At 63.9% G+C, this 112,852-nt stretch carries 110 protein-coding genes and 2 pseudogenes (2 of these 112 only partly in view); 44 read left to right on the top strand and 68 right to left on the bottom strand.

Going from position 1 to position 112,852, the window contains the following annotated elements; translation table 11 throughout:
- From ACFOSU_RS09060 to ACFOSU_RS09050, 3 genes are all read right to left on the bottom strand, one after another.
- Positions 1-1,324 carry the 5' portion of a peptide ABC transporter substrate-binding protein gene (locus tag ACFOSU_RS09060; RefSeq protein ID WP_380688643.1) on the bottom strand. It extends 308 nt beyond the left edge of the window, so the window shows 1,324 of its 1,632 coding nt (coding positions 1-1,324); its start codon is at positions 1,322-1,324; its stop codon lies off the left edge, out of view.
- An 89-nt stretch (positions 1,325-1,413) separates the two neighbouring features.
- Complete coding sequence (mnmG, locus tag ACFOSU_RS09055) at positions 1,414-3,327, bottom strand: tRNA uridine-5-carboxymethylaminomethyl(34) synthesis enzyme MnmG (protein ID WP_380688641.1); 1,914 nt, start codon at positions 3,325-3,327, stop codon at positions 1,414-1,416.
- A 300-nt stretch (positions 3,328-3,627) separates the two neighbouring features.
- Positions 3,628-5,070, bottom strand: coding sequence for a DUF945 family protein (locus tag ACFOSU_RS09050; protein ID WP_380688639.1), 1,443 nt, complete (start codon positions 5,068-5,070; stop codon positions 3,628-3,630).
- Between the two features lie 185 nt (positions 5,071-5,255).
- Here ACFOSU_RS09050 and ACFOSU_RS09045 point away from each other — a divergent pair, with 185 nt between their 5' ends.
- Entirely contained in the window at positions 5,256-6,977 is a 1,722-nt protein-coding gene (locus ACFOSU_RS09045) for a sugar phosphorylase (RefSeq protein WP_380688637.1), read from the top strand.
- A 102-nt stretch (positions 6,978-7,079) separates the two neighbouring features.
- On the opposite strand, the gene ACFOSU_RS09040 is transcribed toward ACFOSU_RS09045, so the two are convergent.
- The 3 genes from ACFOSU_RS09040 to ACFOSU_RS09030 all read right to left on the bottom strand — a co-directional run bounded on the left by ACFOSU_RS09040 (position 7,080) and on the right by ACFOSU_RS09030 (position 10,544).
- On the bottom strand, positions 7,080-8,333 hold the full coding sequence (locus ACFOSU_RS09040) for a GGDEF domain-containing protein (RefSeq protein WP_380688635.1): 1,254 nt from the start codon (positions 8,331-8,333) through the stop codon (positions 7,080-7,082).
- A 136-nt stretch (positions 8,334-8,469) separates the two neighbouring features.
- The gene (locus tag ACFOSU_RS09035) at positions 8,470-9,714 is read right to left on the bottom strand and encodes a glycosyl transferase (protein ID WP_380688633.1); all 1,245 of its coding nucleotides are present in this window, start codon (positions 9,712-9,714) and stop codon (positions 8,470-8,472) included.
- 11 nt (positions 9,715-9,725) lie between these two features.
- Positions 9,726-10,544, bottom strand: a complete 819-nt coding sequence (locus ACFOSU_RS09030) for an HAD-IIB family hydrolase (RefSeq protein ID WP_380688631.1) — start codon at positions 10,542-10,544, stop codon at positions 9,726-9,728.
- 128 nt (positions 10,545-10,672) lie between these two features.
- Between ACFOSU_RS09030 and ACFOSU_RS09025 the strand changes: the two genes are divergently transcribed.
- From ACFOSU_RS09025 to ACFOSU_RS09005, 5 genes are all read left to right on the top strand, one after another.
- Entirely contained in the window at positions 10,673-11,353 is a 681-nt protein-coding gene (locus tag ACFOSU_RS09025; protein WP_380688629.1) for a response regulator transcription factor, read from the top strand.
- A gap of 131 nt (positions 11,354-11,484) precedes the next feature.
- A complete protein-coding gene (locus ACFOSU_RS09020) occupies positions 11,485-12,786 on the top strand; it encodes a sensor histidine kinase (protein WP_380688627.1) in 1,302 nt (433 codons plus the stop codon).
- Positions 12,787-12,914: 128 nt separating this feature from the next.
- Positions 12,915-14,027, top strand: a complete 1,113-nt coding sequence (locus ACFOSU_RS09015) for a glycosyltransferase family 9 protein (protein WP_380688625.1) — start codon at positions 12,915-12,917, stop codon at positions 14,025-14,027.
- 64 nt (positions 14,028-14,091) lie between these two features.
- Positions 14,092-15,060, top strand: coding sequence for a chorismate transformation enzyme, FkbO/Hyg5 family (locus ACFOSU_RS09010; RefSeq protein WP_380688623.1), 969 nt, complete (start codon positions 14,092-14,094; stop codon positions 15,058-15,060).
- Positions 15,061-15,132: 72 nt separating this feature from the next.
- The gene (locus ACFOSU_RS09005) at positions 15,133-16,242 is read left to right on the top strand and encodes a glycosyltransferase family protein (RefSeq protein WP_380688621.1); all 1,110 of its coding nucleotides are present in this window, start codon (positions 15,133-15,135) and stop codon (positions 16,240-16,242) included.
- A 30-nt stretch (positions 16,243-16,272) separates the two neighbouring features.
- On the opposite strand, the gene ACFOSU_RS09000 is transcribed toward ACFOSU_RS09005, so the two are convergent.
- The 3 genes from ACFOSU_RS09000 to ACFOSU_RS08990 form a co-directional block, all read right to left on the bottom strand.
- A complete protein-coding gene (locus ACFOSU_RS09000; protein ID WP_380688619.1) occupies positions 16,273-16,809 on the bottom strand; it encodes a gamma-glutamylcyclotransferase family protein in 537 nt (178 codons plus the stop codon).
- Between the two features lie 108 nt (positions 16,810-16,917).
- Entirely contained in the window at positions 16,918-17,634 is a 717-nt protein-coding gene (gene fliA, locus ACFOSU_RS08995) for an RNA polymerase sigma factor FliA (protein WP_380688617.1), read from the bottom strand.
- A gap of 318 nt (positions 17,635-17,952) precedes the next feature.
- Positions 17,953-19,347, bottom strand: a complete 1,395-nt coding sequence (locus ACFOSU_RS08990; RefSeq protein WP_380688615.1) for a sigma 54-interacting transcriptional regulator — start codon at positions 19,345-19,347, stop codon at positions 17,953-17,955.
- Between the two features lie 111 nt (positions 19,348-19,458).
- Between ACFOSU_RS08990 and ACFOSU_RS08985 the strand changes: the two genes are divergently transcribed.
- The gene (locus ACFOSU_RS08985) at positions 19,459-20,592 is read left to right on the top strand and encodes a glycerate kinase (protein ID WP_380688613.1); all 1,134 of its coding nucleotides are present in this window, start codon (positions 19,459-19,461) and stop codon (positions 20,590-20,592) included.
- A gap of 93 nt (positions 20,593-20,685) precedes the next feature.
- Positions 20,686-21,642, top strand: a complete 957-nt coding sequence (corA, locus tag ACFOSU_RS08980) for a magnesium/cobalt transporter CorA (protein WP_380688611.1) — start codon at positions 20,686-20,688, stop codon at positions 21,640-21,642.
- Positions 21,643-21,882: 240 nt separating this feature from the next.
- Here the strand turns inward: corA and ACFOSU_RS08975 are convergent, their stop codons facing one another.
- Positions 21,883-22,647 carry an MlaA family lipoprotein gene (locus tag ACFOSU_RS08975; protein ID WP_380688609.1) on the bottom strand — a complete coding sequence of 255 codons (765 nt, stop codon included), beginning with the start codon at positions 22,645-22,647 and terminating at the stop codon, positions 21,883-21,885.
- The gene (locus tag ACFOSU_RS08970; RefSeq protein WP_380688607.1) at positions 22,644-23,927 is read right to left on the bottom strand and encodes an alpha/beta hydrolase; all 1,284 of its coding nucleotides are present in this window, start codon (positions 23,925-23,927) and stop codon (positions 22,644-22,646) included. Before ACFOSU_RS08970 ends, ACFOSU_RS08975 begins: the two co-directional genes overlap by 4 nt.
- A gap of 95 nt (positions 23,928-24,022) precedes the next feature.
- Here ACFOSU_RS08970 and ACFOSU_RS08965 point away from each other — a divergent pair, with 95 nt between their 5' ends.
- Positions 24,023-25,051, top strand: a complete 1,029-nt coding sequence (locus ACFOSU_RS08965; RefSeq protein ID WP_380688605.1) for an NAD(P)/FAD-dependent oxidoreductase — start codon at positions 24,023-24,025, stop codon at positions 25,049-25,051.
- 17 nt (positions 25,052-25,068) lie between these two features.
- Here ACFOSU_RS08965 and ACFOSU_RS08960 read toward each other — a convergent pair whose 3' ends face one another.
- From ACFOSU_RS08960 to ACFOSU_RS08945, 4 genes are all read right to left on the bottom strand, one after another.
- The gene (locus ACFOSU_RS08960; protein WP_380689231.1) at positions 25,069-25,779 is read right to left on the bottom strand and encodes an amino acid ABC transporter ATP-binding protein; all 711 of its coding nucleotides are present in this window, start codon (positions 25,777-25,779) and stop codon (positions 25,069-25,071) included.
- A 79-nt stretch (positions 25,780-25,858) separates the two neighbouring features.
- A complete protein-coding gene (locus tag ACFOSU_RS08955) occupies positions 25,859-26,956 on the bottom strand; it encodes an amino acid ABC transporter permease (RefSeq protein WP_380688603.1) in 1,098 nt (365 codons plus the stop codon).
- Position 26,957: 1 nt separating this feature from the next.
- Positions 26,958-28,145, bottom strand: coding sequence for an amino acid ABC transporter permease (locus ACFOSU_RS08950; RefSeq protein ID WP_380688601.1), 1,188 nt, complete (start codon positions 28,143-28,145; stop codon positions 26,958-26,960).
- A gap of 132 nt (positions 28,146-28,277) precedes the next feature.
- Positions 28,278-29,243 (bottom strand): amino acid ABC transporter substrate-binding protein, encoded by a 966-nt coding sequence (locus tag ACFOSU_RS08945; protein ID WP_380689228.1) that lies wholly within the window; start codon positions 29,241-29,243, stop codon positions 28,278-28,280.
- A gap of 658 nt (positions 29,244-29,901) precedes the next feature.
- On the opposite strand from ACFOSU_RS08945, the gene ACFOSU_RS08940 reads away from it, so the two are divergent.
- Positions 29,902-30,747: a PEP-CTERM sorting domain-containing protein gene (locus tag ACFOSU_RS08940; RefSeq protein ID WP_380688599.1), complete on the top strand. Its 846-nt coding sequence runs from the start codon at positions 29,902-29,904 to the stop codon at positions 30,745-30,747.
- 103 nt (positions 30,748-30,850) lie between these two features.
- Here the strand turns inward: ACFOSU_RS08940 and ACFOSU_RS08935 are convergent, their stop codons facing one another.
- The 23 genes and pseudogenes from ACFOSU_RS08935 to ACFOSU_RS08825 form a co-directional block, all read right to left on the bottom strand.
- The gene (locus ACFOSU_RS08935) at positions 30,851-32,350 is read right to left on the bottom strand and encodes a sensor domain-containing diguanylate cyclase (protein ID WP_380688597.1); all 1,500 of its coding nucleotides are present in this window, start codon (positions 32,348-32,350) and stop codon (positions 30,851-30,853) included.
- A 144-nt stretch (positions 32,351-32,494) separates the two neighbouring features.
- Positions 32,495-33,076, bottom strand: coding sequence for a GFA family protein (locus tag ACFOSU_RS08930; RefSeq protein WP_380688595.1), 582 nt, complete (start codon positions 33,074-33,076; stop codon positions 32,495-32,497).
- Positions 33,018-33,584: a peroxiredoxin gene (locus ACFOSU_RS08925; RefSeq protein WP_380689226.1), complete on the bottom strand. Its 567-nt coding sequence runs from the start codon at positions 33,582-33,584 to the stop codon at positions 33,018-33,020. Before ACFOSU_RS08925 ends, ACFOSU_RS08930 begins: the two co-directional genes overlap by 59 nt.
- 172 nt (positions 33,585-33,756) lie before the next feature.
- Positions 33,757-34,284, bottom strand: coding sequence for an MAPEG family protein (locus tag ACFOSU_RS08920; protein ID WP_380688593.1), 528 nt, complete (start codon positions 34,282-34,284; stop codon positions 33,757-33,759).
- Complete coding sequence (locus ACFOSU_RS08915; RefSeq protein ID WP_380688591.1) at positions 34,275-34,595, bottom strand: hypothetical protein; 321 nt, start codon at positions 34,593-34,595, stop codon at positions 34,275-34,277. The genes ACFOSU_RS08920 and ACFOSU_RS08915 overlap by 10 nt, the downstream gene beginning before the upstream one ends.
- A 26-nt stretch (positions 34,596-34,621) precedes the next feature.
- Positions 34,622-35,056, bottom strand: a complete 435-nt coding sequence (locus ACFOSU_RS08910; RefSeq protein ID WP_380688588.1) for a hypothetical protein — start codon at positions 35,054-35,056, stop codon at positions 34,622-34,624.
- A 118-nt stretch (positions 35,057-35,174) separates the two neighbouring features.
- Complete coding sequence (locus ACFOSU_RS08905; RefSeq protein ID WP_380688586.1) at positions 35,175-35,885, bottom strand: class I SAM-dependent methyltransferase; 711 nt, start codon at positions 35,883-35,885, stop codon at positions 35,175-35,177.
- Positions 35,886-35,921: 36 nt separating this feature from the next.
- Positions 35,922-36,245, bottom strand: coding sequence for a GNAT family N-acetyltransferase (locus ACFOSU_RS08900; protein WP_380689223.1), 324 nt, complete (start codon positions 36,243-36,245; stop codon positions 35,922-35,924).
- Between the two features lie 555 nt (positions 36,246-36,800).
- Positions 36,801-37,301, bottom strand: a complete 501-nt coding sequence (locus ACFOSU_RS08895) for a cupin domain-containing protein (protein ID WP_380688584.1) — start codon at positions 37,299-37,301, stop codon at positions 36,801-36,803.
- A 126-nt stretch (positions 37,302-37,427) separates the two neighbouring features.
- A pseudogene (locus ACFOSU_RS08890) lies at positions 37,428-37,643 on the bottom strand (type II toxin-antitoxin system RelE/ParE family toxin); the annotation flags it as partial.
- A gap of 83 nt (positions 37,644-37,726) precedes the next feature.
- Entirely contained in the window at positions 37,727-37,915 is a 189-nt protein-coding gene (locus tag ACFOSU_RS08885; RefSeq protein ID WP_380688582.1) for a hypothetical protein, read from the bottom strand.
- A 125-nt stretch (positions 37,916-38,040) separates the two neighbouring features.
- Complete coding sequence (locus ACFOSU_RS08880; RefSeq protein WP_380688580.1) at positions 38,041-38,436, bottom strand: DUF2750 domain-containing protein; 396 nt, start codon at positions 38,434-38,436, stop codon at positions 38,041-38,043.
- A gap of 225 nt (positions 38,437-38,661) precedes the next feature.
- On the bottom strand, positions 38,662-39,639 hold the full coding sequence (locus tag ACFOSU_RS08875; protein ID WP_380688578.1) for an NAD-dependent epimerase/dehydratase family protein: 978 nt from the start codon (positions 39,637-39,639) through the stop codon (positions 38,662-38,664).
- On the bottom strand, positions 39,636-40,217 hold the full coding sequence (locus ACFOSU_RS08870; RefSeq protein WP_380688576.1) for a TetR/AcrR family transcriptional regulator: 582 nt from the start codon (positions 40,215-40,217) through the stop codon (positions 39,636-39,638). The genes ACFOSU_RS08875 and ACFOSU_RS08870 overlap by 4 nt, the downstream gene beginning before the upstream one ends.
- Before the next feature lie 260 nt (positions 40,218-40,477).
- Positions 40,478-41,074: a hypothetical protein gene (locus ACFOSU_RS08865; protein ID WP_380688574.1), complete on the bottom strand. Its 597-nt coding sequence runs from the start codon at positions 41,072-41,074 to the stop codon at positions 40,478-40,480.
- Positions 41,075-41,179: 105 nt separating this feature from the next.
- On the bottom strand, positions 41,180-41,557 hold the full coding sequence (locus ACFOSU_RS08860; RefSeq protein WP_380688572.1) for a hypothetical protein: 378 nt from the start codon (positions 41,555-41,557) through the stop codon (positions 41,180-41,182).
- A gap of 619 nt (positions 41,558-42,176) precedes the next feature.
- Positions 42,177-42,689 carry a bifunctional diaminohydroxyphosphoribosylaminopyrimidine deaminase/5-amino-6-(5-phosphoribosylamino)uracil reductase RibD gene (locus ACFOSU_RS08855; RefSeq protein WP_380688569.1) on the bottom strand — a complete coding sequence of 171 codons (513 nt, stop codon included), beginning with the start codon at positions 42,687-42,689 and terminating at the stop codon, positions 42,177-42,179.
- Between the two features lie 124 nt (positions 42,690-42,813).
- Positions 42,814-43,260: a hypothetical protein gene (locus ACFOSU_RS08850; RefSeq protein WP_380688567.1), complete on the bottom strand. Its 447-nt coding sequence runs from the start codon at positions 43,258-43,260 to the stop codon at positions 42,814-42,816.
- Positions 43,261-43,281: 21 nt separating this feature from the next.
- Positions 43,282-43,440 carry a hypothetical protein gene (locus tag ACFOSU_RS08845; RefSeq protein ID WP_380688565.1) on the bottom strand — a complete coding sequence of 53 codons (159 nt, stop codon included), beginning with the start codon at positions 43,438-43,440 and terminating at the stop codon, positions 43,282-43,284.
- Between the two features lie 16 nt (positions 43,441-43,456).
- On the bottom strand, positions 43,457-43,816 hold the full coding sequence (locus ACFOSU_RS08840) for a hypothetical protein (protein ID WP_380688563.1): 360 nt from the start codon (positions 43,814-43,816) through the stop codon (positions 43,457-43,459).
- A 440-nt stretch (positions 43,817-44,256) separates the two neighbouring features.
- Positions 44,257-44,790 carry a hypothetical protein gene (locus ACFOSU_RS08835; RefSeq protein ID WP_380688561.1) on the bottom strand — a complete coding sequence of 178 codons (534 nt, stop codon included), beginning with the start codon at positions 44,788-44,790 and terminating at the stop codon, positions 44,257-44,259.
- A gap of 383 nt (positions 44,791-45,173) precedes the next feature.
- Entirely contained in the window at positions 45,174-45,719 is a 546-nt protein-coding gene (locus ACFOSU_RS08830) for a hypothetical protein (RefSeq protein WP_380688559.1), read from the bottom strand.
- A gap of 636 nt (positions 45,720-46,355) precedes the next feature.
- On the bottom strand, positions 46,356-47,777 hold the full coding sequence (locus ACFOSU_RS08825; protein WP_380688557.1) for an amidase: 1,422 nt from the start codon (positions 47,775-47,777) through the stop codon (positions 46,356-46,358).
- Positions 47,778-47,943: 166 nt separating this feature from the next.
- On the opposite strand from ACFOSU_RS08825, the gene ACFOSU_RS08820 reads away from it, so the two are divergent.
- From ACFOSU_RS08820 to ACFOSU_RS08800, 5 genes are all read left to right on the top strand, one after another.
- A complete protein-coding gene (locus ACFOSU_RS08820; protein ID WP_380688555.1) occupies positions 47,944-49,008 on the top strand; it encodes a M23 family metallopeptidase in 1,065 nt (354 codons plus the stop codon).
- A 131-nt stretch (positions 49,009-49,139) separates the two neighbouring features.
- On the top strand, positions 49,140-50,363 hold the full coding sequence (locus ACFOSU_RS08815) for a cytochrome P450 (protein WP_380688553.1): 1,224 nt from the start codon (positions 49,140-49,142) through the stop codon (positions 50,361-50,363).
- A 13-nt stretch (positions 50,364-50,376) separates the two neighbouring features.
- Positions 50,377-50,697: a 2Fe-2S iron-sulfur cluster-binding protein gene (locus tag ACFOSU_RS08810; protein WP_380688551.1), complete on the top strand. Its 321-nt coding sequence runs from the start codon at positions 50,377-50,379 to the stop codon at positions 50,695-50,697.
- Positions 50,694-51,941: an NAD(P)/FAD-dependent oxidoreductase gene (locus tag ACFOSU_RS08805; protein ID WP_380688549.1), complete on the top strand. Its 1,248-nt coding sequence runs from the start codon at positions 50,694-50,696 to the stop codon at positions 51,939-51,941. The genes ACFOSU_RS08810 and ACFOSU_RS08805 overlap by 4 nt, the downstream gene beginning before the upstream one ends.
- A 17-nt stretch (positions 51,942-51,958) precedes the next feature.
- Positions 51,959-52,501 (top strand): MarR family winged helix-turn-helix transcriptional regulator, encoded by a 543-nt coding sequence (locus tag ACFOSU_RS08800; protein ID WP_380688547.1) that lies wholly within the window; start codon positions 51,959-51,961, stop codon positions 52,499-52,501.
- Here ACFOSU_RS08800 and ACFOSU_RS08795 read toward each other — a convergent pair.
- From ACFOSU_RS08795 to ACFOSU_RS08780, 4 genes are read right to left on the bottom strand one after another with little or no spacing between them, the layout of a single operon-like run.
- Complete coding sequence (locus tag ACFOSU_RS08795; RefSeq protein ID WP_380688545.1) at positions 52,498-53,445, bottom strand: oxygenase MpaB family protein; 948 nt, start codon at positions 53,443-53,445, stop codon at positions 52,498-52,500. The genes ACFOSU_RS08800 and ACFOSU_RS08795 overlap by 4 nt on opposite strands.
- 58 nt (positions 53,446-53,503) lie before the next feature.
- Positions 53,504-54,118 carry an exonuclease domain-containing protein gene (locus tag ACFOSU_RS08790; protein ID WP_380688543.1) on the bottom strand — a complete coding sequence of 205 codons (615 nt, stop codon included), beginning with the start codon at positions 54,116-54,118 and terminating at the stop codon, positions 53,504-53,506.
- A 34-nt stretch (positions 54,119-54,152) separates the two neighbouring features.
- On the bottom strand, positions 54,153-55,625 hold the full coding sequence (locus ACFOSU_RS08785; RefSeq protein ID WP_380688541.1) for an SLC13 family permease: 1,473 nt from the start codon (positions 55,623-55,625) through the stop codon (positions 54,153-54,155).
- 3 nt (positions 55,626-55,628) lie between these two features.
- Positions 55,629-56,231, bottom strand: a complete 603-nt coding sequence (locus ACFOSU_RS08780) for an LOG family protein (RefSeq protein WP_380688539.1) — start codon at positions 56,229-56,231, stop codon at positions 55,629-55,631.
- Positions 56,232-56,504: 273 nt separating this feature from the next.
- Here ACFOSU_RS08780 and ACFOSU_RS08775 point away from each other — a divergent pair, with 273 nt between their 5' ends.
- From ACFOSU_RS08775 to ACFOSU_RS08765, 3 genes are all read left to right on the top strand, one after another.
- The gene (locus ACFOSU_RS08775; RefSeq protein ID WP_380688537.1) at positions 56,505-57,485 is read left to right on the top strand and encodes a TerC family protein; all 981 of its coding nucleotides are present in this window, start codon (positions 56,505-56,507) and stop codon (positions 57,483-57,485) included.
- Positions 57,486-57,700: 215 nt separating this feature from the next.
- A complete protein-coding gene (locus ACFOSU_RS08770) occupies positions 57,701-58,306 on the top strand; it encodes a DUF1326 domain-containing protein (protein ID WP_380688535.1) in 606 nt (201 codons plus the stop codon).
- A 9-nt stretch (positions 58,307-58,315) separates the two neighbouring features.
- Positions 58,316-59,101: a DUF2182 domain-containing protein gene (locus ACFOSU_RS08765; protein ID WP_380688533.1), complete on the top strand. Its 786-nt coding sequence runs from the start codon at positions 58,316-58,318 to the stop codon at positions 59,099-59,101.
- Positions 59,102-59,211: 110 nt separating this feature from the next.
- On the opposite strand, the gene ACFOSU_RS08760 is transcribed toward ACFOSU_RS08765, so the two are convergent.
- Positions 59,212-60,519, bottom strand: a complete 1,308-nt coding sequence (locus ACFOSU_RS08760; protein ID WP_380688532.1) for an alpha/beta hydrolase — start codon at positions 60,517-60,519, stop codon at positions 59,212-59,214.
- A 335-nt stretch (positions 60,520-60,854) separates the two neighbouring features.
- Here ACFOSU_RS08760 and ACFOSU_RS08755 point away from each other — a divergent pair, with 335 nt between their 5' ends.
- The 3 genes from ACFOSU_RS08755 to ACFOSU_RS08745 all read left to right on the top strand — a co-directional run bounded on the left by ACFOSU_RS08755 (position 60,855) and on the right by ACFOSU_RS08745 (position 63,363).
- Positions 60,855-61,601 (top strand): sulfite exporter TauE/SafE family protein, encoded by a 747-nt coding sequence (locus ACFOSU_RS08755; protein WP_380688529.1) that lies wholly within the window; start codon positions 60,855-60,857, stop codon positions 61,599-61,601.
- Positions 61,602-61,669: 68 nt separating this feature from the next.
- On the top strand, positions 61,670-62,419 hold the full coding sequence (locus tag ACFOSU_RS08750; RefSeq protein WP_380688527.1) for an SDR family oxidoreductase: 750 nt from the start codon (positions 61,670-61,672) through the stop codon (positions 62,417-62,419).
- A gap of 113 nt (positions 62,420-62,532) precedes the next feature.
- Positions 62,533-63,363, top strand: a complete 831-nt coding sequence (locus ACFOSU_RS08745; RefSeq protein ID WP_380688525.1) for an SHOCT domain-containing protein — start codon at positions 62,533-62,535, stop codon at positions 63,361-63,363.
- A 13-nt stretch (positions 63,364-63,376) separates the two neighbouring features.
- Here ACFOSU_RS08745 and ACFOSU_RS08740 read toward each other — a convergent pair whose 3' ends face one another.
- Entirely contained in the window at positions 63,377-65,005 is a 1,629-nt protein-coding gene (locus tag ACFOSU_RS08740; RefSeq protein ID WP_380688523.1) for an acyl-CoA synthetase, read from the bottom strand.
- 169 nt (positions 65,006-65,174) lie between these two features.
- Here ACFOSU_RS08740 and dsbG point away from each other — a divergent pair, with 169 nt between their 5' ends.
- From dsbG to ACFOSU_RS08710, 6 genes are all read left to right on the top strand, one after another.
- Positions 65,175-65,948: a thiol:disulfide interchange protein DsbG gene (gene dsbG, locus ACFOSU_RS08735; RefSeq protein ID WP_380688521.1), complete on the top strand. Its 774-nt coding sequence runs from the start codon at positions 65,175-65,177 to the stop codon at positions 65,946-65,948.
- 92 nt (positions 65,949-66,040) lie between these two features.
- Complete coding sequence (locus tag ACFOSU_RS08730) at positions 66,041-68,767, top strand: M16 family metallopeptidase (RefSeq protein WP_380688519.1); 2,727 nt, start codon at positions 66,041-66,043, stop codon at positions 68,765-68,767.
- A gap of 232 nt (positions 68,768-68,999) precedes the next feature.
- The gene (locus ACFOSU_RS08725; protein WP_380688517.1) at positions 69,000-69,743 is read left to right on the top strand and encodes a (Fe-S)-binding protein; all 744 of its coding nucleotides are present in this window, start codon (positions 69,000-69,002) and stop codon (positions 69,741-69,743) included.
- Positions 69,740-71,239: a lactate utilization protein B gene (locus ACFOSU_RS08720; protein ID WP_380688514.1), complete on the top strand. Its 1,500-nt coding sequence runs from the start codon at positions 69,740-69,742 to the stop codon at positions 71,237-71,239. The genes ACFOSU_RS08725 and ACFOSU_RS08720 overlap by 4 nt, the downstream gene beginning before the upstream one ends.
- Positions 71,236-71,853 carry a LutC/YkgG family protein gene (locus ACFOSU_RS08715; protein ID WP_380688512.1) on the top strand — a complete coding sequence of 206 codons (618 nt, stop codon included), beginning with the start codon at positions 71,236-71,238 and terminating at the stop codon, positions 71,851-71,853. The genes ACFOSU_RS08720 and ACFOSU_RS08715 overlap by 4 nt, the downstream gene beginning before the upstream one ends.
- A gap of 316 nt (positions 71,854-72,169) precedes the next feature.
- Entirely contained in the window at positions 72,170-72,436 is a 267-nt protein-coding gene (locus ACFOSU_RS08710; protein ID WP_380688509.1) for a ComEA family DNA-binding protein, read from the top strand.
- Positions 72,437-72,637: 201 nt separating this feature from the next.
- Here ACFOSU_RS08710 and ACFOSU_RS08705 read toward each other — a convergent pair.
- Positions 72,638-73,024 (bottom strand): annotated as a pseudogene (locus ACFOSU_RS08705) (DUF6933 domain-containing protein); the annotation flags it as partial.
- A 60-nt stretch (positions 73,025-73,084) separates the two neighbouring features.
- Positions 73,085-73,990, bottom strand: coding sequence for a LysR family transcriptional regulator (locus ACFOSU_RS08700; RefSeq protein WP_380688507.1), 906 nt, complete (start codon positions 73,988-73,990; stop codon positions 73,085-73,087).
- 121 nt (positions 73,991-74,111) lie between these two features.
- On the opposite strand from ACFOSU_RS08700, the gene ACFOSU_RS08695 reads away from it, so the two are divergent.
- The 4 genes from ACFOSU_RS08695 to ACFOSU_RS08680 all read left to right on the top strand — a co-directional run bounded on the left by ACFOSU_RS08695 (position 74,112) and on the right by ACFOSU_RS08680 (position 77,706).
- Complete coding sequence (locus tag ACFOSU_RS08695) at positions 74,112-74,867, top strand: SDR family NAD(P)-dependent oxidoreductase (RefSeq protein ID WP_380688505.1); 756 nt, start codon at positions 74,112-74,114, stop codon at positions 74,865-74,867.
- A 90-nt stretch (positions 74,868-74,957) separates the two neighbouring features.
- Positions 74,958-75,701, top strand: coding sequence for a dienelactone hydrolase family protein (locus ACFOSU_RS08690; RefSeq protein ID WP_380688503.1), 744 nt, complete (start codon positions 74,958-74,960; stop codon positions 75,699-75,701).
- 184 nt (positions 75,702-75,885) lie between these two features.
- Positions 75,886-76,758, top strand: coding sequence for an MBL fold metallo-hydrolase (locus ACFOSU_RS08685; RefSeq protein ID WP_380688502.1), 873 nt, complete (start codon positions 75,886-75,888; stop codon positions 76,756-76,758).
- A 69-nt stretch (positions 76,759-76,827) separates the two neighbouring features.
- Complete coding sequence (locus ACFOSU_RS08680; protein ID WP_380688500.1) at positions 76,828-77,706, top strand: NAD(P)-dependent oxidoreductase; 879 nt, start codon at positions 76,828-76,830, stop codon at positions 77,704-77,706.
- Between the two features lie 7 nt (positions 77,707-77,713).
- Here the strand turns inward: ACFOSU_RS08680 and ACFOSU_RS08675 are convergent, their stop codons facing one another.
- The 8 genes from ACFOSU_RS08675 to ACFOSU_RS08640 form a co-directional block, all read right to left on the bottom strand.
- Positions 77,714-78,892: an enolase C-terminal domain-like protein gene (locus tag ACFOSU_RS08675; RefSeq protein ID WP_380688498.1), complete on the bottom strand. Its 1,179-nt coding sequence runs from the start codon at positions 78,890-78,892 to the stop codon at positions 77,714-77,716.
- A 20-nt stretch (positions 78,893-78,912) separates the two neighbouring features.
- Positions 78,913-79,398: a tripartite tricarboxylate transporter TctB family protein gene (locus ACFOSU_RS08670; RefSeq protein WP_380688496.1), complete on the bottom strand. Its 486-nt coding sequence runs from the start codon at positions 79,396-79,398 to the stop codon at positions 78,913-78,915.
- Entirely contained in the window at positions 79,379-80,908 is a 1,530-nt protein-coding gene (locus tag ACFOSU_RS08665) for a tripartite tricarboxylate transporter permease (protein ID WP_380688494.1), read from the bottom strand. Before ACFOSU_RS08665 ends, ACFOSU_RS08670 begins: the two co-directional genes overlap by 20 nt.
- Before the next feature lie 61 nt (positions 80,909-80,969).
- Positions 80,970-81,947 (bottom strand): tripartite tricarboxylate transporter substrate binding protein, encoded by a 978-nt coding sequence (locus ACFOSU_RS08660; protein ID WP_380688492.1) that lies wholly within the window; start codon positions 81,945-81,947, stop codon positions 80,970-80,972.
- 129 nt (positions 81,948-82,076) lie between these two features.
- Entirely contained in the window at positions 82,077-83,093 is a 1,017-nt protein-coding gene (locus ACFOSU_RS08655; RefSeq protein ID WP_380688490.1) for an Ldh family oxidoreductase, read from the bottom strand.
- A complete protein-coding gene (locus ACFOSU_RS08650) occupies positions 83,090-84,025 on the bottom strand; it encodes a hydroxyacid dehydrogenase (RefSeq protein ID WP_380688488.1) in 936 nt (311 codons plus the stop codon). Before ACFOSU_RS08650 ends, ACFOSU_RS08655 begins: the two co-directional genes overlap by 4 nt.
- 36 nt (positions 84,026-84,061) lie before the next feature.
- Complete coding sequence (locus tag ACFOSU_RS08645) at positions 84,062-85,228, bottom strand: UxaA family hydrolase (RefSeq protein WP_380688486.1); 1,167 nt, start codon at positions 85,226-85,228, stop codon at positions 84,062-84,064.
- Between the two features lie 2 nt (positions 85,229-85,230).
- Positions 85,231-85,515 carry a flagellar biosynthesis protein FlgA gene (locus tag ACFOSU_RS08640; RefSeq protein ID WP_380688484.1) on the bottom strand — a complete coding sequence of 95 codons (285 nt, stop codon included), beginning with the start codon at positions 85,513-85,515 and terminating at the stop codon, positions 85,231-85,233.
- Positions 85,516-85,648: 133 nt separating this feature from the next.
- Between ACFOSU_RS08640 and ACFOSU_RS08635 the strand changes: the two genes are divergently transcribed.
- The 3 genes from ACFOSU_RS08635 to ACFOSU_RS08625 all read left to right on the top strand — a co-directional run bounded on the left by ACFOSU_RS08635 (position 85,649) and on the right by ACFOSU_RS08625 (position 88,499).
- The gene (locus tag ACFOSU_RS08635) at positions 85,649-86,380 is read left to right on the top strand and encodes a GntR family transcriptional regulator (RefSeq protein WP_380688482.1); all 732 of its coding nucleotides are present in this window, start codon (positions 85,649-85,651) and stop codon (positions 86,378-86,380) included.
- 113 nt (positions 86,381-86,493) lie between these two features.
- Positions 86,494-87,180, top strand: coding sequence for a TIGR00153 family protein (locus ACFOSU_RS08630; protein ID WP_380688480.1), 687 nt, complete (start codon positions 86,494-86,496; stop codon positions 87,178-87,180).
- Between the two features lie 53 nt (positions 87,181-87,233).
- A complete protein-coding gene (locus tag ACFOSU_RS08625; protein WP_380688478.1) occupies positions 87,234-88,499 on the top strand; it encodes an inorganic phosphate transporter in 1,266 nt (421 codons plus the stop codon).
- Here the strand turns inward: ACFOSU_RS08625 and ACFOSU_RS08620 are convergent.
- From ACFOSU_RS08620 to ACFOSU_RS08605, 4 genes are all read right to left on the bottom strand, one after another.
- The gene (locus tag ACFOSU_RS08620) at positions 88,480-89,346 is read right to left on the bottom strand and encodes an isocitrate lyase/PEP mutase family protein (protein WP_380688476.1); all 867 of its coding nucleotides are present in this window, start codon (positions 89,344-89,346) and stop codon (positions 88,480-88,482) included. The two genes, ACFOSU_RS08625 and ACFOSU_RS08620, sit on opposite strands and share 20 nt — an antisense overlap.
- Positions 89,343-90,065 (bottom strand): ArsR/SmtB family transcription factor, encoded by a 723-nt coding sequence (locus ACFOSU_RS08615; RefSeq protein ID WP_380688474.1) that lies wholly within the window; start codon positions 90,063-90,065, stop codon positions 89,343-89,345. Before ACFOSU_RS08615 ends, ACFOSU_RS08620 begins: the two co-directional genes overlap by 4 nt.
- 345 nt (positions 90,066-90,410) lie before the next feature.
- A complete protein-coding gene (locus tag ACFOSU_RS08610; protein WP_380688472.1) occupies positions 90,411-91,376 on the bottom strand; it encodes an alpha/beta hydrolase in 966 nt (321 codons plus the stop codon).
- Positions 91,373-92,401, bottom strand: coding sequence for a YihY/virulence factor BrkB family protein (locus ACFOSU_RS08605; protein WP_380688470.1), 1,029 nt, complete (start codon positions 92,399-92,401; stop codon positions 91,373-91,375). Before ACFOSU_RS08605 ends, ACFOSU_RS08610 begins: the two co-directional genes overlap by 4 nt.
- 158 nt (positions 92,402-92,559) lie before the next feature.
- Here ACFOSU_RS08605 and ACFOSU_RS08600 point away from each other — a divergent pair, with 158 nt between their 5' ends.
- Positions 92,560-92,940, top strand: a complete 381-nt coding sequence (locus ACFOSU_RS08600; RefSeq protein ID WP_380688468.1) for a YbaN family protein — start codon at positions 92,560-92,562, stop codon at positions 92,938-92,940.
- A 136-nt stretch (positions 92,941-93,076) separates the two neighbouring features.
- Positions 93,077-93,382 carry a carboxymuconolactone decarboxylase family protein gene (locus ACFOSU_RS08595; protein WP_380688466.1) on the top strand — a complete coding sequence of 102 codons (306 nt, stop codon included), beginning with the start codon at positions 93,077-93,079 and terminating at the stop codon, positions 93,380-93,382.
- Positions 93,383-93,408: 26 nt separating this feature from the next.
- Here ACFOSU_RS08595 and ACFOSU_RS08590 read toward each other — a convergent pair whose 3' ends face one another.
- Positions 93,409-94,209, bottom strand: coding sequence for a YiiX/YebB-like N1pC/P60 family cysteine hydrolase (locus tag ACFOSU_RS08590; RefSeq protein ID WP_380688464.1), 801 nt, complete (start codon positions 94,207-94,209; stop codon positions 93,409-93,411).
- A gap of 46 nt (positions 94,210-94,255) precedes the next feature.
- A complete protein-coding gene (locus tag ACFOSU_RS08585; RefSeq protein ID WP_380688462.1) occupies positions 94,256-95,062 on the bottom strand; it encodes a crotonase/enoyl-CoA hydratase family protein in 807 nt (268 codons plus the stop codon).
- A gap of 251 nt (positions 95,063-95,313) precedes the next feature.
- Here ACFOSU_RS08585 and ACFOSU_RS08580 point away from each other — a divergent pair, with 251 nt between their 5' ends.
- The 3 genes from ACFOSU_RS08580 (at position 95,314) to ACFOSU_RS08570 (ending at position 99,342) form a co-directional block, all read left to right on the top strand.
- Entirely contained in the window at positions 95,314-97,119 is a 1,806-nt protein-coding gene (locus ACFOSU_RS08580) for a chloride channel protein (protein WP_380688460.1), read from the top strand.
- A 32-nt stretch (positions 97,120-97,151) separates the two neighbouring features.
- A complete protein-coding gene (locus ACFOSU_RS08575; protein ID WP_380688458.1) occupies positions 97,152-97,943 on the top strand; it encodes an alpha/beta fold hydrolase in 792 nt (263 codons plus the stop codon).
- Between the two features lie 76 nt (positions 97,944-98,019).
- On the top strand, positions 98,020-99,342 hold the full coding sequence (locus ACFOSU_RS08570; RefSeq protein ID WP_380689221.1) for an NCS2 family permease: 1,323 nt from the start codon (positions 98,020-98,022) through the stop codon (positions 99,340-99,342).
- A gap of 19 nt (positions 99,343-99,361) precedes the next feature.
- Here ACFOSU_RS08570 and ACFOSU_RS08565 read toward each other — a convergent pair whose 3' ends face one another.
- Entirely contained in the window at positions 99,362-100,462 is a 1,101-nt protein-coding gene (locus ACFOSU_RS08565; RefSeq protein WP_380688456.1) for an AI-2E family transporter, read from the bottom strand.
- A 208-nt stretch (positions 100,463-100,670) separates the two neighbouring features.
- Here ACFOSU_RS08565 and ACFOSU_RS08560 point away from each other — a divergent pair, with 208 nt between their 5' ends.
- From ACFOSU_RS08560 to ACFOSU_RS08550, 3 genes are read left to right on the top strand one after another with little or no spacing between them, the layout of a single operon-like run.
- Positions 100,671-101,369, top strand: coding sequence for a c-type cytochrome (locus ACFOSU_RS08560; RefSeq protein ID WP_380688454.1), 699 nt, complete (start codon positions 100,671-100,673; stop codon positions 101,367-101,369).
- A gap of 8 nt (positions 101,370-101,377) precedes the next feature.
- Positions 101,378-102,589: a c-type cytochrome gene (locus ACFOSU_RS08555; RefSeq protein ID WP_380688452.1), complete on the top strand. Its 1,212-nt coding sequence runs from the start codon at positions 101,378-101,380 to the stop codon at positions 102,587-102,589.
- Between the two features lie 14 nt (positions 102,590-102,603).
- Positions 102,604-103,572, top strand: coding sequence for a 2-hydroxyacid dehydrogenase (locus tag ACFOSU_RS08550; RefSeq protein WP_380688450.1), 969 nt, complete (start codon positions 102,604-102,606; stop codon positions 103,570-103,572).
- On the opposite strand, the gene ACFOSU_RS08545 is transcribed toward ACFOSU_RS08550, so the two are convergent.
- From ACFOSU_RS08545 to ACFOSU_RS08520, 6 genes are all read right to left on the bottom strand, one after another.
- A complete protein-coding gene (locus ACFOSU_RS08545; protein ID WP_380688448.1) occupies positions 103,573-104,352 on the bottom strand; it encodes an enoyl-CoA hydratase/isomerase family protein in 780 nt (259 codons plus the stop codon).
- Between the two features lie 222 nt (positions 104,353-104,574).
- Positions 104,575-105,363, bottom strand: coding sequence for a phosphate ABC transporter ATP-binding protein PstB (gene pstB, locus ACFOSU_RS08540; protein WP_380689219.1), 789 nt, complete (start codon positions 105,361-105,363; stop codon positions 104,575-104,577).
- A gap of 75 nt (positions 105,364-105,438) precedes the next feature.
- Positions 105,439-106,287: a phosphate ABC transporter permease PstA gene (gene pstA, locus ACFOSU_RS08535; protein ID WP_380688447.1), complete on the bottom strand. Its 849-nt coding sequence runs from the start codon at positions 106,285-106,287 to the stop codon at positions 105,439-105,441.
- 35 nt (positions 106,288-106,322) lie between these two features.
- A complete protein-coding gene (pstC, locus tag ACFOSU_RS08530; protein WP_380688445.1) occupies positions 106,323-107,258 on the bottom strand; it encodes a phosphate ABC transporter permease subunit PstC in 936 nt (311 codons plus the stop codon).
- A 106-nt stretch (positions 107,259-107,364) separates the two neighbouring features.
- Positions 107,365-108,408, bottom strand: a complete 1,044-nt coding sequence (gene pstS, locus ACFOSU_RS08525) for a phosphate ABC transporter substrate-binding protein PstS (protein WP_380688443.1) — start codon at positions 108,406-108,408, stop codon at positions 107,365-107,367.
- A 146-nt stretch (positions 108,409-108,554) separates the two neighbouring features.
- Entirely contained in the window at positions 108,555-110,249 is a 1,695-nt protein-coding gene (locus ACFOSU_RS08520; RefSeq protein WP_380688441.1) for a 2-isopropylmalate synthase, read from the bottom strand.
- Positions 110,250-110,436: 187 nt separating this feature from the next.
- Here ACFOSU_RS08520 and ACFOSU_RS08515 point away from each other — a divergent pair, with 187 nt between their 5' ends.
- The gene (locus ACFOSU_RS08515) at positions 110,437-110,901 is read left to right on the top strand and encodes an Lrp/AsnC family transcriptional regulator (RefSeq protein ID WP_449329139.1); all 465 of its coding nucleotides are present in this window, start codon (positions 110,437-110,439) and stop codon (positions 110,899-110,901) included.
- Positions 110,902-110,921: 20 nt separating this feature from the next.
- On the opposite strand, the gene ACFOSU_RS08510 is transcribed toward ACFOSU_RS08515, so the two are convergent.
- Positions 110,922-111,584 carry a hypothetical protein gene (locus ACFOSU_RS08510; RefSeq protein WP_380688437.1) on the bottom strand — a complete coding sequence of 221 codons (663 nt, stop codon included), beginning with the start codon at positions 111,582-111,584 and terminating at the stop codon, positions 110,922-110,924.
- 101 nt (positions 111,585-111,685) lie between these two features.
- Between ACFOSU_RS08510 and ACFOSU_RS08505 the strand changes: the two genes are divergently transcribed.
- A protein-coding gene (locus ACFOSU_RS08505) for a DHA2 family efflux MFS transporter permease subunit (RefSeq protein WP_380688435.1) crosses the window boundary here: on the top strand, positions 111,686-112,852 show its 5' portion. The gene runs 393 nt beyond the window's last position; only the first 1,167 of its 1,560 coding nucleotides appear in the window; its start codon is at positions 111,686-111,688; its stop codon lies off the right edge, out of view.

Here is a 112,852-nt window from a genome sequence, read left to right as displayed (position 1 = left end):
TGCGGAAGGCCTCGGTGTCGCTGCCCTGGCGCACCGAGTTGAGATAGACCTTCCATTCCTCGTTGCGCAGGGTCACGTCCGCACCCAGCACCCCGCGCCACATGGCCGAGATCACCGACGCGATCTTCTTGTTGCCCTCGTTGCTGTTGTAGCGGATCTCGACCTGCAACGGCTTGTCCCTGGAATAGCCGGCCTCGGCATAGAGTTTTTTCGCCCTGGCCTCGCGGTCGGCGTCGGACAGGTCGGCCCAGGCGAACTTGGGCCCGTCGTAGCCTTCCACCGCCGGCGGAATCCAGCCATAGGCCGGCACCTCGTTGCCGCGGGTGATCTTGTCGACGATCACCTGCCGATCGATCGCCATCGACAGCGCCTGGCGCAGCCTGGGGGCGTCCTTGAACGGCGCATGCCGCAGGTTCAGGCCGTAGTAGTAGACGCCCAGCGTCGGCACCGCCTTGAACTGCGCCGGGATATATTTCTGCACCGTTTCCAGGCGCGACGGCGGAATCACCCCGGCCCAGTCAAGCTCGCCGGCCTGATAACGCGACAGCTCCGAGTTGGCGTCGGCGATCGGGTAATACTCGACCCGGTCGATGGCGGTATTAGCGTTGTCCCAGTACTGATCGTTGCGGGTGATCGCGATCATCGAGTTCACCCGCCAGCTGTCCATCTTGTAGGCGCCGTTGGTGACCGCGTGGCCGGGCTGGCTGAACGTGTCGCCGTACTGCTCGACCGCCGGGCGATACACCGGATAGCTGCTGGCATGCGCCAGCGTGCCCAGGAAATAAGGCGTGGGTTTTTTCAGGGTGATCTGCAGATGCCGCGTATCCAGCGCCTTCACGCCCAGCGTATCCGGCGCCTTGTCGCCGGCGATGATAGCAATGGCGTTCACGATCGGCGCGTGCAGCTGTGCATACGGCGACGCCGTCGCCGGGTCGACGCCGCGGCGCAGGCTATAGACATAATCGGTGGCGGTCACCGGCTTGCCGTTGGACCACTTGGCGTCCGCGCGCAGCGTGAATGTGTAGACCCGTTTGTCGTCGCTGACCTGCCACGACTCGGCGTCGCCCGGCTCCAGATCACCGCTGGGCGAAACCGATACCAGCCCTGCGTAGAGATCGCGCAGGATATTGGCCGCGGGTACGCCACGCGCCTGATGCGGATCCAGCGTGCCCGGCTCGGCGCCGTTGCCGCGCCGGAACACGGTGGTGCCGTCCGCGCGCACCTCGGGGCTGATCTTGACCGGGAAGCTGCCGGGATCCTCGCCGCCACCGCAGGCAGCGAGCCCGGCACAGGCGAGAATCAGGCAGATCAGGAGTCGGTGCATGCGCATCGAAGACAGGTGTTCCGGCCGGGGAAATATGAACGTGAGACTACACGAAAACCGGTCCGGCATTCGCCCGCGCAAACCCGTTCTCAGGCGCTTTTCGCGAGCCGCGCGCCGGTCTTTTTCAGATGCACCAGCAGCAGCGAGATCGCCGCCGGCGTCATGCCCGGAATGCGGGTGGCCTGGCCGAGCGTGGCGGGTCGGACATCGGCGAGCTTGCCCTGCAACTCCCTGGACAGGCCGGACACGCCGGCGTAATCCAGCCCGGCCGGCAATTCGGTGGCCTCATGGGCTCTGGAGCGTTCGATCTCGGCGCTCTGGCGCTGGATATAGCCGGCATACTTGGCCTGAATCTCGATCTGCTCGCAGATCGCCTGCACGGCCTCGGCGTCGAACCCGTCCAGCGCCGGCGCACCGACGGCCGCAATGTACACCACCCGCGCATGATCCATGCCGGGTCGCTTGAGCAGATCCGCGGCCGGCATCGCATGCTTGAGCGTGTCGCCCAGCAATGCCGCGCCCTCGTCTTCGCCCAGATCGGACGGCTTGAGCACGATCTGCGACAGACGCGCCTGTTCGATCGCGACCGCCTCGCGGCGGGCCTCGAAATCCGCCCAGCGCGCGTCGTCGACCAGGCCCAGCTCGCGACCGACCGGCGTCAGGCGGGTATCGGCGTTGTCCTCGCGCAGCAGCAGCCGGTATTCGGCGCGCGACGTGAACATGCGATAGGGCTCGATGGTGCCGCGGGTGATCAGATCATCCACGAGGACACCGAGATAGGCCTCGGCGCGGCCCGGCCACCACGGCGCCTCGTCCACGGCGGCGCGGGCGGCGTTGATGCCGGCCAGCAGGCCCTGGGCGGCAGCCTCTTCGTAGCCGGTGGTGCCGTTGATCTGGCCGGCGAAATACAGGCCACCAATGGCGCGTGTCTCCAGCGTGCAGGACAGGGCGCGCGGGTCGAAGTAATCGTATTCGATGGCATAGCCGGGACGCGTGATATGCGCATCCTCGAAGCCGGCGATACTGCGCACCACCCGCTGCTGGGTCTCGAAACTCAGGCTGGTGGAAATACCGTTCGGGTAGACCTCACTGGCATCGAGGCCTTCCGGTTCGATGAAGATCTGGTGCGACTCCTTGTCGGCGAAACGCACCACCTTGTCCTCGATCGACGGGCAGTAGCGCGGCCCCACGCTGTCGATCTGGCCCGAATACATCGCCGATTCGCCGATGTTGTCGCGAATGATTTCGTGCGTCTGCGCGTTGGTATAGGTGATATGGCAGCAGACTTGGCGCGGATGCTCGGCACGCCGGCCCACGAACGAGAACACCGGCGCCGGCTCGTCACCGGGCTGCTCGGCGAGCTGCGAGTAGTCGATGGACTTGGCATCGATGCGCGGCGGCGTGCCGGTCTTGAGCCGGCCCACCGGCAGATCGAGCGCGCGCAGGCGCTCGGCCAGCGCGTTCGAAGGCGCGTCGCCCGCACGACCACCACCGAACCGCTTGTGGCCGATATGGATCGTCCCACCCAGGAATGTGCCCACGGTGAGTACGACCCGGCGCGCATGAAAAGCCAGGCCCATGGTGGTCATCACGCCTGCGACCTGATGATTGTCCACGAGCAGATCGGCCACCGACTGCTGGAACAGATGCAGGTTCGGCTGGTTTTCCACCATCGAACGCACCGCGGCCTTGTAGCGCGCGCGATCCGCCTGGGCGCGGGTGGCGCGCACCGCCGGGCCCTTGCGCGCGTTGAGCGTACGGAACTGGATACCGCCACGATCGGCCGCACGCGCCATCACGCCGCCGAGCGCGTCGATCTCGCGTACCAGATGGCCCTTGCCGATGCCGCCGATCGCAGGATTGCAGGACATCTGGCCGATGGTTTCGATATTATCGGTGAGCAGCAGCGTACGCCGACCCATGCGGGCCGCGGCCATCGCGGCCTCGGTGCCGGCGTGGCCACCGCCGACCACGATCACGTCGAAATCCGTCTGCGTGTTCATCTGCTGCTCCCGCATAATGCCGCGGTCGGAACCGGAAAACCGGGTAGTTTAACGTGTTTGAGTATGTTTTTTGGCGCCAGCGTGCTCCCGGGCTTGTCGACCGAAACCCGAAAGCCAATTCGTCCGCAGATGACGCAGACGAAAACGCGACAAGCCGAGCTGAGACGATGTCGTCGCCTATTGAGCGCTGTATCCAGATGCGATATCGCTACTTTTTTCGCTTTTTTCTAGATCTGCGTCGTCTGCGGATAAACATGCTTTGCCTGTATTCGCCTTTAATACTCGCGGTCAGAGAATCCATCACAGCCGTTCGCGCGCATTCTCGAACTGATCGACCATGGTCTGCCAGCCGATCTGGTTGCGTCCGTTGAGGCGCAGGCGACCGCGTTTTATCACCAGCGACAGTCGATAGGCATCCGCCGCGGGCGCAGACTCGATCAGCCCCTGATCCACCAGCTCGGCCAGCGCCTTGTCGATATCGCTTTCCTCGATATCGTAGGGCGAACGCCCGTTGGCGAGCATGACCTGCACCGCAATATCGCGCGCCAGGGTGGCCGGCAGCTGGGCGGCGAAATCCAGATCCAGCTGCGATATCGCATCCGCCAGCAGACGCGCGGGTCGCGCCTTGTCCGGCGCCGCCACGCGCAGATGCGCGCTGATATCGCCGCTGGGCGTGGTCAGCCGCAGGCGCTGGATATCGATGACCGGCGCCCCCGCCAGCAGTGGCGGCAGCAGTTCGGCATAGAAACGACGGCGCAGATCGGTAGCGCCCGCGTCGCCCGGCGCACCGGGCGCACCCAGCGCATGGGCCAGCGCCTGCCAGGCATCCGTATCCAGCTGGCGCACTTCACCGTCGATCATGAACGGGCCGGTGTCGTTGTTGTTGATCACGGCCCGGCTGGCGCGGGCGCTGAAGCGCGCGCTCAGGCGTGACGCGTCGGCCGGCAACGGCTGCCACTGACCGACGATGCCCTGAAACAGCGCCGACGTGCCCAGACCGTCCGCCAGCGCCAGCGATTCGACGCGCAGTTGCTGGCCACCGGCGCCGCCGGCCGCGCCGGCGCGAGCATCCGCGGAATCCGGATCGGCAGCGGGAACCGAGCCGCCAGTGCTGGCACTGAGCTTGCGCCAGGTCAGCTGGCCGCCGTTCTCGCCGATCAGCCGGAACTGCGGCGCGCTGATCGCCGCGTCGATGGCGCCGCCCTTGAGCGGCATGCTCGCCCGCGCGGTCACCGCGTCCATGTCGACATGGGCCAGACGGCGCTGGCGCGAGATATCCATGCTCGCGCCGCTGGCGTGCAGCCGCGATTGCGCGCGCCCATCCAGACCCACCCGCGTGACCACGCTCAGCGGCGCCAGCGACGGCTCGAATACCAGCCGCGGCCAAAGCGTCGCCACATCCAGCCGGGTCACTGCTACACCCAGCCCCGGCTGCAATCCGGCGTCCGGATCGACCGGCGCACCAAAGGCAATCGGGCCGTGATAGATGACGCTGTCGAGGGTCACGCTGGCACAGGGCCGCTGCGGGCACAGGGCGTCGTCCAGGCCGATACGGATCATCGCATCGGACTTGAACCAGCCGCGGTTGAAACGGCTGGCAATAACGTGGGTGAGCCCCGGACGCTCGAAGCGCGCCACCGCGTGGTCGAACTCGCGCGCCATGTACAGGCCGAACAGCGCCGGTGCGCCCACGGCCAGCGCCACCAGCGCGAGCACGCCCAGAAACAGGGTCTTACGAATCATCGGGACGACGGCTTGCGCGCGGACCCAGGCCGCGCACCGTGGTCATGGCCAGCGCCGGTACAGCGCCATCCGCTGGTGATCATGAGCGCCTCCGCGATCGACAAGGCAGTGGTTCGTTGAGGGCCTCATGATAACGCGGGCCCGGCATAATGCATGCTGGCACACCTTTTGTATTGCCTAGGGTTATGCTCGATACCTCGACTGAAAACGTCAGCGATCGCACCCGCGAGTCGCTCATTGACTGGCTTGAACCGCTCTACGGCGAAATGGCGGCGGCCCATTGCCTTGACGCCGCGGCCGAGGCGGCACAGCGCCACGGCCTGCCGATCGTGGCCGAGAACGCGATCGATCAGTCGTTCAACGTCATGATCACCTACGGCGATATCGTCCAGCGCCCGGGCGAAGCGCCGCTGGCCACACTCAGGCAGTTCATGGCCGCGAATCTGGCGCATTCGATTGCCGCCATCCATATCCTGCCGTTCTTCCCGGAAAGCTCGGATGACGGTTTTTCGGTGATGGATTACCGCGCGGTCAATCGCGATCTGGGCGACTGGGACGACGTCGCCGCACTCGGCCAGGCCCACCCGCTGATGTTCGATCTCGTGCTCAACCACACTTCGCGCAAGGGCCAGTGGTTCGCCAATTATCTGGGCGACGTCGATCCGGGCCGGGATTATTTCATCGAGGTCGACCCCAAGACCGACCTGCGCGCGGTCACCCGCCCGCGCAGTACGCCGCTGCTCGCCGAGGTCGCCACTGCACGCGGCACCCGGCATCTGTGGGCCACGTTTTCGGAAGACCAGATCGACCTGAATTTCGCCAATCCCGACGTGCTCGGCGAGTTCATCGACATCATCTTCGAATATGTCGCCCGCGGCGCGCGGCTGCTGCGCCTGGACGCGGTTGCCTTTCTCTGGAAAGAGATCGGCGGCCCCTGTATCCATCTGGCGCAGACCCATCGCATCATCAAGTTCCTGCGCGCGCTGCTCGATGCCTACGCGCCGGGTGTGTTGCTGATCACCGAAACCAACGTCCCCCACGCCGAGAATATTTCTTATCTCGTGGACGGCGACGAGGCCCATGTGGCCTATCAGTTCGCGCTACCACCGCTGATCGCCGACGCGCTGATCAACGGCCGCGCCACGCCGCTGACGGAATGGGCCAAGAGCCTGCCGGCATTGCCCGAGGGCTGTCATTTCCTGAATTTCACCGCCAGCCACGACGGCATCGGCCTGCGCGCGGTGGAGTCGATTCTCGACACCGACGCCATCGATACGCTGGTGGACGCGGTCCGGGAGCGCGGCGGCTTTGTCTCCACGCGTGCGATCGCGGACGGCTCGCATCGGCCCTACGAACTCAATATCTCCTACTACGACCTGTTCAGCAGCGGCGAGGATTACGATAGCGACGCCCATATCGCCCGTTTCATCTGCAGCCAGGCGATCGCGATGGCCCTGGCCGGCATTCCGGCGCTGTATTTCCACAGCCTGGTGGGCACCCGCAACGACCGCACCGGGGTGGAGCAGACCGGCCGCTACCGCACCATCAACCGCCGCCGCTGGGACGTGGGCGAGCTCGAGCACCGGCTGGAGGCCGACGGCCACCACGCGCGCGTATTCTCACGCCTCAAGCGGCTGCTGGCGGTGCGCGGCCGCCAGCCGGCGTTTCATCCGGACGCCAGCCAGCAGGTCATCGATCTGGGGCCCTCGTTGTTCGCGGTTCAGCGCCGGGTACACGAACAGACGCTGCTTGCCCTGCACAACGTCACCGGCGAGCCCGTGCGGCTGGCCGCGCATGTGCTGCCCGAAGCCCGCGTACGCCGCAACGTCACCGCGGGGACCGAGATCAGCGGCGCCAGCCGCTCGATCACGCTTGCGCCCTACGAGGTGGCATGGATCAGCAGCTGAGCACCCGCTGATGCGGTTGTCCAGGGATCGTGTTCGCCTGGAAATGCTGGACTGGGCCCAGGGTGCCGAGACGAGACGCCGGCCGGAATGTAAGGGAACCGATCAGAGATTGCCGGTGAGCGCCGGCCGCGGCAGGCTCTCGAAAGACCCGGTCGCCACGCGATTGCGGCCCTGGCGCTTGGCCTTGTAGAGCAACCGATCGGCGGTCGCCAGCACGGCGGACAACGAGTCGTTCTCGTCGGGCGCCGACACATAGCACAGCCCGACACTGACCGTGACCCACGGCCCGACCGTCGAACGCTTGTGCTCCATGTGCAGCGCCTGGACCGCAGCGCGCAGGTTCTCGGCGTGCGCTTCGAGCCGATCGCCGCTTTCGCCGATCCATAGCGCGGTGAATTCCTCGCCGCCGTAGCGGCCACAGACATCCAGCGGACGGCGGGCGTAGGATTCGACCATCTGCGCGACCTCGCGCAGCGTCTGGTCACCGGCCGGATGGCCGTAGCCGTTGTTGTAGCGGCCGAACTGATCGATATCGATCATCGCCAGGCCATAGCCGAGCCCTTCGCGCACCGCGTGGGCGTGGGCGACCGTCAGCGAACTCTCCAGCGCATGCCGATTGAGCAGACCGGTGAGCCCGTCGCGGCGCGATACCAGTTCCAGCAGGCGCTGATCCAGCCAGGCGCCGCGCATCGAATATTCCGATGTGTACTGCAGATAGGCCGCGATCAGGACGAGCGTGCCCGCCGCGGCCAGATGGTAGTAGGCGGCATGCGGCGGCCGAATCCCCCAGACCTCGATCGCGATCACCAGCAGCGCGGTCAACACGCCGACCGGAATAATGATGCGTGAACGCACCCGGCCCAGGGCGACGATGCCGACAAAGCCCACGGCCGTGAATTCGACAGGAAAATCGACGCCCTGCTCCATCAACAGCACCCGAACCCCCATCAGGCCGGCCACGATGGCGACGAACTGGATCGTCATGATCGCTTCGGCGAGCCGCGCGGAGACACCGCGTGCGCAGGCCACGATAGCCAGCACCAGCACCGGCAGCATGCCGGCGTACTGCACCAGTCGTATCTTGGTGTTCGCGGCTACCGGCAGGTCGAACACGACGGTATCGAACACCGGCGCAAGCAGGATCGTGAGCGCGGCCATTGCCAGCAGGGCAATCCGGTTGGCGCGCGCCGAGCGGTTGAGATCGTGCTCGAACTCGCGCTCGAGCGCAGGCTCGAAACGCAGCCAGCGAAAACCATAATCGAGCTGGCGCCGTATGGCACCGATCGTCCAGGGCGCGGCTCGACTGCGCTCCAGTTGCTGCGCATCCCTGAGCGCCTGATCGCGATGTCGCGGCATATAACGTGATCGGGAAACAATAATCGAAGCCGGCTTTATTACCACGTCGGCCGTTCACGAACCTGAACACGCCCCCCGTGGCCGCCCGCGCGCGGCGCGTGAGCTCAGCGTGCGTCGAGGCGCCTAAGCCGCGAGATTAAACGGATCCGGCCCCTGCTCGAGCCTGGGCGTCGGCGTGATCGGCCTCGACCGCCGCATGGAAGTCGGCCAGAAAATCGGGGAACGCCGCGCGCACCCGATTCCAGGTCGGCATGAACGGCACTTCCATCGGATTGGCCAGATATTGTTCGCCGGCATTGATGATCGCCTCGACGAACACCTCCACCGTCTTTTCTTCCTTGTGGCGGTCGTATTCCAGGCCGTTGATCTGGGCATCGAAATAGAAACGCTCGACGCTGTCCAGCGCATTGCGCAGATACACCGCCTTGATGGTGCGGATGGTTTCCGGATTGAGTACCACCCCGTAGGTGGCGAGCTTGCGATAAAGCGCCTTGGCGATGTCGTTGCTCATCTTGGCCAGGCCGCTTTCGGCCTCGTGATCGGAAACCGGCTGGTGCTTGTGATCGTAGTAGTCGGCGATATCCACCTGGCAGATCGCATTGGGCGTGTAGTTGCGATGCACCTCGGCAAGAATGCCGACTTCGAGACCCCAGTCGCTGGGGATACGGATGGACTCGGCCACGCTCGCGCTCATCGCGCATTCGCCGGACAGCGGATAGCGAAAGCTGTCCATGTATTTCAGATACTCCATGTCGCCGACCACGGTCCGCAGCGCGCGCAGCAACGGCGTCATGAACAGGCGTACGACGCGGCCGTTGATATGGCCGTTGGCGACTCGTGCGTAATAGCCCTTGGTGAAGCGAAAGGTGAAGTTCGGATGCACCATCGGGTAGAACAGCCGCGCCAGCAGGTCACGGTCGTAGGTCTTGATGTCGCAGTCGTGCATGGCCATGACCCGGCCGGTGCCGGAGGCCAGAAAATAGCCCATGCAGTTCCAGACGTTGGCGCCCTTGCCGGGCCGCTCCGGTGCCAGGCCTTCCGCATCGAGCTGGTCGTAGAGCTTGAGCAGGCGCGGGCCGTCGTTCCAGAGCAGCCGATGCGGCTGGCCTAGATTCTTGAAGAACTGGTGGGCGTGGGCGAACTGCTCGGCGTTGGCCGCGTCCAGGCCGATGATGATTTCGGCCAGATAGTCGACCTGCGACAGCTGCTCGACGATGGCCGGCAAGGCATCACCCTCGAGTTCGGAATACAGGCACGGCAGAATCAGCGACATCGGCCGGCGCTTGCCGAAGGAGCGCAGTTCCGCCTCGAGTGCGGCGATCGGCCGTGCACCAAGACGGTGCAGCGTCGTGATCAAACCATTTTGATGAAAATCCGCCATAGCGCCTGTCCTTATATTTCTCGATTGGCGATCAGTTCATCGATCGCGGCCGCCCAGCCAAGCGGGCCGATACCACCGGCGTGCCGGATCGCGGCACCCGGGGGCGCGTAGTGGCTGCCGTCCGGACGCGCGACCCAATAGCCGATATCGGCCGCAGCCAGCAAATCCGCGTCGTTGCCACTGTCGCCCAACGCTATAGCAAGAATCGCGCCGTGGGCATCCGTAAAACGCGCGCGCAACCAGCGCAGCGCATCGCCCTTGTGGGCATGACCGAGCAGATGCACGAAGCGCCCGCCGGTGCGCGTCACGTAGCCGGCCTCGGCCACCCGCGCCTCGAAATCGGCCAGCGCGGCATCGTTGTCCTGCCACAGCAGCGGCTCGGAGGCGCGGCGCGCGCGGGCCCGTGCCGCGCTGGCCGGATCCAGACCGGTCGCCGCCTGGACATCGGCGTCATCCATGTCGCCGAAACCGGTATAGCGATAGCCGTGGGTGTCACGCAGGCGCACGGCCAGCGCGCGCAGCTCGGCGTAATCGGCGCCCAGCGTCGTGGTGATCAACGGCGTGGCGGCATCGCAGGGCTGGCCGTCGAAATAGTGCTGCGGCACGGCGACCGCGCCGCCGTTCTCGACCGCGAACGGATGCCCGTTGCCGAGCGCCTCGCGCAGGGCAACGACTTCCGCGGCGGTCTTGCTGGTGACCAGGCACACCGGAATACCGCGTTCGGCCAGTGTGCGCAGGGCAGGCGCCGCGGCCTGCCAGCTGTAGCTGTCGTGATCGAGCAGCGTGGCGTCGAGATCAGTGAACACCACGCCCTGGGAACGGTCGAACATTCGGGTCATCCGCGCACTACGGGCCGTCGGGCGTATGCAGGCAGTGTAGACGACCCGGACGAGCCCGCCGCGTCACGGTTATGCTCATAATTGATTAAGATAACGATAAATACAGGGTGGGTACGTCCATGCGCATACTCGTGATCGAGGACAACGAAGACCTCGCCGCCAACATCATCGAATTCCTGTCGGCGAAAGGCCACGTCATGGACAACGCCACCGACGGCGTCACCGGCCTGCATCTGGCGGTGGTCAACGAATACGACGCCATCGTGCTGGATCTGATGCTGCCCGGCATCGACGGCCTCGATCTGTGCGCGCGCCTGCGCGGCGAGGCCGACAAGCAGACACCCATTCTCATGCTCACCGCGCGCGACACCATCAAGGACAAGCTGGCCGGCTTTTCCTCGGGCGCGGACGATTACCTGATCAAGCCGTTTTCGCTGCTGGAACTCGACGCCCGACTGGCCGCGATCGGCAGCCGCGGCCCGCGTCGCAGCCAGCACGTGCTCAAGGTCGGCGACCTGGTGCTCAATCTCGACACCTGGCAGGCCGAGCGGGCCGGCGGTCGCATCAGCCTGACGCCGACCGCCCTGCGCCTGCTCGACGTGCTCATGCGCGCCTCGCCGCGGCTGGTGCGCCGAGCCGAGCTGGAAGCGGCGATCTGGGGCGATCACCCGCCGGATTCGGAAGCCCTGCGCACCCATATCCACGCCCTGCGCTCGGCGATCGACAAGCCGTTCGACAACGCGCTGCTGCATACCGTGCCCACCATGGGCTACCGCCTGATCGACCCGGAAGCAGCCTGACCCGTGGTCACGTCCGCCGCCGCCACGCAGGCCGCCGCGCGGCGCGCGTCGTTCGGTCGGCGTGAACGGGACTGGCGCCCGGCACCCTGCGCGACGGATGTGCTCAGGTCGGCACGAAAAGTTGACCCCTGTTGAACCGCCCGAGCTCGCGTATCTGGCAACGCCTGAAGCGACCGCAGGACAGTCTTCAGGTTCGGGTCACCGCCGCACTCGCGCTGTTCGTGGCGGTGGTGGCGACACTCATGGTGCTGGCCCTGTTCGCCATCAACGAACGACTGGAGTCCGACCTGCTCAACGGCATCGTGGCGCACGAACTCGATGAACTGGAGGCGGAGTACCCACACGAAGGCGATGCCGCGCTGCCGACGTCGGCCACCATCGTGGCGTTCGTGGTCGAGCCCGACGCGCTCGATACCCTGCCCAAGCCGCTGCGTGCCCTGCCCGCGCACGAACGCGGCATGAATATCGATTTCTCCAACCGCACCTATCGGGTGGCGACCACCGTGATCGAGGGCAAAAGGGCGTTTCTGGCCTACGACATCACCGCGATCGAGGCACGCGAATCGCTGTTCAAGATCGTGTTGATCATGGCCGCCTTCATCGTGCTCGCCCTGGCCGTGCCGCTGGGCATGTGGATCGCCCGGATCAGCCTCAAGCCGATCAATGCGCTGGCCGAGCATGTCGGCAACCTGCGCCCGGGCGACCCGGCGCAGACGCTCGCCGAACGCTTCGAACGCTATGAAGTCGGCGTGATCGCGCGTGCCTTCGATCGGTTCATGACCCGACTCGATGGCTTCGTCGAGCGCGAGCGCAGCTTCACCGCCGACGCGAGCCACGAGCTGCGCACCCCGCTGGCGGTGATCCAGGGCGCGATCGAAGTGCTGCAACAGGACAAGCGCCTGGCCGACAGCGCGCCGATGACGCGTATCGAACGGGCCGCGCGACAGATGGCCGAACTCATCGAAGCGCTGCTGTTTCTGGCCCGGGACGAAGCCCTGGAAGTCGACAACAGCCATGCCCGCTGCGAGGCCGATCGCGTGATCACCGAAGTCGTCGATGCCTATCGGCCGATGATGGGCCAGACCCGGCTGGATATGCCCGCGCTGGACCCCTGCGAGGTGCAAGCGCCGCGCATCGCCCTGATCATCGTGTTCGGCAACCTGCTGCGCAACGCCCTGCGACACGGCGGCCAGGAGGTTCGGGTGACCCTGGCCAACGGCCTGCTCACCATCGCCGACAACGGCGGCGGCATGAGCAGCGAACAATTGCGCCACGCCTTCGACCGCGGCTATCGCTCCGGTCCCGGCGCCGGGCTGGGCCTCGGACTGTATCTGGTCAAGCGGGTCGCCGACCGGTATGGCTGGCGGATCCGGCTGGCCAGCCGCCCCGACGAAGGCACGCGCATCGAACTGCGGCTCGTGGCCGGCCGCTGACCGAAACACGCCCGTTTTGCGGGCGTATCGGCGCGTGCTTCACGGTTTCTTCATGCCGCACTTACGCGCCTGCCAGTCGCTGGCGTTCATCATGCCTCTCAAACAAGCCACATAACGCCGATTGCCGGATGGGACGACAGAACACCGCGGTCAACGCCACGGGCTGGCACGCGGTCATCAAACGCTGGCGCCGCAACAACCGCGGCCGACTCAATCGCCTGCTTACGCGCCTGCTCGGCACCGCCGCGCCGCGGCGACGCGCGCTCGCGCCGGACACGCGCCGGATTCTGGTGGTGCGCCTGAACAAGCGACTGGGCAATATCCTGTTTCTTACCCCACTGCTGCGCACACTGGCCGCATCTCTGCCCACCGCGTCCATCGATGTGCTGATCCAGGACGTCAAACAGAAGGCGCTGCTGGAAAGCCTGCCCGGCGTCGGCCGAGTCTGGGTGCAGGAAAAGACCCTGACGAAGCTGTTCGGACTGGCCCGGCAGCTGCGCCGCCAGCACTACGACCTGGCGATCGACCCGAGCGGCAACTCCACCAGCAACCGACTGGCGATGGTGCTGTCGGGCGCGCGCCAGCGCATGGGTTTTGCTGGCGACACCCAGTGGTTGCGCCTGAGCCACGCCGCGCCACGGCCACGCAGCCGGCATCAGGCCGAGCAGGCGGTAGAGCTGTTCGCCGAAAGCGTCGACACGCTCGCACTGGAGTGCTTCGACACGCTCGCGGTGTTTCCGGCGGCAGCTGCGCAGGCGCAGGCGCGCCAGCACTGGGACGCGGCCTTCGGCGACGCGGACGTGCGGCGACCGGTGATCGGCTTTTTCGCTCACGCGACCGGCAACAAGCAACTGCCCGCGGCCTGGTGGGACGACTGGTGCAGGGCCCTGGCGACGCGCCTGCCCGGCGCCACGCTCGTGCAGATTCGGCCACCCGGCCAGCCGGCGAACCTGCTCGAGGATACGGTTGGCGTCTCGATCGCCGAACTCGATGTGCTCGCGGCCCTGATGACACGTATGGATGTGTTCGTCGCGGCCGACAGCGGCCCCATGCATCTGGCGGCCGCTGCCGGCATACCGGTGGTCGGCCTGTTCCAAAGCACTGACCCGGCCGCCTATGCGCCGCTGGGCCGCGGCTGCATCTCGCTGTCCGGCGATACGCTGACCGGCACGCAAGCGGCCCTCGCCGTCGCGCGTATCGCGGCGTCCGCACAACGCGGCGACACCGCACGCGAAGGCTGACGAATAGGCTTTTCGCCCCGCGGATACTAGACTTCGCGTCCATCGCCCCCTCGCCGCTTCCTGCATGTCCGACGACCGCACCCATCGCCCGCCGCGCTTGCGTTGGCGTGCGGGCATCCGCGATGGCCCGGCGTTGGCCCATATCCGCCACGACAGCGCGCCGGACGCGGATATCTTCGCCTGCCCGCTGCGCTGGCTCGCCGGGGATTTCGATGCCGAGACATGGCAGCTCGACGGCGACCTGACCCAGGGCACGCACCACGGCTGGCATTATCGGCGCAGCGGCGATCTCGTCTTTGCTGCCCGGCACGTCGACGACGGCGACGGCCCGGATCCGCAGGCCGTGCAGCAGATCGCCCATGACGCCTATCGACAGCTGTTCGCGCTCCAGGGTGAACTCGGCCTGCGCCATGTCCAGCGCATCTGGCACTGGCTGTCGTCGGTGACCGCGGGCGCCGGCGACGACCAGCGTTATCAACGATTCTGTCGTGGCCGCGCACAGGCCCTCGATACGCCCGGCCAGCCGATGACCACCCTGCCGCCCGCCACGCTGGTCGACAGCGCCCGCCGCGGCGTGCGTCTGCACGTCCTGCTCGGCGAGCGAGCAATCGAAGCAGTGGAAAACCCACGCCAGATCAGCGCCTATGATTATCCCCGCGCATACGGCGTGCGTGCACCGGCCTTCGCCCGCGCCGGTATCGTGACCTTGGCCGACACTCCCTATCTGCTGATATCCGGCACCGCCAGCATCGTCGGCCATGCCAGCCGCCACATCGGCGATGTCGCCGCCCAGTCGGACGAGGCGCTGACCAACGTCGCCGCGGTGATCGAAGCCGCTGCCCACCGGATCGGCCCGCGCCGGCTCACCGAGCTCGAGTGCATCAAGGCCTACCTGCGCCATCCCGAGGACGCGCCGGTCGTCCACGCCGTGCTGCGCCGGCGCCTGCCCGGGGTCGCCGTGGCGCTGCTGCACGCGCCGCTGTGCCGCGACGATCTGCTGGTGGAGTTCGAGGCCCAGATGCGCCTTCTCTGACCACGGCTCCCGTCACGGTTTCGTCATCCGCGGGCGCTACCGTGGACGGCGACATCAACATCCGTGATCGCCATGCGAATCGCTTATACGGTGATGGGTTACGGGCGTGGACACGCCATGCGAACCGCGGCCGTGCTGCCGGCACTCGAACAGCGGCATACCGTGCGTGTCTTCGCCGGGCGCGATGCCCACGAGGTGCTGGCAACCGAGCACGACAGCGTGGAGATCCCCGTCATCGGCTATCAGTACGGCGCCAATGGCCGGATCTGCCCGCGTCGCACCCTGACGCGTAACGCACCCGTCGTGGCCGATCTGCTCGCCGCCGGACCCCGCACCCGCGCCGTCTGGCAGCAGATGGCCGATTTTGCGCCGGACGTGGTCATCTCGGACTCCGAGACCTATGGCCATCGCTTCGCGCGCCATCACGATATTCCGCGAATCGGCTTCGATCATGTCGGCATCATGGCGTATTGTCACTGTCGTTTCGCTGCCGGTGATCGCCTGGCCGGACTGCGCGACGGTCTCGGCTACCGCATGTTCATGGGCGACCCGGATCGGGTCTTGGTGTCCAGCTTCTATCCGGCTGCACCGCGTCGCGACAGCGTCCAGGTGGTGGGCCCGATTCTACGCGACCCGGTGCGTCAGGCGCGGCCCTCGACCGGCGACTATCTGCTCGTTTATCTGAACAAGGGCGATCACCAGTACACCGCGGCACTCGACACGGCACTACGGGCCTGCGGCGAACGCACGCTCGTCTACGGCACATCCCGACGCGGCGACAGCAGCAATCTGTGTTTCAAGGCACCGTCACAACAGGGCTTCATCGACGACCTGGCGGGCGCTCGCGCGGTGATATCCACGGCCGGCAATCAGCTGCTCTCGGAGGCGATTCATCTCGGCAAGCCAGTGCTCGCGCTGCCCGAGGATGCCGTGGAACAGCGCCTGAACGCACAGGCTGTCGTGGACATGGGGGTGGGTCAGAGCGCGGCGTTGCACCGGCTGTCGCTGACCGTGCTAGGCGACTTCCTGGAGCACTGCCCGGCCTATGCGGCAGCGACCGCGGCGCATCGAGCCGATGGCCTGGCCGACGCGATTCAGAGCCTGAACACATCGATCGCTCGACTCGCGCGCGGACGTATCCAGCAGCCCGGACGGATCGCCCGACTGACCGGCGCCTACTGACCCTTCGCAGTTCGCCCCGGATCGAGCGGGTCAGTCGTTCCGGCTTTGCTCGAACGCGGGCTCCACATTGTTCGGCTGATGGCGCAGGATATCGGCGTTCAGACGCGCACGCGCCCGATCACTGTCGGCCTGAGCGCCCACACGCTCGAGGGCCGCTACGTAGTCCGCCGGCAGCCCATGCTCCCGGGCGCCGTTGACGACGAACGCGCAGTACCAGTCGAACGGCACGAGGCTGTCGTCGAGATGTTCCGGCAGGCCACGGTAGATGGCCGCCCTGCGCGGGCCGCTTGCGCTACCCACCTCCAGCTCCAGAAACGCATACGCGGGCCCTTCGGCGGCGTGCAGTATCTCGAGCCGATCGGCGTCGAGTTGGAATAGCACCCCATGAACGACGTCGGTCGCGTCCCCGGTATGCAGCACGTTGCATTTGCCCGAGCCGTCGCTGCCGCGCAGATGAAAATGCAGTTGATGACCCGCAAGCCAGGCCGCGCCGGCCGGTCGTACGCTGGGCACGCGCTGAGCCAGCCGTGCGGTGAGCATGTTGGAGCCGTAGGCGAAATAGAACATGGCGGCCACTATGAGCAGGAGCGCAAAAGCTTACCCTGTCGCTAGGCGCCGGCAAAAAAAAGCCGCCAGACGGCGGCTTTCAGGACACGGCCGAGCGCTTGCGTCTATTCAAGCCGCTTCCCCGATCAGATCACGCATCTGACGAATCGCGCGGCCATGCAGCTGACAGACACGTGATTCCGACACCCCCATGCGTTCGGCAATCTGGCGCAGATTCTCGCCGGCTTCGTAGTACAGATGCAGCAACATCTGCTCGCGCTCGGGCAAACTCTGCGACGCTTCCATCACCGCGCGACACATGTCGTCGTGCTCCACCTCGTTCTCGGGCATCGCGGAATCGTTGGCGCAGACCTCGAGACCCGGCTGATCGGCCAGCGTCGCGTCGAGACTGGCCAGATGCGCGAGGCCGATATCGTCACACAGGCGACGGTATTCCGGCAGCGCCATGCCCATTTCAGCCGCCACGTCCGGCGCCGAGGCGGCGCCACCACAGCGGCGCTCGACATCATGCCGGGCCTGGGCCAGCGCACGCGCCGACCGATGCAGCGAGCGCGGCGCCCAATCACCGCGACGGATCTCGTCGAGCATCGCCCCGCGGATACGGATGCCTGCAAAGGTGGCGAAACTCGCGCTCTCGTCTTCCTGGTAGCGCGACTGCGCTTCGAGCAGCCCGATCACGCCGGCCTGTACAAGGTCCTCGATATCGACACAGCTGGGCAGACGCCGATGCAACCGCCAGGCAATACGCTTGACGAGTTCGAGGTTCTCATCGAGCAGCGGCGAAAAATTCAGTGCTGCAGGACCGCGGTTCGTGGACAAATGCATGAGCTCTTCCCCTCGCTTAAAGACAGCCGGCACATCCCGACACTGTTTTTAGTGACTATCGCTGTACGCGAACCCAATCGATTACGGCTAAACAATTCCCTTCAGTAGCCGTTAAAGCAATCGATGTGCCACTTTTTTCACCTTATATATCATGCATTTAGGCATCGATGTGACAATTATTGTCAAAAAGGTGACGCGATTTGTGCCGCTCTGCGGCACTATTGTGACGTAAATCCCACAAATAAAGCGCGAACTAATGTGCGACAGGCATAGCGTTAAGGGGGATGGCGGGATTTCGGCTTGAAACGGAACCCGATTTCAATCGTTGCTGATCGCGTAGCGCCTCAGCTTCTCGATAAGTGTGGTACGTCGCAGGCCAAGCGCACGGGCCGCATGCGCGACCACGCCTGCCTGCTGTTCCAGCGCCTGAGCGATCAGACGCTTTTCCAGCGTCTCGACGAGCTCGCGCAGATCCACCCCGTCTTCAGGCAGCCGCAGGGCCTCGATCTGCTCGGCGGGTATTGACGACGGCGCCGCCGATGACGGGGCCGGCCTGCTGGCGGGACTATCGACGGCGGCGGCAGGCGCCGGTGCGGTCGGCCGATTCATCGACAACTGGGCGTCGAGCCGCTTCCAGTCGATACTCTCGCCGGGGTAGAGAATCGTCAGTCGCTCGAGAAGATTCGCCAGCTCCCGTACATTGCCGGGCCAGTCGTGGCTTTTGAGCCGCGACATGGCGACGGAATCGAAATACGGAGCCGGCCCCGGAATACGCCGTCCCAGCGACGCCATCAACGACGCGATATCCACCGCCCGTTGACGCAACGGCGGCACCCGGATCGGGAACACCGCGAGCCGGTAGTACAGATCATCCCGAAACCGGCCCTGCTGTATCGCCGCCGCCAGATCCCCCTGCGCGGCCGAAATGATGCGCACATCCGTACCCGCCCCGCTCGCACTCCCGGCAGCCGCGAGCACCCGCTCGTTGAGCGCACGCACAAGCCGGGCCTGCAGATCCGGCGTCATGTCGTCGACGCCGTCGAGAAACAGCGTGCCACCCCGGGCCTGCGCCAGCCGTCCGGCGCCCCCCTCATCCGCGCCGACCACCCCGGCGCCCTCGCGACCAAACAACTCGAACTCCAGAAGATCGCGCGATATCGCGCCGCAATCGAGCACCACGAACACACCGCGACGGCCCGAACGACGATGAATCTCACGCGCGACGCGTTCCTTGCCGGTCCCGGACTCACCCGTGATCAGCACCGGGGTGCGCGTGACGGCGACGCGTTCGATGAGCTGGCGCACCTGCTGCATCGCCGCGCTATCGCCGACCAGTTCGTCGTCGGTATCCAGCAACACCACGTTGCGCAATGTCGCCAGCAGCTGCGTGGGCGAGGTATCGGTATGCAGGATCGCGCGAAAATCATGTACCGCCGGCTCGTCCATGTCGCTGACGATCACACAGGGAAGCTGAGTGGCGAGCACTGCCGCGGTATCACGCAGCTCGATATCGCCATCCAGATCGAGCACGACCACGAGACGGTACATCCGCAGCAGGCGCGGGCCCGCATACGCCAGCTCCGGCGGCCGCATGAAGCCGAAGGTCATCGATTCGGCGGCAAAGTGGTCGAGCACGGGCGCCGCCAGCGCCCGCCGCCCGGCCATCACCAGCACTGAGGCGTTATCGTTGCCGTCTGCGGTTTCGCCTGTCACGTGTCGATGTACAATCTGGAACCTCGCAAACTGCTTCCCCAGTACCTGCCGGTGCGTTTCGCATAGAGTCGACAGGAGTATACATTTGCGTCTTCTTAATCGGCCGCAGCCATGAATTCGTTACATATCGTGCTCGCCCCCGACAGCTTCAAGGGTAGCGCCTCGGCGCTGGATGTCGCCCATGCGCTCGGCGAAGGTCTGCAGCAGGCGCTGCCACAGGCGCGCCTGACGCTGGCGCCCATGGCCGATGGCGGCGAAGGCACACTCGACTGCGTGGCCGCGGCCTGCGCCGGCCACTGGCGCCACTGCAGCCTGAATGCCATTCACGGCCGCGCGATCGAAGCGCCCTGGTATCACACCGACGAGGGCCGCGCCGTGGTGGAATCAGCCAGCGTGCTGGGCCTGCCCCTGGTCGAGGCCACCGCCGACGCGCCGGCATTGCGCGCGCGCAGCAGCCAGGCACTGGGCGAACTGCTGCGCACCATACTCGATGACGGCGTGCGCGATATCGCCGTCGGGCTGGGCGGCAGCGCCTGCAACGACGCCGGACTGGGGCTGCTGGTGGCCCTGGGCGCGGTGGCCCGCGACCGCGACGGACAGGTAATCGCGCCGAGCATGAACGGTCTGCTCGCGCTGGCCACGCTCGATCTCGACGACCTCGACCCGCGCCTGGCCGATACCTGCATCACCGCGCTGTGCGACGTCGACAACCCGCTGTTGGGCAGCCAGGGCGCCAGCCGTGTCTACGGCCCCCAGAAAGGGCTCAGCAACGACGAGATCGAAGCCGTCGAGGCGGCCTTCCAGCGCCTGGCCGGACAATGCCCGGAGCACGCCGATACCACCGCGCCCGGCAGCGGTGCGGCCGGCGGGCTCGGTTTCGCCCTGGCCGTGCTCGGCGCCGAGCTCGCCCCGGGTGCGAACACGCTCATGGACATGACCGGGCTGCGCGCCGTGCTCGACGACGCCGACCTGGTGATCACCGGCGAGGGCCGGTCCGACAGTCAGACGCTGTCCGGCAAGCTGCCGCTGGCGATCGCGCGCGCCGCCGCGCCGACGCCCACCGTGCTGGTGTCCGGGGCCGTGGCCGAAGACGCCCGCGCCACCCTCGAGACCCATTTCGCGGCCTGTCATACCCTGGTCGAACGCGCCGGGAGCGTCGACGCCGCCTGCGCGGATCCGCTGCACTGGCTGCGCCTGGCGGCGCGTGAGATCGGTGACACCGCATTGTCACTGGCCGATCGCTGACGTCACGCCTATGATGCGGCACAACGTCGCATCCCGGCCGCCCAAGGGCGCGCCACCGTCGTCGTTTCGACGGTTCTCGAACAGGCCTCAATCATGCTTCGCACATTCGAAATCGCCGGCCAGACGATCGTGGAACGCAACGAGCCCGACGCCTGCGATCAGGCCAGTCGCCTGAGCGCGGCAAGCTGGATCGATGCCCAGGACCCGACCGCCGACGAACGCGCGGCCCTCGGGCGCTTTCTGTCCGACGAGTTGCCGGAAAGCGATGACGTCGAGGAAATCGAGGCCTCGGCGCGTTATTTCGTCGACGCCGACGGCATCCATGTGCATTCGCTGTTTCTGTCGCAGAGCGAAGGCCGGCACGATACCGACACGGTTGCCTTCATTCTCCAGCCCGAGCGGCTGATCACCTTCCGCGAGGACGATCTCGCCGATTTCCGGCTGCTGCGCATGCGCGCGCGCCGACATCAGGTCGAGGCGGATTCACCCGAAGCGCTGCTGATCACCATCTTCGAGCAGAAAGTCGAGAATCTGGCGGACACGGTCGAGGATATCCATCTCAAGCTGGAACAGGTCAGCCACCTGGTGCTCGAGGACGAGGAAGCCGACCTCGAGGAAGCCATCGACCGGCTGGCCAAGCTGGAGGATTCCAACGGCAAGATCCGGCTGTGCCTGATGGATACCCAGCGCTCGATATCGTTTCTGCTGCGGCATCTGCCGGCGCGCTCACCGGTGCGCGATACCGCCCGCGAGATCCTGCACGATCTGGACACGCTGATGTCGCACATCGCGTTCCTGTTCGACAAGATCAACTTCCTGATGGACTCCACCCAGGGCTTCATCAACATCGAGCAGAACCAGATCATCAAGATCTTCTCGATCGCCGCCGTGGTGTTCCTGCCGCCCACGCTCATCGCCAGCATCTACGGCATGAACTTCGCGCACATGCCGGAACTGGCCCAGACCTACGGCTATCCGGTGGCCCTGGTGGGCATGGTGCTCGCCGGCATCGCGCCCTATGCCTACTTCAAGTACAAGAACTGGCTTTGAATGCCAGATTCAGAATGAGTACGCCTCGCAGCGTTGCGCGGAATTCTTCCGGACCCAAGGCATTCAATCCGCAGATTACGCCGATTGCGCATATTCAGGACGGCGCCGAACGGGGATAACTGCGTCCGGGCAATCGGCGTAATCGGCGAATTGCTTATAGAAGAACGCCGGCTCCAGTCTCGGGGTGCTGCAGCCCGGCTTCTGAGGCTCGCAACATCGGCGCGCTTGGTTGCGCTTCCGCTACTGCTCGACCTGCAGGGCGCGATAGTTCAGATACACCAGCCTCACCAGTGTGTATTCAAACGGCGAACCGGTCTGGTAGTAGCGGAAGTTCACGGTATCGCGCTTGTTGATCACGTACAGCGGCCAGTACGGCACGCGCGCCCAGGGGTGATCATCGAACTGCAACGGGTCGAGGACGAAGAAAAAAGCCTGGTCGCCGGCCAGCCCGACGCTGTCGCGCAGCGACGACGGCCCGAAGAACGGCAGCACCAGATACGGCCCGGCGCCCACACCATAGTGGCCCAGGGTCTGCCCCAGGTCCTCGTTGTACTGATTCAGGCCAATCGCCGTGGCCGGGTCGAACAGACCCGCCAGACCCACGGTGGAATTGATCACGAAACGCGACAGCGTCACCGCCGTGCTCTTCGGCTTGATCTGCAGCACGCTGTTGGCGAACGTGTTGATCTCGCCGAGGTTGGAGAAGAAATTCTGCACGCCGGTACGGGCAAAGCCCGGTGTGACCTTGCGATAGACCTGCACCACCGGCATCAGCACGTACGCGTCGGCGAGCGCATTGAATCGGTAGACACGCCGGTTGAAGCCTTCCAGCGGATCGTTGATCGCCAGCGGATTGGCCGTGGTCTGGGTCACCGGCACGCTGTCCGGCGTCTGCTCGCTGACCGTCTGCGGCGGCGGCGTGCTCGCGCAGGCGCCCAGCATCAGACAGGCGGTTATGACCAGGGCCGCGCGCTGGCGCGCCATCGTGAGAGCCAACGCATTCATGGCGAGAAGAATTCCTGTATTGCATGGACGGTGTCGCGGAACGCCAGATTGCCCATATGCCCGCCGTGCGGCTGGATACGGGCGCGCGCACCGAAGGTCGAACGCAAAAACGCGACTTCATCCGCGCTCAGGATCGGATCGTCCGCGTTGGTGAACACCGCAATATTCGGATTGGTCGCCAGATAATCGCCGATGCCCCGGAGGTCGGCCTCGTTGACCAGTTCTTCACGCGGCACATGGCGGCCGTCGCGGTTCCAGTACGGCACCAGCAGCTGGTCGATATAGTCGGTGAACGAGATCTTGAACGAGCGCTGGATATACGGGTCGAGCGAGTCGTAGGGCCCGAGATCGACGTCCTTGGGCACGATCACATCCGAATGCGTGATCACGTCCGCGGCAAACGCCATGTTGGCCAGCGACAGCCGGAACGCCAGCCCGATGATGGCGGCGATATCACTGCGGTCCGGATCCTGAGTGAGATAGGCCTGGTAGAGGAAATCCTCGTTGAAGCGCAGCGGCTCGCCGCTGGCATAAATCTGGCGCAGGCCGCCGAGACCGCGCGCCACGAACGCCGGAATACCGTTGATGCCGCCGTCGAGATTGTCGGCGAGCAGCGTGTCCATGCGCTGTACCGATGCCCATACGTCGACCGCGGGGTTGAGCATGAGCACGCGCGAGAAATTGAACTCGCCGACCTGGGCGTCGTGATGGGCGATGAACGCCGCCTCCGTACCGCCCAGACTCCAGCCGGTCAGCGCATAGCCGGTGATCTCGGTTTCTTCGGCGACGTCGTCGCGAATCGCACCCATCATCCGGTACAGATCGGCCACATCGGTCGACATCCGCCCCGGCACCGGATATTCGGCCGCGCCGAGCATGAACGTCACGCTGGTCGGCGAGGGCAGACAGGCGACGCTATAGCCTTGGGCATAAAGCACGCGCGAGAGCAGCACGCACTTGCTCGACAATGCGCTGGAGCCGGTGCCGGCGATCGCGAACGCCAGCGGCGCCGGATCGGGCTGGGTGACGAGCAGATATTGCAGCGGGCGCGCATAGCGCAGCGTCGGCGGCGTATCGCGATCCACCAGCGGGTCGAGCGTGCGTACCGAAAAATCCAGATCATCCGGCAGATCATCCGCGAGATAGTCGGCCGGCGTACCCACCACGGTGGCAGCCAGTCCGTCGTCGATGGGATAAGGCGCGGTATCGGACGGTGCGGCGGCTACGGTGGCTGCGACCGATAACAGCACGCACACAAGCAGCCCTTGAGTTCTAGGCATGGATCGAATCACGACCGAATAAAGTATCGAGCACAATACGATCCATCATACCGGTTTTGCCGCATTTTGCGCGGCGCAATAACGGCCCGTCCCATATGCCCAACGCCCTCATCATCGGCGCCGGCGTCGCCGGCACAAGCGCCGCCAGCGTTCTCACCAAGGCCGGCTGGCAGGTACGTCTGCTCGACAAGGCCCGCGCGCCCGGCGGGCGCTGTGCCACGCGTCGAATCGCCGCGGATCCGGGCAGCGCCTGGTTCGACTACGGCGCCCAGTATTTCACCGCCGATGATGCCGCATTCCGGCCGGTCGTCGACGCCGACCTCGCCGCAGGGCATCTGAACTGCTGGCAGCCGGCGATACAGGTCGCCGAGCCCGTCGGCGACGGCTGGAGACGGGCCTCGTCGCCGGATCGGCGCCGGCGTCTTGTCGCCCCGACCGGTCTCAATCACTGGATTCGTCATCGGCTGGCGCAGACCGGCGCCGATATCCGCTGCGTTGCGCGCGTCGTCGATGTGAGCGCGCAAGCCGACGGCTGGCGGGTCGCGATCGAACACGACCCGGCGCCGCTGCACGCCAATGCCCTGATCATCACCACGCCCGCGCCGCAGGCAGCCACGCTGCTGGCCGGCCTGGGCGGTCACATTGGCCAGATCGACGCACTCGCCCATGCCGATCAGGCCCTGCGAGCCTGTCAGTCGCTGGTGGTCGAAGCGCCTGCACTGCCCGATTGTCACGGCCTGTTCGTCAAGGGCGGCGTGTTGGCCTGGATTGCAGACAATACCCACAAGGCCGGCGACACCGCGGCCGCACGCCGTCTCTGGACACTGCATGCCACGCCCGAATTCAGCGATGCGCACGTCGAGGACACGCCGGAGACCGTGCAGCAGATCCTGATGGATGAATTCAGCGCCATCACCGGCATCGTGCTCGCCCAGATCACGCCTGTTCGCGGCCACCGCTGGCGCTATGCCCGGCCGGGTGACGGCGCACCGGATGCGCGCACGCTCTGCCACGTCGAGCCTGAAATACGCCTGGCCCTGGCCGGCGACTGGCTGGCCGGCGGGCGCGTGGAGGGCGCCTGGCTGTCCGGGCGCGCCGCCGCACAGGCACTGCTCGGGCAATAAACGGCGAGGCCGCCGCGTCAGTGGTCGAGTATCTGCTCGAGAAACTGGCGGGTTCGGGGCTCGCGCGGATTGCTGAAGAACTCCGACGGCGGCGCCTGCTCCACGATCTCGCCGGCGTCCATGAAGATCACGCGGTCGGCCACGGTCTTGGCAAAGCCCATTTCATGAGTCACGCAGAGCATGGTCATGCCGCTTTCGGCGAGCTCGATCATGGTGTCCAGCACTTCCTTGATCATCTCCGGATCGAGCGCCGAGGTGGGCTCGTCGAAGAGCATGATCTTGGGATTCATGCATAGCGAACGCGCGATCGCCACGCGCTGCTGCTGGCCGCCTGACAGCTGGCCCGGATATTTTCCGGCCTGCTCCGGGATCTTGACCCGCTCCAGATATTTCATCGCCGCGGCCTCGGCCTTGCGACGCGGTGTCTTGCGTACCCAGATCGGCGCGAGCACGCAGTTCTCGAGCACGGTCAGATGCGGGAACAGATTGAAATGCTGGAACACCATGCCGACCTCGCGGCGTACGGTCTCGATGTTCTTGACGTCTTCGTTGAGCTCGATGCCGTCGACCGCGATCCGCCCGCGCTGATGCGCCTCGAGATGATTCAGGCAGCGGATGAAGGTCGACTTGCCCGAGCCCGACGGCCCGCAGATCACGATCCGTTCGCCGCGGGTCACTTCCAGATTCAGGGCCTTGAGCACATGAAACTGGCCGAACCACTTGTGCATGTCCTCGACCTGGACGATGACATCGGCGGGCGCGGCCGCGGCGGTCTGGGAATTGTCGGTGGTCATGATGGTTGCGCCCTCAGATGCGGTGGCCGGTATCGAGCTTGCGCTCGAGGTTCTGGCTGTAGCGGGACATGCCGAAGCAGAAGACCCAGAAACAGAAGGCCACGAAGACATAGCCCTCGGTGGCCACGTTCTGCCAGGCCGGATCGATGATGGTGGCCTGGACCGTGCCGAGCACGTCGAACAGGCCGATGATGAGCACCAGCGTGGTGTCCTTGAACAACGAGATGAAGGTATTCACCACGCCCGGAATGACCAGCTTCAGCGCCTGCGGCAGGATGATCAGCCCCATCTTGCGCCAGTAGCCCAGGCCCAGCGCGTCGGCGGCCTCGTACTGGCCCTTGGGAATCGCCTGCAGGCCGCCGCGCACGACCTCGGCCATATAGACCGACCAGAACAGGGTGATGCCGATGAGCGCGCGCAGCAGTTTTTCGAAGCTCACGCCCTCGGGCAGAAACAGCGGCAGCATCACCGAAGCCATGAACAGCACGGTTATCAGCGGCACCGCGCGCCATACCTCGATGAACACCACACACAGCCCGCGGATGATCGGCATGCTCGAGCGGCGCCCCAGCGCCAGCACGATACCGATCGGCAACGAGGAGATGATGCCGCCGTAGGAGAGCACCAGGGTCAGGGTCAGCCCGCCCCAGCGGGCGCTCGGTACCGGCATCAGACCGAACCAGCCGCCGGCGATCAGAATATAGGCCACCACCGGAAAACCGGTGAGCGCGAACAGGCCCAGCCACTTGCGACCCGGAAAACCGGTGATGAACTGGGGCACCAGCACGATCGCCATCATCACGTAGCAGATATTGATCCGCCAGCGCGCCACATCCGGATAGAAGCCGTAGATGAAGAAACCGATACGCTGCTGCACGAACACCCAGCAGGCGCCCTGATCGGAACAGGCACTCGCGCTGTCGCCGAAGAACTGGGCGTCGAAAATGGCCCAGTTCAGCGCCGGCACCAGCGTCTTGAACAGCAGATAGAGCACGACCAGCGTCAGTAGGCCGTTGATCCAGTTCGGAAACAGGTTCTGGCGGATCCAGCCGAACACGCCCGTGTCGGAGACGGGCGGCGGCAGGTCGGGGCTGGCGACGTGATGGCTCATGCTATCGCTCCTCCAGCGCCACGGTGCGGTTGTAGATATTCATCAGCAGCGAAATCACCAGGCTGATGACCAGATACACCGCCATCGTCATGGCCACGATCTCGACTGCCTGCCCGGTCTGATTGAGCGTGGTGCCCATGAACACCGCGACCAGATCGGGATAACCGATCGCGGTCGCCAGCGACGAATTCTTGATCAGGTTCAGATACTGACTGGTCAACGGCGGCACGATCACCCGCATCGCCTGCGGAATGACCACCCGGCGCAGGATGACGCCGTTGCGCAGCCCGAGTGCCTCGGCGGCCTCGGTCTGGCCGTGGCTGACCGAGAGAATGCCCGAGCGCACCGTTTCCGCGATGAAGGCCGCGGTATAGATGGTGAGCGCGACCAGCAGCGCGGCCAGCTCCGGCGTGATCACGATGCCGCCACCGAAGTTGAAGCCCTTGAGCGCCGGCATGTTCCAGTCCAGCGGCAGGCCGGCGGCCACGAAGGCGATACCGGGCAGCACGATCAGCAACGCCAGCGAAGTCCAGAACACCGGAAACAGCTTGCCGGTGGCGTCCTGGCGGCGCGTGGCCCAGATCTTGACCCCGATCACCGCCAGCACGGCAACGATCAGTGCGATCAGCACCACACCGGAGCCGTCGAGAAATTCGGGCCGCGGCATATAGAAGCCGCGATTGTTGAGAAAGAACAGATCGCCCAGCGACAGACTCTGGCGTGGCGACGGCACCGACCGCAGCACCGCGAAATACCAGAAGAAGATCTGCAGCAGCAACGGAATGTTGCGAAAGATCTCGATATAGGCCAACGCGATCTTGGCCACCAGCCAGTTGCGCGACAGTCGCGCGATGCCGATGACAAAACCCAGAATCGTGGCCAGGACAATACCCAGCCCCGAGACCAACAGCGTATTGAGCAGCCCGACCCAGAAGGTGCGCCCGTACGACATGGTCTCGTCGTAGGGGATCAGGCTCATGATGATGCCGAAGCCGGCCGGCTGATCGAGAAAACCGAAGCCGGTATTGATACCGCGGCTTTCCATGTTGGAGAGCGTGTTGGAAAACAGCGACCAGCCGAACCACAGCACGGCCCCCAGAGCGACGGCCTGAAAGACGGCCGCACGCACCCTGGGATCGTTCCAGATGCGTTTCTGGCGGGCGCCGGCGGGCGGGGACGGTTCGGTCATGGGCACTCGGATCGGTTGTGCGCCGCCCGACATGCAGGCGTTTCAGCGAAGTTCATGGCATGACGCCGAAACCGTCCACATGGTGGAACGATTCCGGCGTCATCGCACACGGATGGCCAGTGTCGCCGTGAGCTAGCGCAGCGGCGGTGCGTAGAGCACGCCCCCGTCGGACCACAGCGCATTCACGCCACGATTCAGGCCCAGCGCGGTATCCGGGCCGACGTTGCGGTCGAACATTTCCGCGTAGTTGCCGACTTCGCTGACGATGGCAACGCCGAAATCATCCGGCAGGCCCAGCTTGGCGCCCATATCGCCGGAGGTGCCGAGCAAACGCTGGATTTCTGGGTTGTCCGAATCCATCATCTGCTTGACGTTCTTGGACGTGATGCCCAGTTCCTCGGCGTTGATCTGGGTGAACAGCACCCATTTGACGATGTTGAACCACTGGTCGTCGCCCTGGCGGACCACCGGCCCCAGCGGCTCCTTGGAAATAGTCTCCGGCAGAATCACCGCACTCGACGGATCCTGCAGCTTGGTACGCAGCGCGGCCAGCTGCGAACGGTCCGAGGTGAGCACGTCACAGCGGTTGCTGGCGAAGCCCTGCACGGTCTGGTCCGAGGTATCGAACACCAGCGCCTTGTACTTCATGCCGTTGGCACGAAAGTAATCCGCCAGATTCAGCTCGGTCGTGGTACCGGACTGGATACAGACGGTCGCCCCGTCCAGCTGCTTGGCGGAATCCACGCCGATTTCCTTGCGTACCAGAAAGCCCTGGCCGTCGTAATAGTTCGTGCCGGCAAAGTTCAGCCCCAGCGACACATCGCGGGTCAGCGTCCAGGTGGTGTTACGCACCAGCACATCGACCTCGCCCGACTGCAGCGCGGTGAAACGCTCCTTGGCGGTCAACGGCGTGAAACGCACCTTGTCGGCGCTGCCGAAGATCGCGGCCCCGATGGCACGACAGGTATCCACGTCGATGCCGGTCCAGTGGCCGTCCTGATCCGGCTGCGAAAAACCGGGCAGCCCGGTGCTCACGCCGCACTGCAGAAAGCCGTGGTCCTTGACCGTCTCCAGCGTCGACGCCGCGTTGGCCGTCATGGAAACCGTGGCCGCCAGCAGCAGCCCGAGGCCAGCCAGCCCCTTGATGGTGTGTCGCATTGATGAATCCCCTTCGTTTTAATCGAATGTTGCGTCGACGGACTGACAGCAATGGTCATGCCAACCCACAGACGCTTCTATCGCCCCCTGGCTGCGATCCGGCGCTTAGGACAACGCCGACTCCGACTTTTATTGGAGCTGTCACGGGTTTGCAATCAGCGAATCGTCTTAGCGACCGCCCGTCTGAAAGGCCTCGCCGATCGCCCAACACGCCCCACGCACCAAAGCAGCGCGTTTCAAGCCAAACTTCTGGCGCTTTGTCGTTTAAGCCCTGGAGCCGGGATATGCACTCGATTGCGGCTCCTGCCCGCCGGTCACGCACCATCCTGGCCCGTCGCGCGCGGAAAATTTTCCGGCCAGCGCCGGCCCTTGCCGTGTCGGAATTAATTACATTTTCCTCCTGTCGAGACCTCTATTCGTCGCATTAATCACGCAGGCAGATGTATTTACAGCGTTTTATTCTTCGGGCGAGTTTCTTGCTTTATACCCGCTCGCAACGATGGGCCGCGATAACTCATGTACACGGCGTCGCTTGCGGGCATTTCTGCCCAGCCAACACAAATACGAAAACCACGTCATATGGATCGGGGGGATCACCATGACTCATACCAAGGCTCGTACACTTGTCGCGGGCGCCGTCACGGCGCTGACCGCAGTGCTGATGGCCACACCGGCCTTTGCCGTCAATATCACGCGTTCATCGGATAATCCGGCCTACGATGTGATCGGCGTCAACGGCAATGCCGCACCAGGTTTCGCTACCGGCTCGTTCCAGGCCAACGGCAGCACGCGCACCGAAATCAATATCGGCGCCAACGAGCTGTTTGGCGGGTCACCCGTCACCATCGGTGACCTGGCAGCACTCAGCTTCTGGACCAATCAGGCGCCGCAGTCGACCCCGGTCAACTGGTACGTCAATGTCTATACGCTGAAGGACGACCTCAACGACGACGGCTTCTACGGTCGCCGGCTGAACTTCGAGCCGATCTACGCCGACAACCGCAACGAGCAGGACAACGTCTGGACGCAGTGGTCAACCGACGGCACCGAAAACCGTCTGCGCGTGTTCGACGCCAACCGCGGCGATAGCGGGCCGGTATTCGGCACCCATACCGACCCGTTCCTGAGCGATCTGACCTCCGGCCCGGTGAACTGGTCCGACTACAGTTCGGCCTATGAAGATGCCCTGGTCGATTATCGCGACGAAGAGATCTCCTACATCAGCATCGCCACCGGATCGGGCTGGGCCGACGGTTTCAGCGGATTGATCGATGGCTTCGGCATCGACTGGCGCGACGGCAACGGCGGCCTGAACAGCTCGTCGATCAATCTGGAAGCGGCGGGCGGCGCCCCGGTCGGCGTTCCCGAGCCGTCCACATGGGTGTTCGCATTGCTGGTGTTCCTCGGCCTGGGCTACGCCGCGACCAAGCGACGCGACCACTAGCTCGAAAGCACCCGGGATAGCGTGTGGCCCAGTGGTGGCCACACGTTATTCCCGATTCCGCGACCATCACCTGCCAACAACGACGCGCGGCGTCCAGTAAGCGCTATCCCGGCGTCGGCTCGGGCGTATTTGACTCGCTCGGGCCGGGACCCAGAACGACCCGGTCACGACCACTGCTCTTGGCTTGATAGAGCGCCGCATCCGCCCGGGCCACGATGTCTTCGGCACTTTCGCCGGGCAGCGATATGACCACTCCGGCGCTGACGGTCAGCGGCAGGTCGCCGCTGTCGAGCCGCAGGGGCGTGGCCCGAACGGCCTCGACCAGACGTTCGACGCCCCGGATCGCGGACGGCGGACAATCATCCTCGAGCACCGCGATGAACTCCTCACCGCCCCAGCGGCCGATGAAATCGGAGCCACGCATGCTGCGACGCGCGATCTCGGCAAACAGACGCAACGCGGCATCCCCCGCGGCATGGCCATGGCTGTCGTTGAGCCGCTTGAAATGATCGAAATCCACCAGTGCGACCGCGAAAGAGTCGTTCCGACGCCGTGCCCGCTGCAACTGTGCTTCCAGTCGCTCGGTCGCTAAACGTCGGTTGCCCAGACCGGTGAGATCATCGATGGTCGCCAGCCGACTGAGCTTGTCCTGCATCGCCCGCATGGCCTGCAAGTCCGCCTGGCGTGCGATCTCGTGCCCCAACCATTGCGCGAACATGCCGGCCAGATCCAGTTCTCGTCGCGTGAACGGTGCCGTGGGCGCGGTGCCGAAAAAGCCCAGCGCACCGTAGCGTTCACCGTCCACATAGATGGTGACGCCGAGATAGGCTTCGAACCCGAACTGACGGTAGCACTCGTGGTCGGCCAGTTCGCTGTCGCTTATGTCATGAAAACCGATCGGCACGTCGTGCGCCAGCGCGATCGCGCAATAAGTATGCCCGGCGGGGATACGCTCACCCGCGCTTGCGCCGCCTTCCGGGTCGATCGCCTCGATGAGTTCGTATTCGTCGCCGTCGCGTCGCGAAATCAACGCCGCCTGCAAACCGAATTGCTCGCAGCCCAGATTCAGGATCGCCTTGCAGCGTGCCTGGAAATCCAGCGCACGATCCGACGTGATCCGGTGCAGCCGATCGATCGCGCCCTCGGACGACAGGCGCGAACTCACATCCCGGATAATGCCAAGGAAGATCGGTTGCCCGCCCTGCGGGTCCTCGACCGGCCCGCCGATGGTTTCGCCATCGAAGGTGGCGCCGTCCTTGCGCCGGTAGCGCACGATATAAGCCTCGTGGCTTGCGTCTGCACCAGCGTTGTAGCGCTGCCGCCCCTGCTCTGCATGCGCGTTACTCGAGTCGTAGAGAAGCCGCGAGGGCTGGCCCACCAACTCCTCGGTCGAATACCCGAACAACCGCGCAGCGGCCGGGTTGACGAGCGTAATCCGGCGATCGGCGTCGGCAACCACCACGGCTTCGTCGAGATCCTGAAACAGATGCAAAAGCATGGTCCGAAGCCATGCCGGGTTCATCTCGGCCAGACGGCCGCTCGCGCGCGTGCCGGCAGCAGCGTCGGGCGCGCCCTGCGTCGCTGGCCTGTCCTCAGCATTCATGATGCATATTCTCCAGCGAGATCCTGTTGCCGATTATAGTCCCGCAACCCTACATGAACCGGAATAGAGACATGGCATTCATCGGGGCCGTGTCGTGCTCTGGGCGGCGCGGCTCCTCGGCGACCGCCGCATGTCGTCGAGACCTCAGCCGCGGGTGCGAAACAGGCTCGCCAGCAAACGCCGACTGAAAGCCATCTGGCTCGGCCAGTAACCGCTGTATCGGGGCAGCTTGTCGTCCACGTCGCCCACGCGGCGATCGTAGAACATAGGCAGCGCAGGCACCGGCAGAAACGTGCCGTCGCTGAAATTTGCACTGGGAATCAACGCCAGTTTCAGCAGCGGCAGGAATTGCACCAGCTCGATCGCCGCACCGCCGCATGTCGAACAGAAGCCGCGCGGCACCGCCGGCGGCGACCGATGTTTTCGGAACGCCACGGCATCGCCTTCGGGCCACGTGACGCTTTTGATCCGGAAGAGCGTCACATCCGCGAACGGGCCTTGGTTGAAGGCTTGGCATATCCTGCAATGACAGAAAAAACGAAACAGCGGCTCGCTGCGAACCGCCATCTCCACGCCCCACATGAACATTGTCCGGGTTGTGTTGTTGCTGAAGAACTCATTCGGACCTCTTACCCGGTGCCCCCTGCGATTTGCGGCAGATACACGATTAGCGCCGCGGCCCAGCCTGGGGATTGTCGCGAAGCCAAGACAGCACATCTTCGGCATTCTGTGCCGGCGGGAAAACCGGGTAGAAGACCTTTTCGATACGGCCGTCGTAGGCGACGATCGTCAGGCGCTTGTAAAGTCGGGCGCCCGCCGCCTCGAAACTCGGAATGCCGAGCGCGTCCCGCAGCGCCAGACCCGCGTCGCTGAGCAACTCGAACGGCAGTTGCAATCGATCGCGGGCTTCGCGCTGATAGGCGCTGTCCTGCGTGCTCAGGCCGAACACCCCGGCGCTCAACGTCTTCAACTCGGCGTGATGATCCCGAAAGCCGCACGATTGCGGCGTGCAGCCACGCGCCCCGGGGATCTCGTTCCAGCCGTCGGGCAAGGCAACGTCCGGCCGGCCCGTCATCGGATAGATATAGACAACCCACCAGCCCCTCAGCTTCCCGAGATCGACGCGCGCCCCGTCCGTGCTCTCCAGTTGCAGCGAGGGCAAAGCAGTACCCGGCAGATGATCGGCCGCGCCATCGTCCGTCGGCACCGGCAACCCGGCCGGCGTATTCAACACATCACCTGACATACGCTCCTCCTCGGACCGGCATCACGGCTGCCGGTGATTTCGCCACAGTAGTTCGAAGCCGCTATCGAACAAAGCACGGCACGCCGATTGAACGACGCGTTGGACGGCAATGTAGAACCCGACGCGCGCAGCCAATGCCAGCAGCCACAACCTGATCAGGCTAGATGAACATGGCAAGAACCACACATGCCAACATCAGCACCGACGGGTAGAACGACAGGGTAAAACCGATAGCCCGCGATGGCGCCCCGTGTTCATAGCCAGAGAAGAACATGACACGTCCCACGGCAAAGGCCACGGCGGCCAGGGGCACCACGGAAAGCCACGTCGCCGGCATCACGACGGCCCACGCGCAATAGGCAACCACGGCGAGCGCGAATTGCTCGAGCGTGTTCTGCAGCAAGGACTGCAGCAGCATTGCGCGTTCCGTACCACGTGTCAGACCGCCGCCGTCGATATCTTCGGGCGTGAAAAACCGATGCTTTGCAAGACGCCCCACCGACGCCGCCAGAAAAATCGCCGGCAACACGCTCGCTTTGATAGCGATGCCCAGACGCTCGGCGCTGCCCATCTCCGACTGAAACGAAAACGGATTGAGCCACGCCCCCACGATCACGATCGCCAACGCGCAAGCCGCCCCGACCAGCATGCCTTTCAATACGCCCGTTTGTTTATCGGTTAAAGCCACGGCGCCACCAGACGCTGGCGAGAAATCTCAGCTACGGACGCGGAGCAAAGCAGCACGCCGAGCAGCGCCCGGCCCCGATAGATATGTTGCACGGTCAGATAGCCCTCTGCCGACAAATCAAGCTTGTCCGGCAGTTCGAGCAAATGCGCCACGCCGCCCGCCGTTGCAATGGCCGTCAACGGGATACTTGAAAAAAGAAACGTTCTTGTCGCCATGGTCGACAACCCGTATCCGGCGATTGCGTCGGTATCGTCTTCATGTGGGCACGCGCCATTCGGTTGACCACTCATGCCGCATAACGCCTCGGCCATGCGGCGCAGGTCCACTTCGACGCTTGTTAGATACCGCGCGCACCCTTGGTTGCGTTCAGGCGTTCGCGCCACGTTCTGTCCCACAGAAAGACGAAGATACACCGAACGAACTCGCTAAGAAGCAGCAACACAAGCTCGTGCCGTATGGATATGACGACACCCAATGCCGTAAGGAGCGCGAAGACCGGGTACAGCGTCGGAATGACCAGCAGGATACGAACAGGCAGCAAGAGATAATTAAGCCACGACAACGAGTGACACCGCAGAACAAGCGCGGCGCCGCACGCGGCCATGGCCAGATAGACGCACAGGTTGACCACGATCTCGAATTCGGAAAATGGAGCGCCAAAATTGGGCGACTTGAGCCCGAGCGCCCCCCGCGCGATGGCAAAGGTCGTCCACGCAACGTATGCGATGTCCAACATCCCCACGCTCATCGCAATCCTGTCGCTGACCTTCATCGCTTAAGTTCTCCCGCCCTGCCCGACGAGGACGTTCAGCAGCTGCCAGGGCAGTCGCAGACCACCACGTAAGGATCAGAAGCGCGGCAAGCCGTGAACGGCCAACTGCTGCGGTCTCTCAGGCGGCAGCCATCAATGCGCGCTTTGAAAACCACGCATGGATCAATCCGGCCTGAAAGAACTGCACCGACGACTCGAAGCCACCGGCTTCGATGATCGACGCCACTGTATCCGGCGCAAGTACCGCGACGTCATTTGCGTACGCTTCACGCATTCGCTCGCGATCCTCGGGCGAGATACTCGCCCCGGCCATCATGTTCATCCAGGCGTGAAGCAAGGCTTCGTAGTCCTGCGAACCTACCTCCGAGGCCAGGTCAGAGCTTGCAAGAATTCCGCCCGGCTCAAGCCTTTTCGCAATCTCCCGGAAGAACGCCGAACGCGCCTTTTCTTCAAGAATGAACTGCGACACGAGAAAACAGGTGGCCGCATCATGCCCATCACCGGCAGGAAGCGACTCCAGATAGCCTTCATGAAAATCGCAGCGTGACGCAAAGCCTTCGTTTTCAGCCCGTTGACGACACACATCGAGCATCGGCCCGGACGGCTCGACCACCGTAAAACGCCAACGAGAATTTTTCTGAGCAAGGTGGGCAAGTTCTGCACCCGTGCCCACGCCTACACAGAGGAGTCGTGCATCAGCCGGCAATTCAGCGAAAACTGATTCCAGGAGAAAATGCAGGCCGTTACGGATCGGCGCCATCTTCGCCCATTGCTTGTCGTATCCGGCGGCTTGCTGGTCAAAAACAGCCTTGATTTCGTCTTGATGCATCCTGCTGCCTATTACCCTGTTGCCCGGCGCCCAGGCTCAGTTGTCGCCCCGACAGACGCGGCCAAAAGCGGCACTGCGTGAGATTTCGTAAACCACATATTGCGCATCTGATTTCGAATCGCCCGGCGCTCGTTCGATAGCGATAAAACCGAGCCGATTATAAAGCGCAATAGCCGGCTTGTTATCGCAATAAACGTTCAACGAGACCGTTTTCGGGCCATGGGCCAGGGCTTCATCCAGAAGCGACTGGGCCAATTCGCGCCCGTAGCCTTTGCCACGCAAATCCGGCTTGATTATCAACCGAGCCAGGGCGTGTTGCCGTTTGGCGCGGCCCCGCGTTGCACCCCAAAATCGGGCCAGACAAGGCGCGGGGTGCCGGCCCTAGTCATTCTAGGGTCAAGCCGCGCAACGCCGTATGGCTCGATTTTGGGCCGCAACCCTTCGGGACAGCATCCATTTTCCTGCGATACGGCGTTGCAGCACCCTTATGTAGCTCGGCTACACGACGCGCACTGCGCCTTGTCTTGCACCAAAATGGCCGCTGGCGCGGCGCCGGGCCAAACGGCAACACGCCCTATGTGCAACCGGTCATCGGGTTTGGGCACGACTTGGCCGAAACCAACGAGCCCTTTTTCGCTGGAGAGACGAAATGACCCGGCGTCTGACCATTCGACCTGCTGCGGCAATTGTTCGGCATCGATTGGAAACGATACAGCTGGCCCCGCCCACTCTCGGGCTTGTTTGGACGAGCCAATCCAATTCGCAACTTCGCCTAGATCACGCAATGACGCGGCGCCAAATGCCGACATCTTTCAAACACCGACCCGACGGTGCAACCCAACCGCCGCCGGAGCGAACATAGCTCGCAGCGGGAGCCAAGCCGCGGTGCGGTGCTGCGCTTCATCAGGAACGCACCTAGTTTTCATCGTGCCAATATCCGACTTTTGCGTCCGAGGGAACAAACGCAGCAAACGTGCGCTTATCCTGGGCACCGCCCGGTGGCGCGCCTGCGAACGCACCGAACTTGTTGGAGTCCGGGTACTCCATGATCTCGGGCTCGTGCATGGTGCTCAACGCCAGATACTTCAGCGGCGCCGCGGAGCTGTTGATGAGTTGATGCGCGTGCTCGGCGCCGCCCACCGGGGCTGCCAGCAGATCACCAGCCTTGACCGGATAGTTTTCCTCGCCGAAGCGATACGTGCCCGTGCCTTCGAGAATGAAAAACATTTCCTCGTTCGCATGATGGCTATGGAACGGCCACGCCCGTTTGCCGGGCGGAACAACGGTGAGGCGGCAACCCAGTTTGCTGGCGCCAATCCTGGAAGCCATCGAACCCAGCTGTGCCTCGAAACGCTCGCCGTTTCGGGTATCGCAAAGTTCAACGTCGGCAATGTTGATAACCGGCTTTACAGCCATGAGCGGCCCTCCCGGCGCTGACTGCATGACACTGAATCTTAGCTGATCCCGAAGCAGCCGCAGGCTGCAAAGCGGACCCGAAACGCGGCAGCGTTTTGGGCGGTCAACTGCAGCGCTCTGTTGGATTTATAACCCACTTTTAATTCGCGGGATTTGTGGCTCGAACTCCTGGTTGCCGTGAATTACTGCTGCTATGAGAATACGTTCGGCTTCCAGGTGATAAATGATGCGATATTTATGGGTGAATCGCTCCCGGTAATCGGGGTCATTTATTTCCGGAACCATGCTTCCCAATTCCGTATTCTCGGGAATAGAGTCGGCGGTCGCTACGATTCGTGAGGCTACGGCTCGCGCGTATTAGAGGGAATCCTGTTCGATGTAGATGGCAATGCGCTCCACATCCTCAGCCGCTTCCGGTGACCAGGCTAAGAATCGAGCCATTTTCCAAGGCGTTTCTTGACTTCCTCATGTGGGATTGCGCCTTCGGAGTCAGTTCGCTCCATGCCTCTTTTGACTTTTTCCAGCACATAAAGATGGCATTGAATATCTTCGAGGCTAGCATCTTCGGGCAAGGACGCCAGCATTGATGCGACTTCGGCTTTAGCGGTACTCATGAACTGGCCTCCAGAATTTACATTCAATTTTACGACCAAGTTCTGGCTAGAAACCCAACGCCTAGGCGAAGCCGCCGGTACGGAGCGCAGCGTAGTACCGGTCGGCTTGAGCCCCTGGTTATGCTTTATTCATACAATGCCAACTCATCTCTCAGGCATTGCTCCATATCTTTGGGCTCCATCACCCGGAAAACCCACTCTCTATTTGGAAACACCGCCACCTTTACGCCGTCACCCTCGAAAGTTGGAAGCCAGTGTGACAGGAATTCATCTAGCGAGATCTCAACTGCGTGATGGCCAGGAAAATGTTCATCGACGATTGTTTGAGCATATTCCGGGTGCGGCCAGACAGGGAAGTATTCCAAATCATCAGGGGTGATTGGGACAAGCCAGCCTTCGTCATTTTTGACGCCCCACAACTGCTGCCAATCCGCCACTTTGCCGACAAAATGAGAGCTTCGATCAGCACTGCTGAGTGCTAATAAAGACTCATATTGTCGCGGATTCATCCGATATGGCATGCAATTCCTTTTTGAGCATAACGCCGAAGCTCAGTTGCCGCCTGAGCAGCCATAGGCTGCGGAGGGAACCCAAAGCGCGCCAGCGCTTCGGGCGGTCAACTGCAGCGATCTGTTGGGCAGCATCTAGCTCAATTGCGTCGCCTGTTTTCGACTCTTTGCAGCCAGTGGCGGCAGTCCGTTTTTGTTTAGCTGCATCCCAGGCGGGTACTGATGCTGCCAGGAAACTTAAGCGACGGCAGTCTCATCAAAGGCAGCCAAGCCCTGGCTCCGTGACGTTCGTGCAGCATAACTCAGCGAATGGCGCGCAGCCGCATCGTCAAGCGTGAATTCGCGCCCTATCATACGCACCAGGGTACGGGACAAAGGCGGATCCTTTTTCGATAAGGTAACGGCGGCACCCGCCTCCATTATACGTCCCAACGTGAAAGCCAGCCGGTACGACATCGAGCCAATCTTCTCGATCGACAGCCCGTGAACGCTTGCCAGCATTGCAACGAAATCGCGGAATGTGGTCGGCTCAGGATCGGTAATAAAGTAAGCTCGGCCGCCTTGTCCTCCCACGAGTGCGCATTGGAGGGCCTCTATCACATTGTCCACGTGGCACGTTGCGACTGGGTAGTCGCCGCGATCGATAAAACGGAACTGGCCCGAACCGATCGCTTCCGGAATGGCTTTACTGAAGGCGTCGCCAGGCCCCCAGATACCCGGCGGCCGGATTGCAATCGTTCGGAATTCGGCATGATCGGCGGCCAGCACCGCTGCCTCGGCGCGAGCCTTGCTCGCGATATAGCCTGAAAAACTGTCCGGGAACGTCGGAGCGGACTCGTCGGCGTTGCGAATCTTTGAGCCCTTGTCATCCATGATGATACCGGCCGCGCTCACATGCACGAAGGTCTTGGCGCCGGCTCGTTTGGCTACCTCAAGGAGCCTCTTGGTGCCATCGGTGTTAACACGAAAATACGGTCTCCGTGGACCGGCAAACCGAAAATACGCCGCCGTATGGATCACGCCGTCGAGGTCGGGGAGCTGCCCCGCTTCAAGCGTCTCGAGATCGCTGCTGACCGGAGTGGCGCCAAGGCTTCGAACTCGTTCAACCGATGAAGGAGATCGCGCAAGGGCCAGCACATCGTATTCATCCGCTTTGAGCTTTGAGATCAGGCGAGCGCCGAGAAACCCGGAGCCGCCAGTGACAAGAATTCTCATAATTCACTCTCCGTGCGGGGTGTACAAATGCTGGTAACGGCTTGATCGCAAATCGACTCGATGACCCGGGAATCGGGCGCCGCAAGGTACGCGTTCGCTGGCAACGTCGCCGTTACGTAAAGTTGGGCGGCGGCGTTGGCCGATGCCCATATGATGGAAAGGGCATCGGACGCCGCGATCGCAAGCCGTCCCTCCGCTTCGAGCGCCGCTATCCGCTGTCTGAGTAAAGCAAACGCTTCCTCGGTGGCAGGGATGGTCGCCCCTTGAAGGAATCGCGCCATCACGGCCGCGTACAACCTTGGTCGTTCCGCCGCGAAGCGAACATAGTTCTCCCAGCCTTCACGCAGGGCTATTTCCGCGTCGGATGATTGTTCGGCCGCCTTTTTGCTCTCGAGAAACTGCCGAAAGCCCTCGGTCAACACGGCACTGAGAAGCCCATCGGCACTGCCGAAGTGGTGATAAAGCGTGGGGGCGGTGACGTTCGCCGCGACGCACACAGTCCGTGTCGACAAGCGCGCCTCACCTTTCTGCGCAAGAAGCTCAAGCGCTGCCATCAGTATGGTTTCGCGTCTATTCATCCTCGCACTTTAACAGCGCTATAGAGTCATGTCTATAACACCGCTATAAAGCGGTTACTCGGAGGCACGACATTGGAATCCCAGCGACATGCAGCGGTGAGCGCAGTTTGCAGCAATAGGCCCAGCCATGTTGAGCAGTCGAAAGTGATCCTTATGCGCTGCTGCCCAACGCGGAAGCTCAGTTGTCGCCGGAGCAGGCGAAGGCTGCGGAGGGAACCCGAAGCGCGCCAGCGCTTTGGGCGGTCAACTGCAGCGCCTCGTTATACATCTTCTTGTAGCTCTTGCTGCAGCGATATGGCGGACGACGCCTTTAGAGCAGCATCCATATTTACCCACGCAAACGTGAGTAGTGAAAAAATCATGATAGCCCACGGCGCATAAGATTTTGGACCTAAGACTGAGAAAACCGCGTTCGTATTGAGCAATAGAAGAACGCCTGCCATACCGCTCAGTGCATACCACAGTAGATACCACTTCCGTAAACGGGGTAGTTTTCTATTTTTTTTAATTTTTAGTGCAAGAGGCGCACCGGAAATTTCCACCAAGCTAATAGCATGAATAAAACGACTCAGGTGAAAGCTCGGCGTTTTTGTCGACAGAAGCAAATCGATTTCTCGGCTTGATAAGAGGACGCCAAAATGGTTGAAGAACAACTGCTCCTTTACAAAATTATTTCCATTGTGAACATCCGAAAAAAACGCCAACAATCGATCTAAGGTTTCGGTACGTCGGGTTTTCCTTAACATGAACCGCTCTTTTACTGTCTTATAGACGTAAACAGAAAACAGCGCTATTGGGACGGTAGCCTGCGGTAAAGCAACCATGTTCACGAAGCCGCTTATAATGTCCTTTTCCATGACTCCTCGTATAACGCCTAAGCTCAGTTGCCGCCGGAGCAGCCGAAGGCTGCGTAGGGAACCCGAAGCGCGCTAGCGCTTTGGGCGGTCAACTGCAGCGCTTTGTTATGTTCCACCGAATGCCGCCTTGCATACCGGGCAGTTGTGGCTACCAAATGTCTTAAAGGCGCCAGAGAATTTTGCCAGTCTCACTTTCTTTCCGTCACTGTCGTAGCAGCCAGGGCAGAACGGACCATCGCCGTCTTCCGAGTAATAAGCAAACTCTTTGAAAGTGAGTTCCGGATTGTTCTTGCTGCTTAATTGGCGACGGAGGCTATCGTGTTCCTCGATTAGCCCTGCGACTTGAACCTTCATATTAGCGAGTTCGATGCTCAGATCAGCTATTAGATTATTGAACTCGGCGTTGGCGATATTCTTGTTAACTTCCCTAAGCCGGCTTACTAACTGAATCGCAGTTGTCGTCGTAGAGATCAAATCTGCCATCGATGCCTCCCTGAAACATAACGCCGAAGCTCAGTTGCAGCCGGAGTGACCAAAGGCCGCGGAGGGAACCCGAAACGCGGCAGCGTTTTGGGCGGTCAACTGCAGCGAATTGTTAGCTCTCATATGGGAGCACCAGCTTTCCCGATTCCGCTGGCGCCAGGGCCCTAATAATAGCGAAACCGCTTTGAAACGCACTTTTGGCATCAGACTTCGATTTAAAACTTCCAGAGTGCACTACGCTATTCCGATGTTGATGGAGCGTCTGGATTTTTCTCTGCACGGTTCTTAGCTCGGACCACGTCCCACGATGTTCCGCGGCAGGCTTTATCAGTCGCCTAAACTTACCATCAAGCCCGTTAGCACCGGAGAGCTGTGAGTCTACAAAACTTGGTGGCAAGGAAAAGTCTACAAGTAGGAACGTTCGGATATAGATATTCGCAGCTATTTCAGCCGACGTGGCTACTCGCAGTACGCAAGCTGACCAGTCTTCGCGTTCGAATAGTTTTCGAGCTTTTTTCCAGTTCGATTCGAGCTTTTGATCATCGTCGCGTTCTTCATACGGGATTCTAGAAACTTCTGAATGACCCACTGCAATCCCCTTTGGAGCTAACGCCGAAGCTCAGTTGCCGCCGGAGCAGCCGAAGGCTGCGGAGGGAACCCAAAGCGCGGCAGCGCTTTGGGCGGTCAACTGCAGCGATTTGTTAGCGTCTTTTAAATACGGCCGAAGGTCGTGGTAAACCTCTTCGCAGAGCACGCCTACTTCCACTTGCACGTCGCTTTGACGTAGGAGCTCAACGCCGGCACCGCTATTGCGAGGGTCCGGATCGATGAGCGCAATAACTACTTTTGATACGCCAAGCTCTGCTAGCGCCGTTGCGCATGACGGCGTTCGTCCGTGGAAGGAACATGGTTCCAGCGTTACAAAGACGGTGACTTTTGCAAAGTCGATACTGCCGAGAGATGCAAGCGCCGCTGCCTCTGCATGGGCTCGACCCGGCGACTGTGTATGACCTCGACTGACGATTTCATCGTCTGCCACGATTACACACCCGACCGGCGGATTTGGCTCGCAGTGTGCTCTAGCTCTTCGCCCTTCGACTAGCGCTTCGCGCATGAAATAATCCGCGTCCATCGTTGATACCGCTAACGCCCAAGCTCAGTTGCCACCGGAGCGGCCGCAGGCCGCGGAGGGAATCAAACCGCGAAGCGGTTTGGTGGTCAACTGCAGCGACTTGTTGGGCAGCAATTTGTTTAAGTCAGCCGGGAACATATTCTTGAAGAAACCCATAGAACATTGCATTGAGCTTGCCTCCACACCGAACAAAGCTATCCGCTGCGTGCTCGAGCTTTGAGATTTCTATGATCGACCTGCTGCTAAGCCGTTGTTTACCGTCGGGTGCGGTACACGGCTTGCCGTGAACAATTTCGTTTCGCTGATCGACTAAATAAGTGAACTCTTTAGCTAATTCGGAAAGTTCGTTTCTTGCGCCTGACTTCGGCATATTTCTGACCAAATTAGCGAAGTGTTTGGCGATTTTTCCTGCCGTCAATTCCTCGCTAGTGATCTTTTGCAGCGCACCGGGCTTAATCTTTTCTGAGCACCAAGCCACTTGCCATTCAAGCCTCGCGAAGGTGTATACAGCTAGGCCGAGAGCGTTCACGTACTCAGTGTCTACAGGTATGCGTTTTCGGTCATCACTCATCTTGCTGCCCAACGCCTAAGCTCAGTTGCCGCCGGAGCAGCCGAAGGCTGCGGAGGAGACCCAAAGCGCGGCAGCGATTTGGGTGGTCAACTGCAGCGCCTCGTTAGATTGATCTGTTGGTAGTTTTAAGCTCACTGAATACTTCATGCTCTTTCGATAGCTGAGCAGTGGCATCAGCAAGATAGGACCCTACGAGCTACAGCCGCTTTTCCAAATGCGTAAGCGAGATATTGTCACTCTCCAAAAGCTCCGCGTGCTCTTGCAACATTTGCTCGGATTTTTGCTTCGCAATCTCCATGTTCGACCTAGCCCGCTCGACTTCCTCTGCGTCGTGGGCTTCGGCATTTGATGTTAAGAACAAGATTTTCTGAGCGTACACCATCGCCAAATGGCCGTATTTCCCATTAGTTTCGATTAGCTTGTTGGTCAGTTCTGTTTTCTTCGAAAGTACCAATGCCGCTCGTTGCTCGTTTCTGTTGGTAAATCCTAGGCGCAGAGATGCAAGTGAAATGGCAATCGCGACGATTGAAAGCACGGCGGTAAAAATAGAAGACAACTTTCGATCCGTTTATCTAACGCCTGAGTTGAGTTGTGCGGGCCACCGGAGTTGAGCTTTAGCCAATGAGCCTGGAACCCGCATCAACTCCAACGATTTGTTATACGTAAGCATAGGGATAGATATGGGAATAATAATGCGGACGGTTAAGGTGCTGGATTTGCACCGCTACAAACCGGAATACAACGATGACGGAACAGAACAACATATTGTTTTAGAGGGTGCCCGATTCCACGTTTGCAGCTATGACAACCTGGGCGCGCGTTGCTCGGAGCCCAACTGCGAAATAAACAAACGGCGTGCGGCACGACAGAAACAATTTGATGAAACCCCGCTTATTGATCGGCCATACACCTTAGTTAGGGGCTGACGTATAACGCCGAAGCTCAGTTGCCGGCCGAAGCGCGGCAGCGCTTTGGGCGGTCAACTGCAGCGTACTGTTAGACGCCTTGACCACTATAATTTTTCCATTCCGTCGATTTACTGTCCGGACAAGAATAGAATTTAACGAGATTGTATTCATCTAATTTGAATGCGACTATTGCGAACTGCCTCTTTTTATTCTCTGCCGAGCAGAAAGGCTCAACAAGTGATTTCATTAGGGTCCTTTTATAGCGACCATATTCCGACTTGTTTCTTAGGCGTAAAAAAATGCCCGGCGTATCATTTAAGTAGTTAAACTTGCATGCTATAGGAAGACTTTGAGCGCTTTGTATCCTCTTGCATGCCGCTTTGGCCTCCGCAACGGTCGAGATTCGGTTGGTCGTTTGCTCGTCTGTTAGCGAAAACCAGCCCGACCATTCTTGTTTTTCACATGCGTAGACTCTACCGACATTCTCATTTTTTAGCGTTATTGCCAGAAAAGCTTGCCTATTCGATGAGTTAGCAGCCTCACAATACGGTGCCGAAACGTATTGCGTAATTGTTTGCAGCCAGTTCTCAGAAGTATGCTTGTTGGGAAATCCCATAATCATTGCCGGCTTTCCGTCAATATAGCGGGTTGTACAGGTGATAGGGATATCATTCGTAGCCTGCAGCCGCTTACAGGCTTGGATACTGTCTGCAATTGTCTTTGGCTTATTACCGGCCGGCGCTGGGTCGGAATTTACTTTTGGCTTAGGCGTATTAGCCGTTTGACTCTGGGATTGAGGATCCGTTGTTCTTGTCTTGGAATCGGGCTGAACGATTACACAGCCCTCTAGACATAACATTGCCACTATTAAGACTATATACCTCACAATTTCCCCCTTTTCGTCTAACGCCTAAGCTCAGTTGCCGCCGGAGCAGCCGAAGGCTGCGGAGGGAACCCAAAGCGCGGCAGCGCTTTGGGCGGTCAACTGCAGCGATTGGTTAGGCATCATAGAATCTCAAAATAGGCAGTAAGGCGATTTGCTACTGCTTCGATGGAGTCGGCGACCTCCTGAGAAATAGAGCTTTGCCCATAGTGCACTGCTTTATTTCGAAATGCTGCCACATCCTCAAGGGCTGATGCCGACGACCTATCCAATACTCCAGCTTGCAAGAGTTTCTTGGCAGCCTTTTCCAGCGATACACTCGACTTGGTAGCGAGGCCGTGCCGCTCTATCAGTTCGTTTGTTGCTTGTTCGATACGCTGCCAGGCAACGAATATTCGCTGGTCTGGAGGAATCCGGGCACGTGAAAAACGAATATCCGAGTCTTCGGTCTTCAGCCTGACAACTCGCTTTTCTTGCTCTGGAATCTCCCTTTCTATTTCCTCACGCAGCTGACGTGCTTCCGAGTCAAACTGTATCTCCACATCTTTAAATTTAAATTTTTTGGACGAGCGAATCGTGTCGCCAATAGGTTTGCGAAGTATCAAAACGATAACGATGACCGTTAATGGCCAAACAATTATTCCTAGAACTTCGAGAATTACGTCCACTTACAAGCCTTTTGCCTAACGCATCCCAGTTAAGCGGCGTCCGGTAAATGTCCGCCGATGACGCGTCCTCGCTGACTGTCGTTATTTATGAAAGCCTCAAAAATAAGTGGCGTCCGCTTCAACGGGCTGTTAGACGACACTGGACAACTCCTGAGCAGCTATTGTCGAAACACGCAGACAAAGCCTCGAAAGTCCGAGAACCGAAGTGGCTGCGTGATGTCGCATGAAGTCCGTTATGCGCCAGCTCGCTGTTACTTCGTAATTATCATGATTTTTCGGCTTTTTCTACTCTAAATTCGTCGAAATAGTCTTTAAACCCGAGTGTTGTTTAACGCCAAGTATACGGCGGATAGTAGGTATAGCATCGCAACTCTTGTTCGCATAGCAAACCACGACTGATAGCAATCATATAGTTACGTGGCGTCATGGTTGCTATACCGCTTGTTGAATTAAGCAATTACGAAAACACGAGTAGTCATCTTTAGACAGCCCGCCGGGGCCGTACGGTTCGCCTTGAATATTCTTCGAAGTCTGTTCTCTTCCGGCTGAACCTCGAACATCCCACAAATCCTGCCGACAAAAAAGGCTCGCCGAAGCGAGCCTTTAACGGTCGACCACATAAGCGGCCTTGTCACATCACCCATACTCGGCCGGGTTCGGCACCGCCGGGAAGCGCGGCGGATGCGCCTGCATATAGGCGTTGCAGGCGCGTAGCACGCGCACGTCGTCGAACTTGCCGCCGGCCAGTTGAAAGCCGACGGGCAGGCCGCGGTCGGTAAAACCGCAGGGCACGGAGGCGGCCGGCTGTTGGCTGAGGTTGAACGGGTAGGAGAACGGCGCCCATTCCTCCCAGTCGTGCATATCGCTGTCGGGCGGCACTTCATGATTCACCTCGAACGGCTGGATCGGCACGGTGGGCGTCATCAGCAGGTGATAGTCCTGATTGAAATGCTCGAGCTGCTGGGTGAGGCGGGTGCGGTCAGCGTAGGCGCGGAACAGGTCGATGGCCTTCCATTGTTCGGCATGCTTGGCGTTGGCGACCAGGCCCGGGTCGAGCAGCTGCCGGCCTTTCTGGTCGCACTGGGACCAGACTTCCAGCGAGGCGGTGAACCACAGCCGACGGAATATCTCGATCGGCGATTCGAAGCCGGGATGGATTTCCACGATCTCGGCGCCGAGCTCTTCCAGCCGGGTCGCGGCCTCACGCACGCGGGTAGCGATCTGTTCGTCGACTTCGGCATAACCGAGGTCGGGCGAATAGGCGATACGCAGATCACGCAGGTCGCATTCCAGATCCACGCCCCAGTCGTCGGGCTGGCCGCGGGTGGCGTAGGGATCGCGATAGTCGTAGCGGCCGATCACGTTGAGCATGCGCGCAGCGTCGGGCACGCTGCGCGTGAGCGGCCCGATATGCGACAGCGTCGGCATCTTGGCCGGCGGCCACTGCGGGGTCCAGCCGAAGGTGGGCTTGAAGCCAAACACGCCGGTAAAGCCCGCGGGGATACGGATCGAGCCGCCGGAGTCGCCGCCCTGATGCAGCACGCCCATGTTGAGGGCCGCCGCGGCGGCCGCACCGCCGGATGAACCGCCGGGGGTGAGACGCGTATCCCAGGGATTGCACGTCGCACCGTAGACGCGATTGTCGGTGACCGCTTTCCAGCCGAATTCCGGGGTGTTGGTCTTGCCCAGCAGCACCGCGCCGGCCTCGCGCAGCATTCGGGCCGGCGGCGCGTCGTGTTCGCACAGCTCGGTGCCGGTGGTGGCCGAGCCTTCACGCGCGGGCATGCCGGCGACTTCGGTGAGGTCCTTGAGCGAGACGGGTACCCCGTCGATGGGGCTCAGCGGCTGGCCCTGACCCCAGCGCCGCGCCGAGGCGCTGGCCGCGGCCTCGGCGCCGTCTCGATCGACGTAGACATAGGCGTTGACGCTATCGTTGAAGCGTTCGATACGCTCCAATGCGGCGCGCGCGGCTTCCAGCGGCGAGGCGTCGCCGGATTTGAAAAGCGCGGTCAGTCGACCGGCGTCCATCGTGCCGAGATCGGTGTCGTCCTTGCTCATGCAGCCCTCGTTGCGCTTGTACCCATTGATACGCGCGGCACGATAAGGGCGACATCTCGCCGGAAAAATCCGTACTACTACCCAAGCGTGGCCGGCATACTTCCAGTCGGCCATCCACGCGCGCCGTGAGCACGTACTCTGCGGATTACTGTCCAATTTGTTACGCATGACCGATTCCGAGACCGAGAGCACGCCAGATCCTGCCGACACGCCGCAACCGGCCGAGCCGGCCAAGCGGCCTGCGCGCAACGTACGGCCCTGGCTGTTTTTGCTTCTGCTGCTGGCGTTGATTGCGCTACTGGCCACCCGGCCCGATCTGCGCCGGCAGGCCGCCGACAGTGCTGCCACGGCTGTCCGGACCGTGGCGTTCGACGGTCTGGGCCTGTCGCCGCGCCAGCTTTTCGTGTGGCGGCTGCGTATCGCCGGGCTCGAAGACAGCCCGCTGGGCCAGCGCTGGCGCAACGCGGTCGAACGCGCCAGCAAAGACCCGACGTCGATCGGGCGGCGTTATCGGACCGACGCCCGCTTCAGCCCCGACACCGTTGAAGCGCATGTCTATGACGCTACACTCGATCGCGGCGAGCAGATCGTCTGGCGGCTGACGCGCACGGATACAACCGGCGGCCGGCTCTATGCCAGTCTCGAACGCCGGAGCGGCGACGGCGACTGGTCGACGGTGACCGAGCTGACCGCCGACGGCGAGCGCCATGCCGAGGTCGTCGACCGCGACGGCCGCTATCGCATCGTGCTGCAGCCGGAGCTGTTCGCGGCGGTGAATTATTCGCTCGCGACCGCCACCGGCGGCTCGCTGGATTTTCCGGTTGAGGGCGGCGCGCCGCGCGATATCGGCAGCGGCTTCGGTGCACCGCGCGACGGTGGCTCGCGTGCCCATCACGGCGTGGATATCTTCGCCGACCGCGGCACGCCGGTGACCGCCGTGACCGCGGGCCGGGTACGAACCGGCACCGGTGGCATCGGCGGCAACCATATCTGGCTGTCCGGCGGCGTTTTCGGCATCGGCGGTGCGCGCTACTACTACGCGCATCTGGATTCGTTCGAGGTGGAATCCGGCGACCGGGTCGACAAGGGCCAAGTCATCGGCCACGTCGGCAACACGGGCAACGCCCGCACCACCCCGCCGCATCTGCATTTCGGCATCTATACGTCCGGCGGGCCGGTCAACCCCGCGCCGTTTCTCAAGCCCGTAGCGCAATTGCCCGGAGCCGGTTGACGCCTCGCGGCTGTTCACGGCCGGCACCCACGTGACCGTGCGTACACGCCGGGCCATTTGACAGCCCGATTCTTTTTCTCGCATATTGGGTTGATATAACAACTCATAGAAAAATGCGGAGGAGAGTCGCCATGAAAATCGTGGAAGACCACGTCGCGGTGGCGCCGCCGGCCGGCGTGCCGGTCTGGGATATCGACCCCTACGAGCCGGCAGTGCTGGCCGACCCGACGGCCTACTACCGCGAACTGCGGGACAAGGGGCCGTTCGTTTATCTATCGCGCTATGCAGCGCTCGCCTGCGGGCGCTATGACGTCACAAAAGAAGTCTTCGGCGATTGGGAGCGCTTCGTTTCGTCACGCGGCGTCGGCTTGCTGGACTTCAAGCTGAAGTCGCCCTGGCGTGCGCCGAGCCGTCTGCTGGAGGTCGATCCGCCCTATCACACCCAGACACGCAAGGTGATGGGCCGCGCCCTGTCGCCGAAAGTCGTCATGGGGCTCAAGGATCGCTTTCGTGCGGTCGCCGACAAGCTGGTCGCCGAACTGGTCACAGGCGACAGTTTCGATGCCGTACCCGAGCTGGCTGAAACCTTTCCCACGACCGTATTTCCCGAGGCCGTTGGCATGCGCGAGACCGATCGCGATCGACTTCTTGACTACGGTTCGATGGTGTTCAATGGGCTGGGCCCGGACAACTCGCTGCGCCGCCGCAACAGCGAAAGTGCCGCCGACACCGTGGCCTGGATATCCCAACGCTGCCAGCGTGACGCGTTGACGCGCGACGGCGTGGGCGCCCTGATCTACGCAGCCGTGGATGCCGGAGAAGCGACCGAGGAGGAGGCCAACATGCTCGTGCGCTCCTTCCTTTCCGCCGGCGTCGACACGACCGTCAGCGGCATCGGCGGCACGCTCTGGTGCCTGGCCCATCATCCGGAAGCGTTCGAGCGCCTCAAGGCGGATCCCAGACTCGTGCGTGTGGCTTTCGAGGAAGTGCTGCGCTACACCTCGCCGGTGCATACGTTCTGTCGTACCGCGGCCGCTGACACCACGGTCGCCGACGTGCCGATCCAGGCCGACACCAAGATCCTGTGCACGCTCGCAGCCGCGAATCTCGATCCCGAGAAGTGGACCGACGCGGCGCGTTTCGATGTCGCACGCAAGCCGGTCGGGCACCTTGCGTTCGGCACGGGAATTCACGCCTGTGTCGGCCAGAACCTGGCGCGTGCCGAGGTCGAAGCGATACTGCTGGCGCTGATCGAGCGCGTCGATCGCATCGAACTGACGGGCGAGGCCTGTTGGCGCCCGAACAATTCCATGCGCTCGCTCGAAACCCTGCCCATCCGGCTGGTGGCCAGTTAGGAGGATCGATCCAATGACCCAGCTTGTGTTCATAAAAGCCGACGGCACACGCATGCCCATCGAGGCCACCGATGGCGAATCCGTGATGGAAACCGCGGTCGGCAACGATATCGAAGGCATCGTTGCGGAATGCGGCGGAGCGCTCATGTGTGCCACCTGCCATGTCTATACGGACCCGGCTTTCGCTGATCAACTGCCGCCCCGCAGCGAAAGCGAAGAAGAACTGCTCGACTGCACAGCCACCGCGCGCCGACACAGCAGCCGCCTCTCCTGTCAGTTGGTCGTCACACCGCAATTCGACGGCATGACGATCGAATTGCCGGAAGAACAATGACCGCGCATGGCATCGTAATTGCCGGCGCCGGACAGGCGGGTTTTCAGACAGCGGCCAGTCTGCGTGGCGGCGGTTATACCGGACCCATCACGCTGCTCGGCGACGAACCGGGCCTGCCTTATCAACGCCCGCCTCTTTCCAAGGCCTATCTCGAGCACGGCGCCGACGATCGACTGGTGCTGCGCAAGCCCCATTTTTTTGCCAAGCACGGGATTGGCATCGAAGCGGACTGCCGGATCGACGCGATTGATCGCAGCCGACAAGCCGTGATGCTCGCCGATGGCCGCCGTATCACCTACGACCATCTGGTTCTGGCCCTCGGTGCACGTAACCGTGGACTATCGATAGCGGGCACCGATCTTGGCCGCGTGATCGAGCTACGAACGCTCGCGCATGCCCGTCATATCCGCGAGCAGCTAGCGGCCGCGCATCGCGTGGTGATCATCGGCGGCGGCTTCATCGGCTTGGAGTTCGCCACGGCGGCCCACAAACGCGGCTGTGCAACGACCATCGTAGAAGCCGGCGACCGCCTGATGGCACGCGCCGTCTGTGACACCATATCGGCTCATTATCTGGCGGCCCACCGCCAAGCCGGGGTAGACGTGCGTCTGGGAGCAAAGGTCAGCCATATCATCGGCAACGCCGAAGGCCGTGCGGCCGGCGTCGCTCTCGCCGATGGCCAGACGCTGGACGCCGATCTGGTCCTGATCGCAACCGGCGTTGTACCCAATAGCGAGCTTGCAGCGGCAGCCGGCCTGAGCGCCGATAACGGTATTCTCGTCGATGAAATCCTGCTGACAGGAGATCCCGCGGTCTCCGCGGTGGGCGACTGCGCGGCTTTCGTTCATCGCGCCAGCGGCAAACGAATACGGCTGGAATCCGTACAGAACGCCGCCGATCAGGCCAAATACGTGGCCGCGCGTATTCTGGGTAGCGCGCAACCCTACGATACCGTGGCCTGGTTCTGGAGCGACCAGTACGGCGGCAAACTCCAGATCGCCGGCCTGACAGCCGGGGCCGATGAACAGGTGGCTCATCGCTCGATCAACGGCAAGGGCCTCATCGTGGATTGTTTTTGTGGCTCGACCTACCTCGGCACGGAATCAGTCGATGCGCCCGCCGAACACATCGCAGCTCGCAAGCTGCTGGGCTTGCAGCCGCCCGTGGATAAACGCACGATCACGGAATTCGAGCACGATCTGCGCGCCTTGGCTGGCTCATTCTTGAAAAACGAGCGCGCATGACCGACTAGGAGTACGCCGTGGCCAGCCGATCCAACACCAGCCCTCTTTGCCCGGACGGACGCTTATCGAGCCCCGCCAGCCGCCGCCACGGCCGCATGGTGGTCAATCTCGAAAACTATATTCCGTACTATCTCGTCAGCGTGAACAATGCGCTGTCGCGAGGCGCATCGCGCCAGTATCTCGCGCGTTTCGGCGTCGGCATCGTCGAATGGCGGGTGATATCCATGCTCGCCATCGAGCCGGACATTCCCGCGGCGCGCGTGTGCGAGGTCGTTGCACTCGACAAGGCGGCCACGAGTCGTGCGCTGCAACGACTCAATAAACTGGGTTATACGCAGTTCGAAGCACGCGAGCGCGACCCACGCGCCAAAACCTGGCGACTCAGCGAGGCCGGACTCGGCCTGCACGACCAACTGCTGACTGCGGCACTGGCGCGCGAACAACGTCTTATCCAGGACATCGAACCTGAAAAGCTCGAGGTGTTTTTAGAAGTTATCCGCGCTATGCACCACAACCTTGATGTCCATTTCGAAGACCGCGCGGCAGTGGCTGACGACTAATCGAATGCCAGACAATCGCGATCGGCGCCGACACGGCGCGCCGAACGCATGGCGACGCCCTCTTTCATGGAGCCACGAATCAGCGGCGCGACGCGGTAGAGGCTTTCGGCGGCGGCGCGATCCAGCAGGCGCTGGCGCGAGGTGCGATGAATGAGCGTGCGCGCCCATTCCGGCAGCAGCGCGGCACCCGCGCCGAGAAACATGCGCCGCGACACACCGGCCACGGGAATCGGCAGGGTCATGGATTCGAGCACCGCCAGGGTGTCGCGCGAGCGTTCGTCGAAGCGCAGCTGCGGCTGCATGGCGGCGAAATATTCGTCCATCTGCTGGCGCGAGGCCGGCACGTTCTCGGCACCAAGTGCTTCGGCGATACGCCGGGTCTCGTCGAAATAACGATCCTGGATGGCAATGCTCAGATCGGGTCGGCGATAGCGCATATAGCCGTTGATAAAACTGGCCATTTCGGTGCAGTGCACCCAGGTGAGCAGGTCCGGATCGTGGGCCGAATACGGCTCGCCGTTGGCGGTCCGGCCCTTGACCCGGTCGTGGATACGATCGACCAGCTCGATGATGCGCTCGGCATCGGCGGTGGGCGCATAGCTGGTCGCGGCCACGAACATGGTGGTCCGGCGCAGCCGCCCGAGCGCGTCGGTACGGAAATTGGAGTGGTCGATGACCCCGGCGAGCGCGCGCGGATGCAGGGTCTGGAGCATGAGCGCGGCGATGCCGCCGGCCATCATGCCGGGGAAGTCGCCGTGGATCTTCCAGGTGGCACTGTCGGGGCCGAACAGGCCGGCGTCGCCCACCGGGGCGTCGTAGTTGATGCCGAAGTCTTCGGTGGTCGCGACCACGCCCACGATCCAGTCGCGCAGGCGCGTGTGCACCGGCGTGAGCAGTGCCGACGGGTCCGGCAGACGATCGGTAAAGCGGGCAAAAGACGGCATGGTTCAAGGCGTGGGAGCGATTACCCCACTATACCGCCCGCACGGCGGCGCGGATGCGTTATCGGCGTGCGGCGGGCCTGGTGAATTCACGCAACGGCCGGTGGGCCTCGGTAAGCCAGTCGGCCACCGAGTGGCCGCTGGCACGCACCGCGGCGAGCACCACGAGACCGGCGGCACGCGCGTCTTCGCCGGCATCGTGATGGGCGAAGTCGATATCGAGATAGCGGCTCAGGCTCGCCAGCCCGTAGCCGCGGCGGGCGAAACGCGGAAACGCGCGCCGGGCGACGCGGGTGGAATCCAGCCAGAGCGCTTCCAGCAACGGCAGCTCGGCGCTGGCGCAGGCACGCGCGGTGGCGGTGACATCGAACGCGGTATGCGAGACCACGATCCGGTGCGACAGCAGCGCGGCGATATCGGCATGGCACTCGGCCCAGGTCGGCGCATCGCGCACGTCGGCGGCGTGGATGCCATGAATGGCGATGTTGTCGCGCGAGAACCAGGTCTGCGGGTTGATCAGCCACGACCAGTTGTCGACCAGTGCATTGTCGGCGAAGCGGGCGAAGCCGATCTGGCAGATGCTGCCGGAATCGCCGTTGGCGGTTTCCACGTCGATGGCGATGAACTCGGTCGCCCCCGCCTGCACGCCGGGCGGTGGCGCGATCGCGCGCGCCACCGTCAGGCCCGCGCCGGTCGAGACCTGCCGCGCGCTACCAAAACGCGCGGATGATCATGTAGGGCAGCAGCGTGGCGATGAACACGCAGGCGATGTTGAGCGCGAGGCCCGCGCGCATCATCGACTGGATGCGCATGCGCCCGGTGGCGAACACGATGGCGTTGGGCGGCGTGGCCACCGGCATCATGAACGCACAGCTGGCCGCGATCGCCGCCGGTGCGGTGAGCAGCAATACGTCGATGCCGACCGAGCCGGCGAGCGCGCCCAGCAGCGGCAGGAACACCGCGGCCGTGGCCGTGTTCGAGCTGACCTCGGTCAGGGAGATGATCACCAGCACGACCGCGCCCACCAGCAGCACGGCCGGCAGCACGTCGAAGACTTCCATCTGGGTGGCGATCCATTCCGCCAGCCCCGTGTCCTTGATCGCGCTCGCCAGCGCCAGCCCGCCGCCGAATAGCAGCAGCACGCCCCACGGCACGTTGGCCTCGTTCTCCCAGCTCATCAGGCGCGCGCCACGGTTCTTGCCGCCCGCGGGCACGACGAACAGCGCCACGCCGATGGCCATGGCGATCATCGCGTCGGACAACCAGTCGATGCCGGCATCGCTGAGCAGCGGGCGCATGATCCAGAGCACGGCGGCCAGCAGGAACATGAACCCGACGCGTTTTTCCGCGCTCGTCATCGGGCCGAGTTTCTTCAACTCGCCCTGGAGCATGTCGCGGCCGGCGGCGCCGGTATCCAGCTTGAAACCGCCGCGCACCAGCCAGGCCCAGGCCGCGGCCATCATCACCAGCGACACCGGCAGGCCCACGACCATCCACTGGGCGAAGCCGATATCGATGCCCTGATCGGAAGACAGATAGCCGGCCAGCAACGCGTTCGGCGGCGTGCCGATGAGCGTGGCGACGCCGCCGATGGACGCAGCGTAGGCGATCGCCAGCAGCAGGCGCGTGGCATAGCGCTCGACCTCGGGAGAGTCGTCCTCGCTCATCAGACTGACCACCGACATGCCGATCGGCAGCATCATGATCGAGGTGGCGGTATTCGATACCCACATGCTGATGAAGCCGGTGGCAATCATGAAACCGGCGATCTGGCGCGCCGGTTTCGTGCCCACCGCGAGCAGCGTGGTCAGCGCGATGCGCCGGTGCAGGTTCCAGCGCTGCATCGCCAGGCCGATGAGAAAACCGCCCAGAAACAGGAAGATGATGTCGTCGGCATAGCCGTGGGCCAGCTCCTGGAATTCGCCCACCCCGATCGCGGGGCCGACCGCGAGCGGCAGCAGCGAGGTGGCGGGAATCGGAATCGCCTCGGTCGCCCACCAGGTCGCCATGAACAGCGCCAGCCCGGCGCAGTGCCAGGCAGCGGCGTCCATGCCGCCCGGGGCCGGCAGCACCAGGGTGGCAATGAGCCACAGCGGGCCGAGAAACAGACCGATCCGGCCGGCCGTGCTGGTGGCGTGTTGGTCCTGCTGGCTGGACGACACGCTGTCCTGACTGGGGCTCATCGTCTATCTCCGGTGCTGCTGGGTACGGGGTTCCTGATCATCGACGGCCACGCCCATCATGGCGAGCAACCGGGTCGGCTCGGCGGCCCGGTGAACACGCTCGACGTGGCGCGCGGCAACGAAATCCTCGGCCAGCATATGCTGCATGCAGGCGGCCAGCGGGGCATAGAAGCCGTCCACGTCGAGCAGGCCACAGGGTTTGTCGTGCCAGCCGAGCTGGTGCCAGGTCAGCACCTCGAACAACTCCTCCAGCGTGCCGAAGCCGCCGGGCATGGCGATGAAGCCGTCGGCGGCGTCGATCATCGCCAGCTTGCGCTGATGCATGGTCTCGACGACGTTCAGCTCGGTGAGGTTCGGATGCGCCAGTTCGCGCTCGGTCATGGACCGCGGGATCACGCCATAGACCTCGCCGCCCGCGGCCAGCGCGGCGTCGGCGATCACGCCCATCAGCCCGACGCGCGCACCGCCGTACACCAGCCGAACGCCGGCGCTCGCGAGCGCGGTGCCGAGCGCGGCCGCGCCGGCGCGATAGACCGGACGGGCACCGTCGCGCGAACCGCAATAGACACAGATGCTGCGGATTCGATGTGAAACTTGTTCGTTCATGCGACGATTCTAACGGTCGAAACCCATCGCCGCGCCAGTTTTTTCGCTGCGGTCGCGACCGTACTCCGCCGCAAGGGCCGCGGGTGAAGTACCATCGCGACCACCGGCGACATGACGCGGACCCGGGAGTATCGCGGCCACGACACGCGGCAGGCGACCAGATAGCTGCTACTTCCAGTCTTAACAGCCATTTGACGAACAGCGCCTTAGGATGACTTTCGCACCGGGGCCGACGGCAATATTTTGCCCCGTGATAGCCACTGAGAGAAAACGATGGATGTACCTGTCTGGGTCTGGGCCAGCACGATCGCCGGCATACTTGCACTACTGGTCTTCGATTTCTTCGCGCATGTGCGCAAGCCACACGAACCCAGCCTCAAGGAGGCCGGCGGCTGGTCGCTGTTCTATGTGGTGATCGCGCTGGTCTTCGGCTGCGGTCTGTGGCTGGTCTGGGGCAGCCAGCACGGCGTGGAATATTTCGCCGGCTATGTCACCGAAAAAAGCCTGTCGGTCGACAACCTGTTCGTGTTCGTGATCATCATGGGCGCCTTCGACGTGCCCAAGGCCTACCAGCAGAAGGTGCTGCTCGTGGGCGTGGTGATCGCGCTGATTCTGCGCACCATCTTCATCGCCGCGGGTGCCGCGGCAATCGAGCACTTCTCCTGGGTGTTCTATATCTTCGGTTTCTTCCTGCTCTACACGGCCTGGAGCCTGGCCACGACCTCGCACGACGAAGACGAGGAATTCGAACCCAATATCATGGTACGGCTGGCCCAGAAATATCTGCCGGCCACCGACGAATACAACGAATCCCGGCTGACCATCGTCAAGAACGGCAAGCGCATGATCACGCCCATGCTGATCGTGATGATCGCCATCGGCGCCACCGATATCCTGTTCGCGCTGGACTCGATTCCGGCGATCTACGGGCTCACCAAAGAGCCCTATATCGTGTTCACCGCCAACGCCTTCGCCCTGCTCGGCCTGATCCAGCTGTATTTTCTGCTCGGCGGCCTGCTCAACCGGCTGGTGTATCTGAGCTTCGGCCTGGCCGTGGTGCTGGGTTTCATCGGCATCAAGCTGATCGTGGAAGCCCTGCATGGCAACGAACTGCCCTTCATCAACGGCGGCGAGCATGTGACCAGCATTCCGGAAATCCCGATCTGGCTGTCGCTGTCGATCATCATCGGCGTGCTGATCATCACCACCGTGGCCAGCCTGCTCAAATCGGGCCGCGCCGGCGCCGACAAATAGCCGCACGCCGTACCGCCACGCGCGCGTAATCCGCGCGGCATGATCGCCGCCGCATTCGCGGCGGATCAGCCGCGCGCAACCGATACGTGCGCTGCGGCGCGTATGGCGCTATAAGGCATGAAAAGGGCTGCGGCTGGCGGATCCCGCTTCAACCCGACTGTCTGTTCGATGTGTCAGTAATCCTCTCCCGGCCATCTGCCTTGAAGGTGAACACCATGACGGATCACGACTGGAAACTTGCCGGCACCTATTTCGAAGCCTGCAACTGCACTATCGCCTGCCCCTGTGTCTTTCTCAGCGCGCCCACCGAAGGCGAATGCACCGCCGTGGTCGCCTGGCATATCGAGCAGGGCCATTTCGGCGAGGTGACGCTGGACGGTTTCAACGTCGCCTTCGCGGTGCACTCGCCCGGACACATGGCCGAGGTGAAATGGAATGCCGCGGTCTATCTGGACGCGCGTGCGGACGACACCCAGAAGGACGCTCTGCTGAACATCTTCTCCGGCCAGGCCGGCGGTCATCCGTCGGTGCTGGCGTCGCATGTCGGCAACATTCTGGGCGTGGCCCAAGTGCCGATCGACTATCAGGCCAAGGGGCGCAAACGCAGCCTGCGCGTGGGCAAGGTGGCCGAGACCAGTATCGAAGGCATCGAGGGCCAGGGCGGCGCCGACGTGACGATCCAGAATCATCCGTTGTGTATTGCCCCCGGCTATCCGGCCACGGCGGCCCGCTCGTCGCACCTGCGGTTCGACGATCACGACATGCACTGGGATATTTCGGATCGCAACGGCTTCTACTCGCCATTTTCCTACGCCGCCTGAGCGAAGGCAGTGACCCCGCAATCGCCGGTGGCCGCGGCAGCCCGGCGCGACCGTCGGGCGGTGCTATTCGGCGTGATCGCGCTCACCAGCCTGGCCTGGCTCTACACGATCCATCTCGCCTGGCAGATGGAAGTCATGGCCGGACCCATGACCATGCCTGCGCCGCGCAGCTGGGATGCCGTCGAGCTGGTGCTGCTGGTGGTGATGTGGATCATCATGATGGTCGCGATGATGATGCCGTCCGCCTCGCCCATGCTGCTGCTGTACACGAAGACGCTGGGGGCACGCGTCGCCGCGCCGGCCGTGCTGCAACGGAGTGCGCTGTTCGTACTCGGTTATCTCGCGGTCTGGGCCGGCTTCAGTCTCGTCGCCGCGGCGCTGCAATGGGGCCTGCACGGCGCGGCCCTGCTCTCGCCGATCATGGTGAGCAGCCATGCATTGCTCAGCGCTGGGCTGTTGATCGAGGCCGGCGTCTATGAATGGTCGCCGCTCAAGCAGTCCTGCCTGCGACGCTGTCGTTCGCCGCTGGGCTTTCTGCTCACCGAATGGCGCGAGGGCGGGCTCGGCGCCTTCGTCATGGGCCTGCGCCATGGCCTGTTCTGTGTTGGCTGCTGCTGGGCACTGATGGCCCTGCTGTTCGTCACCGGGGTGATGAATCTGGTCTGGGTCGTCGCGATCGCGGTGTTCGTGCTGATCGAGAAAATCAGCCCGATGGGCGACCGGATCGCCCGATTGGCCGGCATTCTAATGGCGGGTTACGGCCTGTTGATGCTAGCGGGCATGGCCCGGGGCTGAGTCGCAGCAGCGGCTCGCACGCGCTGGCCAGACGAACAAGACAGACACGGCGCCCATGGAAAAGGGTGGCCGAAGCCACCCTTTCCTTTTGCCTGCGTCTCCTGTCGCGATCAGTCGACCGGGCAGGCGGCAACACCCGCTCGTGTTTCGCTGGTGAACTGACAGCCGTAGTCGGCCGCGGCCACCGTGTCGGCGTCAAGCACTTCGTCGCCGGCCGGTTTGGTGCCGTTCTGCTCCCAGTCGATCATGTCCTGAAAGCCACTGACCAGTTCCGCGGCGGTGAAGTCGCAGTGCGGCGCCGAGCGGATCGCCCGCTGGACCAGCATATCGCCGTTGCCGTTGGCCTCGGCGCGACGGCGGTAGACCTGTTCGTTGGAAAAGGGCACGTACAGATCACCCAGACCGTGCAATGACACCACCGGCACGCTGAACTCGCCGTTCACGCGCGGGATCCAGCGCAGGCCGTCCGGCTGCGGCGGATTGGCGCCGGGATTGCCCATGACGCGCAGAATCGAGCCGTTGAATGCGCTCTCCTCGGTGGACTGGGCCGGATCGGCGTCGAACTGGTAGACATAATCGCTGTTATCGGTCAGATCACGCGCGAGAATGCCGTTGACCTTGCCGTCGCGGCCGCCCGTACCCATCACGACGTTGTAGTAGCCGCCGCGAAAACCGAGCTCGAAGACCGGCCGATTGCCGCCGGAAAGCTGGCGCACGACGTCTTCCAACTGCATGCCTTGCTCGGTGGGGACGCCCTGCTCGCTGAACGATGGCAGCGTATCCCAGAGCACCGCATCGATCGCGGCCTGATCGAAATCCGTGTTCGGGAACATGCTCGGCCCCATGCCCGCGATCTTCTGCGCCGCGAACGTGAAGTTGAGCAGATAATTGAACTCGGTATCACCGCCGCCGACGACACCGCAGGCGGGCATGGCCGCCGAATAGCTGACCTTGTGCACGGCGGTGGCCGCGGTTTCGTCCTCGATGGCCGCCGCCGTGATGTGGCCCCCCATCGACACGCCCATGATGTAGATCTTGCTGGGCGCCATCTGGCCGGTGATGTCGGCGAAATTCAGCGCCAGGTTGTTCGTGTCTTCAACGCCGGTGCGTACATCGTAGTAGTTGGTGCTGTAGCTGGACGCGGCCCAGGCATAGCCGTTGGCGATGAAGTACGGGCGCAGGCTGGGGCTGTCCACGGTCAGATCCGGGCCTTCGCCCCGATAACCGTGGGCATACATGACCAGCATGCCGTTCCAGTTTTCGGGCACCTCGACCCGATAGCCGGCGCCATCGAGCACGCCGCTATAACGGTCGGTGGTGACGCCCGGCAGCGCGTCGAAGGCCAGTTCATCCTCGTCCACCGAGAACGTCCGGCTGTCCTGTGCACGGCTCAGCGAAGTATTGTCTCCAACATCCACGGAATCGTTGCTGTCGCTGGAACATGCCGTAAGCAATCCCGCCGCGCACAACAAGCCCAGCGTCATATAAGTCCCATATGATCGATACATCCCCTCTCCTCCTTATTATTTTGATAGCGCGCGATCGCGACCGCACGGCGTCGGAAGCGTTCGCTCGCTATTCGCGAAATCGAATTTCACTTCCACAGTGGATAGTGCGCTGGCCAATGCGCCGGTCAAGTACGCAATAAGTCGTAAGCGATGCTCCAAGCCGAGTTGCCACAGCGCGATCATCCGGGCTCGCGTTACCATTCGCCACCGGGCGCGCTGCGCCGACGACCACGAGAGAGCGACCCTTGGAGTTGATACTGCTATTCGCGGCCGCCCTCGCCGCCGGGGCGATCAACGCGCTCGCCGGCGGCGGCAGCTTCATCACCCTGCCGGCATTGCTGTTCTACGGTCTGCCGCCCACGGTGGCGAACGCAACCAGCGCCACGGCCGTACTGCCGGGGTATGCGACCACCCTGTTTCGGTTTCGCAAGGACGTCGAACCGCCTGCCGCGCTGTCGCTGTGGGCAATGGTCGCGATCGCCGCCGCGGGCGGCATCAGCGGCGCGCTGTTGCTGCTGGCCACCGGCGACCGCGCGTTTTCGGCGATCGTGCCCTGGCTGATGCTGGTGGCCACCGCGATCTTCGCGGCCGCACCCTGGCTCAAGCGCATGATCGCCAGCCGCGAAGCGAGCACGCCGGTGGCCGCGATCGCCTTGTATCTGGCCTGCAGCTACGGCGGTTATTTCAACGGTGGCGTGGGCATTATCGTGATCGCCCTGCTGGGCCTGCTCGGCCAGACCCGGCTGCTGACTTCGGTCGCCATGAAGGCAGTGATGTCGGCCACGCTGACCACGATCTCGGTGACGATCTATGCGCTGTTCGGCCTGATCGACTGGCCGATCGCGCTGCTGATGGCCAGCGGTGCCATGCTCGGCGGCTGGCTCGGCGCGTCCTTCGGCTATCGCATCGAGCCGAAGTGGCACCGTATCGGCATCGTCGCCATCGGCCTGATCATGACCGCGTTGATGTTTCTCAGGACATACACCAGCTGAAGGTATGGCGCGCAGCGCCCGAGGTTGTCTAGGCTGTGCGCACAGCACAAGCAATCACAGGACCTGATATGGACAAGATCATGCTCGTGACCGGCGGCAGCCGCGGCATCGGCGCTGCCACCTGCCTGATGGCCGCCAAGTACGGCTATGCCGTGGCGGTGAACTACCGCAGCAACCGCGAGGCCGCGGATGCCGTGGTCGCCGCCATCGAGAAGGACGGCGGCAAGGCGCTCGCGGTGCAGGCGGATGTGGCCGACGAGGCCCAGGTGGTGAAGATGTTCGCCGCCGTCGACGACGAACTCGGCCGGATCACGGCGCTGGTCAACAATGCCGGCATCGTCGATCAGCCGGCCAAGGTCGCCGAAATGAGCGCCGAGCGGGTCGCGAAGATGATGAGCGTGAATGTCGTCGGCCCGTTCATCTGCGCGCGCGAGGCGATCCGGCGCATGGGCACGCAGTACGGCGGTCCCGGCGGCGTGATCGTCAACGTCTCTTCTGCCGCCAGCCACGCGGCCGGCAAGGGCGGCGCGGGCACCTATATCGATTACGGCGCTTCCAAGGGCGCGATCGATACCCTCACCGAAGGCCTGGCCACCGAGGTGGCCGATCAGAACATCCGTGTGAACGCGGTACGTCCCGGCGTGGTGGATACCGAAATACACGCCAGCGGCGGCCTGCCGGACAAGCCGGAACAGGCCAAGTCGAAGATCCCGCTCGGGCGTGTCGGCCAGCCGGAGGATATTGCCGAGGCGATCCTGTATCTGACCGAAGCGCAGTTCACGACCGGCGCGTTCCTGGACGTCGACGGGGGCGTCTGAAGACTCTGCTGAATGCGGTCCGGCCCTACGTGATACCACGGACGGCCCGGCCCGCGAGTCTGGTCTAGAATCGCTTTCCTCGAATTCACGGCGCTTCGCCAGGACAATCGCTCATGAGCAGACTTCTGCCCGCGGCACAGCCGCATATCGACGCGCTTGCCGAGCGCTATCACTTCGGCACGGCGGCAGTGACTCACCTACTGACGGCCGTGGCCGACGGCCAGACCCAGATGGCCGAATTCGATCATCCCGAATTCGGCGGTCCGGGCATGTGGATGGCCGGCGGCATGCTCATGCTCAGCCGCCCGAACGATCATCAGCTCAAGGCGCGGGTGGAAGGGCTGTGCGAGGCACTTGGCGCCCTGCTACGCGCCGAATCGGGGCTGGTCGAGGATGCTTCGATACGCCGTTCCTCGGTCGCTTCCGTGTCGCAGCATCAATCCCAGCGTTCGAGCACCGGCGGCGCCCACTCCGGACAAGGCGCCACGGCTACGTCCTCAAACTGGCCGGCGGCCCTGGGCACGCCTAATATCACCGGCGCCCAGAACGGACTGCGCTATGCGTGGTCGGCCGAGACGGCGCGCCTGGCGATCGACGACGGCCGGACGACCACGCTCTACGACACCGCCGACCACCGCATCACCGGGATTTCCCAGCAGCAGAGCAACGACCGGGGCAGCCTCACGCTGACCAGCCAGCACGGGCCGGTGGTGTTGTCGGCATTGCGCCGCATCGATGTGCAGGCCGACCCCGCCGCCACGTCCGCGCAAGACCCCATCGGAGGCGCGGATCCGGCACCCTCAGCGCGCCCATCGACACCACCGGCACATGACCAGGACGCCGTTTTCAACGCCATCGAACGGCTTGCCGATCTGCGAGCGCGCGACCTGATCACCACCGAGGAATTCGAGGCCAAGAAGCGCGAACTGCTGAGCCGGATCTAGCTTCGAGCCGAGATTAAAGCTTCTCGGCGCTCGATCGCAGCTCGAACTTCTGCACCTTGCCGGTGGACGTGGTCGGCAGCGGCCCGAACACGACGGTCTTCGGGCATTTGAAATGGGCCAGCTTTTCCCGGCAATAGGCGATGATCTCGTCTTCGGTGGCGGTCTGCCCGTCACGCAGTTGGATGAAGGCGCAGGGTGTTTCGCCCCACTTCTCGTCGGGCCGGGCCACCACCGCGGACGAGGCGATCGCGGGATGCCGCGACAAAACGCTCTCGATTTCCAGTGACGAGATGTTCTCGCCGCCGGAGATGATCACGTCCTTGGCACGGTCGGCGATCTTGATATAGCCGTCGGGCTGGATCATGCCGAGATCGCCGGTGTGGTACCAGCCGTCGGCGAAGGCTTCCGCGGTGGCTGTCTCGTTCTTGAGATAGCCTTTCATGACGATATTGCCGGCGAACACCAGCTCGCCCATCGTTTCGCCGTCGCGCGGCACCTCGTCGCCGGTCTCGCGATCGATCACGGTGAGCGCGGCCTGGGTCGGGTAGCGCACGCCTTGGCGGCCGTTCTTCGCCACCCGTTCGTCGAGCGTGAGTTCATCCCAGGCCTCGTGCTTGGCGCACAGTGCCGCCGGGCCGTAGGTTTCGGTGAGCCCGTAGACATGGGTCAGCCGAAAGCCGATACGTTCCATGCCTTCGATCATCGCCGCCGGCGGTGCCGCGCCCGCGACCAGGCCGTAGACGGTCTGGTCGATGCCCGCGAGCTTGCTCTCGTCAGCGTTGATGAGCATGGAATGCACGATCGGCGCGCCGCAGTAGTGGGTGACGCCGTGCGTGGTCATGGCATTGATGATCGGGTCGACCACAACCTCGCGCAGGCAGACATTGGTGCCGGCCTTGGCCGCCAGCGTCCAGGCGAAGCACCAGCCGTTGCAGTGGAACATCGGCAGCGTCCACAGATAGGTGGCATGCGTGGGCATGTCCCAGGCCATGGCGTTGGTCATGGCGTTGATATAGGCGCCGCGGTGGTGATAGACCACGCCTTTCGGGTTGCCGGTGGTGCCGGAGGTGAAGTTCAGCGATATGGCATCCCATTCGTCGGCCGGCAGGCGCCAGGCGAAGTCGGGGTCGCCCTCGGCGACCAGGCTTTCATAGTCGGTTTCGCCGATGGCTGCTTCGTTGCCGCCGTATTCCGGGTCGTCGATATCGATGATCACGGGCGGCGAATCCAGCTGCGCCACGGCTTTGCTCATCACCGGCGCGAAAGCGCGATCGACCATCACCATCTTGGCTTCGCCGAACTCGAGCATGAAGGCCAGCGTGTCCGCATCCAGGCGCACGTTGAGGGCGTTGAGCACCGCGCCGATCATGGCCGGGGCGAAATGCATCTCGTAGGTGGCGGGAATATTCGGCGCCATGATGGCGACGGTATCTCCCGGGCCGATGCCGCGTTTGTCCAGCGCGCTGGCCAGCTGGCGACAACGGCGATACGTCTCGCCCCAGGTCTGGCGCAGATCGCCGTGCACGAGCGCCACGCGCTCGGGATAGACCTCGCCGGACCAGGCCAGAAAGCTGGTCGGCGACAGGGCACTGTAGTTGGCCGCGTTCTTTTCCAGCGCGGCGAAATGATCGGTTTTGGACATGATGTTGTCGGTTGCGGTCTCCTCGCCGTTATCCTGCCACAGACCCGGCCGATACAGCGGTACCGGCCGGCAATTACCCGCGGTGCGCACGCTCGTGCAGCCGTTGTTTTAGACTGGCGCCCAGCATCCGCCGCCGGCGGCCAATCGTGTTTTTCCAGGAGCCGTCGCCATGTCGCGCGTTGCCCCGTGTTTCGCCCTTTGTATGTCGCTCGTCGTATCGCTGCTGATCACGGGCAGCGCCGCGGCCGAGCCGTGGCCGGCGCCGATCCGCACGATCGAGGAAAAAGGCGTGACCATCGTCAAGCAGTTCGACGCGCCCGGCGGTATGACCGGCTATGCCGCCCGCGCCGGCTCGCGCCCGATCTCGCTCTACCTGACCCCGGACGGCGACCACGTCATCGTCGGCACGCTGCTCGACGCCGACGGCAAGAACCTGTCCAAACCCCAGCTGGAGGCGGCCATCACCCTGCCGGACCGCGAGAACGCCTGGCCGCTGCTGGAGAAAGCCAGCTGGATCGGCGACGGCGACGACGACGCACCGCGCAAGATCTATGTCTTCACCGATCCGAACTGCCCCTACTGCCACAAGTTCTACGAAGCAGCGCGCCCCTGGGTGGAGGCCGGCAAGGTACAGCTGCGGCATATCCCGGTGGGCATCCTCAAGCAGACCAGCCCCGGCAAGGCCGCGGCGCTGCTGGCCGCCGACGACCCGGAAAAAGCGATGGCCCGGCATGAACACAACTATCGCAGCGGCGGCATCACGCCGATGGAAGATATCCCCTCGGCGCTCCAGCAGAAAGTGGCCGCCAACAACCTGTTGATGTCGGATCTGGGCATCCAGGGCACGCCGGGCATCTTCTACAAGAACGACGACAACAAGATCCAGGTCAAGCAGGGCATCCCGCAGGGCAAACTGCTGGACCGGGTGATGGGGCCGAAGTAACGATCTGCCCGAGCCCGCGGCACTTTGCCGTCGGCCTGTTGTCTGTATGAGCCAGTCATATTGATTGTTGCCACAGATACCGGGGCCGGTTCATGGATCATCGTTCTACTCGCCGCGGGCGCGTCGCCGCCTGTGTTGTTCTGAGTGTTCTCACGAGCGGGCTGGTCGGGCCCGCCTGGGCCGCCGCGAAAGACGAACCGGCGCCGTCGCCCACCCGCGCGGCCAACGAAGCCGGCGTACGCCGGGCGACGCTGGACAACGGCCTGAAGGTGGTCGTCGTGCCCAACCGGCTGGCGCCGGCGGTGACCACGGTGATGAACTACGACGTCGGTTCGCGCGACGTGCCGGAGGGATTTCCCGGCATGGCCCACGCGCAGGAACACATGATGTTCCGCGGCACGGATACGCTCTCGGCGAGCCAGATCTCGGCGATCTCGGCGGCCATGGGCGGGCAGTTCAACGCCGATACCCAGGACGAGGTCACCCAGTACTACTTCACGGTGCCGGCACCATATCTGGACGTCGCCCTGCGCCTGCACGCCGAACGCATGAAAAGCGTGAAGGACGCCCAGGAAGACTGGGCGAAGGAGCGCGGCGCGATCGAACAGGAAGTCGCCCGCGATCTGTCCTCGCCCGACTATGTCGCCTATACGCGACTGCGCGAGCAGCTGTTCGACGGCACGCCCTACGCGCACGACGCGCTGGGCACGAAGCCGTCCTTCGATGCGACCACGGGCAAGATGCTCAAGGCCTTCCACGACAAATGGTATGCACCCAACAACGCGACGCTGGTGATCGCCGGCGACGTCGACGCCAAGGCCACCCTCGCCACCGTACAAAAGCTTTTTGGCGATATTCCCCGTCAGAAACTGCCGAAGACCGCGCCGATCAAACTGTCGCCGGTCAAGGACAGCGCCATTCGCATGCCCACCGACGCCGGTTATGGGCTGGCGTATCTGGCCTTTCGCGCGCCCGGCACCGACGATGCGCCGCAGCACGCCGCGGCCCAGGTGCTCGCCCAGGTTCTGTCCAATCCGCGCGGCGCGCTCTATAGCCAACTGGTGGCCACCGGCAAGAGCCTGGGCACCCAGTTCGCGGTCGAAGGCCTGCGCGCGGCCGGCACCGCCTACGCGGTGGCTGCGTTCCCGGCCGGCGCCGACAGCGACACGCTGGTCACGCAGATGCGCACGATCCTCGCCGATATCGGAGACAAAGGCGTCGATAATGATGCGATCGAGGCGGCCAAGCGACAGCTGGTCACCCAGGCCGCGGCCGAGCAGGACTCGATCCCCGGCCAGGCCATGGCCTGGTCACAGGCCGTGGCTGTCGACCGCATGGCTTCGCCGCAGGCCGAACTGGACGCGCTCCAGAACGTCACGCCCGCGGCGGTCAACGCGCTCGCCAGGCAGATGCTGGCCCACGACAACAGCGTGCTCACGGTACTCACGCCGGAAAGCTCGGGCGCGCCGGCCAGCAGTTCCGGCTTTGGCGGCGGCGAATCGTTCACCCCCAGCCACGTCGACGACGTCACCCTGCCGGACTGGGCCGCCAAACCGCTGGCCTCCATCGACGTACCCGAACAGACCACCGCGCCGATCGTGTCGCGGCTCGACAACGGCCTGCGCCTGATCGTGGTGCCCAGCGACGCAACCCGCGCGGTGCATGTCTACGGCAGTATCCGCAACAACCCCGATCTGCAGGCGCCCAAAGGGCAGGACGGGGTGGACGCGGTCCTCGACCGACTGCTTTCGTTCGGCACCCAGAAGCACGACCGAGTGGCCTATCAGGCCGCACTCGATGCCATCGGCGCGGACACCAGCGCCGGCACCGATTTCTCGATGGTCGTGCTGCCGGAGCATTTCGAGCAGGGTCTCGACCTGCTGGCCGAGAACGAACTGGCCCCGGCGCTGCGGAAAAAAGCCTTCGATATCGTCAAGCGCCAGATAGCCGCCGCCACGGCCGGCACCCTCGACAGCCCGGATTTCCATGCCGACCAGGCGATGAAGATCGGCCTGTACCCGAAGGACGACCCGAGCCTGCGTCATCCCACGCCGGACTCGGTCGACGGCCTGAGTTATGCCGACCTGACCCAGTACTACGATCAGGTCTTCCGGCCCGACCTGACCACGATTGTCGTGGTCGGCGATGTCGACGCCGCAGCGGCCAAGAAAGCGGTCACGAAGAGCTTCGGCGACTGGCACGCCCAAGGCGATACGCCACGCGTCGATCTGCCGCCGGTGCCGGCCAACAAGGCCGCCAGTACGCGGGTTCCCGACAGTGCCCGCGTGCAGGACACCGTTCGCCTCGCGGAAACCGTGGGCCTGCACGAGAGCGAACCCGACTACTACGCCCTCCAGGTCGGCAATCAGGTGCTTACCGGCGGCTTCTATGCCAGCCGCCTGTACCGGGAGTTGCGCGCCGAACGCGGGCTCGTCTACTACGTGCATTCCAGCCTGCAGGCCGATCGCACCCGAACCCATCTGGCGTTCGAGTACGGCGCCCTGCCGGACAAGGTCGCCACCGCCAACCGCCTGATCGCCGACGCGCTCACGCAAATGGCGGCCGCGCCCGTCTCGGCGGACGAACTGCACCGGGCACAGGCCGAGATGGTGCGCCAGATCGCGCTCAACCAGGCCAGCGCCGACGCCATCGGCGGCGGCCTGCTCTCGCGTATCGATCGCGGCGTACCGCTGGACGAACCCTATCGCGCCGCGGCCGCATACAAGACGGTGGACGCCAAGGCCATTCAGGCAGCCTTCAAGCGCTGGATTCGTCCGGACGACCTGGTCCACGTGGTCCAGGGGCCGGCGCCGAAATAACCAGCGGGTCGGCGGGCCCGAGCGGCCCGGTAATTGTGGCCATTCGCCCGTGGCCATGTGCAGGCCGCCGCGTTGATTCATAATGCGTCTCTGGCCGGCGGGCTCGTGTATGCGGATTCCCGCCCGATACGTTCGCCCGACGGCGTGTAGCCGTGCCACATTGGCAGATTGACACTAACTGCGCGGGCGTTGACCCGGCGCCGCCGCAGATAACCCCGCGACCGGAGAGCGCATGCGCATCGGATTGTTCGTTCCCTGTTTCATCGACGCCTTCTATCCCGATGTCGGCGTCGCCACGCTGGAATTGCTGGAACGCCTGGGCTGCGAGGTCGACTATCCGTTCGACCAGACCTGCTGCGGTCAGCCGATGGTCAACGCCGGCTGTCACCCGGAAGCAGCAGCCACCGAACAGCTTTTTGTCGATAACTTCGCCCAATATGACGTCATCGTCGCGCCGTCCGGCAGCTGCGTGCACCAGATCCGCGACAACCTCACCGCCATCGAGCAGACCGATGCGGTCAGGCATGTGCGCAAAAACACGTTCGAGCTGGTGGAATACCTGCACGATGTGCTGGAAGTCCGCGAATTTCCCTGGGCGCGCTTCGAGCATCGCGTCGGCTATCACGATTCCTGCAACACGCTGCGCAATCTCGGCCACGGCAGTGCCAGCGAGATCGGCGGGCCGCGCTTTTCCAAGCCGCGTGCCCTGCTCAAGACCGTCGCCGGCCTGGAACTGGTCGACGCCGATCGACCGGACGAATGCTGCGGCTTCGGCGGCACGTTTTCGGTGACCGAGCCGGAAGTCTCGGCTCAGATGGGGCGAGACAAAGTCGCCGATCACGGCCGCGCGGGCGCCGAATACATCGTCTCCGCCGATTCATCCTGCCTGATGCATCAGCAGGGCTGTGCCGCGCGCATCGGCGCACCGATCCGCTTCAAGCACATCGCCGAAATTCTCAACGGGGCGAGCCAATGAGCACGAACCAGCCCGACCCAGCCGCGACCATTCAGAGTGCCAAAGCCACCCGCGAGGCCCAGCCGCGCCCGGCCAAGGCCGCCGACGGCAAGCGCGTCGACCATGCCCGGTCGGCAAAACAGTTCCTCAACGCGCCCGAACACGCCAAATCCCACGACACCCGCGTCTGGGCCATGCGCACCAAGCGCGACAAGCAGGCCCACACGATCGAGGAATGGGAAGAGCTGCGCGAGCTGGCCAGCCAGATCAAGACGCATACGCTCACCAACCTCGACACCTATCTGGAACAGTTCGAGGCCAACGCCAAGGCCAACGGCGTGCACGTGCACTGGGCAAAGGACGCCGCCGAGCACAACCGCATCGTCCACGAGATCTTCACCGATCACGGCGTGAAGAGCGTGATCAAGTCCAAATCCATGCTCATGGAGGAATGCGGCTTCCGGCATTACATGGGCAGCGTCGGCATCGAAATCGTCGAGACCGATCTCGGCGAGCGCATCCAGCAGCTCGACGGCGAGGACCCGAGCCATATCGTGGTGCCGCCGGTGCACAAGATGCGCTCGGACGTGGCCCGCCTGTTCGCGGAAAAGCTCGGCAGCGATCCCGACAACGACGACGCCCACTATCTGGCCGGGCGCCAACGCGATGCCACCCGACCGCTGATCCTCGATGCCGATGCCGGCATGACCGGCGCGAACTTCGCGGTCGCCGAAACCGGCGGCTTCGTGGTCTGCACCAACGAAGGCAACGCCGACTTATCGGCCAACGTGCCGAACCTGCACGTGGCCAGCATCGGTATCGAGAAGCTCGTGCCTAGAGTCGAGGACATGGGCGTGTTCATCCGCCTGCTGTCGCGCTCCGCGCTCGGCTCGCCGATCACCCAGTACACCTCGCATTTTCGCGCGCCCAAGCAAGGCGGCGAGATGCATATCGTGCTGGTCGACAACGGCCGCTCCAAGCGGCTGGGCATGGAAAAATTCTGGTCGTCGCTCAAGTGCATCCGCTGCGGCGCCTGCATGAACACCTGCCCGGTGTACCGCCGCTCGGGCGGTTTGTCCTACGGCGCCACCTATGCCGGCCCGCTCGGCCTGATCCTGAATCCGAGCTTCGACCTGCACCGCTATTCCAACCTGCCGTTCGCCTCCACGCTCAACGGCAGCTGTACCAACGTCTGCCCGGTCAAGATCAATATCCACGAACAGATCTTCGGCTGGCGCCAGGTGCTCGCCGAAGAAGGCCATCTGCCCTGGACCAAGAAGACCGGCCTGACCGCCGCGGGCAAGGTGCTGGCCAGCCCCAAGGGCTATCGCGCCGCGATCAAGGCCACGAACTCCGCGCTCAAGCACCTGCCGCGCTGGGCGCTCTACAACCGCATGAATGCCTGGGGCGAAGGCCGCGAGATGCCCAACCCGCCGGACAACGGCACCTTCCACGACTGGTACAAGCGCAACCGTCTGAACAAGACCACGCCGACGGATAGCGGAGACACACCATGAGCAGCCGCGCCGATATCCTGGCCGCGGTACGCGCGGCCAAACCCGCCATCGACGCGCCCGCGCCCGCCGTACCGAGCTACGACGACGCCTACCCGCCGGATCAGGACGGACTTGCAGCGCTGTTCACGGAGCGTCTGACTACCATGGGCGGCACCTGGCACGCGCCGACTGCCGGCCAGAGCATCGACGACACCCTGCGCGAAGCACTGGCCGACAAACTCGGCCAGCCGCTCGACGTCAATGCCGTCATCGCCTCGCACGTGCCCGAAGTCGAGGGCAACCGCGAGATCGCCGGCGCGCCGGCCGATCTGCACGATGTCGATATCGCCGTTCTTCGCGCCCGCTTCGGCGTGGCCGAAACCGGCAGCGTCTGCTTCACCGAGGCCGAACTGACAGTCAACGCCGTGGCGTACCTCGCCCAGCATCTCGTGGTCCTGCTCGACCCGGCCGAGATCGTCACCAATATTCATCGCGCCTACCAGCGCGACGACATCAAGAACGCGGCCTACACCGTCTTCCACACCGGCCCCTCGGCCACGGCCGATATCGAAGGCGTGCTGGTGCGCGGCGCCCAGGGCGTGCGCTCACTGACGGTTATCCCACTCGCCCGATAGCTGTCGAGACGGGCACCCGAGCACGGGGACGCTTTCGAGAAGCAGGATTTGCTAGCGGCGGCGTGCCACGTCTATACGCTGAATATTGACGTATAGCGTCACTTGACGCGCATCCGATGCGCTCATCTCATGCCGCAGTGCGTCACATTGCGCGGCGTGCCCGTCGCAAATGACTGTCTCGAAATGGTTCATTGCAAGCACGGCAAACCGTGTCTGCATATGACTTGCAAGCCACCCTTTCGGTTGTCTAGGTTTTACTTGCGGATCAAAAAAGCCGCCACGTAATCAATCAAACAAGAATAACGAGGGGATTTTCATGAAATCACTACTCTTCGCACTCGCTTTCGCGCTCTCGCTCGTATCCACAGCGGCGCTGGCTGCGGTCAACCTCAATACAGCCTCTGCCGGTGAACTGACCCAGCTCGACGGCGTCGGCCCGGCCAAAGCCTCGGCGATCATCGACTACCGAGAGGAGAACGGGCCGTTCAAATCGGTCGATGGCCTGACCCAGGTCAGCGGCGTCGGCGACAAGACCGTCGCTGGCCTGCGTGACGAAGCAACGATCGGCGATACCGCCGAATAGTCGTCAGGCGTTGAGCTGTCTGTCATAGCCCGCTCCATCGAGCGGGCTTTTTTGTGCTTTCTCGTATCGTGATTGACGGCATCGGCTTGGCCGTACTAACGCTGCTCGCCGTCACATCCGCGCGATAGCCCAGACCTGGGCTGATTCGTTTGACTGCTCACATGCCACCCTCAACCCGGCGTTCGCCGCGCTGGTTGTCGATCAATACGCCCGCATGGCCGATACGATAATCGGCTCGAGCCCGAACAGACCTCGCACCACATCGCCAACGGGTTCGTAACCATTGGGTTTGCTGATCTCCTCGACCATGTGCTTCATTACATCGACCGTGGTCCAGGATTCGCCGGCCAGGCAGCAGGAGATCATGAAGTCGTACTGGTTGATGCTGGCCAGCACGGAACGCGAATTCGTCTTCGCAATCTGCATGGGCTGCATCGCCTTCATTTCAGCGTCAATCAGGGGCTCGGGCACGAGCAGGTAGCGCAGCAAGTACGGCAGGCTCTCCGTAAACCGCTCGACCAGCGTTTTATAGGGTGCAGCCGGCAACAGCAAGGCCAGCCTGGAGTGCTCGGCAACAGCCAGCACAAACGGTTTGCGCCCGTGGGGAGCGTATTCTCACGTGGGCTGCTGCGTCTGGGCCAGGCGCGATCACTCCAACCGGTAATGCGCGTCGATCTCGGCACTCAGCCAGTCCATGAACACACGCACGCGCCGCGACAGGTTGCGGCGATGCGGATACAGCAACGAGACCGGCATGCCGGCGGGCCGATAATCCGCCAGCACTTCGATCAGTTCGCCGCTGTCGAGCAAGGCTTGCACGCCGAGGCGCGGGACCTGGATCAGGCCGAGGCCGGCGAGACAGGCCTGGGTATACGCTTGCGTGCTGTTGACGCTGATGACGCCGGGCAGTTCCAGATCATGGTCCTCGCCGCCCTCCCTGTAGACAAACGGCGGCGGCCGAGTGCCTAGGTGGGGGACGTAATGCACGACCTGGTGGCTGCCGGGCAGATCGGCCGGCGTCTGCGGATGGCCGTGGCGTGCCAGATAGGTCGGGCTGGCGCAGTTCGCCAGCGCCATCACGCCCAGATGACGGGCGATGAGATCGGAATCGCCGAGTTCGCCGACCCGCACCACGCAATCCAGCCCTTCGCGCACCAGATCGGCCGGGCCATCGGAGCAGCTGAGCTCGATCGACAGCCGCGGGTGTACCGCCAGAAAATCCGGCAGCCGTGGGATGAGCAGCTGCCGGGCCATGGCGTGCCCCACGTCTACGCGCAGCCTTCCCGCCAGTTCGCTGCCAGGATCGAACAGCGATTCGAGCTCGTCCAGATCGTCCAGCAGATCCCGCGAGCGTTCGAGCAGGGCATCGCCGTCGGGCGTGAGCCGCACCTGGCGCGTCGTGCGATGCAGCAGCCGAGCGCCGAGATGATTCTCCAGCTCCTGCACGATCGCCGACACCCGGGCCCTCGACAGGCCGAGTTGTTCGGCTGCGCGGGTGAAGCTACGGGTTTCGGCCACGCGTACAAAGGCGCCAAGAGCAGCGAATCGATCCATGGGCCACCAATTGTCAATTAATAATGAATAGTGATGTCATCTTGTCGATGTTTATCTTGCCAGATCGCGCCAATACTCTCGACTACGTTCTCAGTCCCTATCCAACGCCCTGGAGGCACCCATGGATCGTATTACTCTCATCACCGGCGGCAGCCGCGGCCTGGGCAAGAGCGCGGCGCTGCATCTGGCCGAACGCGGCCATGACCTGATCATCACTTATCGCAGCCAGCAGGCCGAAGCCGAGGCCGTGGTCGCTGCGGTCGAAGCGCTGGGCCGGCGGGCAGTGGCCCTGCCGCTCGATGTTGGCCAGACCCGCTCGTTCGCCGAGTTCGTGTCCACCGTGCGCGGCGTGCTGGCCGACACCTGGCAGCGTGAAACCCTCGACGGCCTGCTCAACAACGCCGGTATGAGCCTGCACGAGCCGTTCGCCACGACCACCGAAGCGCAGTTCGACGCCATCATCGACGCGCATCTGAAAGGGCCGTTCTTTCTCACCCAGAGTCTGCTGCCGCTGATCGCCGACAACGGCCGTATCCTGAATGTATCCAGCGGGCTGGCGCGATTCTCCATGAAAGGCAGTTCGGTGTATGGCGCCGCCAAGGGCGCGATCGAAGTGCTCACGCGCTATCTGGCGGCCGAACTGGCCGAGCGCGGTATCCGGGTCAACGTGATTGCGCCGGGCGCCATCGCCACCGATTTCAGCGGCGGCATGGTGCGCGACAACCCCGAGGTCAACGCCTTCGTGTCGTCGATCACCGCGCTCGGCCGCCCCGGCGAGCCCGAGGAGATCGGCAGCGCCATGGCCATGTTGTTGTCCGAGGATGCGCGCTGGATCAACGGCCAGCGCATCGAGGCTTCGGGCGGCATGCATCTGTAGAGAACTCTGCACGCAGGCGATGTCGTCATTGCATGGCGCGGCCCAGGCGGTTACAACAGAAGCCGATTTTCCTTTGTATCGGAGCCTTGCATGAGCCGCGCCATTGAGATTTCTTCGCCCGACGGCACCATCGACGCCCATATCTTCACACCGGATAACGCCAGCGAGCCGTTGCCGGCCGTGGTGTTACTGACCGATATCGGCGGCCTGCGGCCGTGTTATTTCGACAAGGCCCAGACCATCGCCGACGACGGGTATGCCGTGCTCATGCCCAACATCTATTATCGCGACGGTGCCGGCTCGCCGGTGCCGGAGGGCAAGTCGTTTCGCGACGATGACGTGCTTCCCGGCCTGTTCGAACTCAGCAAGAAGCTCACCCCGGACGCGCAGAAACGCGACTCCACGGCCTATCTGGCGACCATCGATACCGAAGCCGAGTTCGCGGATGGGCCTGTCGGCGCGGTGGGCTATTGCCTGACCGGCTCGTTTGCGTTGCGCATGGCAGCCGATCACCCCGAACGTGTCGCCGCGGCAGCGGGCTTTCATTCGGCCGGCCTCGCCGTCGAGGACGATACCAGCAGCGTGATGCACGTCGCAGACAAGGTGAAAGCGCAAGTCTATTTCGGCCATGCCGACAAGGACGATCACCTGCCGCCGGAGCAGATCGCGCGCCTGGACGCGGCAATGGCCAACGCAGGCGTGCATTTCACCACCGAGTTGTATGCTGGCTCGCCCCACGGCTATACGGCCGCCGATGTACCGGCCTACGACGAGGCTGCCGATGCGCGGCATTACAAGCGGCTGTCGACGCTGTTCGAGGAAACGTTGGCGTAGCCACATAGCTTGAAGCTGGGCCGACTTCGGTAGGGTTCAGACCGGGGCCAGCCTGTCACGAGCGGGCTGGCTAGCCGGGCCTCACCTACCCGGACGTAACGACGAAAGCCAGCCCGGGACTTGCAAGACGCGGCGATCGCCAGCAGGTAACAGTCGTTGTTGCTGCAAACGACAAGGACTGCCCGTGAGCGATCAACCGACCCGCCAGCCTGCCAATGTGCATCATCTGCGCGTGGGCGATTTTGTCGTGACCACGATTCAGGACGCCTATATTCAGGGCGCGTTCGCATTGCTCGACAATATCGACGAGGCCGAAGCGACGCGCCTGCACGACGCCAGCCGCCGACCCACGCCGCCACGCATCACGGTGAACGCTTATCTGCTGGACACCGGGGATCGCAAGATTTTGATCGATACCGCTTATGGCGCGCTGGCGGGCGATTTCACTCCCATGCTGATGGACGGCCTGAAGACGCTCGGGCTAGCGCCGGACGATATCGACACCGTGCTGATCACACACGTGCATCCGGACCATGTCGGCGGGCTCATCGATACCGACGACAGGCCGATGTTCCCCGCAACCACCGTGCTCATCCCTTCGGGAGAACTCGATTACTGGGGCGGCGATGTGCCCGCCGACGCATCGGCGGCCCAGACACGGCAGTTCGCCGCGGCCCACCGGGTGCTCGATGCAGTCCGTTCGCAGGTTCAGCCTCTCGAAGGCACCGAGGTCCTGCCTGGCGTCACCCGCGTGCCCTTGCCCGGCCATACGCCACACCACAGCGGTTATCGCATCGAATCAAACGGCGACAGCCTGCTGATCTGGGGCGACATCGTGCATCTGCCGCATATCCAGTTGGCGCGGCCCGAAACCGGGGTGATCTTCGATACCGACCCGGATCAGGCCAGCCGTACACGGCGCGATATCCTGGTCGAAGTGGCCCAATCGCGAGAGATGATCGCCGGTCACCACATCGACTTTCCCGGCATCGGCCATGTAGTCGAGGACGGTGACGGCTATCGTTTTCTACCCCATGTCTGGGATCCGGCGGTCTGAACGCCGCCGCCGCCAATTTTTATTGTCCGCAGATAAACTGGCTTGAATGGCTTTCAAAGGAATGACGAAATGAAGATCGGATTCATAGGACTCGGTGCCATCGGCACGCCCATGGCCCAGAACCTCGTGGCCGCGGATTTCGACGTCACCGTCTGGAATCGCAGCGCGGACAAGTGCGCCCCGCTGGTCGAGGCGGGTGCCACCCAGGCGGACACGCCGGCCGGTTGTGCGGCCTGCGATGTGATGATCACGATGCTGGCAGACGACGACGCGCTGGCCTCGGTGGTCGCCGAGCACGGCCTGATCGAAGCCATGGGCGACGACACCGTGCACGTGAACATGGCCACGGTGTCGGTCGCCTGTGCCCGTGACATGGCCGATCGGCATGAAAAAGCCGGCAAGACCTATATCTCCGCGCCCGTGCTCGGCCGGCCCGATATCGCCAAGGCCGCCAAGCTCAATATCGTGACCGCCGGGGCCGACGCGGCCATCGAGCGCGCACGGCCCGCGCTGGACACAATGGGCGCCAAAGTCTGGCCGGCGGGCAGCGAGCCCTATCGAGCCAACGTCATCAAATTGGCGACCAACTACATGCTGATGACGGCAGTCGAAACCATGGGCGAAGCCGCCGCGATGACCGCCAAATACGGCATCGAACCCGGCGATTTCCTCGACATCATCACCCATTCCGTATTCGCCGCACCGGCCTATCAGGGCTATGCACCGGCCATGGCCAAGCGTGACTACGACAACCCGGAAGGCTTCAAGCTCAAGCTCGGCGCCAAGGACATGGACCTTGCGCTGGCGGCCGCACGCGCCGAGAACATGGCCATGCCGGTGGGCGCGGCCGTGCGCGAGCGCTTGTCCGAAGCTCTCGCTGCCGGCGAGGGCGAACTGGATCTGTCCGCCCTCGCCGAAGTCTCACGCCGCCACGGGCATCTGGACTAGCGGCGTCTCAGCCGACCTCGAGTTCGAGATGCTCGCGTAACGCCGCCAGCATCTTCGGCTTGTGTTCCATACCGATGCCGGGGCTGTCGGGCAGCGAGGTATAGCCACCGACGATGGGAATATCGTCGGCAAAGCCGCCGTACGGCTGGAACACTGCCGGATAGGATTCGGTACCGCCGATCTGCAGGCCCGCGGCGATGCTCAGCGCCAGCTGGTGGCCGCCGTGCGGCATGAGACGGCGGCGCGGCCAGCCGAGGGCTTCGGTAGCCTCGATCAGGTTCAGGTATTCGGTCAGGCCATAGGCTAGGGCCGGGTCGGCCTGAATCCAGTCGCGATCGGCGCGCATGCCACCGAAACGGATCAGATTGCAGACATCCTGGGTCGAGAACAGGTTCTCGCCGGTGGCCATCGCACCCGGGTAGTGCTCGGCCAGCTCGGCCTGCAGGGCATAGTCGAGGGGATCGCCGACTTCCTCGTACCAGAACAGGTTGAGCGGCTCGATGGCCCTGGCATAGGCCAGCGCGGTGTCGAGATCGAACTTGCCGTTGGCGTCCACCGCCAGGCGTTGGCCGTCGCCAAGCACCTCCAGCGCGCCAGTGATGCGGGCCAAGTCGGTTTCCAGATCGGCGCCGCCGATCTTCATCTTGGCGACCTGGTAGCCGGCCGCGTCGTAGCCGCGCATCTCGTCCTGCAGGCCGCTGATTTCCTTGCCCGGGTAATAATAGCCGCCGCCTGGATAGACCATGATCTGCTCGTCGTAGCGGCCGTCATTGTAGCGCTCCGAGAGCAGCCGCCACAGCGGCTTGCCCTCGATCTTGGCGATCACGTCCCAGACCGCCATGTCGAGCGCGCCGGCGGCGACCGCGCGATCGCCGTGGCCGCCCGGTTTTTCGTTGTGCATGAAGCGGGCCCAGACCCGATGCGCATCGAGGTTGTCGCCGGCGTCGTTGAGCAGCGTGTCCGGCTCGGCCTCGAGCAGGCGCGGGATCAACCGACTGCGCAGAATGCCCTGCTGGGCATAGCGGCCGTTGGAGTGAAAGCCGTAGCCGATCACCGGCTCGCCTTCGCGGATGACGTCGGTGACGATAGCGATGACGCTGATCGTCATCTTCGAAAAGTCGATGAAGGCGTTACGAATCGGCGAGGCGATAGGCGCGACCGCGTCGCGAATTTCCACAATACGCATGAACAATTCCCTGAAAAGGTCTAGAAAGGCAGGGTAAACCAGCGCGGCTCCGGCAACGGCACCTGGAAAAACCCCTGAAACACGAAATAGAAGCCGACCACGACGATCACGCCACTGAGCGGATAGAGCAGACGCCGCGACCAGGTCCAGCGCTCGTACATGGCCACGGCCATGATCGCGAGATAGCTGGCCAGCCCGGCGATCACGAAACCGACCCAGGGCATGGCCAGCGTCCCGCCGATCATGGCCACAAGCAGGCCGACACGGCGTGGCACCGAGCCGGACGGCTCGCGTTCCTCCGGCGCGGCGAAGCCGATCATGTTACGCAGAATCAGCAGGCCGCTGAAGACTACCATCAGACCGATGACGGTATGCGGAAAGACCACGGCCGGGCCACTCGGTGTATCGGCGAGATCCCACCAGCAGATCAGGCCGACGACGATGAACAGCAGCCCGCCGAGGGTGCCGCGGACATCGTTGCGATCTTCAGGGGATGTCGTTGCCATGGCTCGGCCCTCCGGGCGGGCTGCGTCGGCGCAGGTGGCCGACGATCAGCGGATAGAACAGGGAAAACACGATCAGCACGACGATGGTGATCGCCAGCGGACCGGAGAGAAAAATCGACAGCGGATCGCCGGTGGCGCCGCCGATCATCCAGCCCTGCACGAAGCCCTGCTCGGCGATCGGTCCGAGAATCAGCCCGAGCACGATCGGCGACGGCTTGAAGCCGAGCCGACTCAGGAACCAGCCGATCACGCCGAGCGCGATCATGATGATGACGTCCGAGAGCGAGTTGCGGATCGAATAGGCCCCGAGAATGGTCATGAACGCCACGATCGGCACCAGCACCGCCTTGGGGAAGGTCACGATCGACTTGAACGCATAACGGCCGATCAGCAGGCCGATCGGCAGCATGATGAGGGTGGCGATGAACAGGCCGTAGATGAAGGTGTAGACGATGCTGCCACCGTTGTCCTGGAACATGGCCGGGCCGGTACGGATACCCTGCACCAGCAAGGCCCCCAGGATCACCGCATCCGGCGGCGTGCCGGGAATACCCAGCACCAGGGTCGGGATCATGCCGCCGCCGACGGTCGCGTTGTTGGCCGACTCGCTGGCTTGCAGACCGCGCGGCTCGCCCTTGCCGTAGCGTTCCGGCGTCTTCGACGAGCGGCGGGCCTCGGAATAGGCCACCAGGCCCGCGATCGAGCCGCCAGCCCCCGGCAGGATGCCGACGAAGGCGCCCAGCAGAGACGAGCGGACCAGATTGCCCCAGTTGCTCAGACAGGAACGCACCGCCTCGGCCAGCCGATAGCCGCGCGATTCGGCCTGGATTTCCAGATGACGCTCGGGACGGGCAACCAGATCGATGAGCACCGGGATGCAGTACAGCCCGATCAGCCCCGAGACCACATCGATACCGCCCAGCAGGGTGCTGGTCTCGAAGGTGAAACGCGGCGCGCCGCTGATCGGCGCCACGCCGACGCAGGACAGCACCAGCCCGAAGGAAGCACCGATCAACCCCTTGAGCAGTTGCCCGGCCGAGATTGCCGAGATCAGGGTCAGCCCGAAGATCGCCAGCCAGAAATACTCGACCGGACCGAAGGCCAGCGCGACCTTGGCCAGCGGCGGCGCCAGAAACAGCAGCGCCGCGGCCCCGACCAGGCCGCCGACCACGCTCGACAGACAGGCGATGGTCACGGCCAGATCGCCGTCACCGCGTTTGGCCATGGGAAAGCCATCGAAGGTGGTCGCGATCGCCGAAGGCGTGCCCGGTGTATTCAGCAGAATGGCGGCATAGGCACCGCCATAGATGGCCCCGGTATAGATCGCGCCCATGAGCAGCAGCGCTGAAGTCGGGTCCATGGAAAAGGTCAGCGGTACCAGTACGGCGATCGCCATGGTGGCGGTCAGGCCGGGGATGGCGCCCAGTACGGTACCCGCGGTCACGCCGATCACCGCCAGCAACAGGTGCAGCGGGGTCAACGCGGCCAGAATATGCTCCACGTGAAACATGCGGGGTCTCCGGGTCAGAGTTGGGACGCGCCCGGCCGAACGCCGGGCGCGCGGAATCGCCCTACTTGATCAGACCCGCCTCGGTGGCGAGATCGGTGTAGACCTTGGTCTTCTCGGCCATGAAGTCGTCGATCTTGTCGTACGGCACGTTCAGCAACACGAAGCCGCGATCCTTCATCTCCTGCTTGAACTTGTCGCTCGCATTCACCTCGCCGATCAGGTCCGACAGCTTCTGGCGGACCGGCTCCGGCGTGGACTTGGGCACCGCGACCCCGCGATAGGCGCCGCCGACCATGTCGATGCCCTTTTCCTTGAGGGTCGGCACATCCGGGAACAGTGGCAGACGCTCGTCCGTGGATACCGCCAGCAGCCGCACTTCATCCGGATGATTGGCCGCCACCGTGCTGTAACCCCATTCGGCCTTGACCTGGCCGCCGCGCATGGCGGCATAGGCCGCGCCCGTGCCCTTGAACGGGATATAGGTGGTCTTGGTGTCGGTGAGCTTGTTGAAGCGCACGTTGGCCAGATGATTGGCCGTGCCGGTACCGGAGCCGGACAGTGTCAGCCGGCCGGGATTGGCCTTGGCGTACTTGATCAGGTCTTCCAGCGTCTTGAACTCGCTGTCCTTGTTCACCACGATCGCGTCCGGTGTGTACTGGAACATGAATACGTTGACCAGATCGTCGGTCTCGAAGCCGACGCTGCCCATCAGCGGCTTGACGATGATATGCGGCAGATTGCTGCCCATGATCGTATAGCCGTCGCCCTTGCTGGAATTGAGCTGCGACCAGCCCACGGCACCGCCGCCGCCCGGCTTGTATTCGACCACCATGTCCTGACCGGTGATCTGCTGGAAGATCGGCTGCTGCAGCCGCGCGGTAATATCCGATTCGCCGCCGGGGCCGAACGGAATGATGTAATGAACCGGCCGCGAGGGATAATCCCCGGCCGAGGCGGCCAGCGCACTACTTGTTCCCAGCCCGGCCAGCGCCAGTCCGGCACCTATGGCCAACGCACCTGCGATTGTCTTGATCGTCATGAGTCTCCTCCTGCACCTGTTTATTTTTTTAGGCATGTTGTTGTCGTTGCCGGCGCCTGTATTTCGATAAAGACGCCGGCGGCTGTCATCTGTGTCGTCGGTTGCTCGCTCTCCCCTTTTGTCAGGAATTCAGGCTGTATGCGGTGCGGCCTCCGCCCGGCGCCGCAACTCGGATAACAATGCCGTGCTGATCTCGACGCCGTCACGTGCCGTCTCGGCACGGGTCTGATGGCGGCGGGCACCGGGAATACGGGCCCCGGGCTGCTCGGCGATGGCCGTCAGCAACAACTCCAGCCGGGCGCCGAATGCCGGGCCGGCGATACGTTCGGGATCGATCAGCATGAAACTCTGGCCGATATCCGGCGGCGCGCCTTCGGCCTCGAAGAACGAACTGGCCTCGTAGCCGTAGCTGGAGCCGGTCAGCGCGGCGGCCAGGATCTCGACCATCAGCGCCAGCGCCGCCCCCTTGGCCTCGCCGGCGGGCACCATGGTGCCGTCGAGAGCGGCCTGCGCATCGGTGGTGACTTGGCCCTCCCTGTCCAGGGCCCAGCCTTGCGGGATCGGTTCGCCACGCTGTTTGGCGAGCATGACCTTGCCGCGCGCGACACGGCTGAGCGACAGGTCGATCACCATCGGGGGCGCGTCGGTGCGCGGCGCCGCAAACGCGATCGGATTGGTGCCGAACAGACCGCGGCTGCCGCCCCAGGGTGCGATCGCGGCCGGGGAATTGGTGAAACCCAGGCCGATCAGGCCGGCCTCGGCGATCCGCTCGACGTGATGACCGAGCACCCCGGCATGGTGCGAATGGGCGATCGCCAGCACACAAGCGCCGGCCTCGCGGGCCCGCGGGATCGCCGCGCTCAGCCCATAGTCGATGGCCGGATAGGCAAACCCGTGGCCCGCATCGATGACGATGGCCGCAGCGGCTTCACGCAGGATGCGCGGCACCGCCGCGCCGTCGACCTTGCCGCTGACGGCCTGATCGGCATAGGCCGGCAACCGCGACAACCCGTGCGAGGCCAGCCCGTCGAGTTCCGCGGCCACCAGGGCCTCGGCCACGCATTCTGCATTGGCGGGCGCGGTGCCCGCATGACACAGCGCATCACGGGCCAATATCTGCAGATGTTTCGCCTCGACCCGGCTCATGCGGTTTCCCCGGCGAGTGCGCGCAACACGTTGTCGACAGTGACACGGCTGACACGCTGATTGGACTCCACCGTCACCCCGGCAATATGCGGGGTGAGTAGAACATTGTCGACCCCGCTGTAAATCGAATCCGCGGGCAACGGTTCGTCCTCGAACACATCGATGGCGGCCGCGGCAATACGGCCCTCGCCCAGGGCCGTGGCCAGCGCTGCATCGTCGATCACCCCGCCGCGGGCGGTGTTGATAACGACCGCGCCGGCTTTCATCCGGGCCAGCGCCGTGGCATCCAGCAGATGCCGGGTGACGGGGATCAGGGGCACGTGCAGGCTCAGCACATCCGCCTGCTCGAGCAGCGCCTCCCAATCCAGCGGACGGACGTCGAGTTGCGCCCAGCAGGCATCGTCGGCGGCGATGTTGGGATCATGTGCGACCACGTTCATGCCCAGCGCTGACGCCCGTGTGGCCACCTGGCGTGCGATGCCGCCGAAGCCAACCAGCGCGAGGGTATGGCCGGCGACCTCGTGGCCGATCAGCGCCGCCCGCGGCCACTCACCGCGCGCCACCGACGCGCTCGCCGTATAAGCACCGCGCCGGAGCAGCAGGGCGGTGGCGATCACGTACTCGGCCACCGCGACATCATTGGCCCCGGTCGCCGGCAGCACCTGTACACCGCGTGCCCGGCAGGCCTCCAGATCGATATTGTCGAGACCCACGCCGAGACGCCCGACCGCCTCGAGGTCGGGCGCGGCATCCAGCAGTTCGGCGTCCACCCGGGTGCGGTTGCGAACGATCAGCGCCCGCGCCGCGGCAACTGCGGCAAGCAGCGCAGGCCGATCTTCGACCAGAGAGGGCTCGAAGCGGACTTCATAGCGTTGGCGAAGATCGGCCACCGGCGCCTCGTCCATGAACTCGCTGATCACCACGTCACTCATGATGCGCCCCCGCGCTGGCTGCAACCCTGCCTTCGCTCAGGCACTGCGATACAGCTTGGTCAATACGAACTCGCGATGACCCAGCGCCTCGGCCGAGGTCAGGCGGCCGTTGCAGGTATCGATCACGGAGTCGATCAGCGCATCGCCGGCCTGGTCGAAATCCATCTCGCGACGCAGGATGCCGGAGACGTCCAGATCCAGATGCTCGGCCATGGTGCGCACCGTGCGCGGGTTGGCCGACAGCTTGATCACCGGCTCGATCGGGTTGCCGATGATGTTGCCCTGGCCGGTCGGAAACAGATGCACCACGTACCCGGCCGCGGCCATCAGCGTCACGCATTCGGCCGCGGCCGACGAGGTATCCATGAAATACAGCCCCGGGCCCTTGGCCGGCTCCTCGGCCGGTTCGAGCACGTCGATGTACGACGTCTTGTGGCCGATCTTGGCCAGATTGCCGAAGGCCTTTTCCTCGATCGTCGACAAGCCGCCTTCGATATTGCCCTTGGTCGGCTGCGATTCGGACAGGTCGTTGGTCTTGTGGCGATTGATGAAGTCGTTGTAGCTGCCCCAGGTGTCCAGGAACTTCTTCTTGGTCGCTTCGTCGGCCGCGCGCTCGGCGCAGACCATTTCAGCGCCGGTGATCTCCGAGGTCTCGCCGAAGCACATGGTCGCGCCCTCGGGCACCAGCTTGTCCACCAGGTTGCCGACCGTGGGGCAGGAGGCCAGGCCCGAGGTGGTGTCCGATTCGCCGCACTTGGTGGATATCCACAATTCGTCGATACCGCATTCCTCGCGCTGCTTCTCGGAGGCGTCCTGTACGAACTTCTTGGCGGTCCAGGAGGCGCGGCCGATGGTGTTGATATCGCCGTGCTGCTCGATGGCAAAGCCTTCCACCGGCTTGCCGGTCTTGGCGATGCCGTCGACCACGCGCTGGGTCCAGCCCGGCTCGATGCCGATGACCACCACGGCAGCCACGTTGGGGTTGGCGCCGGTGCCGATCAGGGTCCGGAAATGCAGATCCAGATCCGCGCCGAACTGCAGGCGCCCGTAGGGATGCGGGATCGCCATCGTGCCCTTGATGTTGTTGGCCACGGCCTCGCAACAGGCATTGGAGATGTCATCCAGCGGCAGGATGATCACGTGATTGCGGATACCCACGCGGCCGTTCTCGCGCCGGTAGCCCAGGAAAGTGCGCTTGCTCATGTCTACCACCGCTTGGTCTTGATGTTATGGACGTGGACGTGATCGCCCTTGGTGATCGCGGCCACTGCGCGGCCGATGTCGTTCTCGTACTCGATGATCGTGTCTTCGTCGGCAATATCGTCGAGCGCGATCTTGTGACCGATCGGGATGTCGTGATTGGCCTGAAGTTCGATCGTGTCGTCGTTCTCCATCAGCCAGCCCGACAGCTTCTGCCCGGCCTTTATGCCTTCGACCACCACAACGCCGACCTTGTCGACCTTGTTGTGGACCAGGAAGTGGGTCTCCATCAGCTGCTCTCCTTCTTGTGTTGTTGGGCAATCGTGTCGCGACGGGTATCTGTTGTAATATGTCTTATATAAGACTGTCAACATGCGATGAATCCTCTATGCTCGAAAACCCCATCCATGCAGGCCCCAGCCCATGACCGACCCCGCCTCGCCGCGTTACGCGCCGCTCTACCAGCAGATCAAGACGCTGCTGGTAAGACGTCTTGCGAGTAATGAATGGCCGCCGGGAAGCGCCCTGCCCAGCGAGATTGCGCTCGCCCAGGGCTATAACGTGAGCCAGGGCACGGTGCGCAAGGCATTGACGGCGATGGAAAAAGAGCATCTCGTCGAGCGTCGCCAGGGGCGCGGCACCTTCGCTGCGCGGCACAGCCAGCAGCGTTCGCTCTTCCAGTTCTTTCATCTGATGAGCGATGCCAACGAGCGCCAGCTCCCGGACAGCCGGGTGATCAGCTGTCGCAGCGGCACGGCGACCGCGGCCGAGCGCAATGCCCTGACCCTGGAGGCCGGCACCCCGGTCACCCGTATCCGCCGGGTGCGCCAGCTTGACGGTCGGCCGGTGATCAGTGAGTCACTGACCGTGCCCACCACGCTGTTCCCCGGGCTGGAGAGCCGGCCGCTGGAACAGGTGCCGAACACGCTCTACGAGTTCTTCGAGGCCGAATACGGGGTCATGATCGTGCATGCCACCGAACGCCTGCGCGCGACCGCGGCCACGACGACCGAGGCCGAGCTTCTCGGTGTCGACATCGGCACGCCGCTGCTGGCGATCGACCGGCTCGCGCTCAATATCGAGAATCGGCCGGTGGAATGGCGGGAAAGCTGCTGCCACACCGCCCATCACTATTATTTCAACGAGCTCGACTGACCATTCCTGTCGCCCGGCCCGCCGCCTGAAAGAGTCACGCGCGTGCATGTCGCAGGCGTGTCGGCAGCCTTTACCTTTATAATCCACCGCATAATCCGCCCGGAGGCCCCGTCATGGACCCCAGCAAAAGCAGTCCGCTGTCCCGCCTGTTCGGCCGTTCGCCGTTCGAGGCGCTGACCGAGCACATTCGCCAGGTCGATCGCGGGGCGGATCTGCTCACCGAGTTCTTCAAGGTGAGTTCGGACGGGGACTGGGACCGCGCCGAGGTGCTGTACCGGGAAATCTCGGATTGCGAGCACCACGCCGACGATCTCAAGGATCAGATTCGGCTGAACGTGCCGAGTACCCTGTTTTTGCCTATCTCTCGCTCCGACCTGCTGGAGCTGATCGAGGCACAGGACAAGATCATCAATAAGATCAAGGACATCGCCGGCCTGATGACCGGGCGCCGTATGCAATTCCCACCGGCGCTGCTCAAGCCGATCAACGACTACATGCAGGTGACCATCGCCTCGGTTCATCAGGCGCGCAAGGTGCTCGAGGAACTCGATGAACTGCTGGAGTCGGGCTTCGGGCGCAATGTCTCGGAGATGATCCGCGACATGGTGGTCGAGATCGGCAAGCTCGAAAAACGCGCCGACAACGAGCAGATCGATATCCGCCATCGCCTGCTCGATCAGGAATCCGAGCTGCCGCCGCTGGAAGTGATGTTTCTCTATCAGGTGATCGACTGGATCGGCACCGTGTCCGACCGCGCCGAGCGCGTGGGGTCGCGCCTGCAAATCATGATGGCGCGCTGACGCCCCGCCGCCCACGCGCTGCGCCGTAGCCCGGACCCAAAGCAAGGAACTTCATGTCGATCATTGCGCAGCACGCGGATGTCTTTCTGATTCTGGCGTGCATCTTCGGCTTCTTCATGGCCTGGGGTATCGGCGCCAACGACGTCGCCAACGCCATGGGCACCTCGGTCGGCTCGGGTGCGATCACCATCTGGCAGGCGGTGATCATCGCCGGCATCTTCGAGTTCCTCGGCGCCTGGCTGGCCGGCGGACAGGTGACCCAGACGATCAGCAAGGGCCTGATCCATCCGGAACTGTTCGCGGCACAGCCGGAACTGCTGGTGATCGGCATGCTCTCGGCTCTGCTCGGGGCCGGCGTATTCCTGATGGTGGCGTCGCTGCGCGGCATGCCGGTGTCGACCGGGCAGTCGATCATCGGCGGCATCCTCGGCTTTGCGCTGGTATCGCTGGGCAGCGACCCGGTCAACTGGGGCGCGATCGGCAAGATCGTGCTCAGCTGGATCGTGTCGCCGATCATCGCCGGCGTGATCGCCTTCCTGCTGTTCGAATCGATCCGGCGGCTGATCTTCAACCACCCGAACCCAGCCGAAGGCGCGCGGCGTTACGTACCGTTCTACGTATTTCTGGCCGCGCTGGTAATCGGCCTGGTCACGCTGATCAAGGGCCTGTCGCATATCGGCCTCGATCTGTCGACCGGCACCAGCGTACTGATCGCCATCGTGCTCGGGCTGGTGGCGGCCGGCATCGCGGCACTGCTGTTGCGGCGTATCGATCTCAGCCCGGAAGCACGGCTCACCGATCGCTATCGCAACGTCGAGCGCGTATTCGGCTATGCCCAGATATTTACCGCCGCGACCATGGCCTTCGCCCACGGCTCCAACGATGTCGCCAACGCGATCGGGCCGGTGGCCGCGGTGGTCAACGTGATCAGCCATCCCGACCAGATTGGCACCGAATCACAGCTGGCCGGGTGGGTGTTGGTGCTCGGCGGTGCCGGCATTGTGGTGGGCCTGGCGACCTACGGGCACCGCGTCATCCGCACCATCGGCGCCGGGATCACCGAACTCACGCCCACGCGTGGCTTCTCCGCCGAGCTGTCGGCGGCCAGTACGGTGGTGCTGGCCACCTGGTTCGGCATTCCCGTGTCCACCACCCAGACGCTGGTGGGCGCGGTGCTCGGCGTGGGCATGGCCCGCGGTCTGCGCGCGCTGAACCTGAACGTGCTCGGCGGCGTGTTCGCCGGCTGGCTGCTCACCCTGCCGGGGGCGGCGCTGTTCACCGCGGTGTTCTATTTCATTCTCAAGGCGATTTTCGTCTAGCCATCAAGTCGTTGATGTCGGCATAGGGCATCGCGGCGTCGGTGAAGCCATCGTAACAACCGGTTGTCCGTAATTCGCGCGCGAGACGCCGGGTCAGCCCGAGTGCGGCGCGTACCGGCCCCGAGCCGACGCTGACCCGCGCCACGCCGAGTTCTTCGAGCGCCGACACCGCCGGCACACCCGGCCCGGCAAGCACGTTGAGCGGCCCATCGATCTGCTGCACGAGCGTTCGGATCACATCCGCATCGCCGACGCCCGGAACGAATACACAGTCCGCACCGGCTTCACGAAACGCGTTGGTTCTGGACACGGTCAGCGCGAGACGCTCGCCTGCCGCACCGACGCCTGACCAGTAGACGTCGGTTCTCGCGTTGATCACCAGCGCAATACCCGCGGCGACGGCAGCCTTGCGCGCCGCGCGGATGCAATCGACCTGCCCGGCGATATCCCGTAGCGGACGATCGGGATCGCCGGTGCCGTCTTCGAGATTGATACCGACCGCACCGGCGGCGATCACCCGTCTGACCGTTTCGCCCACCGCGTCGGCGTCGTCGCCGTAACCCGACTCGATATCCGCGGTCACCGGCAGCGATACGCCAGCACAGATACGGCGGGTGGCTTCGATCATGTCGGTGCGCCCCAGCGACTCGCCGTCGGCCGAGCCCAGCGCCCAGGCCAGCCCGGCGCTGGTGGTACCGAGGGCGGCAAAGCCTTGCGCTTCGAATATCCGCGCGCTGGCCACGTCCCAGGCGTTGGGGAGCACGAGAATACGCGGGCCACGATGCAGAGCGGCCAGCGTGGCGGCCCGCCCATTCTGCTCATCGCGCAGCGGATGTTCGTCACTCATGTCGTGGCCTGTGCGTTGCCCGGATCTCGGGGCATCTCCACGCCGAGCCGCCGCTTGAGTTCGCGGCGGCCCAGCGCCGTCACGCGCACCGCGCGCGAATCACGGCTTCGCCGCAGCCAATCGTTGCTGCACAGCACGTTCAGCAACTCCACGCCCAGCGGGCCGGCCAGGTGATGGCGGCGCTCGGTCCAGTCCAGACATTGCCGCGCCACGCCGCGGCGCGTGGGTTTCAGACTACAGACATCCAGCCCGATGCCAGCGAACCAGTCGGCGCCGGCGCTCGTGATGTCGTACTGCTTGTTGGCGGCAGGCACGATGAACCGGCCCACTTCAAGGCGATGCGCCACGTCGATTCCGAGTTGCCCGGCCAGATGGTTGTAGCAGCAACGCGCCCACTGCAACTGGCGGGCGGCCCTGCCGAGCGGCTTGCGGCGCCCCGGCTGCTCGCGCCGGATCGCACCGAGGCGCTCCATCGCTTCGGCCACATCGGCGCTCGCCAGTCGGTAATAGCGATGCCGGCCTTCGGTTTCCACCGCCACGAGATTGCCATGCAGAAGCTTCGCCAGATGCGCGCTCGCGGTCTGTGGCGTCACGCCGCACGCATAGGCCAGTTCACCCGCCGGCAGTGCCCGGCCGTCGAGTAGCGCCGCCAGCATGGCCGCCCTGGCCGGCTCCGCAATCAATGCCGCTACCGCCGAAATGTTGAGGTCGTAAGACATGCGTTCACCTCGTGTGCGAAGACAGCTTAGCCCTGCAACGGCCCGGGATGCTTCGACGCGCGACGAAATATCTACCTGGCCGGACCGCTCGGCGTTCGACAACGGATTTTGGCCATCGCTAGCCCGTCGACACCCAAGCCCAGGGCTCGCTGATCGATGTCGTCCGCGCGACGGGCGCCACGCCCGGATAAAGTTCGGATACCTGGCCCTCATTGTTGCCGGGCAGGCCAAAGAGCCTGGCCTGACCCGGTTCCGAACGATACGGTTCTGCGGGCAGTCGCTCGCCTTGAGCTTGCCTGTAAACGCCAGAGAGATCGCGGGACCAGGATCACGGCCCCGCGCTGGTCATTTTTGCGAGCCGGACAGGAAGCGGCTGACGCTTTCGAACAACTGCGGCGCACGCCGTTCCAGCAGCGCGAAATGGGTCGTGTGCGCGATTTCGACGTACTGCTTGTGTTCGCTGCCCAGCGCATCGAACAGGGTCAGCCCGTCCGCACGGATGGCGGTGGCGTCGGCGCTGCCGCGGATGACCAGCGTCGGCACCTTGATGGCGCCGGCATCGTAGCGGGGCCGTTCGTTGAAGGCTTCCCACAAATCCACGAGCACGCCGTTGGGTGCGCGCACGGCGTCGCCCGGTTCGTTTTTCAGCATCGCGGTGAACCAGGCCTCGAGAATCGCCGGATCGCGCCAGTCGTCCGGGTCGGCGGCCGTGATCTCGCTGTTCCAGCGCGTGCTGGCGTCATCGATGTTCTCGGTGCGGTAGGCGCCGAGCATGCGCAGTTGCGACGGGTCATCGCGGTCGGCCAGCCCCGCGATCCGATCGGCGCGGTGGCAGCAATAGACCGGCGCAAACAGGACGAGCCGGTTGATGCTGCCGGGCTGCGAGGCGGCATACATGCCGCTGGTCATGGTGCCCCAGGACCAACCGACGATATCGATGGTCTCGACGCCAGTGCGCTCGCGAATAGTGGCCACGCAATCGGTGATATCGGCAACCGCGGACTCGGCGCGGGCGAACGGTTTGTTATCGCGCGGCGGCGCATCGAGGGCGGCCGGCCGGGTCGAGGCGCCATAACCGCGCACATCCAGCGCATAGGCGGCATAGCCGTCGGCCACGGCGTGATCCAGCCAGCTCGAACCCGCCACGTCGAACATCGCCCCTGGATAGGTCGCGCCGTGCACGAACAAGATCGCCTTGCCCGGCGATGCCGGCGTCTCGCCGGCATATTTCTTGCGAAGATGGATATGTTCGCCGGGCGTTTCAGTACTGTGGATGCGCAGATCTTCGCAGCGGGTGGTGGCAAGAATCATTCGGGCGTCTCATCCTTTTCGAAATCGATTTCTTCGGCGCGCCGGGCCACGTTGTCGGCAACGAACGCGCCGCGCTCGCCCATCGGCCGGCGCCTGCTGACGGTCGTGTCCTCGGTGGTCTGGTATTCCAGCTGGGCGTTGAGCTCACCGCCGACCAGCATGATCAGAATGGTGATGTACAGCCAGGTCAGCACCACCACGACCGCACCCAGCGAGCCGTAGGTGGCCGAATAGGAACCGGAGAAGGCGACATAGACCGAAAAACCGAGCGAGCCGAGAATCCAGAAGATGGTGACCATGGTCGCGCCGATCATCACCCAGCGCCATTTGGGCGGGCGGCGATTGGGCGCGTAGCGATACAGGCCGGCGATCCCGAGCATCAGCACGAACGCCGACGCACCCAGGCCGAGACCGCGACCCACGGCCACCGCCCAGTCCGGAAAGTTGAGTGCGGCCAGCACCAGCGGCACGCCGGCGGCAAGCAACGCCACCGCGATCAGACCGGCAATGATCGCGAGCGTCAGCGCCAGCGATACCAGGATCTTGATCAGGAAATTGCGGGTCTCACGCTCGGCATAGACGACGTTGAGCGCCACCATCAGCGCGTTCGTGCCCTTGCGCGCACTCCATAGCGCCAGTACCAGGGTGAACAGGGCTGCGAAGCCGAGGGTGGCCTGCGGACGCCCGGCGACCTGGGTCATCTGGTCGGTGACGGTGCTGATGACGTCGCCGGGGACGATACCGTTGAGCTGCTGCATCTGGGCCACGACCTCGGCCGGGTCCTGGAACAGCCCGTAGAGGGCGACGAAGGCGGCAATGCCGGGAAAGATCGCCAGCAGTCCGTAGAACGACACGCCCGCGGCGATGATGGAGAGATTGTTGTCGCCGAAGGCATGAAAGACGCGCATGAACACGTCCCGCCACCCTTTCAACGGTATGCGTACCGGCGTATGTGCCTTGCGGCCCCGGCCATCGAGCTTGATCTCGGCGCCTGGCTTGAGTTTTTGTGCGTTACGTCTGTGCACCATCATCTCTGACCTGCGAATACCATGATCGAGTATACGCAGCGCACGCCGCCGCGGTCGCACTCGTGCGCGCCCATGACAGGCACGACGGGCGACGCGTAGCATCTGGCCATGCGATCGCTCCCGCTATTGGAATCTGCTGCCGCTCCGAGGATGGGATGAGCGCGCGTCCGACCCTGTTGCAGCGTTTTTTCGTGGCCGCGGCTGCGCTGCTGTTCGTGCTCGGGGTGCTCGGCGTATTTCTGCCGTTGCTGCCGACCACGCCGTTCATGCTCGCCGCGGTGGCGCTGGCCTCGCGCGGGTCGCCGCGCTTCGCCCGCTGGATCCGCGCCAATCGCTATGCCGGGCCGGCGCTGGCCCATTGGGAGCACGAACGCGCCATCTCGCGCCGCACCAAGATCATTGCCCTGGCCATGATCGCGGGCAGTGCCGGCATGGTCTGGTGGCATATCGATTACCGGCCCCTGGCAATCGCTGTGACCGGCGGGCTTTGTATCGTCGCCCTGTTCCTCGTCAGTCGCGCCGAGCCACGCGACTGAAGCGCTTGCCGGACGGCGTTCAATGACTTGCTGCGCGTGGACGGGCGCAATTGAATTGACAGCAATCGTTGCCCGGCGCAGTCTCGAAAAACCGCGAGATTCAATCCCGAAAAACGATCGAAGGAAGGTATGCGCCATGCATGACATGAAGAACCTCAACAAGCTCGACGTCCTCAACAGCAGTGCGAAGGACGGAATGGACGCATTCTGGGCCTTCGACAAGGCCGCCTTCGCCGACGGCGCTATCGATGGCAAGACCAAGCAGCTGCTGGCGCTGGCGACCGCCCTGACCACGCAATGCGCCTATTGCATCGAGCTGCATACCGACGCGGCGCGAAAGGCCGGCGCAAGCGATGAGGAGCTGGCCGAGACAGCGGTCGTCACAGCCGCTATCCGTGCCGGCGGCGCGGTCACCCACGCCACCCACATGTTCAAGAAATAACAACGGCCGGCGGCACCGCGCCACGCTCAGGGCCGGGTGTCGTCGTCCCACTCCAGTTCGCGATAGCGGGCCACGTCGTCGCCGAAAAACGGATACTTGATGACGTCGAAATAAGGCGAGTGATCGAAGTCGCGCGGCGTGATCAGACGCGCATCGCGTCGATGAAAGACCATATCGCCATCCGCACCGCGATGGATGGTTGGCAGAATCGGGTAACGCACACTGGCGAAGCCTCGTGCAATGAGCGTGGAGCAGATGGTGCGCGCCATGTCGCTGTGGCCGGCCTCGAACAGCGTCGAGCGCCACCGCCGCGGCAACAGACCGTAGGGAAAGAAGAACCGCAGCAGGTCGCCGATCTGACGCAGATTGTAGGGCGTGCCCAGGCGTGCGAGCGCGTACGCCACCACGGCTTGCGCGTCCGTCGCGCTCAGTTCGCGCGGCCGACACAGGCGCAGATGTTCGCGCGCGTAGCGGGTCACCGGCGACAGATGCACGCCGCGTCCGAGTTCGGCTTCGAGCAGAATCGAGGTCGCGTCGGTCACGCCCTCGGCGCGCAGGCGGCGTGTCGCCTCGCTCTCCTCGAGGTCGGCCAGCCGGCCCACGCACAGCGCCGCGTGGGTCCACGCGCTCAGGGTGACGCTCTGGATCACGCCCGAGATACGCGTCCGACCTTCGACGAGCACGATATCCGCCGGGCGCAGGTGCTCGCACAGACGGGCAAAATCGTTGCGCGGCATGCCCAGCGGGCGCGAATCCGCACCCAGCCATTTCACCGCGGGCGCCAGCAACCGGCTGCGCCAGTCCTGTTGTGGGCTGGAATCGCTCATGGTCGATCAGCGTAGCAAGACCGGGCGCGGCCGCGCTGCCGCCGACTCATGATTGGCTGTCGGCCGGGTCGAACCGACCGTGCCGTCCCGCGCCGGCTACGAAGCGCGCGGCGCCCGCGCGCCCTTCTCGCGCCAGCAGATCGGCCGCCTGCGCGCCCTCCTGCCGCAGCGCACCGGCCAGCGGCTTATCCCACTGTGCATACGCGGACGCACGATCGGCGCGCATGCAGTGCGGCGGGAAAGCCGCGATGTCGGCGGCCAGCGACTGCGCCGCGGTGAGCGCCTGCCCGTCGGCGACCACACGGCTGGCCAGACCCATGGCGAGTGCCTCGTCGGCGCCTACGCCGCGCCCGGTGAGGATCATGTCCAGGGCGCGGCCCTGGCCGACCACGCGCGGCAGGCGCACCGTGCCGCCGTCGATCAGCGGCACACCCCAGCGACGGCAGTAGACGCCGAAAATGGCCGACGTTTCGGCGACACGCAGGTCGCACCACAGCGCGAGTTCGAGGCCACCGGCGACCGCGTGGCCGGAGACGGCGGCGATCACCGGCTTGCTCAGTTGCAGGCGCGTCGGCCCCATCGGTCCCGGCCCGCTGCCGTCCGGGCTGACGCGATGCGCGCGCCCGGGGTCGTCGAGCGCTGACAGATCGGCGCCGGCGCAGAACGTACCGCCCGCGCCCCAGAGCACGGCCACCTGCTGATCGGCGTCGTTTTCGAACGCCTCGAAGGCGGCCCGCAACGCGTCGGCCATGGGCCCGTCGACAGCATTGCGGCGGCCGGCGCGATCGATGATCACAGTGGTCACCGGCCCCTCTCGTTCGACGCGAATCCCGGCAGCGGTGTCCTGGTCCATTGCGTGATCTCCTGTGTCGGTCGGCGCATGCCCGCCCGTTCGCGCACTGCGTTGCGAGCACGTCCGGTGAGTCAGACAGGCGTCATATTTTAGAAATATGGGCCGATCTACTGTATACTCCAGCTACATAAGCGGACACGCCTGTTCTGGGCCGAGCCGCTGCTCACGACGCCACCCGAAGCCTGACGCGGACTGCAATCTCGCCTGTACACGTCGCCACGCCGGGGGCGTCCCGTCAAAGAAGGATTTTCGTGGCCCGGGCGCGCACCATCGAACGTTCCAGCCTGTTACTCAGCCTGCTCGCCATCGGCGTGGGCATTGCCTCGGGTTACGGTGCGGCACTCTTTCGCGGCCTGATCTCGCTTTTCCACAATCTCGCCTTCTTCGGCGATTTCTCCTTCGTCTACGACGCCAATCTGCATACCGCCGCCAGCCCGCTCGGCCCGTGGATCATCCTGATCCCCATGCTCGGCGCGGTCGCTGTGACCTTCCTGGTCAAGAACTTCGCCCCGGAAGCCAAGGGCCACGGCGTCCCCGAAGTGATCGACGCAATCTACTACAAAAGCGGCATCATCCGGCCGAGCGTGGCGGCGACCAAGGCGCTGGCCTCGTCGATCTCGATCGCGACCGGCGGCGCGGTCGGGCGCGAGGGCCCGATCATCCAGATCGGCTCGGCGCTCGGCTCGACGGTCGGCCAGTTGACCCTGCTGCGCGAATGGCAGCGCAACACGCTGATCGCCGCGGGCGCGGCCTCCGGCATCGCCGCCACCTTCAACGCGCCGCTGGGCGGGCTGTTGTTCGCTATCGAGATCATCCTGCCGGAAACCAGCGGGCGCACGCTGATCCCGGTGGCTCTGGCGACCGGCGCCGCTGCCTTCGTGGGCCGCATGATCTTCGGCAACACGCCGTCGTTCGATATTCCGGCGCTGGCCAACAACGCGCTCGACGTCAGCTCGCCGGAGCTGCTGCTGGTGTATGCCGTGTTCGGCGTGGTCATGGGCCTGGCCGCGCTGGGGTTCACCCGCAGCATCTATCTGTTCGAGGCCGCCTTCGAGCGTATGCCCGGCAACGACTATATCCGCCACGTGATCGGCATGGGCCTGGTCGGCGTGCTCATGTATGCCTTCGTCTATTACGCCGGTCACTACTACATCGAGGGCGTGGGCTACGCCACCATCCAGGATATTCTGGAGAACACGCTGACCGCGCCCTGGCTGCTGCTGTTGCTGTTCGCGGCCAAGCTGCTGGCCACCTCGCTCACGCTCGGCTCGGGCGCCTCCGGCGGCGTGTTCTCGCCGGCACTGTATCTGGGCGCGACCCTGGGCGGGGCCTTTGCGGTCGGCATGCAGCATCTGGCGCCCTGGTTCCAACTGGATGTGGCGACCATGGCCGTGCTCGGCATGGCCGCCGTGGTCGCCAGTTCCACGGGTGCTGCGCTCACCGCCATCGTCATCATCTTCGAGATGACGCGCGACTATCACGTGATCATTCCGATGATCATCATCGTGTCGATCGCCTACGGCGTGCGCCAGTTCTTCATGCTCGACACGATCTATACCTTCAAGCTGACGCAGCGCAATCATCCGGTGCCGGCGTCGCTGGAAACCAATCTGTTCATGCTGCGCAAGGCATCGGATTTCTACGACCCACGCGTGGTGCGGGTGGGCAGCACCCGCGGCATGGCCGAGATTCGCCGGCGTTTCCGCCGCTTCGGCCGGCAGACGCCGAATGTGCTGGTGATGGACGTCGAGCAGAATATCCAGGCGATCTTCTCGTCGCGCCGCCACTACCGCCTGACCCGGCGCGGCGGGATCCGCAGCTGGGCCGACGAGCATATGGAAACCGAGTACATCGTGGTCGGCGCCGACGACATGATCTTCGATATCGTCGGCCGGCTGCGCGCGGCCAACTGCGAGGTGGCGTTGGTGACCAAGGATGGCAGCATGACCCATCCGCGCGAGGTCCAGGGCGTGCTCACGCTCTCGGACGTGGCCCGTAGCAGCCGTCTGGCACGACAGATGGAGCGCCGGCGCAGCAAGCCCAAAGCCAAGGCCTGAACCACCCTTCCGCGCAACACCAAGGAATTCACGTGCCCCATATCGACGTCAACGGCCAGCGCCTGTTCTATACCGACAGCGGCGGCGACAAGCCCGTCCTGCTGTTCTCGCACGGCCTGCATATGGACCACGAGATGTTCGCGCCGCAGATCGAGCGCCTGCGCGCCGACTATCGCTGTATCGCCTGGGACGAGCGCGGCCACGGCGCCACCGGCGCGGCCATGGCCGAATTCTCCTACTACGACTCGGCCGCCGACGCCGCCGGGCTGCTCGAGGCACTGGGCGTGGATTCGGCGGTCTGGGTCGGCATGTCGCAGGGGGGCTATCTGTCGCTGCGCGCGGCCCTGACCTACCCCGACAAGATCCGGGCGCTGGTGCTCATCGACACGCAGGCCCGGCCGGAGCCGGCCGAACGCATCGATACCCATCAGAAAACCCTGGCCGCGTGGCGCGAACACGGCCTCACCGACGCCATGGCCGACAACACTGCGCTGCGCATTCTCGGCGAGGGCTTTGCCGACACCGACGCCTGGAAGGCCAAATGGCGCCAGTTCACCGCCGACAACGTGTATTTCCTCTACAACGCGCTCGATACCCGCGACGACGTCAGCGATCGCCTGGGCGAGATCGACGTGCCGGCGCTGGTGATCCACGGCGAGGCCGATCGCGCGATCACTCTGGAGCGCGCACAGGATATGGCCGCACGGCTGACGCAGTCGGAGCTGGTGGTCATCGAAGGCGCGGGCCACGCCGCCAATCTGACCCACCCCGATGCGGTCAATCCGCCGCTCGTGGCGTTCCTCGCAAAGATCACCACGGGCTGATCCCTGCGCGAAAGGCACGGTTTTTGTATCCTCCGCGGCTACCGCGCACACCGACGGACCGACTGCCTTGAACGCCATCGCCCGCTATTTCGATTTCGACACGCTCAATACCAACTTCCGCACCGAGTGCGTGGCCGGCCTGACGACCTTTCTGTCGATGGCCTATATCCTGTTCGTGAATCCGGCGGTGCTGTCGCTGGCCTCGGTGCCGGACGCCGGCGGCCTGGGCATGCCGCGCGACGCCGTGTTCACCGCCACCGCCCTGGCGGCCGCCTTCGGCTCGCTGGTCATGGGTCTGCTGGCCCGGTTCCCCATCGCCCAGGCGCCCGGCATGGGCCTGAACGCATTCTTTGCATTCTCGGTGGTGCTGGGCATGGGCATCGACTGGCAGACCGCGCTCGCCGGCACCTTCGTGTCGGGCGTGATCTTCATGGCGCTGTCGCTGTCGAGCCTGCGCGAGAAGATCATCGATGCGATCCCGGCCGATCTCAAGCACGCGGTCGCTGCCGGCGTGGGCCTGTTCATCGCCTTCATCGGCCTGACCAGCGCCGGCATCATCGTCAATGACGATGCCCTGCTGGTCGGCCTGGCGCCGCTGACCGACCCGCATACGCTGCTGGCGATCTTCGGGCTTGTGGTGACCGTCATCCTGATGACCACCGGCGTGACCAGCGCGATCTTTCTGGGCATGGTCGCTACCGCCATTGTCGGCATGGCGACCGGGCTGGTGGGCCTGCCCGAGCATATTCTGGGGCGGGTGCCCGACGTCGGCCCGGTCGCGGGCGCGGCCATCAGCCGTCTGCCGGACGTGTTCACGCCGCATATGCTGGTGGTGGTGGCGACCATGCTGTTCGTGGATTTCTTCGACTCCGCCGGCACGCTCATGGCGGTGGCCCGACAGGCCGGACTGATCAAGGACAACAAGCTGCCCCGCGCGGGCCGGGCACTGTTCGCGGACGCTCTCGCCACCACCGTCAGCGGCCTGATCGGCACCTCGTCGACCACGGCCTATATCGAATCCGCCTCGGGCGTGGCCGCGGGCGGGCGCAGCGGCTTCACCGCGGTCGTGGTCGGCGTGCTGTTCCTGCTCGCCCTGTTCTTCTCGCCGCTGCTGGCCGTGGTCACCCAGGCGGTGACCGCGCCGGCGCTGATCGTGGTCGGCGTGCTCATGGCCGGCTCGCTGCGGCATATCGACTGGCATCATTTCGAGGTCGCGGTGCCGGCGTTTCTGACCGTTCTGCTGATGCCCCTGACCTACTCGATCGCCACCGGCATTGCGCTGGGCTTCATCGTCTATCCGGTGAGCATGGTGGCCGCGCGCCGGGGGCGCGATATCCATCCGCTGATGTACGCGCTTGCCGTGCTGTTCCTGCTCTATTTCGTGTTCCTGCGGGTCTGACCGGCAGCGGCCGCGCCGATCAGCGACCCAGCAGTCGGCCCAGCGGCCGCAGTTCCTCGATATGGTCGAAGGTGACCTTGAACACCACCAGCAGCGGCACCGCCATGAGCATGCCCGCCACACCCCAGAGCCAACCCCAGAAGAACAGCGCGAAGAACACCATGAGGGGGCTCATCTCGAAGCGCCGCCCGTGAACCGACGGGGTGACGATATTGCCCTCGATCACGTTGAGCGCAAATACGGCGGCGGGCGCGGCCGCGACGTGGGCCAGCGTATCGAAGGTGGCGAATGACGCGAGGGTGATCGCGGCCAGCGATATCGCGGCACCCGCATAGGGTGCGAAATTGAGCACCCCGACAATCACGCCCCAGAGGATCGGATCCGACATGCCGAGCATCCACAGCACCGCCGCCGCGCTTGCCCCGAGCAGGGTGTTGATGACGGTGACGGTGAGCAGATAATGGCTGATATCGCTCTGCAGATGGCGCACGATGCGCACCGCGTTGGCCCGGCTGCGGCCGCTGCGGGTCATCACCAGCAGCTTGCGGAACACGAAGCCCCGGCTGCAGAGCATGAAATAGAGCATGATCAGCGTCATGAACAGGATACCGGCCGTCCACTGGACGTTCTCCATGATGCGTTGGCGCAGCCCCTTGTTGTTGATCTGAATGGTGTTCTGCTTGGACGCCTTGCCGATCATGTCGGCGGCCGCTTCCTTGACCTCCTCGGTGGACTTGTTCATGTCCTTGATCTGCGCCTGCAGATCGTGGGTCTGCTCGTTGAAGGCCGAGAATGCCTCCGGCGCCCGATTGATCCAGTACTGCGCCGGCCCCATCAGCGAATAGATCCCGTAACCCAGGAGGGCCGCTACACTGCCGATGATCAGCACCGCGCTGATCGAGCGTGGTATGTGCCAGCGCTGCATGCGCGTGACCAGCGGCCCCAGCAGCAGGTTGAAGATCAGCGCCAGCGCCACCGGGATACAGATGAAGCGGGCGAAATAGAGCGTATAGAACACCAGCAGCACGAGAATCGCGGTCATGATGAACGAACGCACGTGGATCGGGCGTTCAAACAGACGCAACGTGTCGTCGTCGGACGAAGATGAAGATGATGCCACTCGCTGATTCCCCCATTGACTCACCGCGGCCGTGCACCGGCGCGGTATCCGTGGTCGCGCTCTTCGTGTCATGCCTGCAATCCGCGCAGGCATCATGAACGCTGCGGCCAAACGTGTTATGATAAACGTTTTCGGTTGCCACCGGCCCGGGCCAATGCCCGTTCCAACGTCGGCGCTACGGCGCACCGTCATCAATCAGGGGATGCGCATGTCCAGCGCTACACGCCGGCTGGCCGTGATTCTGCTGCTTTCAGGCACCGCGGCGGCGGCACACGGCAGTGGCGACGACATGAAGAACCGGGTCGAGGCCTGTAGCGCCTGCCACGGCGCCCAGGGCATCGAACTCGAGGACGGCTATGTGCCGCGCATCCACGGCAAGCCGGCCGGCTATCTGTACAACCAGCTGGTCAACTACCAGGCATATCGGCGCCGCAACACCAGCATGAATCATATGGTGAAGCATCTGTCGCACGCCTATCTCTACGAGATCGCGCATTATTTCGGCGACCAGCACACGCCCTATCCGGCGCCCGCCGCGAAACCGACGCCCGATCTCGCCCGGCGCGGCGAACAGCTGGTCCGCGACGGCGACCCCGATGCCGATATTCCCGCCTGTGCCGCCTGCCACGGCGAACGCCTGACCGGTGTACAGCCAAATACGCCGGGGCTGGTGGGCCTGCCGCGCCACTACATCATGGCCCAGCTGGGCGCCTGGCAGGTCGGTACCCGGCATGCCGCGGCGCCCGACTGCATGGCGAAGATCGCATCCCGCCTGAAAGGCCGCGACGTAGAAGCGGTGGCCGGCTGGCTGGCCGCGCATCCGATACCCGTCGATACCCGCCCGGCGGCGGTGGCCGTCGACGATCCGCCCATGCAATGCGGCAGCGTGCCCGCGCCCGAATCTTGAGACCCTCCATGCGTTTCGCCCTGGCTCTTGTCGCCGGTCTGATCGGTACCGGTCTGATTGCCCTGCGCGCCCAGGCCGCCGAGGACCCGGCAACGGTCAGCCGCGGTGCGTATCTGACCCGGGTCGGCAACTGCGCCGGCTGTCACACCGCCCCGGGCGGCGCCGATTTCGCCGGCGGACTGCATCTGGCGAGCCCCTACGGCACCTTCATCACCCCCAATATCACCCCGGATCGCACCACCGGCATCGGCGACTGGTCGAAACAGGACTTCTGGCATGCGCTGCACGACGGCCAGCGCGCGGACGGCGCGCCGCTGTATCCCGCCTGCCCCTACCCCAGCTTCACCCATGTCTCGCGCGACGACGTCGACGCCATCCACGCCTATCTGCAAAGCGTGCCGGCCGTCGCGCAGAACAACGCCGATCACGATCTCGGCTTTCCCTATCGACTGCGCTCGCTGGTCAATGTCTGGCAATGGCTGTATTTCGAGCCGGGCGCGCTGCCCGACAAGCCGCAGCAGAGCACAACCTGGACCCGCGGCCGCTATCTGGTCGAGGGGCTGGGTCATTGCAACGAATGCCATCGGGCACGCGGCCGACTCGGCGCGCTGGACGACGCCGACGATGCACCGGGTGCGATGATCCACGGCTGGTATGCGCCGCCGCTGGCCGATCCCGCCCAGGCCGGACTGCAGCAGTGGCCCATCGACGCGGGCGCGGATTTTCTCACCGCCGGCAAGAGCGAACGGGCCACCATGATGGGGCCGATGGCGGACGTGGTGTTCGACAGCCTGCAATACCTGCACGACGACGACGCACTCGCGATGGCGACTTATCTGAAGTCGATTCCGGTCCAGACGATCGCCTCCCCTCTGCGCCTGATCCGGCTGACCGAGAACGGCCGCCAGGACGCCATGAACATGGGCCGCGATATCTACGCCGATCATTGCGCCGAATGTCACGGCGACCGCGGCGAAGGCAGCGACGAAGCGCCGGCGCTCGCCGGCAATCGCGCCGTGACCATGGACAATCCCGTCAACGTCGCCAACATGATCCGTTCGGGTGGCTTCGCGGCGGCCACCCGCGGCAATCCGCGCCCGCACGGCATGCCCCCGTTCTACGATTTCGACGACCGCGAACTCGCCGCCGTGATCACCTACATCCGCGGCAGCTGGGGCAACGATGCGGCCCCGGTGACCGGCACCAACCTCAAACGCTGAAAGCTGTAACTCCGATGCAAAAACACGTCCTCATTTTCAGCGACGGCCTCTCCGGCGCCCAAAAAGGGCGGCTGGCGCAGCGCTATGTCGTCCACGATTTCAGCGATCGCGACGCCGGAGCCGACAACCCCGATTTCGCGGCCGCCCTCGCCCAGGCCCACGGCCTGATCGGGGTGCGCATGGCCTGGAGCGCGCAGCAGCTGGCCCGGGCGCAGGCGCTGGAAGCCGTCTCCAGCATCTCGGTGGGCGTGGATAACTACGACGTCGATTACCTGAGCACGCACGGCATCACCCTCTGCCACACGCCCGACGTGCTGACCGAAACCACCGCCGATACTGCGTTCACGCTGATGCTGACCAGCGCCCGGCGCGCGGTAGAACTGGCCAATCGGGTGCGCGCCGGGGAATGGCGCGCCCCCGTCGGCCCGGCCGAATACGGCGTCGACGTGCATCACAAGCGGCTGGGTATCGTCGGCATGGGCCGTATCGGCGCGGCCATTGCACGCCGCGCGCACTTCGGCTTCGGCATGTCGGTGAGCTATCACAACCGTTCGCGCGCACCGGCGCTGGAAGCCGAACTGGGCGCCGAGTACGTGACGTTCGACGCGCTGCTCGAACACAGCGATTTCGTCTGCGCGACCGTGCCGCTGTCTGCCGCGACCGAAAACCTGTTCGACGCCGCCGCGTTCGCGCGCATGAAGCACAGCGCGATCTTCATCAATATCGCGCGCGGCGGCGTGGTCGACGAAGCCGCGCTGGTCGCGGCACTCGACAACGGCGATATTCGGGCGGCCGGCCTCGACGTATTTCGCGACGAACCGATCGATGGCAACCATCCGCTGGCCTCGCGCGACAACGTCGTCGCCCTGCCGCATATCGGCTCGGCGACGTTCGAGACCCGCGCTGCCATGGCCGATCTCGCGGTGGACAATCTGATCGCGGCGCTTGAGGGCGATACGCCGGCGGCGGTCTTCAAGCGTTGATCAGCCCCGGCGCTTGCCGGCGCGGCGCGCATCGATGAATGCCTGCATCAGCCGCTGCGGCTCGCCGCTGGCATAGGCTTCGTTCTGGGCCCGTACCGCCGCCTCGCAGGTGGCGTCGAACCCGGCCTGGGACTGCTCGCGAAAACGCGCCTTGGTCAAGCGTATCGGCGTGGCCGGCAACGCAGCGAAGCGTCGCGCAGCCGTCAGCGCGGTATCCAGCACCGCGTCCCGATCCACCATGTCGTTGAGCAGACCGAGTGCCTGCCCCTGGACACCATCGATGAGATCGCCGGTCAGCGACATTGCCACGTTGCTGGCATGACCCAGGTGAAGGGACATCAGCCAGGAACCATAGATGCTGGCCAGTCCAACCTTGACCTCCGGCTGGCCGAGCCGCAGTTCGGGATAGCCGACACGCCAGTCGGCGAGCAGCGCCAGCTGAAAACCCACGCCGGTGGCGACACCGTTGAGTGCCGCGACCAGCGGCGTGTCGAGCGCACGCAGGCTGGCCAGCAACGCGCCGTGGTGGCGTGTCCACGCGGCGACGGCCTCACCCTCGAAGGCGACCGCTTCTTCCAGATCCTGGCCGGCCGAGAAGGCCCGCGGGCCGGCGCCGGTGACCACGATGGCGCGCACGTCGGCATCGGCATCGAGCCGCGCCAGACCAGCGATGAGTTCGTCACGCATGGGCGCATGCATGGCGTTGAGTACGGCCGGGCGATCGAGCGTGATCTGCGCGATGCCGTCCTCGATGAGCTGAACACGAATGAAATCAGGCATGACGGTCCGGTTCTACAAACAGCCCGTCAGCATAGCGCCGCCTCACCCTCGCTGCGATCCTTTGCCTTGAATGGATCACAACATTCGGACACGTCAGTTCGCGCGATTGCTTGTACCAGGCAAGACGCCGCAACGCGTCATGGCCATAGCCATGGCGAGACGCCGCAACGCCGCCGAACGCAGAAAAGCGCCGAGACCTTTAACCTGACACCGTGCGGGACGCTAGCCGTAGCGGCCGTTGATATAGTCCTCGGTGCGCTTCTTGCGCGGATTCGTGAACATGGTGTCGGTGTCACCACTTTCGATCATCTCGCCCAGATACATGAACACGGTGAGATCGGATATGCGCGCGGCCTGCTGCATGTTGTGGGTCACGATCAGCAGGGTGTAGTCCTTCTTGAGCTCGGTGAACAGCTCCTCGATGGCACCGGTGGAGATCGGGTCCAGCGCGGAGGTGGGCTCGTCGAGCAGGATCACTTCCGGCTTGACCGCAATGGTGCGGGCGATGCACAGGCGCTGCTGCTGGCCACCCGACAACGACTGGCCGTTCTGCTTGAGCTTGTCCTTGACCTCGCCCCAGAGCGAGCTGCGCTTGAGCGCCCATTCGACACGCTCGTCCATTTCGGACTTGGACAGGCGCTCGTAGAGCTTCACCCCGAAGGCGATGTTGTCGTAGACACTCATCGGAAACGGCGTCGGTTTCTGAAACACCATGCCGACCCGGGAGCGCAGCAGGTTGGGATCGACCTTGCGATCGGTGATGTCGTAGCCGTCCATGCGGATGGTGCCCTCGGTGCGCTGACCGGGATACAGGTTGTGGATCCGGTTGAAGCAGCGCAGCAGGGTCGACTTGCCACAGCCCGAAGGGCCGATGAAGGCCGTGGTCTGACGATTCGGCACCGCCAGCGTGATGTTCTTCAGCGCATGGAAATCGTCGTAGTAGAAGTTCAGCGCGTCGACCTCGATCTTGGAGGCGACCTCGTCTCGGGTCTGACGGGCTTCGACGGTCATGCCGGTCATGTCGGCGGCGCGGGTAATACTCATAGCGATGATCCTTTGAGCGATGGGCTCGAACCGGTCGGGTTCTCAGCGCGCAGCGAAGCGCGCGATGATATTGAGCAGGAGAATGGCGATCGTCAGCAGCAGCCCGCCGGTCCAGGCCAGCTGCACGAGATCGGGGATGAAGGAGTTGATGGTCATGTTCTGGTAGATCGTCATCGGCAGGTTGGCCATGACGTCATTCATGTTGGTGGTCCACTGATTGGAGTTCAGCGACGTGAAGATCAGCGGCGCGGTCTCGCCGCTGATGCGCGCGCAGCCCAGCAGCACGCCGGTGATGATCCCGACGCGCGCGCCGCTGTAGCAGACCTTGGTGACGATCAGCCAGCGGTGGGCGCCCAGCGCCGACGCCGCCTCGCGCAGATTTTGCGGCACCAGGCCCAGCTGATCCTCGGTGGTACGCACCACCACCGGCAGCAGGATGATGGCCAGGGCCACGCCGCCGGCCCAGCCGGAGAAATGACCCAGCGGCTGCACCATGATCGCGTAGATGAACAGGCCGACGATGATCGACGGCGCCGACAGCAGAATATCGCTGATGAAGCGAATGATGCTGGCGAGCCTGCCGTCACGCCCGTACTCGGCCAGCCAGGTGCCAGCGGCGACGCCGACAATAGTACCGATCACGGTACCGGCCGCGGTCATCATCAGACTGCCGACAATGGCGTTGCCCAGACCACCGCCCGACATGCGGGTACGCTCGCTGAACGTCGACAGCGACAGCCCCGGCACGCCCTGGATCAGCAACTCGGCCACGATCAGTGCCAGCCAGCTGACGCCGACCAGGGTCGCGCCGGTGCAGGCGAATACCACGATGCTGTTGACCCAGCGCCGGCGGCGGTAGAGCGCCATATCGGCCACGGCAAGACTAGACATGGGTGATCTCCACCGGCGTGCGGTAAATAGCGTGCTCAAGCATTACGTCGATCCATCCGACTGAGCATCACCCGGGCCACCGCGAGCACGGCGAAGGTGATGATGAACAGCACGAGACCGAGCGCGAGCAGCGCCGAGCGCTGGGCGCCGTCGGCCTCGGGAAACTGGTTGGCGATCAGCGCCGCGATGGAGGTGCCCTGGCCGAACAGCGTCGGCGCGAAGAACAGGTTGTTGCCGATCACGAAGGTGACCGCCATGGTCTCGCCCAGGGCGCGGCCCAGGCCGAGAATGATGGCACCGACCACGCCGCCCTTGACCGACGGCAGCATGATGTAGCGCACGACTTCCCAGGTCGTGCAGCCCACGCCGTAGGCCGACTCGCGGATATGCGTGGGCACGGTCATGAGCACGTCGCGGGTGACCGAGGTGATGAACGGCACGATCATGATCGCCAGGATCAGACCCGCCGTGAACAGACCGGTGCCGGCCGGCAGAATCTGCGGAAAATGCGACTGCAGGAAAGGCGCAAGCACCTGCACGCCCCACATGCCATAGATGATCGACGGCACGCCGGCCAGCAGCTCCACCGTGGTCGCCAGCGGCTGGCGCAGCCTGGAGGGACATTTTTCGGTCAGGAAGATGGCAATGCCGAGCGAGATCGGCGTGGCGATGAGAATCGCGATCGCCGACGACACCACGGTGCCGTAGATCGCAGGCAGTGCGCCGAAGACTGCCTGATTGGCCGACCAGCGGTTGAGCGTGAAGAAGCTCAGGCCGAGGTCGGAGAACGTGGAGTAGCCGGCGATCAACAACGAAGCCATGATCGCGAACAGCGTACCCAGCACCAGCAGGGCGAAGAAGAACGTCGTGCCCTTGAAGGCCAGGTCCAGCCGATGATTGCGCCCGAGTGCCTTGAGCCGATGGTCATCGGCGCCGAGCGGGGCCTGCGACGGGTTACCGGTAGCTTGCATGTCGTATGCTCTTGTCAGTCACGCCCGTGGCAGAGGCGGGAAAAGCCGCGGGCACAAAAGGCCCGCGGCTGTTCTGCCTGTTCTGGCAGGGCAATGCGTAGAGGTTCTACTTCCAGACGCTCTTGCCGTCGCTGCTCTTGATCTGGGTCCAGACCTGCTTGCGTACGAGGTCCGCCACGTTCGACGGAATCGGCACGTAGTTGAGCTCGGTTGCGGCGTCGTTGCCGTTCTTGTAGGCCCAGTCGAAGAAGTCGAGCGCGCGCTTGGCGGCTTCGGCATCGCGGACATCGGTGTGCATGAGGATGAAAGAAGCACCCACGATCGGCCAGCTGCCTTCACCCGGCTGATTGGTGAGCACCAGATACATGCCCTCGGCGTCCTTCCAGTCGGCGTTGCCAGCGGCCGCCTTGAAGCTGTCGATACTTGGCTCGACGAACTCGCCGTTCTTGTTCTTCATGCTGACGACGTTGAGCTTGTTCTCGACCGCATAGGCGAATTCGACATAGCCGATCGCGCCGTTGATCTGGCCGACCTGCTTGGCGACGCCGGCATTGGCCTTGGCGCCCACACCCTTGGGCCAAGCCACCGACTTGCCTTCACCGACGTTGCTCTTGAACTCGGAGCTGACCTGGGCTAGATAATGCGTGAACAGGAAGTTGGTGCCCGAGCCCTCGGCGCGATAGACCGGGGTGATGTTGGTGCTCGGCAGCGACGCATCCGGATTGAGCTTGGCGATCGCCTTGTCATTCCACTTGGTGATGTTGCCTTGGTAGATATCGGCGAGGGTCTTGCCGTCGAGCTTGAGCCCGCCCTTCGAGACGCCCTCGACGTTTACGACCGGCACCACGCCGCCGGTGATCTGCGGCCACTGGACCAGCGAATCCTTCTTGAGTTCTTCCGGCTTGAGCGGCGCATCCGAGGCACCGAAGGTCACGGTACGGGCGCTGATCTGCTGAATACCGCCACCCGAACCGATGGCCTGATAGTTGAGACCGATATCGGTGTCGTCCTGATAGGCGTCGGCCCACTTGGAATAGACGGGGTACGGGAAGGTGGCACCGGCGCCGTTGATCGACTGTGCGGCGATGGCGCCCGCACTGCCGAGCACAAGAGCACCCGCGGCAGCGGCGGCGAGTAGACGTTTGTACATGCAATCTCCTGGATCGGACGCGCATCGCGCCCCTCGTAAATTGGCAGGAGAAAGTCTAGGCGGCCTCTATGACAGTTTTAAGACAAAACCGTGAAACATAAAAAACCCCGCGTATAGCGGGGCTTAGGAACGCCGAAAGGCGTGGTTCAGCTGGCCAGCGCGGTCAGTCCGCCGCGCTGGCCGGTCTCGTCGGCCTCACGCGAGAGATTGATCGCGCCGATGATGGCCTGCAGCGACGCACTCACCGTGTCGCTGTCCTCGGCGACGGCCGGAATCCGCACCGTGCCGTGGCGCAGTTGCACGAAGGCGATGGCATCGGCGTCGCTGCCCATCGACAACGCGTGTTCGCTGTAATCGACCACGGCGACGTCGTCGCCCGAATGTGCATGCCAGGCATTGATGAACGCGGACAGCGGGCCGTTGCCGCGGCCTTCCAGGGTGAACTGCTCGCCGTCCTGCTCCAGCGTGACCACCAGCGACTGGCCGTCGGAGGCCCGGCTCAGCCCGTAGTCGACCAGCGCAATCGGCGCCCGCCGCGCGAAGTTGGCGAACAGCAGATCGCGGATCTGCGTGCTCGACAGCTCGCCGGCGGTCTTTTCGCTTTCCGCCTGCACATGCGGGGCGAGTGCGAGCATCATCCAGCGCGGCAGATTGATGCCGAAATCCCGCTCCAGCAGGAACGCCATGCCGCCCTTGCCCGACTGGCTGTTCACCCGGATCACGGCCTGGTAATCGCGGCCGATATCGCGCGGATCGATGGGCAGATAGGCGACCTGCCAGTGTTCGTCCGGCCCCTGCTTGCGCAGCGACTTGCGGATCGCATCCTGGTGGCTGCCGGAAAACGCGGTGTATACCAGCTCGCCCACCCAGGGATGGCGCGGATGCAGGGCGATGCCGGTGCACTCGTGCACCACCCGGATGATCTTGTCCGGGTTCGACAGGTCCAGCTCGGGATCGATGCCCTGGCCATAGAGATTCATCGCCAGGATCACGATATCCATATTGCCGGTGCGCTCGCCATTGCCCAGCAGCGTACCTTCCACACGCTCGGCACCGGCCAGCATGCACAGCTCGGCGGCCGCGACCGCGCCACCGCGGTCGTTATGCGTATGCACGGACACGATGACCGACTCGCGGTCCTTGATGTTCTGGCAGAAATACTCGATCTGGTCGGCGTGATGATGCGGGCCGCCCAGCTCCACCGTATTCGGCAGATTGAAGATGATCCTGTTCTCGGGCGTGGGCTGCCAGACATCCATCACCGCCTCGCAGATACGTACCGCGAACTCGGGCTCGGTCGTCGAGAAGCTCTCCGGCGAATACTCCAGCCGCCAGTTCACGTCCGGGCGCTTGTCGGCGTTGGCCTTGACCCGCTTGGCGCCGGCGACGGCGATATCGATGATGCCGTCCTGGTCCAGTTCGAACACCCGCTCGCGCTGCACGGTGGAGGTCGAGTTGTAGAGATGGATGATGGCCTTGTTCACGCCCTCCAGTGATTCGAAGGTGCGATCGATCAGGTGATCGCGGGACTGGGTGAGCGCGGCGATGGTCACATCGTCGGGAATCCGGTCTTCGTCGATCAGCCAGCGCACGAAGTCGTAGTCGGGCTGACTGGCCGACGGAAAGCCGACCATGATCTCCTTGATGCCGACCTCGATCAGCAGCTGCCAGAGATGCTTCTTCTGCTCCACCGTCATCGGTTCGAGCAGCGCCTGATTACCGTCGCGCAGATCCTCACTGACCCAGATCGGCGCCTTTTCGAGGTCGCGATCGGGCCAGGTGCGGTCAAAACCGGTCACCCTGGGGGCGGGGCGATACTTGCGATGGTCGAAACGAGTCATGGTGTTGTCCTGTCAGGCTTTAGGTCGATGCAGATCCGATCGGATTGCATCGCCGTTATTGTAACGGCTTGGTGTCGGCAGCAAATTGCCTTCTGAGGGCAATAATCGCCGTTTAGGGAATTATTCTGCTATTAATGTGCGGATTGATAGTATTTAATTGCTGACAATGAACGACACACGCAACACCATTGACCTCGACCGCTTCGATCGCCGTATTCTCGAGATCCTCCAACAGGACGGACGGATCAGCAATCAGGCGCTGGCCGAGCAGGTCAATCTGTCGCCCTCGCCGTGCCTGCGCCGCGTGCGTGCGCTCGAGGCGGCCGGGCTGATTACCGGCTATCGGGCGCTGGTGGACGCGCGTGCGCTGGGCTACGGGCTGACCGCGCTGCTGCTGATCTCGATGGATGCACACACGCCGGAACGCTTCGCCCATTTCGAGGCGCGGGTCGCCGAACTGCCCGAAGTCCAGGAATGCATACTGATCACCGGCCAGGAGGCCGATTATCAACTGCGCATTGCCGTGGTCGACATGGATGACTATCAGCGCCTGCTGTTGCAGCACATCACCCGTATCGCGGGCGTCTCCGGTGTGCATTCAAGTTTCGTGCTGCGGCGCGTGCTCCACGACCGGGTGCTGCCGCCGCGTTAGCGTGGTCGGAGGCCGCGCGGTCAGCGGGTATCGATGAACACCAGCCCGTCGAGCAGATCCTCCAGACGGGCCATGCCGTCATCGACGTCGAACGGCGGTTTCGAGGGCTTTTCGGGGCCATAGACCCCGGGATTGGTACCGGTCACGATCAGATCGATGGCGACACACTGGTCGTCGTGCACGCCGCGATAGCTGTGCACTCGACTGTAGTGGTTCATGGCCGCGTTGTCGTGATCCATGCGGGTGAAATCGACCCCGCGCAGGCGTACGTGCTCCGCCTGTTCGCTGCCGGGGGTCGACTGGCAGACGTCGACTGCGCGGGTGTCGTCGCTGGCCCCGACGCGCAGCACCGCACGGGTGATGTCGTTGGACTCGGGCAGGGTCAGCGACAGCAACGCCGCGCCCGGAATATTCGCGGCCACATCGGGATTCCAGCGGTCGCCGAGGAAATAATCGGAGACAAACGCATGCGCGACATCGAGACGCGACGGGTAATCGAACACGATGCCGTAACGGTCATTCTCGAAGCGCGCCATGGACGACCCCGGCGCCGACGAAGGTTCGATAGGCTGGCCGCGGCCGCTGGCACAGCCGCTCAGGCCGGATACGGCGATCACTATGCCCAGGGCCAGCGCGCATGCCGGTTTCTTGTGTCGCCAGCCATTCGTCGCCGTGTCGTTCATTCGTTTTCGTTCCTGTTTATATGTGCATAGTGCAGACAATAGGCCGCTAATGCTGTATTCTGCAGCCATATTGCCCACCCATTGTCTTACGCCGGAGCCCCATGACCCAGGTCGAGGCCATGTTCGAGCGCCACGGCTCAAGATATCGCCTGCTCGTGACGCTCACCGTATTGCTCGGCCTCGTGGCGCTGGGCATGTCGATCACGATCGTCAACGTCGCTACACCTTATATCAAGGGTGCCTTCGGCATGAGCGCCGATCAGGTGCAATGGCTGTCGACCGGCTTTCTGGCCGCCACCACCGTGTCCCTGCTGATCTCGCCGTGGCTGATCTCGGCCTTCGGCCAGCGCGCGACCTATGTGGGGCTGCTGATGGTTTTCATCGCCGCGTCATTCATCGGCGGCCTGTCGACCGGCATGGGCACGCTGATCGTGGCGCGTATCCTGCAGGGCGCGATGACCGGCGTGGTGCGCCCGGTTGCACTCGAAGCACTGTTCTCGGTCTACCCGCCGCACAAGCGCGGCATGGCCACGGCCATGTACGGCATGAGCCTGGGCCTGCCGCTGACCCTGGCCAGCGTCATCGGCGGTTGGCTGGTGGAAGAATTCAGCTGGCGCTACGTGTTCTTCGTGGTGATTCCGATCTGCGTGGCCGCCATCGGCATGGGCTGGCTGTATCTGCCCACCCGTGAAGATACCGGGCCGCGTCCGTTTCTCGACTGGATCGGCGCGACCGTGCTGTTCGTGGCTATCTTCACCTTGCTCGCGGCCCTGGCCAACGGCCAGCGCTGGGGCTGGGACAACACCACGATTCTCCAGCTCGAGGCGATTTCGCTTCTGTCGACGCTGTTCTTCATCTGGTGGGAACCGCGCCAGCCGCGCCCGATCCTGGATCTACGCATCTTCGCCAACCGCGGCTTTCTGGTCGGTTCGATCGTCATGCTCATGTTCGGCGGCGCTTTCTATGGGGTGATGTATCTGCTGCCGCAGTTCATGGACGCGGTGTTGCATTACAGCCCGATCACCTCCGGCATGCTGTTCACGCCTTCGACCATCGTGCTGGCCGTGCTCGTGCCGCTGGTCGGGCAGCTCAGCGATCGTCTCAAGCCGCACTGGCTGACCCTGCCGGGCCTGGCGTTCGCGGCATGGGCCGTATTCCGGATGGCGCAGGCCGACTGGAACACCTCGTTCTCCAGTCTCGCGCTGTCGATGGCGCTGCTGAGCGTGGCCATGGCAGCGGTACCGCCGCCGACGCTGTCGCGCGCGATC

The sequence above is a fragment of the Salinisphaera aquimarina genome, assembly GCF_042643355.1.
Classification (GTDB): Bacteria; Pseudomonadota; Gammaproteobacteria; order Nevskiales; family Salinisphaeraceae; genus Salinisphaera; species Salinisphaera aquimarina.
The sequence above is the reverse complement of the archived record's forward strand: the minus strand, read 5'-3'. Positions and strand labels throughout refer to the sequence as shown.

Bases quoted from the DNA above. Each gene is read 5' to 3' on its own strand.
- mnmG (WP_380688641.1), bottom strand. From the start codon at position 3,327: ATGAACACGCAGACGGATTTCGACGTGATCGTGGTCGGCGGTGGCCAC.
- ACFOSU_RS09050 (WP_380688639.1), bottom strand. From the start codon at position 5,070: ATGATTCGTAAGACCCTGTTTCTGGGCGTGCTCGCGCTGGTGGCGCTG.
- ACFOSU_RS09045 (WP_380688637.1), top strand. From the start codon at position 5,256: ATGCTCGATACCTCGACTGAAAACGTCAGCGATCGCACCCGCGAGTCG.
- ACFOSU_RS09040 (WP_380688635.1), bottom strand. From the start codon at position 8,333: ATGCCGCGACATCGCGATCAGGCGCTCAGGGATGCGCAGCAACTGGAG.
- ACFOSU_RS09035 (WP_380688633.1), bottom strand. From the start codon at position 9,714: ATGGCGGATTTTCATCAAAATGGTTTGATCACGACGCTGCACCGTCTT.
- ACFOSU_RS09030 (WP_380688631.1), bottom strand. From the start codon at position 10,544: ATGTTCGACCGTTCCCAGGGCGTGGTGTTCACTGATCTCGACGCCACG.
- ACFOSU_RS09025 (WP_380688629.1), top strand. From the start codon at position 10,673: ATGCGCATACTCGTGATCGAGGACAACGAAGACCTCGCCGCCAACATC.
- ACFOSU_RS09015 (WP_380688625.1), top strand. From the start codon at position 12,915: ATGGGACGACAGAACACCGCGGTCAACGCCACGGGCTGGCACGCGGTC.
- ACFOSU_RS09010 (WP_380688623.1), top strand. From the start codon at position 14,092: ATGTCCGACGACCGCACCCATCGCCCGCCGCGCTTGCGTTGGCGTGCG.
- ACFOSU_RS09005 (WP_380688621.1), top strand. From the start codon at position 15,133: ATGCGAATCGCTTATACGGTGATGGGTTACGGGCGTGGACACGCCATG.
- ACFOSU_RS09000 (WP_380688619.1), bottom strand. From the start codon at position 16,809: ATGTTCTATTTCGCCTACGGCTCCAACATGCTCACCGCACGGCTGGCT.
- fliA (WP_380688617.1), bottom strand. From the start codon at position 17,634: ATGCATTTGTCCACGAACCGCGGTCCTGCAGCACTGAATTTTTCGCCG.
- ACFOSU_RS08985 (WP_380688613.1), top strand. From the start codon at position 19,459: ATGAATTCGTTACATATCGTGCTCGCCCCCGACAGCTTCAAGGGTAGC.
- corA (WP_380688611.1), top strand. From the start codon at position 20,686: ATGCTTCGCACATTCGAAATCGCCGGCCAGACGATCGTGGAACGCAAC.
- ACFOSU_RS08975 (WP_380688609.1), bottom strand. From the start codon at position 22,647: ATGAATGCGTTGGCTCTCACGATGGCGCGCCAGCGCGCGGCCCTGGTC.
- ACFOSU_RS08970 (WP_380688607.1), bottom strand. From the start codon at position 23,927: ATGCCTAGAACTCAAGGGCTGCTTGTGTGCGTGCTGTTATCGGTCGCA.
- ACFOSU_RS08965 (WP_380688605.1), top strand. From the start codon at position 24,023: ATGCCCAACGCCCTCATCATCGGCGCCGGCGTCGCCGGCACAAGCGCC.
- ACFOSU_RS08960 (WP_380689231.1), bottom strand. From the start codon at position 25,779: ATGCACAAGTGGTTCGGCCAGTTTCATGTGCTCAAGGCCCTGAATCTG.
- ACFOSU_RS08955 (WP_380688603.1), bottom strand. From the start codon at position 26,956: ATGAGCCATCACGTCGCCAGCCCCGACCTGCCGCCGCCCGTCTCCGAC.
- ACFOSU_RS08950 (WP_380688601.1), bottom strand. From the start codon at position 28,145: ATGACCGAACCGTCCCCGCCCGCCGGCGCCCGCCAGAAACGCATCTGG.
- ACFOSU_RS08945 (WP_380689228.1), bottom strand. From the start codon at position 29,243: ATGACGGCCAACGCGGCGTCGACGCTGGAGACGGTCAAGGACCACGGC.
- ACFOSU_RS08940 (WP_380688599.1), top strand. From the start codon at position 29,902: ATGACTCATACCAAGGCTCGTACACTTGTCGCGGGCGCCGTCACGGCG.
- ACFOSU_RS08935 (WP_380688597.1), bottom strand. From the start codon at position 32,350: ATGAATGCTGAGGACAGGCCAGCGACGCAGGGCGCGCCCGACGCTGCT.
- ACFOSU_RS08930 (WP_380688595.1), bottom strand. From the start codon at position 33,076: ATGCCGAAGATGTGCTGTCTTGGCTTCGCGACAATCCCCAGGCTGGGC.
- ACFOSU_RS08915 (WP_380688591.1), bottom strand. From the start codon at position 34,595: ATGGCCGAGGCGTTATGCGGCATGAGTGGTCAACCGAATGGCGCGTGC.
- ACFOSU_RS08910 (WP_380688588.1), bottom strand. From the start codon at position 35,056: ATGAAGGTCAGCGACAGGATTGCGATGAGCGTGGGGATGTTGGACATC.
- ACFOSU_RS08905 (WP_380688586.1), bottom strand. From the start codon at position 35,885: ATGCATCAAGACGAAATCAAGGCTGTTTTTGACCAGCAAGCCGCCGGA.
- ACFOSU_RS08895 (WP_380688584.1), bottom strand. From the start codon at position 37,301: ATGGCTGTAAAGCCGGTTATCAACATTGCCGACGTTGAACTTTGCGAT.
- ACFOSU_RS08885 (WP_380688582.1), bottom strand. From the start codon at position 37,915: ATGAGTACCGCTAAAGCCGAAGTCGCATCAATGCTGGCGTCCTTGCCC.
- ACFOSU_RS08880 (WP_380688580.1), bottom strand. From the start codon at position 38,436: ATGCCATATCGGATGAATCCGCGACAATATGAGTCTTTATTAGCACTC.
- ACFOSU_RS08875 (WP_380688578.1), bottom strand. From the start codon at position 39,639: ATGAGAATTCTTGTCACTGGCGGCTCCGGGTTTCTCGGCGCTCGCCTG.
- ACFOSU_RS08870 (WP_380688576.1), bottom strand. From the start codon at position 40,217: ATGAATAGACGCGAAACCATACTGATGGCAGCGCTTGAGCTTCTTGCG.
- ACFOSU_RS08865 (WP_380688574.1), bottom strand. From the start codon at position 41,074: ATGGAAAAGGACATTATAAGCGGCTTCGTGAACATGGTTGCTTTACCG.
- ACFOSU_RS08860 (WP_380688572.1), bottom strand. From the start codon at position 41,557: ATGGCAGATTTGATCTCTACGACGACAACTGCGATTCAGTTAGTAAGC.
- ACFOSU_RS08855 (WP_380688569.1), bottom strand. From the start codon at position 42,689: ATGGACGCGGATTATTTCATGCGCGAAGCGCTAGTCGAAGGGCGAAGA.
- ACFOSU_RS08850 (WP_380688567.1), bottom strand. From the start codon at position 43,260: ATGAGTGATGACCGAAAACGCATACCTGTAGACACTGAGTACGTGAAC.
- ACFOSU_RS08835 (WP_380688561.1), bottom strand. From the start codon at position 44,790: ATGATTATGGGATTTCCCAACAAGCATACTTCTGAGAACTGGCTGCAA.
- ACFOSU_RS08825 (WP_380688557.1), bottom strand. From the start codon at position 47,777: ATGAGCAAGGACGACACCGATCTCGGCACGATGGACGCCGGTCGACTG.
- ACFOSU_RS08820 (WP_380688555.1), top strand. From the start codon at position 47,944: ATGACCGATTCCGAGACCGAGAGCACGCCAGATCCTGCCGACACGCCG.
- ACFOSU_RS08815 (WP_380688553.1), top strand. From the start codon at position 49,140: ATGAAAATCGTGGAAGACCACGTCGCGGTGGCGCCGCCGGCCGGCGTG.
- ACFOSU_RS08810 (WP_380688551.1), top strand. From the start codon at position 50,377: ATGACCCAGCTTGTGTTCATAAAAGCCGACGGCACACGCATGCCCATC.
- ACFOSU_RS08805 (WP_380688549.1), top strand. From the start codon at position 50,694: ATGACCGCGCATGGCATCGTAATTGCCGGCGCCGGACAGGCGGGTTTT.
- ACFOSU_RS08795 (WP_380688545.1), bottom strand. From the start codon at position 53,445: ATGCCGTCTTTTGCCCGCTTTACCGATCGTCTGCCGGACCCGTCGGCA.
- ACFOSU_RS08785 (WP_380688541.1), bottom strand. From the start codon at position 55,625: ATGAGCCCCAGTCAGGACAGCGTGTCGTCCAGCCAGCAGGACCAACAC.
- ACFOSU_RS08780 (WP_380688539.1), bottom strand. From the start codon at position 56,231: ATGAACGAACAAGTTTCACATCGAATCCGCAGCATCTGTGTCTATTGC.
- ACFOSU_RS08775 (WP_380688537.1), top strand. From the start codon at position 56,505: ATGGATGTACCTGTCTGGGTCTGGGCCAGCACGATCGCCGGCATACTT.
- ACFOSU_RS08770 (WP_380688535.1), top strand. From the start codon at position 57,701: ATGACGGATCACGACTGGAAACTTGCCGGCACCTATTTCGAAGCCTGC.
- ACFOSU_RS08750 (WP_380688527.1), top strand. From the start codon at position 61,670: ATGGACAAGATCATGCTCGTGACCGGCGGCAGCCGCGGCATCGGCGCT.
- ACFOSU_RS08745 (WP_380688525.1), top strand. From the start codon at position 62,533: ATGAGCAGACTTCTGCCCGCGGCACAGCCGCATATCGACGCGCTTGCC.
- ACFOSU_RS08740 (WP_380688523.1), bottom strand. From the start codon at position 65,005: ATGTCCAAAACCGATCATTTCGCCGCGCTGGAAAAGAACGCGGCCAAC.
- dsbG (WP_380688521.1), top strand. From the start codon at position 65,175: ATGTCGCGCGTTGCCCCGTGTTTCGCCCTTTGTATGTCGCTCGTCGTA.
- ACFOSU_RS08730 (WP_380688519.1), top strand. From the start codon at position 66,041: ATGGATCATCGTTCTACTCGCCGCGGGCGCGTCGCCGCCTGTGTTGTT.
- ACFOSU_RS08725 (WP_380688517.1), top strand. From the start codon at position 69,000: ATGCGCATCGGATTGTTCGTTCCCTGTTTCATCGACGCCTTCTATCCC.
- ACFOSU_RS08720 (WP_380688514.1), top strand. From the start codon at position 69,740: ATGAGCACGAACCAGCCCGACCCAGCCGCGACCATTCAGAGTGCCAAA.
- ACFOSU_RS08715 (WP_380688512.1), top strand. From the start codon at position 71,236: ATGAGCAGCCGCGCCGATATCCTGGCCGCGGTACGCGCGGCCAAACCC.
- ACFOSU_RS08710 (WP_380688509.1), top strand. From the start codon at position 72,170: ATGAAATCACTACTCTTCGCACTCGCTTTCGCGCTCTCGCTCGTATCC.
- ACFOSU_RS08700 (WP_380688507.1), bottom strand. From the start codon at position 73,990: ATGGATCGATTCGCTGCTCTTGGCGCCTTTGTACGCGTGGCCGAAACC.
- ACFOSU_RS08695 (WP_380688505.1), top strand. From the start codon at position 74,112: ATGGATCGTATTACTCTCATCACCGGCGGCAGCCGCGGCCTGGGCAAG.
- ACFOSU_RS08690 (WP_380688503.1), top strand. From the start codon at position 74,958: ATGAGCCGCGCCATTGAGATTTCTTCGCCCGACGGCACCATCGACGCC.
- ACFOSU_RS08680 (WP_380688500.1), top strand. From the start codon at position 76,828: ATGAAGATCGGATTCATAGGACTCGGTGCCATCGGCACGCCCATGGCC.
- ACFOSU_RS08675 (WP_380688498.1), bottom strand. From the start codon at position 78,892: ATGCGTATTGTGGAAATTCGCGACGCGGTCGCGCCTATCGCCTCGCCG.
- ACFOSU_RS08670 (WP_380688496.1), bottom strand. From the start codon at position 79,398: ATGGCAACGACATCCCCTGAAGATCGCAACGATGTCCGCGGCACCCTC.
- ACFOSU_RS08665 (WP_380688494.1), bottom strand. From the start codon at position 80,908: ATGTTTCACGTGGAGCATATTCTGGCCGCGTTGACCCCGCTGCACCTG.
- ACFOSU_RS08660 (WP_380688492.1), bottom strand. From the start codon at position 81,947: ATGACGATCAAGACAATCGCAGGTGCGTTGGCCATAGGTGCCGGACTG.
- ACFOSU_RS08655 (WP_380688490.1), bottom strand. From the start codon at position 83,093: ATGAGCCGGGTCGAGGCGAAACATCTGCAGATATTGGCCCGTGATGCG.
- ACFOSU_RS08650 (WP_380688488.1), bottom strand. From the start codon at position 84,025: ATGAGTGACGTGGTGATCAGCGAGTTCATGGACGAGGCGCCGGTGGCC.
- ACFOSU_RS08645 (WP_380688486.1), bottom strand. From the start codon at position 85,228: ATGAGCAAGCGCACTTTCCTGGGCTACCGGCGCGAGAACGGCCGCGTG.
- ACFOSU_RS08640 (WP_380688484.1), bottom strand. From the start codon at position 85,515: ATGGAGACCCACTTCCTGGTCCACAACAAGGTCGACAAGGTCGGCGTT.
- ACFOSU_RS08635 (WP_380688482.1), top strand. From the start codon at position 85,649: ATGACCGACCCCGCCTCGCCGCGTTACGCGCCGCTCTACCAGCAGATC.
- ACFOSU_RS08630 (WP_380688480.1), top strand. From the start codon at position 86,494: ATGGACCCCAGCAAAAGCAGTCCGCTGTCCCGCCTGTTCGGCCGTTCG.
- ACFOSU_RS08625 (WP_380688478.1), top strand. From the start codon at position 87,234: ATGTCGATCATTGCGCAGCACGCGGATGTCTTTCTGATTCTGGCGTGC.
- ACFOSU_RS08620 (WP_380688476.1), bottom strand. From the start codon at position 89,346: ATGAGTGACGAACATCCGCTGCGCGATGAGCAGAATGGGCGGGCCGCC.
- ACFOSU_RS08615 (WP_380688474.1), bottom strand. From the start codon at position 90,065: ATGTCTTACGACCTCAACATTTCGGCGGTAGCGGCATTGATTGCGGAG.
- ACFOSU_RS08610 (WP_380688472.1), bottom strand. From the start codon at position 91,376: ATGATTCTTGCCACCACCCGCTGCGAAGATCTGCGCATCCACAGTACT.
- ACFOSU_RS08600 (WP_380688468.1), top strand. From the start codon at position 92,560: ATGAGCGCGCGTCCGACCCTGTTGCAGCGTTTTTTCGTGGCCGCGGCT.
- ACFOSU_RS08595 (WP_380688466.1), top strand. From the start codon at position 93,077: ATGCATGACATGAAGAACCTCAACAAGCTCGACGTCCTCAACAGCAGT.
- ACFOSU_RS08590 (WP_380688464.1), bottom strand. From the start codon at position 94,209: ATGAGCGATTCCAGCCCACAACAGGACTGGCGCAGCCGGTTGCTGGCG.
- ACFOSU_RS08585 (WP_380688462.1), bottom strand. From the start codon at position 95,062: ATGGACCAGGACACCGCTGCCGGGATTCGCGTCGAACGAGAGGGGCCG.
- ACFOSU_RS08560 (WP_380688454.1), top strand. From the start codon at position 100,671: ATGTCCAGCGCTACACGCCGGCTGGCCGTGATTCTGCTGCTTTCAGGC.
- ACFOSU_RS08555 (WP_380688452.1), top strand. From the start codon at position 101,378: ATGCGTTTCGCCCTGGCTCTTGTCGCCGGTCTGATCGGTACCGGTCTG.
- ACFOSU_RS08550 (WP_380688450.1), top strand. From the start codon at position 102,604: ATGCAAAAACACGTCCTCATTTTCAGCGACGGCCTCTCCGGCGCCCAA.
- ACFOSU_RS08545 (WP_380688448.1), bottom strand. From the start codon at position 104,352: ATGCCTGATTTCATTCGTGTTCAGCTCATCGAGGACGGCATCGCGCAG.
- pstB (WP_380689219.1), bottom strand. From the start codon at position 105,363: ATGACCGTCGAAGCCCGTCAGACCCGAGACGAGGTCGCCTCCAAGATC.
- pstA (WP_380688447.1), bottom strand. From the start codon at position 106,287: ATGTCTAGTCTTGCCGTGGCCGATATGGCGCTCTACCGCCGCCGGCGC.
- pstC (WP_380688445.1), bottom strand. From the start codon at position 107,258: ATGCAAGCTACCGGTAACCCGTCGCAGGCCCCGCTCGGCGCCGATGAC.
- pstS (WP_380688443.1), bottom strand. From the start codon at position 108,408: ATGTACAAACGTCTACTCGCCGCCGCTGCCGCGGGTGCTCTTGTGCTC.
- ACFOSU_RS08520 (WP_380688441.1), bottom strand. From the start codon at position 110,249: ATGACTCGTTTCGACCATCGCAAGTATCGCCCCGCCCCCAGGGTGACC.
- ACFOSU_RS08510 (WP_380688437.1), bottom strand. From the start codon at position 111,584: ATGAACGACACGGCGACGAATGGCTGGCGACACAAGAAACCGGCATGC.